At 71.9% G+C, this 113,374-nt stretch carries 101 protein-coding genes, 1 tRNA gene and 1 pseudogene (2 of these 103 cut by a window edge); 64 read left to right on the top strand and 39 right to left on the bottom strand.

Annotated features, from left to right (window positions below; translation table 11 throughout):
• From ABZ840_RS10990 to ABZ840_RS11000, 3 genes are all read left to right on the top strand, one after another.
• A protein-coding gene (locus ABZ840_RS10990; RefSeq protein WP_361556760.1) for an HNH endonuclease family protein crosses the window boundary here: on the top strand, positions 1-100 show its final stretch. It extends 545 nt beyond the left edge of the window; 100 of the gene's 645 nt are visible here — the last part of the coding sequence; the start codon falls outside the window, past its left edge; the stop codon is at positions 98-100.
• Positions 101-287: 187 nt separating this feature from the next.
• Positions 288-2,003 carry an alkaline phosphatase D family protein gene (locus tag ABZ840_RS10995; RefSeq protein ID WP_361556763.1) on the top strand — a complete coding sequence of 572 codons (1,716 nt, stop codon included), beginning with the start codon at positions 288-290 and terminating at the stop codon, positions 2,001-2,003.
• A gap of 201 nt (positions 2,004-2,204) precedes the next feature.
• Entirely contained in the window at positions 2,205-2,678 is a 474-nt protein-coding gene (locus ABZ840_RS11000) for a DoxX family protein (RefSeq protein WP_361556766.1), read from the top strand.
• A gap of 82 nt (positions 2,679-2,760) precedes the next feature.
• Here ABZ840_RS11000 and ABZ840_RS11005 read toward each other — a convergent pair whose 3' ends face one another.
• Positions 2,761-3,357, bottom strand: coding sequence for a superoxide dismutase family protein (locus ABZ840_RS11005; RefSeq protein WP_361556769.1), 597 nt, complete (start codon positions 3,355-3,357; stop codon positions 2,761-2,763).
• A 310-nt stretch (positions 3,358-3,667) separates the two neighbouring features.
• Between ABZ840_RS11005 and ABZ840_RS11010 the strand changes: the two genes are divergently transcribed.
• Positions 3,668-4,306, top strand: a complete 639-nt coding sequence (locus ABZ840_RS11010) for a VTT domain-containing protein (RefSeq protein WP_361556772.1) — start codon at positions 3,668-3,670, stop codon at positions 4,304-4,306.
• Positions 4,307-4,321: 15 nt separating this feature from the next.
• Here the strand turns inward: ABZ840_RS11010 and ABZ840_RS11015 are convergent, their stop codons facing one another.
• A complete protein-coding gene (locus tag ABZ840_RS11015) occupies positions 4,322-5,254 on the bottom strand; it encodes a universal stress protein (RefSeq protein ID WP_361556776.1) in 933 nt (310 codons plus the stop codon).
• 296 nt (positions 5,255-5,550) lie between these two features.
• Here ABZ840_RS11015 and ABZ840_RS11020 point away from each other — a divergent pair, with 296 nt between their 5' ends.
• Positions 5,551-6,777, top strand: coding sequence for a class I SAM-dependent methyltransferase (locus tag ABZ840_RS11020; RefSeq protein WP_361556779.1), 1,227 nt, complete (start codon positions 5,551-5,553; stop codon positions 6,775-6,777).
• Positions 6,778-6,841: 64 nt separating this feature from the next.
• Here ABZ840_RS11020 and ABZ840_RS11025 read toward each other — a convergent pair whose 3' ends face one another.
• On the bottom strand, positions 6,842-8,449 hold the full coding sequence (locus ABZ840_RS11025) for a glycosyltransferase family 39 protein (protein ID WP_361556782.1): 1,608 nt from the start codon (positions 8,447-8,449) through the stop codon (positions 6,842-6,844).
• Between the two features lie 87 nt (positions 8,450-8,536).
• On the opposite strand from ABZ840_RS11025, the gene ABZ840_RS11030 reads away from it, so the two are divergent.
• Together ABZ840_RS11030 and ABZ840_RS11035 are read left to right on the top strand one after the other, a co-directional pair.
• Positions 8,537-9,919 carry a glycosyltransferase family 87 protein gene (locus tag ABZ840_RS11030; protein WP_361556785.1) on the top strand — a complete coding sequence of 461 codons (1,383 nt, stop codon included), beginning with the start codon at positions 8,537-8,539 and terminating at the stop codon, positions 9,917-9,919.
• A gap of 10 nt (positions 9,920-9,929) precedes the next feature.
• Positions 9,930-10,817, top strand: a complete 888-nt coding sequence (locus tag ABZ840_RS11035; RefSeq protein ID WP_361556788.1) for an alpha/beta fold hydrolase — start codon at positions 9,930-9,932, stop codon at positions 10,815-10,817.
• Positions 10,818-10,921: 104 nt separating this feature from the next.
• Here ABZ840_RS11035 and ABZ840_RS11040 read toward each other — a convergent pair whose 3' ends face one another.
• The 7 genes from ABZ840_RS11040 to ABZ840_RS11070 form a co-directional block, all read right to left on the bottom strand.
• Entirely contained in the window at positions 10,922-11,578 is a 657-nt protein-coding gene (locus ABZ840_RS11040) for an STAS domain-containing protein (RefSeq protein ID WP_361556791.1), read from the bottom strand.
• Positions 11,579-11,900: 322 nt separating this feature from the next.
• Complete coding sequence (locus ABZ840_RS11045) at positions 11,901-12,503, bottom strand: hypothetical protein (RefSeq protein WP_361556794.1); 603 nt, start codon at positions 12,501-12,503, stop codon at positions 11,901-11,903.
• Between the two features lie 287 nt (positions 12,504-12,790).
• Entirely contained in the window at positions 12,791-14,185 is a 1,395-nt protein-coding gene (locus tag ABZ840_RS11050; RefSeq protein ID WP_361556797.1) for an FAD-binding oxidoreductase, read from the bottom strand.
• A gap of 118 nt (positions 14,186-14,303) precedes the next feature.
• Entirely contained in the window at positions 14,304-15,071 is a 768-nt protein-coding gene (locus ABZ840_RS11055) for a Crp/Fnr family transcriptional regulator (RefSeq protein WP_361556799.1), read from the bottom strand.
• A gap of 25 nt (positions 15,072-15,096) precedes the next feature.
• Complete coding sequence (locus ABZ840_RS11060; RefSeq protein ID WP_361556802.1) at positions 15,097-15,756, bottom strand: chemotaxis protein CheB; 660 nt, start codon at positions 15,754-15,756, stop codon at positions 15,097-15,099.
• Positions 15,757-16,090: 334 nt separating this feature from the next.
• On the bottom strand, positions 16,091-17,596 hold the full coding sequence (locus ABZ840_RS11065; RefSeq protein ID WP_361556805.1) for a hypothetical protein: 1,506 nt from the start codon (positions 17,594-17,596) through the stop codon (positions 16,091-16,093).
• A gap of 1,112 nt (positions 17,597-18,708) precedes the next feature.
• Positions 18,709-19,467 (bottom strand): GntR family transcriptional regulator, encoded by a 759-nt coding sequence (locus ABZ840_RS11070; RefSeq protein ID WP_361556808.1) that lies wholly within the window; start codon positions 19,465-19,467, stop codon positions 18,709-18,711.
• 196 nt (positions 19,468-19,663) lie between these two features.
• Between ABZ840_RS11070 and ABZ840_RS11075 the strand changes: the two genes are divergently transcribed.
• The 11 genes from ABZ840_RS11075 to ABZ840_RS11125 all read left to right on the top strand — a co-directional run bounded on the left by ABZ840_RS11075 (position 19,664) and on the right by ABZ840_RS11125 (position 26,700).
• On the top strand, positions 19,664-19,993 hold the full coding sequence (locus ABZ840_RS11075) for a hypothetical protein (protein ID WP_361556811.1): 330 nt from the start codon (positions 19,664-19,666) through the stop codon (positions 19,991-19,993).
• 2 nt (positions 19,994-19,995) lie between these two features.
• Entirely contained in the window at positions 19,996-21,342 is a 1,347-nt protein-coding gene (locus tag ABZ840_RS11080; protein WP_361556814.1) for an FtsK/SpoIIIE domain-containing protein, read from the top strand.
• Positions 21,343-21,428: 86 nt separating this feature from the next.
• Positions 21,429-21,614 carry a hypothetical protein gene (locus ABZ840_RS11085; RefSeq protein ID WP_361556817.1) on the top strand — a complete coding sequence of 62 codons (186 nt, stop codon included), beginning with the start codon at positions 21,429-21,431 and terminating at the stop codon, positions 21,612-21,614.
• A gap of 15 nt (positions 21,615-21,629) precedes the next feature.
• The gene (locus tag ABZ840_RS11090; protein ID WP_361556820.1) at positions 21,630-22,634 is read left to right on the top strand and encodes a hypothetical protein; all 1,005 of its coding nucleotides are present in this window, start codon (positions 21,630-21,632) and stop codon (positions 22,632-22,634) included.
• Positions 22,525-23,190 (top strand): DUF2637 domain-containing protein, encoded by a 666-nt coding sequence (locus ABZ840_RS11095; RefSeq protein WP_361557734.1) that lies wholly within the window; start codon positions 22,525-22,527, stop codon positions 23,188-23,190. The genes ABZ840_RS11090 and ABZ840_RS11095 overlap by 110 nt, the downstream gene beginning before the upstream one ends.
• A 13-nt stretch (positions 23,191-23,203) precedes the next feature.
• Positions 23,204-23,392, top strand: coding sequence for a mobile element transfer protein (locus ABZ840_RS11100; protein WP_356336992.1), 189 nt, complete (start codon positions 23,204-23,206; stop codon positions 23,390-23,392).
• 19 nt (positions 23,393-23,411) lie between these two features.
• Complete coding sequence (locus tag ABZ840_RS11105) at positions 23,412-23,681, top strand: hypothetical protein (protein WP_361556823.1); 270 nt, start codon at positions 23,412-23,414, stop codon at positions 23,679-23,681.
• 91 nt (positions 23,682-23,772) lie between these two features.
• Positions 23,773-23,958 (top strand): hypothetical protein, encoded by a 186-nt coding sequence (locus tag ABZ840_RS11110; RefSeq protein WP_361557737.1) that lies wholly within the window; start codon positions 23,773-23,775, stop codon positions 23,956-23,958.
• Entirely contained in the window at positions 23,955-25,358 is a 1,404-nt protein-coding gene (repSA, locus tag ABZ840_RS11115) for a replication initiator protein RepSA (RefSeq protein WP_361556826.1), read from the top strand. The genes ABZ840_RS11110 and repSA overlap by 4 nt, the downstream gene beginning before the upstream one ends.
• Positions 25,355-25,543 (top strand): helix-turn-helix domain-containing protein, encoded by a 189-nt coding sequence (locus ABZ840_RS11120; protein ID WP_103836371.1) that lies wholly within the window; start codon positions 25,355-25,357, stop codon positions 25,541-25,543. Before repSA ends, ABZ840_RS11120 begins: the two co-directional genes overlap by 4 nt.
• Complete coding sequence (locus ABZ840_RS11125; protein WP_361556830.1) at positions 25,543-26,700, top strand: site-specific integrase; 1,158 nt, start codon at positions 25,543-25,545, stop codon at positions 26,698-26,700. The genes ABZ840_RS11120 and ABZ840_RS11125 overlap by 1 nt, the downstream gene beginning before the upstream one ends.
• Before the next feature lie 71 nt (positions 26,701-26,771).
• Here the strand turns inward: ABZ840_RS11125 and ABZ840_RS11130 are convergent.
• A tRNA-Val gene (locus ABZ840_RS11130) sits at positions 26,772-26,843 on the bottom strand.
• A gap of 254 nt (positions 26,844-27,097) precedes the next feature.
• Between ABZ840_RS11130 and ABZ840_RS11135 the strand changes: the two genes are divergently transcribed.
• From ABZ840_RS11135 to ABZ840_RS11150, 4 genes are all read left to right on the top strand, one after another.
• Entirely contained in the window at positions 27,098-28,420 is a 1,323-nt protein-coding gene (locus ABZ840_RS11135; RefSeq protein ID WP_361556833.1) for a hypothetical protein, read from the top strand.
• 153 nt (positions 28,421-28,573) lie between these two features.
• Positions 28,574-29,371: a DUF4383 domain-containing protein gene (locus ABZ840_RS11140; protein ID WP_361556836.1), complete on the top strand. Its 798-nt coding sequence runs from the start codon at positions 28,574-28,576 to the stop codon at positions 29,369-29,371.
• Positions 29,284-29,922 carry a bifunctional 4-hydroxy-2-oxoglutarate aldolase/2-dehydro-3-deoxy-phosphogluconate aldolase gene (locus ABZ840_RS11145; RefSeq protein WP_361556839.1) on the top strand — a complete coding sequence of 213 codons (639 nt, stop codon included), beginning with the start codon at positions 29,284-29,286 and terminating at the stop codon, positions 29,920-29,922. Before ABZ840_RS11140 ends, ABZ840_RS11145 begins: the two co-directional genes overlap by 88 nt.
• A gap of 64 nt (positions 29,923-29,986) precedes the next feature.
• A complete protein-coding gene (locus ABZ840_RS11150) occupies positions 29,987-30,199 on the top strand; it encodes a zinc ribbon domain-containing protein (protein WP_361556842.1) in 213 nt (70 codons plus the stop codon).
• Between the two features lie 17 nt (positions 30,200-30,216).
• On the opposite strand, the gene ABZ840_RS11155 is transcribed toward ABZ840_RS11150, so the two are convergent.
• Genes ABZ840_RS11155 through ABZ840_RS11165 form a run of 3 tightly spaced genes read right to left on the bottom strand, consistent with a single transcriptional unit; the run spans position 30,217 to position 34,741 of the window.
• Positions 30,217-31,059, bottom strand: a complete 843-nt coding sequence (locus ABZ840_RS11155; protein ID WP_361556845.1) for an HAD family hydrolase — start codon at positions 31,057-31,059, stop codon at positions 30,217-30,219.
• On the bottom strand, positions 31,056-33,560 hold the full coding sequence (locus ABZ840_RS11160) for a phosphoribosyltransferase (protein WP_361556848.1): 2,505 nt from the start codon (positions 33,558-33,560) through the stop codon (positions 31,056-31,058). Before ABZ840_RS11160 ends, ABZ840_RS11155 begins: the two co-directional genes overlap by 4 nt.
• Positions 33,557-34,741 carry an HpcH/HpaI aldolase/citrate lyase family protein gene (locus ABZ840_RS11165; RefSeq protein WP_361556851.1) on the bottom strand — a complete coding sequence of 395 codons (1,185 nt, stop codon included), beginning with the start codon at positions 34,739-34,741 and terminating at the stop codon, positions 33,557-33,559. The genes ABZ840_RS11160 and ABZ840_RS11165 overlap by 4 nt, the downstream gene beginning before the upstream one ends.
• 227 nt (positions 34,742-34,968) lie before the next feature.
• On the opposite strand from ABZ840_RS11165, the gene ABZ840_RS11170 reads away from it, so the two are divergent.
• Positions 34,969-36,033 carry a TerD family protein gene (locus ABZ840_RS11170; RefSeq protein WP_361556854.1) on the top strand — a complete coding sequence of 355 codons (1,065 nt, stop codon included), beginning with the start codon at positions 34,969-34,971 and terminating at the stop codon, positions 36,031-36,033.
• A 57-nt stretch (positions 36,034-36,090) separates the two neighbouring features.
• Here ABZ840_RS11170 and ABZ840_RS11175 read toward each other — a convergent pair whose 3' ends face one another.
• From ABZ840_RS11175 to ABZ840_RS11200, 6 genes are all read right to left on the bottom strand, one after another.
• Positions 36,091-36,825 carry a Tellurium resistance gene (locus ABZ840_RS11175; protein ID WP_361556856.1) on the bottom strand — a complete coding sequence of 245 codons (735 nt, stop codon included), beginning with the start codon at positions 36,823-36,825 and terminating at the stop codon, positions 36,091-36,093.
• Positions 36,826-36,985: 160 nt separating this feature from the next.
• Positions 36,986-38,119 (bottom strand): DUF475 domain-containing protein, encoded by a 1,134-nt coding sequence (locus tag ABZ840_RS11180; protein ID WP_361556858.1) that lies wholly within the window; start codon positions 38,117-38,119, stop codon positions 36,986-36,988.
• Between the two features lie 54 nt (positions 38,120-38,173).
• Complete coding sequence (locus ABZ840_RS11185) at positions 38,174-38,749, bottom strand: TerD family protein (protein WP_361556860.1); 576 nt, start codon at positions 38,747-38,749, stop codon at positions 38,174-38,176.
• 101 nt (positions 38,750-38,850) lie between these two features.
• The gene (locus tag ABZ840_RS11190; RefSeq protein ID WP_361556862.1) at positions 38,851-39,426 is read right to left on the bottom strand and encodes a TerD family protein; all 576 of its coding nucleotides are present in this window, start codon (positions 39,424-39,426) and stop codon (positions 38,851-38,853) included.
• 128 nt (positions 39,427-39,554) lie between these two features.
• Complete coding sequence (locus ABZ840_RS11195) at positions 39,555-40,013, bottom strand: peroxiredoxin (protein ID WP_361556865.1); 459 nt, start codon at positions 40,011-40,013, stop codon at positions 39,555-39,557.
• 161 nt (positions 40,014-40,174) lie between these two features.
• On the bottom strand, positions 40,175-40,615 hold the full coding sequence (locus ABZ840_RS11200) for a DUF3052 domain-containing protein (protein ID WP_052865577.1): 441 nt from the start codon (positions 40,613-40,615) through the stop codon (positions 40,175-40,177).
• Between the two features lie 536 nt (positions 40,616-41,151).
• Between ABZ840_RS11200 and aceE the strand changes: the two genes are divergently transcribed.
• Positions 41,152-43,899, top strand: coding sequence for a pyruvate dehydrogenase (acetyl-transferring), homodimeric type (gene aceE, locus ABZ840_RS11205; protein WP_361556869.1), 2,748 nt, complete (start codon positions 41,152-41,154; stop codon positions 43,897-43,899).
• A gap of 90 nt (positions 43,900-43,989) precedes the next feature.
• Here the strand turns inward: aceE and ABZ840_RS11210 are convergent, their stop codons facing one another.
• Both ABZ840_RS11210 and ABZ840_RS11215 read right to left on the bottom strand, forming a co-directional pair.
• Positions 43,990-44,346 carry a peptidase inhibitor family I36 protein gene (locus ABZ840_RS11210; protein ID WP_361556872.1) on the bottom strand — a complete coding sequence of 119 codons (357 nt, stop codon included), beginning with the start codon at positions 44,344-44,346 and terminating at the stop codon, positions 43,990-43,992.
• 240 nt (positions 44,347-44,586) lie between these two features.
• Positions 44,587-46,185, bottom strand: a complete 1,599-nt coding sequence (locus tag ABZ840_RS11215) for an MFS transporter (RefSeq protein WP_361556875.1) — start codon at positions 46,183-46,185, stop codon at positions 44,587-44,589.
• Positions 46,186-46,299: 114 nt separating this feature from the next.
• Here ABZ840_RS11215 and ABZ840_RS11220 point away from each other — a divergent pair, with 114 nt between their 5' ends.
• The 8 genes from ABZ840_RS11220 to ABZ840_RS11255 all read left to right on the top strand — a co-directional run bounded on the left by ABZ840_RS11220 (position 46,300) and on the right by ABZ840_RS11255 (position 55,272).
• On the top strand, positions 46,300-46,965 hold the full coding sequence (locus ABZ840_RS11220) for a TetR family transcriptional regulator (protein WP_361556878.1): 666 nt from the start codon (positions 46,300-46,302) through the stop codon (positions 46,963-46,965).
• Between the two features lie 145 nt (positions 46,966-47,110).
• Positions 47,111-48,325, top strand: coding sequence for an alpha/beta hydrolase (locus ABZ840_RS11225; protein WP_361556881.1), 1,215 nt, complete (start codon positions 47,111-47,113; stop codon positions 48,323-48,325).
• Between the two features lie 133 nt (positions 48,326-48,458).
• On the top strand, positions 48,459-49,364 hold the full coding sequence (locus ABZ840_RS11230) for a DUF4429 domain-containing protein (protein ID WP_361556884.1): 906 nt from the start codon (positions 48,459-48,461) through the stop codon (positions 49,362-49,364).
• A 160-nt stretch (positions 49,365-49,524) separates the two neighbouring features.
• Positions 49,525-50,910: a sensor histidine kinase gene (locus ABZ840_RS11235; protein ID WP_361556887.1), complete on the top strand. Its 1,386-nt coding sequence runs from the start codon at positions 49,525-49,527 to the stop codon at positions 50,908-50,910.
• Complete coding sequence (locus ABZ840_RS11240; protein ID WP_361556890.1) at positions 50,907-51,587, top strand: response regulator transcription factor; 681 nt, start codon at positions 50,907-50,909, stop codon at positions 51,585-51,587. The genes ABZ840_RS11235 and ABZ840_RS11240 overlap by 4 nt, the downstream gene beginning before the upstream one ends.
• A 122-nt stretch (positions 51,588-51,709) precedes the next feature.
• Positions 51,710-52,366 (top strand): YceI family protein, encoded by a 657-nt coding sequence (locus ABZ840_RS11245; protein ID WP_361556893.1) that lies wholly within the window; start codon positions 51,710-51,712, stop codon positions 52,364-52,366.
• A 278-nt stretch (positions 52,367-52,644) separates the two neighbouring features.
• Positions 52,645-53,862: an alpha/beta hydrolase gene (locus ABZ840_RS11250; protein ID WP_361556896.1), complete on the top strand. Its 1,218-nt coding sequence runs from the start codon at positions 52,645-52,647 to the stop codon at positions 53,860-53,862.
• Between the two features lie 87 nt (positions 53,863-53,949).
• A complete protein-coding gene (locus ABZ840_RS11255; protein ID WP_361556899.1) occupies positions 53,950-55,272 on the top strand; it encodes an acyltransferase in 1,323 nt (440 codons plus the stop codon).
• Positions 55,273-55,770: 498 nt separating this feature from the next.
• On the opposite strand, the gene ABZ840_RS11260 is transcribed toward ABZ840_RS11255, so the two are convergent.
• Both ABZ840_RS11260 and ABZ840_RS11265 read right to left on the bottom strand, forming a co-directional pair.
• Positions 55,771-56,787, bottom strand: a complete 1,017-nt coding sequence (locus ABZ840_RS11260; protein WP_361556902.1) for an aldo/keto reductase — start codon at positions 56,785-56,787, stop codon at positions 55,771-55,773.
• 39 nt (positions 56,788-56,826) lie between these two features.
• A complete protein-coding gene (locus tag ABZ840_RS11265; RefSeq protein ID WP_361556905.1) occupies positions 56,827-57,306 on the bottom strand; it encodes a MerR family transcriptional regulator in 480 nt (159 codons plus the stop codon).
• A 167-nt stretch (positions 57,307-57,473) separates the two neighbouring features.
• Between ABZ840_RS11265 and ABZ840_RS11270 the strand changes: the two genes are divergently transcribed.
• Entirely contained in the window at positions 57,474-58,298 is an 825-nt protein-coding gene (locus ABZ840_RS11270; protein ID WP_361556908.1) for a serine hydrolase domain-containing protein, read from the top strand.
• Between the two features lie 24 nt (positions 58,299-58,322).
• Here the strand turns inward: ABZ840_RS11270 and ABZ840_RS11275 are convergent, their stop codons facing one another.
• Entirely contained in the window at positions 58,323-59,015 is a 693-nt protein-coding gene (locus ABZ840_RS11275) for a pirin family protein (RefSeq protein WP_361556911.1), read from the bottom strand.
• 58 nt (positions 59,016-59,073) lie between these two features.
• Between ABZ840_RS11275 and ABZ840_RS11280 the strand changes: the two genes are divergently transcribed.
• The 5 genes from ABZ840_RS11280 (at position 59,074) to ABZ840_RS11300 (ending at position 64,074) form a co-directional block, all read left to right on the top strand.
• Positions 59,074-60,258: a helix-turn-helix domain-containing protein gene (locus tag ABZ840_RS11280; RefSeq protein ID WP_030249149.1), complete on the top strand. Its 1,185-nt coding sequence runs from the start codon at positions 59,074-59,076 to the stop codon at positions 60,256-60,258.
• A gap of 89 nt (positions 60,259-60,347) precedes the next feature.
• Positions 60,348-61,304, top strand: a complete 957-nt coding sequence (locus ABZ840_RS11285; protein WP_361556913.1) for an ACP S-malonyltransferase — start codon at positions 60,348-60,350, stop codon at positions 61,302-61,304.
• A 13-nt stretch (positions 61,305-61,317) separates the two neighbouring features.
• Positions 61,318-62,364, top strand: a complete 1,047-nt coding sequence (locus ABZ840_RS11290; RefSeq protein WP_361556915.1) for a ketoacyl-ACP synthase III — start codon at positions 61,318-61,320, stop codon at positions 62,362-62,364.
• Positions 62,365-62,466: 102 nt separating this feature from the next.
• A complete protein-coding gene (locus ABZ840_RS11295) occupies positions 62,467-62,715 on the top strand; it encodes an acyl carrier protein (protein WP_016642582.1) in 249 nt (82 codons plus the stop codon).
• Between the two features lie 78 nt (positions 62,716-62,793).
• Complete coding sequence (locus tag ABZ840_RS11300) at positions 62,794-64,074, top strand: beta-ketoacyl-[acyl-carrier-protein] synthase family protein (protein ID WP_361556918.1); 1,281 nt, start codon at positions 62,794-62,796, stop codon at positions 64,072-64,074.
• Positions 64,075-64,208: 134 nt separating this feature from the next.
• Here ABZ840_RS11300 and ABZ840_RS11305 read toward each other — a convergent pair whose 3' ends face one another.
• Complete coding sequence (locus ABZ840_RS11305) at positions 64,209-65,162, bottom strand: NAD(P)-dependent oxidoreductase (RefSeq protein ID WP_361556920.1); 954 nt, start codon at positions 65,160-65,162, stop codon at positions 64,209-64,211.
• A gap of 18 nt (positions 65,163-65,180) precedes the next feature.
• Positions 65,181-65,675, bottom strand: coding sequence for a DUF3145 domain-containing protein (locus ABZ840_RS11310; RefSeq protein WP_030618245.1), 495 nt, complete (start codon positions 65,673-65,675; stop codon positions 65,181-65,183).
• Between the two features lie 325 nt (positions 65,676-66,000).
• On the opposite strand from ABZ840_RS11310, the gene ABZ840_RS11315 reads away from it, so the two are divergent.
• From ABZ840_RS11315 to ABZ840_RS11375, 13 genes are all read left to right on the top strand, one after another.
• Complete coding sequence (locus ABZ840_RS11315) at positions 66,001-66,924, top strand: SGNH/GDSL hydrolase family protein (protein ID WP_361556922.1); 924 nt, start codon at positions 66,001-66,003, stop codon at positions 66,922-66,924.
• Between the two features lie 41 nt (positions 66,925-66,965).
• Entirely contained in the window at positions 66,966-68,012 is a 1,047-nt protein-coding gene (locus tag ABZ840_RS11320) for an aldose epimerase family protein (protein ID WP_361556924.1), read from the top strand.
• A gap of 580 nt (positions 68,013-68,592) precedes the next feature.
• The gene (locus ABZ840_RS11325; protein WP_361556927.1) at positions 68,593-70,410 is read left to right on the top strand and encodes an amino acid adenylation domain-containing protein; all 1,818 of its coding nucleotides are present in this window, start codon (positions 68,593-68,595) and stop codon (positions 70,408-70,410) included.
• 119 nt (positions 70,411-70,529) lie between these two features.
• A complete protein-coding gene (locus ABZ840_RS11330; protein ID WP_361556930.1) occupies positions 70,530-76,694 on the top strand; it encodes an amino acid adenylation domain-containing protein in 6,165 nt (2,054 codons plus the stop codon).
• Between the two features lie 104 nt (positions 76,695-76,798).
• Positions 76,799-77,680, top strand: a complete 882-nt coding sequence (locus tag ABZ840_RS11335) for an alpha/beta fold hydrolase (protein WP_361556933.1) — start codon at positions 76,799-76,801, stop codon at positions 77,678-77,680.
• Positions 77,681-77,796: 116 nt separating this feature from the next.
• Positions 77,797-79,077: an MFS transporter gene (locus ABZ840_RS11340; protein ID WP_361556936.1), complete on the top strand. Its 1,281-nt coding sequence runs from the start codon at positions 77,797-77,799 to the stop codon at positions 79,075-79,077.
• Positions 79,078-79,081: 4 nt separating this feature from the next.
• Positions 79,082-79,870, top strand: coding sequence for a glutaminyl-peptide cyclotransferase (locus tag ABZ840_RS11345; RefSeq protein WP_361556939.1), 789 nt, complete (start codon positions 79,082-79,084; stop codon positions 79,868-79,870).
• A 12-nt stretch (positions 79,871-79,882) separates the two neighbouring features.
• On the top strand, positions 79,883-81,616 hold the full coding sequence (locus ABZ840_RS11350) for a GH3 auxin-responsive promoter family protein (RefSeq protein WP_361556942.1): 1,734 nt from the start codon (positions 79,883-79,885) through the stop codon (positions 81,614-81,616).
• 92 nt (positions 81,617-81,708) lie between these two features.
• Complete coding sequence (locus ABZ840_RS11355; protein ID WP_361556945.1) at positions 81,709-82,785, top strand: enolase C-terminal domain-like protein; 1,077 nt, start codon at positions 81,709-81,711, stop codon at positions 82,783-82,785.
• A gap of 48 nt (positions 82,786-82,833) precedes the next feature.
• Positions 82,834-83,709, top strand: coding sequence for a UbiA family prenyltransferase (locus tag ABZ840_RS11360; protein WP_361556948.1), 876 nt, complete (start codon positions 82,834-82,836; stop codon positions 83,707-83,709).
• A 71-nt stretch (positions 83,710-83,780) separates the two neighbouring features.
• Complete coding sequence (locus ABZ840_RS11365) at positions 83,781-84,593, top strand: alpha/beta fold hydrolase (RefSeq protein ID WP_361556951.1); 813 nt, start codon at positions 83,781-83,783, stop codon at positions 84,591-84,593.
• On the top strand, positions 84,590-85,513 hold the full coding sequence (locus ABZ840_RS11370) for an NAD(P)-dependent oxidoreductase (protein ID WP_361556954.1): 924 nt from the start codon (positions 84,590-84,592) through the stop codon (positions 85,511-85,513). Before ABZ840_RS11365 ends, ABZ840_RS11370 begins: the two co-directional genes overlap by 4 nt.
• Before the next feature lie 19 nt (positions 85,514-85,532).
• Positions 85,533-86,243, top strand: coding sequence for a GntR family transcriptional regulator (locus tag ABZ840_RS11375; protein WP_361556957.1), 711 nt, complete (start codon positions 85,533-85,535; stop codon positions 86,241-86,243).
• A 64-nt stretch (positions 86,244-86,307) separates the two neighbouring features.
• Here the strand turns inward: ABZ840_RS11375 and ABZ840_RS11380 are convergent, their stop codons facing one another.
• The 7 genes and pseudogenes from ABZ840_RS11380 to ABZ840_RS11410 all read right to left on the bottom strand — a co-directional run bounded on the left by ABZ840_RS11380 (position 86,308) and on the right by ABZ840_RS11410 (position 94,646).
• Complete coding sequence (locus ABZ840_RS11380; protein ID WP_361556960.1) at positions 86,308-86,703, bottom strand: RidA family protein; 396 nt, start codon at positions 86,701-86,703, stop codon at positions 86,308-86,310.
• Between the two features lie 61 nt (positions 86,704-86,764).
• Complete coding sequence (locus tag ABZ840_RS11385; protein ID WP_361556963.1) at positions 86,765-87,682, bottom strand: ribokinase; 918 nt, start codon at positions 87,680-87,682, stop codon at positions 86,765-86,767.
• A gap of 75 nt (positions 87,683-87,757) precedes the next feature.
• Positions 87,758-89,727 (bottom strand): annotated as a pseudogene (locus ABZ840_RS11390) (substrate-binding domain-containing protein).
• Positions 89,717-91,366, bottom strand: a complete 1,650-nt coding sequence (locus ABZ840_RS11395) for a sugar ABC transporter ATP-binding protein (RefSeq protein ID WP_361556966.1) — start codon at positions 91,364-91,366, stop codon at positions 89,717-89,719. The pseudogene ABZ840_RS11390 and the gene ABZ840_RS11395 overlap by 11 nt, the downstream one beginning before the upstream one ends.
• Positions 91,363-92,523, bottom strand: coding sequence for a LacI family DNA-binding transcriptional regulator (locus tag ABZ840_RS11400; RefSeq protein WP_361556969.1), 1,161 nt, complete (start codon positions 92,521-92,523; stop codon positions 91,363-91,365). The genes ABZ840_RS11395 and ABZ840_RS11400 overlap by 4 nt, the downstream gene beginning before the upstream one ends.
• Positions 92,524-93,051: 528 nt before the next feature.
• Positions 93,052-93,480, bottom strand: a complete 429-nt coding sequence (locus ABZ840_RS11405; RefSeq protein WP_361556972.1) for an organic hydroperoxide resistance protein — start codon at positions 93,478-93,480, stop codon at positions 93,052-93,054.
• 146 nt (positions 93,481-93,626) lie between these two features.
• Positions 93,627-94,646, bottom strand: coding sequence for an NADP-dependent oxidoreductase (locus ABZ840_RS11410; protein ID WP_361556974.1), 1,020 nt, complete (start codon positions 94,644-94,646; stop codon positions 93,627-93,629).
• A gap of 96 nt (positions 94,647-94,742) precedes the next feature.
• Here ABZ840_RS11410 and ABZ840_RS11415 point away from each other — a divergent pair, with 96 nt between their 5' ends.
• Both ABZ840_RS11415 and ABZ840_RS11420 read left to right on the top strand, forming a co-directional pair.
• The gene (locus ABZ840_RS11415; RefSeq protein ID WP_361556977.1) at positions 94,743-95,246 is read left to right on the top strand and encodes a MarR family transcriptional regulator; all 504 of its coding nucleotides are present in this window, start codon (positions 94,743-94,745) and stop codon (positions 95,244-95,246) included.
• A gap of 25 nt (positions 95,247-95,271) precedes the next feature.
• Positions 95,272-95,895, top strand: a complete 624-nt coding sequence (locus ABZ840_RS11420; RefSeq protein ID WP_361556980.1) for a disulfide bond formation protein DsbA — start codon at positions 95,272-95,274, stop codon at positions 95,893-95,895.
• Here the strand turns inward: ABZ840_RS11420 and ABZ840_RS11425 are convergent.
• The gene (locus ABZ840_RS11425; protein ID WP_361556983.1) at positions 95,888-97,126 is read right to left on the bottom strand and encodes a helix-turn-helix domain-containing protein; all 1,239 of its coding nucleotides are present in this window, start codon (positions 97,124-97,126) and stop codon (positions 95,888-95,890) included. The genes ABZ840_RS11420 and ABZ840_RS11425 overlap by 8 nt on opposite strands.
• Positions 97,119-97,265, bottom strand: coding sequence for a hypothetical protein (locus tag ABZ840_RS11430; RefSeq protein WP_361556986.1), 147 nt, complete (start codon positions 97,263-97,265; stop codon positions 97,119-97,121). The genes ABZ840_RS11425 and ABZ840_RS11430 overlap by 8 nt, the downstream gene beginning before the upstream one ends.
• Positions 97,266-97,622: 357 nt before the next feature.
• Here ABZ840_RS11430 and ABZ840_RS11435 point away from each other — a divergent pair, with 357 nt between their 5' ends.
• From ABZ840_RS11435 to ABZ840_RS11485, 11 genes are all read left to right on the top strand, one after another.
• Positions 97,623-98,657 carry a DUF3068 domain-containing protein gene (locus tag ABZ840_RS11435; protein WP_361556989.1) on the top strand — a complete coding sequence of 345 codons (1,035 nt, stop codon included), beginning with the start codon at positions 97,623-97,625 and terminating at the stop codon, positions 98,655-98,657.
• A gap of 107 nt (positions 98,658-98,764) precedes the next feature.
• Positions 98,765-99,949, top strand: a complete 1,185-nt coding sequence (locus ABZ840_RS11440; protein WP_361556992.1) for a glycosyltransferase family 4 protein — start codon at positions 98,765-98,767, stop codon at positions 99,947-99,949.
• Positions 99,950-99,957: 8 nt separating this feature from the next.
• The gene (locus ABZ840_RS11445) at positions 99,958-100,683 is read left to right on the top strand and encodes a class I SAM-dependent methyltransferase (protein WP_361556995.1); all 726 of its coding nucleotides are present in this window, start codon (positions 99,958-99,960) and stop codon (positions 100,681-100,683) included.
• Complete coding sequence (locus tag ABZ840_RS11450) at positions 100,680-105,320, top strand: alpha-(1->3)-arabinofuranosyltransferase family protein (RefSeq protein WP_361556998.1); 4,641 nt, start codon at positions 100,680-100,682, stop codon at positions 105,318-105,320. Before ABZ840_RS11445 ends, ABZ840_RS11450 begins: the two co-directional genes overlap by 4 nt.
• 53 nt (positions 105,321-105,373) lie before the next feature.
• A complete protein-coding gene (locus ABZ840_RS11455) occupies positions 105,374-106,726 on the top strand; it encodes a condensation protein (protein ID WP_361557001.1) in 1,353 nt (450 codons plus the stop codon).
• The gene (locus ABZ840_RS11460; RefSeq protein ID WP_361557004.1) at positions 106,723-107,475 is read left to right on the top strand and encodes a methyltransferase domain-containing protein; all 753 of its coding nucleotides are present in this window, start codon (positions 106,723-106,725) and stop codon (positions 107,473-107,475) included. Before ABZ840_RS11455 ends, ABZ840_RS11460 begins: the two co-directional genes overlap by 4 nt.
• 2 nt (positions 107,476-107,477) lie before the next feature.
• Entirely contained in the window at positions 107,478-108,515 is a 1,038-nt protein-coding gene (locus ABZ840_RS11465; RefSeq protein WP_361557740.1) for a DMT family transporter, read from the top strand.
• Between the two features lie 13 nt (positions 108,516-108,528).
• Positions 108,529-108,789 (top strand): Trm112 family protein, encoded by a 261-nt coding sequence (locus tag ABZ840_RS11470; RefSeq protein WP_361557007.1) that lies wholly within the window; start codon positions 108,529-108,531, stop codon positions 108,787-108,789.
• On the top strand, positions 108,786-109,619 hold the full coding sequence (locus ABZ840_RS11475) for an FkbM family methyltransferase (protein ID WP_361557010.1): 834 nt from the start codon (positions 108,786-108,788) through the stop codon (positions 109,617-109,619). The genes ABZ840_RS11470 and ABZ840_RS11475 overlap by 4 nt, the downstream gene beginning before the upstream one ends.
• Positions 109,603-110,304, top strand: a complete 702-nt coding sequence (locus ABZ840_RS11480) for a hypothetical protein (RefSeq protein ID WP_361557013.1) — start codon at positions 109,603-109,605, stop codon at positions 110,302-110,304. Before ABZ840_RS11475 ends, ABZ840_RS11480 begins: the two co-directional genes overlap by 17 nt.
• 132 nt (positions 110,305-110,436) lie before the next feature.
• The gene (locus ABZ840_RS11485) at positions 110,437-111,468 is read left to right on the top strand and encodes a rod shape-determining protein (protein ID WP_361557016.1); all 1,032 of its coding nucleotides are present in this window, start codon (positions 110,437-110,439) and stop codon (positions 111,466-111,468) included.
• 283 nt (positions 111,469-111,751) lie between these two features.
• Here ABZ840_RS11485 and ABZ840_RS11490 read toward each other — a convergent pair whose 3' ends face one another.
• The 3 genes from ABZ840_RS11490 to ABZ840_RS11500 all read right to left on the bottom strand — a co-directional run.
• Complete coding sequence (locus ABZ840_RS11490; protein WP_361557019.1) at positions 111,752-112,348, bottom strand: histidine phosphatase family protein; 597 nt, start codon at positions 112,346-112,348, stop codon at positions 111,752-111,754.
• Complete coding sequence (gene trxA / locus ABZ840_RS11495) at positions 112,341-112,892, bottom strand: thioredoxin (RefSeq protein WP_361557022.1); 552 nt, start codon at positions 112,890-112,892, stop codon at positions 112,341-112,343. Before trxA ends, ABZ840_RS11490 begins: the two co-directional genes overlap by 8 nt.
• Before the next feature lie 79 nt (positions 112,893-112,971).
• Positions 112,972-113,374, bottom strand: the 3' portion of a protein-coding gene (locus tag ABZ840_RS11500) for a TetR/AcrR family transcriptional regulator (protein WP_361557025.1). 215 nt of this gene lie beyond the right edge of the window; 403 of the gene's 618 nt are visible here — the last part of the coding sequence; its start codon lies beyond the right edge, outside the window — the gene reads right to left on this strand; its stop codon occupies positions 112,972-112,974.

Below are 113,374 nucleotides of genomic sequence, written 5' to 3' on the forward strand. Positions count from 1 at the left end.
CGAGTACGCGCGGATGTGGGTGTGGGTCAAGCACGAGTACGGCATGACCGCCGACTCCGCCGAGAAGGCCGCGCTGAAGAAGATCCTGGACGGCTGCTGACCCGGCGCCCCACCCGCCCGGGCGGTTCCGCTCTCCACCCCATGCCCGCGGAGCCGCCCGCCCCGCTTTCCCGCCGCGGCCCGGGTCCCGCCGGGAAGCCCGTGCGCTCCTCCTATCCTCGGACCCGAGGCGCGGGCGGCTGCCCGTACTGAGGTGCGGGCACCGGCCCGCGCGAGGGAGGACCGCGATGACCGGACTGCGGCTCGGACCGCTGCTGCGCTACGTGGACGAGGACAGCGCGACGGTGTGGATGGAGACCGAAGCGCCGTGCGAGGTGACCGTGGCCTGCGGCAGCGGCGCCACCGGCACCGACCGGACCTGGCAGGTCGCCGGGCACCACTACGCGCTGGTCCCCGTCGAGGGCCTGACGCCGGGCGACGAGACGCCCTACCGGGTGCTGCTGGACGGTGAGCAGGTCTGGCCGCTGCCGGACAGCCCGTACCCGCCGTCCGTCATCCGCACGCTGCCGCCCGAGGGGCGGGGCCCGCTCGCGGTGGCCTTCGGCTCCTGCCGCTGGGCGGCCCCGCCCTCCGGGAGCAGGAGCCACCTGGCGGCCGTGCCGGGCATTCCGGGCGACAGCCACGACCCGGTGGGGCCGGACGCGCTGGACACCCTCGCCGCCACGCTCGCCCGCGATCCGGACCGCCCCCGCCCCGACGTCCTGCTGCTGCTCGGCGACCAGGTGTACGCCGACCAGACCTCCGAGGCGACCGCCGCCCTGCTGGCCCGCCGCCGGGACACCTCGCAGCCGCCGTGGACGCAGGTCGCGGACTACGAGGAGTACACCCACCTCTACGACGAGTCCTGGCTGGACCCGGAGGTGCGCTGGCTGCTCTCCACGGTCCCCAGCTGCATGATCTTCGACGACCACGACGTGATCGACGACTGGAACACCTCGGCCGCCTGGCAGGCCCGGATGCGCGCGACCCCGTGGTGGCGCGACCGGATCCTCGGCGGCCTGATGTCGTACTGGGTCCACCAGCACCTCGGGAACCTCTCCCCCGCCGACCTGGCGCGCGACGAGCTGTACGCACGCGTGCGGACCGCGGCCGACGGCACCGAACCGGTACGCGCCTTCGCCGCCGCCGCGGACGCCGACCCCACCTGCGCGCGCTGGAGCTACCGGCGCGACTTCGGGCGGGTGCGCCTGGTCATGATCGACACCCGCGCCACCCGCGTCCTGGACGAGGGCCGCCGCGCGATGCTCGACGCGGCGGAGGCGAAGTGGGTGCGGCAGGAGGTGCTGGACGCGCCCGGCAGCTACGACCACCTGTTGATCGGCAGCTCACTGCCCTGGCTGCTGCCCCACCTGGTGCACGACGCGGAGGTGTGGAACGCGGCGCTGTGCCGCGGAGCCCGCGGCCCGCGCTGGGCGCGGCGCGGCGAGGCGCTGCGGCAGCGGGCCGACCTGGAGCACTGGGCCGCGTTCCCCGAGTCGTTCGCGGCGCTGGCCGAGCTGCTCTCGGAGGCGGCTTCCGGCCCGGAGGCGCCCGCGACGGTGTGTGTGCTGTCCGGGGACGTGCACCACGCGTACATCGCCGAGCCGCACTGGCCGGCGGGCGAGGAGCCGGCGGGCCGGGTCCTCCAGCTGACCTGCTCGCCGGTGCACAACAGCATTCCGGCGGCCATGCGGGTGGGCTTCCGGTTCGGCTGGAGCCGGGTGGGCCGGTGGCTGGGGCACGCGCTCGCCCGGCACGTGGCGGCCGGCCGGCCGCCGGTGTCCTGGCGGCGCACCGGCGGGCCGTGGTTCGGCAATCAGCTGATGACGCTGACCCTGCGGGGCCGGGACGCCCGGCTGAGCCTGGACCAGGCCCGCGCGGACGATCGGCGCGCCGGGCGGCGGCGGCCGGCACCGGGCCGGATGGCGCGTCTGGAGCGGGTGCTGGAGCGCTCGCTGACGTGATCCCCGGGGAAACCGGGAGCGGCACGCGGGAAAACCGGGGGCTGCGCACCCCCTTGACGACCGCATTGGTCTGGACCATGGTGACGGGCGCGTCATTGGTTCAGACCAAGCGGCCCGAAAACACTTGAACTTGCAAGCACGAATAAGGCACGCCTAACCTTCAGGCCTCTCGGTTCCGTCCCCGACCGCAGGAGTCTTGTCATGCCCGCTTCCCTCTCGGCGTTCACCGAACGCAGCCGACCGCACGCCACAGCACTCTTCCGCGTCGTCACCGGCCTCCTCTTCGCCTGCCACGGCGCCGCGTCGCTCTTCGGCGTGCTCGGCGGCGCGGCCGGCGGCGGCACCGTCCCCACCGGCGCCTGGCCCGGCTGGTACGCGGCCGTCATCCAGCTCGTCGGCGGCCTGCTGGTCCTGCTCGGCCTGGGCACCCGCACCGCCGCCCTGATCAGCTCCGGCTCCATGGCGTACGCGTACTTCTCCGTCCACCAGGGCGAGGCGCTGTGGCCGATCCAGAACGGCGGGGAGCCCTCCGCGATGTTCTCCTGGGCCTTCCTCCTGCTGGTCTTCACCGGCCCCGGCGCGTGGGCCCTGGACGGGGTCCTCTTCGGCTCCGGCGACCGCGGCGAGGACGCCGGCGCTCCGGCGGCACCCGCCCGGGAGCCCAGCGCGGCCTGACCCGCCGCGCGGACTCCACCCGCTCTCCGCTCAGCCCTGAGGGCCGCCCGTCCCGGCGGCCCTCAGGTCGTTCCCGGCCCCGCTACTTCGCCGCGTGCTCGAACGGCACCGTGAGGCAGCCCAGCCGGTCGCCCGCCATGCCCGCGTGGCCGTGCCCGGTGTGGGTCTTGTGGTCGTGGATCACCACGGACCGCGCCTCGCCCTGCCGGAACCACCACGAGTGCTTCGACGACACCGAGGCGTCGCCGTCGGAATCCGTGGTGAAGTCCAGCCAGACCTCGTTCTCCGGGTTGGCGTACTTCGGGTCGGTGGACGGCTGACGCGGGTCCTTCCGGTTCTGGTAGTGCGGCCCGGAGTCGTCCGGCTTCTGACCGCACGGCTTGGTGTGCACGTGCGAGCCGTAGGTGCGATGGGGCTGCAGCCCCTTCACCTTCAGCCGGATGGTCATCCCGTGATCGTTCTTCCACTGCGCGACCACGATCCGCGCCTTGGCCGGCACCTTCTTCGTGTCGTACGTGACCGCGTTCGACGGATCGAACTTCGACACCGGGGCGAACCGGCTCTCCTTCCCCACCACGAGGTCTCCGCCGCCGGGCGTGCCGCCGTACGCGGGCGCCGCCACGACGGGCACCGCCATGAGCAGCGCCGTCGCCGCTCCCGTCAGGATTCCTGCCGCCATACTCGTCTCCTCGTCACTCCCCGTAACCGAAGCGCGCGACGCGCGCCATGACCTCACCGTCTCCGCCGGCCGGCCGTCGCGCGAGCCGTGCCGACCGCCGGGCGGGCGCCGCACGCGGGCCCCCGGGCGGCCCACCGTGTAGCCCAGCAGGCGATCTGCCTGGCAGGAAACGCGTGATTCGGACAACACCTGAGGCTCTGCGGCCCGATCTCAGGACATGTCAGGCGTACGCTGTATGGCTGTACGAGCGACAAGCCGCCCCTGCCGCTGCCATGCGACGTCGCGGCCGGGGACGACTTGGAGTGACGAGGTGCTGGAAAGTCTGGGGGCGCTGGCGGACCCCCCGTGGATTCATCTGATCGTCGGGCTGTGTGTTCTCCTCGACGTCTTCGTGCCGTTCCTCCCCAGTGGCGTGCTGCTCATCGCCGCGGCGACCGCCGCCGGCACCCGCACCGCCACCGTCGGCGTCCCGTCGATGAGCGGGGGCTCGGCCGTGGCCGATCTGTTCGCGCTCGCGCTGTGCGCCGCGACCGCCTCCGTCCTCGGCGACCTGGCCGCGTACCGGCTGGCCTGGCGCGGCGGCGACCGCTTCGACCGCGCCATCGCCCGCTCCCGCCGCCTGGCCGCGGCGCAGGAACGTCTCGGCACCGCGCTCACGCGGGGCGGCGGGATCGTGGTCGTCCTCGCCCGGTTCGCACCCGCCGGGCGCTCCGTGGTCAGCCTCGGCGCCGGCGTCGCACACCGCACCGTCCGCGAGTTCCTGCCCTGGTCGATGCTGGCCGGCGTGGCCTGGGCCGCGTACAGCGTGACCCTGGGCTACTTCGGGGGCCATCTGCTCGGCGCGACCTGGTTCAGCACGGCCGTCTCGGTCTTCGCCCTCTTCGCCGCCGGCTCCGCCGCGCTGTACGTGATGCGCCGGCCGGAGCGCGGCGCGGCGCACTCCGGGTAACCACCCGAAGGGCCGTCACTCCGCCGCCGCCTCCGCCTCCTCGCGCGCCGCCTCCGGCACCACCGCGATGGGGCAGAGGGCGTGCAGCAGCACCGCGTGCGCCACCGAGCCCAGCCGGCGGCCGATCGGCAGCTTCCGGCGGTGCCGCCCGACCACCACCAGGTCGCTCCGCCCGGACTCCTCGACCAGCTGCCCCGCCGCGTCCGCGGGCCGCAGCTCGGCCTCCACCGCGACGTCCGGATACCGCTCCCGGTACCGCGCGAGCACCTGCGACACCTGCTTGACCAGCGCGCCCTCGTACTCCTGCTGGGTCGTGTCGTAGGCGACGATGTAGTCGAAGGCGACCGGTACGGCCATCGGCCACATGTACGCGGCGACCACCTGGAGGACGGCTCCGCGCCGGGCCGCCTCCTGGAAGGCGAAGTCGATCGCGCTGCTCTCCCCCACGTCCTCCGACGTCGGGTCGATCCCCAGGACCACGCGCCCGTGCGCCCCTCCGGGCCGCGCCTCGTCCGCCTCCTCCGGCCGCGCGCCGCTCCGGTCCGGGCGCGGGACGACCACCACGGGGGAAGTGGAGTGCGCGGCGCACGCCATGCTGTTGGAGCCGAGCAGCAGGCTCGCGAAGCCGCCCCGCCCGCGCGAGCCGAGCACCAGCAGCTCCGCCTGGTCGCCGAGCCCGGGCAGGATCACGTCGGTGAGCCCGCTGAGGCTGCGGAACTCGACCTCCGGCAGCTCGGGCCCCGCGGCCAGCTGCGCCCGCAGCTCCTCCAGCACGGGGTCGCCGGTGCCCGCTTCGGCGTCGGCGGCGCGCGCCGAGGTGACGTACGGCCACACGTGCACGACCTGGAGCGGCGCCGACCGGAGCCGGGCCGCCTCGGCCGCCCAGTGCAGCGCCCGCTCACTGTCCGGGGACCCGTCCACCCCGACGATGACCGGCATCCTGTCCATCTGTGCCTCCCTACGATCCGCCGACGGGCCGCACGGCTCCCGCGGTCCGCCGATTTCCGCGGCCGTCGCGGCCACTGCGATCGGTACCACTCGGGCGAGCGGTCCGGCCAGTACGCATTACAGGCGATTCGGGCGAGTATTCCGGGCAGGCGCCCGGAACGGCGACGGCATGATCAGCAACTGAGCGGGTGCCCCGAAGCCGGTAAAATCGAACTTCCCCGCACCGCCCGGCTCCTGGGCGATGCCCTCCTCCGGGACGCGCCCTCCGCCGGCCGTGCCGCCTGATCCAGGACGTCATGAACGCTCACCGGCCGCCCGCTCCAGGCATCACCACCGCCGCCACCGCCCTGCCGGACAGCCCTCCGGCCCCCGTCCTCACCTGGGGAGAGGCCGGGGAACCGCGCTCCGCCCAGTGGCGTTCGGAGAACGGCGCGCTGCCGCCGCGGCGCGTGACGATCGCCGACGACCGCATGAAGGCCGACGCCGCGTACAAGCTGGCCTGCGAGGGCACCGCGCTGCTGTGGCGCGGCGACTTCCACAACGCCCGGCAGCTGCTGACCGCGCTGGCCCGGCGGATCGACCGCCGCCCCCGCAGGCCCGCGCCGGCCGACGACCCGGCCCGCGCCTTCCACCTGCACCGCGCCGCGCAGAGCCAGCGCGCCCGCATCCTCGGCATGCTGCTGGTGCCCCTCGACGCCGAGTACGGCGTTCCGCTGCACCGCGCCCCCGACGTCCGCGCGGCCTGCGCCCAGGCGTACGGCCCCGCGCCCGCGGCGAGCGGCGCGGCGGGCGACACCCACTCGGTCGTCTCGCTGCGCGAGCTGCTCGGGCTCGTCGGCGCGTACGAATGGCACCGCAAGGGCGTCGAGATCCCGGCCCTCGGGGGCGACCGGATCCACCCCGACTACGGCGTCTTCTCGCCCCAGCGCGGCGAGTACGTCGACCTGGTGGCCCGGGCCCCGCTGCCCGCCGACCCGACCGAGCTGGCCTTCGACATCGGAACCGGCAGCGGCGTACTGGCCGCGGTGCTGGCCCGGCGCGGCGTACGGCGCGTCCTCGGCACCGACCAGGACCCGCGCGCGCTGGCCTGCGCGCGCCGGAACGCCGAGCGGCTGGGCGTCGCCGACCGGGTCGAGGCCGTCGCCGCCGACCTCTTCCCCGCCGGGCGCGCCCCGCTGGTGGTCTGCAACCCGCCGTGGCTGCCGGCCAAGCCCACCTCCTCGGTGGAGTACGCCGTCTACGACCCGAACAGCCGGATGCTGCGCGGCTTCCTCGCGGGCCTCACGGACCATCTGACGCCCGGCGGCGAGGGCTGGCTGATCCTGTCCGACCTCGCCGAGCGCCTCGGGCTGCGCACCCGTGCCGATCTCCTCGCCCTCTTCGAGGCGGCCGGCCTGACCGTGCGCGACCGGCTGGACATCGCCCCCCGGCACCCGAAGGCCCGCGACGCCACCGACCCGCTGCACGCCGCGCGCGCGGCGGAGGTGACGTCGCTGTGGCGCCTGGTGCCCGCCGGAAGCTGACGACGGCCCGGGGCCTCCCCGGGCCCTGTCCACGTCAGGTGCGTACGGCTCATTTCCGTACGCGTCAGGAGTCCTTGCGTACGTAGACGTCGACGCGGCGGCCGCGGATCTCGGTCGAGGTGACGCGTGCGAACTCCTCCGCCAGCACCCGCTTCTTCATGGCCTCGCGCGCCGGTACCGGCCGGGCGGCGGCCGGGGCCGCGTCCGTGACCAGCACGATCCGGCGGTGGGCGCGCATCCCGGCCCGGATCCGGGCGGGCGTGTGCTCGGTGCCCTTGAGCGTGCCGCCGGCCACCGGCCCCTCGCGCAGCGCGAGATCGTCGAGCCCCCGGAACGCGGCCGGGCTCACCAGCGCCGTGTCGCGCCGGGCCGCCGGCAGGAAGAGCACCCCGTCCCCGGCGCGCGCCTGCGCGGCCACCAGCTCGGCCGGCCGGAGCACGTCGTCCACCCGGCTCGCCGCCGTCCGCAGCCCCGTCTCCACGGGCAGCAGCGCCACGAACCCGACGGCGGTCACGCCGGCCAGCAGCACACCGGTACGGAGGCGGTGCCGGCGCGCGGCGACGGCCCGTACGGCCACCGCGAGGGCCAGGCCGGCCGGCAGCGCGAAGCCGATGTTGGTGAAGAGGACGTAGCGGTCGATGTACAGCGGCCGCACGAGGGAGGCGAGCAGCAGACCGGCCTGCGGGACGACGAGCAGCGGCAGCGCGACGGACCCCAGGGAGAGCGCGGGCGGCCGCTGCCCGGCCCCGGCGCGGTGGCCGCGTCCGTACGGCACCCGCGCGCAGCCGAAGCCGATCACGACCAGCGCCGCGATGCCGAGCAGCGTGGTCCAGGCGACCGGCTTGATCCATGACACCTGTTCGGCCTGCGCGCGGCTGGCGAGTACGAGCGGCAGCGCTCCGGCCACCGCGACCGCGGCGGAGACGAGCCAGGGTACGAGGACTCCGCGCCGTCCACGGCGGCGGGCCAGCAGCACCGTCACCGCGTGCGCGGGCAGCACCAGCAGCGAGAACCAGTTCAGCAGGGCGGCGCACAGCACGGCGGCGGCGTACCCCGCCCACCGGCCCAGGAGCCGGAGGCGCGCGCCCGGCTCCGGCCGCTCCCGGTGCGCGCCCGCGCCCCGGACCAGGAGCCAGGTGGCGACGGCGACCGACGCGGTCACCAGCGCATAGGCCCGGCCCTCCTGCGCGTAGTGCTGGATGTTGGGGATCAGCGCGAGGACGAGGCCGGCGGCCAGCCCGGTCCACGGGCCCGCCAGCCGCCGCCCGGTGGCCGCCGTCGCCGCAGCGGCCACCGCCATCGCCAGGACCGACGGCAGCCGCAGCGCCACCAGCCCCGGCCCGCCGAGCGCGAAGACGGCGTGCAGGCACAGGTAGTACAGGCCGTGCACGACGTCGACCTGCCCGAGCATCGCCCAGATCTCCGGCACCGAGCGCCGGGCCGCCTGCCAGGTCGCCGCCTCGTCCCGCCACAGGCTGTGCTGCCGGGTCAGGCCCCAGCAGCCGAGTGCCAGCGCGAGCAGCGCGGGGAGGACGGGGACCAGCGCGGAACGGAGTGCGGTCCGTTCGCCCGTGGGCGCCGTACGCCGAGGGGCGGGCCGGGCCGTCGTGCGGTACGCACGCGCAGGGGTACGGACCGCACGAGTCGGTATCGGGGCGAGATCTGCGGACATGGGCGGCACTCTACACTCCACGTATACACGTAGTTTATACGAGCCCACGGGCCCGTCGCTGCTCCGCCGAGGAAAGGACATCGCCCCGTGAGGAAAGGCCGGGCCCCGCTGGCCGCCGTGATCTGCGCCTGGGTGCTCACCCGCCTGTGGCTCGTGCCCGCCGCGCTGAAGCTCGGCCCTTTCCACGGCGACGGCGGCCTCGACCCGTCCGTGGACCGGGTCTACCGCTCCTGGTTCGCGGTCCTGTCCTCCGGCGCCTTCCCCGCGCACGACGTCAGCTGGCAGTACCCGCCCGGCGCGGCCCTCCCCCTGCTCTCACCCGCGCTCGCCCCGCGCCTCGACTACGGGCACGCCTTCATCATCGGCGCTGCACTGTGCGACGCGATCGTGTTCGCGCTGCTGCTGCGTACCGCCGTCCGCCGTGAGCGGGGCACCCCCGCGCTCACCGGCAGCCGCTGCCGGGCGTTCACCGGCCCCCTCGCCGGGCCCTGGATGTGGACCGCCGGCCTCGCGCTGCTCAGCACGGTCCCGTGGAACCGTTTCGACCTGCACGTCACCGCGGCCGCCATGGCCGCGCTCGCCGTGGCGGCCATGGCCTCCCGGCCGGCCGGGCGCGCCTGGGCGCACCGCGCGTTCGGCGCGCTGACCGCGCTCGCCGCACTGATCAAGGTGTGGCCGGTACTGCTGCTCCTCGGTACGGAGCGGGGGCGCCGTACGCGCGCCGGCTGGACCGCGGCGGCCGTCGGCGCGGCCGTGCTCACCGCCGCCTCCGCCCTCGCCATGCCGCACGCCTTCTCGTTCCTCACGGCGCAGAGCGCACGCGGCATCCAGATCGAGTCGGTCGGATCGCTGCCGTTCCACCTCGCCCGGCACTTCGGGTGGCACGGCACCTGGGCCGCCAAGGACGGCTCGCACGAGTTCGTCGGCCCGTACGTCCCGCAGGTCACCGTCGCGATGCAGGCACTGACCGTACTGAGCCTGGCGTGGCTGCTGTGGTGGCGGCACCGGCGGACAGTCGCCGACGCGCCCTGGGTGCTGCCGGACGCGGCGCTCACCGCGACGCTCCTCTTCGTGGTCACCAGCCGGGTGATCAGCCCGCAGTACCTGATCTGGCTGGTCGGTCTGGCGGCCGTCTGCCTGCTGCGCCCCGGCACCACCCAACGGCCCGTCGCCCGGCTGCTGCTGGCCGCCTGCCTGTGCACGACGCTGGACTTCCCGCTGCTCTACCGCGAACTGCGGGACGACGCAGGTTGGTTGGCCATCGCCAACCTCTCCGTCCGCAACCTGCTGCTGGTCGCGGCCGCCGGACTCTCCGCCGTACGGCTCTGGCGAGCCACCGCCGGAGACGGCCGCCGGAACGACGGCCCCCTTCAGGACGGGCGGGGCGGCGGCCCCCTTCAGGACGGACACCGAAGTGACCGACTCCGTCCGATCCACCCCACCCCTCCCCCTTCCGGGGCAAAAGTGTGATCATGGCACCATGAGCAGCGATATGAGGGTTCCCGTGGACGTCGGATCCGGTGCGCCGGACAGCGGGACGGGGCCGGCCGTCGAGACCGGCACCGCGCCCGTCGCGGGCGGCGAGCTGTACTACGAGGCGGCAGGCTCGGGCCCGGCGGTGGTGCTGCTGCACGAGGGCATGCTCGACCTGACCATGTGGGACGAGCAGTTCGAGTGGCTCGCGCGCGCCGGTCACCGGGTGATCCGGTACGACGCCCGGGGCCACGGCCGCTCCTCCCCGGTCGAGGGGGACTACGCCCACCACGAGGACCTCCGGGCGCTGCTCGCCCATCTCGGCGTCGGCCGCGCGACGTTGATCGGCCACTCGCACGGCGCGCGGGTCGCGCTGGACAGCGCGCTGGCCCACCCGGACACCGTGGCGGCCCTTGTCCTGGCCGCGCCCGGCATCAGCGGCCGGACGTTCACCGACCCGTTCCTGCTCCAGCACATCCGGGAGCAGGTGGCCGCGGTGAGCGCACCGGGCGGCGTGAAGCGCTTCATCGAGCACTTCCTGCGGATGTGGGTGGACGGGCCGCACCGCGAACCGGCCCAGGTCGACCCGGCCTTGCGGGAACGCGTCCGGGCGACGGCGAGGGCCACGGTGACCGCGCACGCCGACGGGATGGGTCGCGGCGCGGCGTTCGAGGTCGGCGCGGCGCACCGGCTGGCGGAGATCCGGGTACCGACCCTCGTCATGGACGGCGACCTCGACAGCACCGACATCTCGGCCAACGCGCACGCGGTGGCCCTCGCGGTGCCGGGCGCCCGGCGCGCCCGCATCCCCGCCGCCGGGCACATGGTGAACCTGGAGAACGCCGAGGAGTTCGACCGCGAACTGGCCGGATTCCTGCGGGGCGCCGCGTACTGACCACCGGCGCCCGCGCCCCCGCTCGGGCCGTGCCCCGCCGGACCCGGCGGGGCCTTCCACCTCCCCCGTCCCCCGTGGCCGCGCACGCGCCACGGGGGACCGCGTCAGACGCCGGGAGAGTCGCCGTCCACCTGGCCGTCCAGCTCGAACGGCTCGCGCAGCGCGGCCAGTTTGAGCAGCCGGATCACGATGGGCCGGAGATTCATGAGCACCAGCCGGCCGCCGCGCTCCGCCAGCTGGTCCCGTACCCGGCACAGCAGGTCGAGACCGCTGCAGTCCATGAACGTGACGTGCCGCAGGTCGATCATCATGGTCTTCTCTCGCCCCGCGCCGCCGCTTCCGGCGTCCGGGAACCCGTCGGGCAGCACCCCAGGCGACAGCGTCGGAAATCCGGAAAGCGTCACGGGAAAGACGTCCGGCAACGGGATCATGTCGGCCGGCGCCTCGGGCAGGACTTCGGGGCAGGCTTCGGTACGCACTTCGGGCAGCGCGTGCACCTTGGGAAGAAGTCTCGGCATGCCCTTCGGCTCGCTCGGTACCGTACGGGACCGGGGAGCGGGGAATATCACCGACCGGCGCAGCGCGAACAGTGCGTTGAGCGCCAGCAGGACGTCGGCTTCGATGCGTAGTGCCATGGCCAGGTCGAGTTCGCCGTGAAGTGCCAGGACCACCGTGTCGCCACCCTGGCGAACGGTTACCTGCACGTCGGCGTCGCTTCCCCCCACGTCACCCCCAGTTGTGCTTAAGGCCGTATCGAACACGGCGATGGGCCGATGCGCACCAGGGTCTGGGATGCACAGGCACCGTAACCGGGCTTTGTGACGCAGAATCGATCAGCCAGGACAGAACGCCTCTGTCGGGTGAATTTTCGCCACATTGCTTGACGGCAGGCCAAGTTCCCGCGGCGGCCGAATGACATCGGAAAAAGCCACGGGAAACACTGGAACTCTGCATTTATGCACGAAATCCCCGACGGGGAAAGCATAAGGGTCCACGACGGCCGGTCAACCCTTTCGAGGCCGCGGCCACCGTGTTTCACCCTGCGGGGGCCGCATTCACCGCGGCCCCCGGCGGGCGGGCGGCTCAGCCCTCCGCGACCAGGTCCGTCGCGACGGCCTCCGCCGCCAGGCCGCAGGCCACGACGGGCAGCGGGACGACGTCCGCGGCGCCCGTCCGCTCCCCGGCCGCCGCCAGCGCAGCGACCAGCGGGAACGGGCGGCGGAAGGACACCGCGAGGGTGCCGTCCGTACGGTGCTGCACCCGCAGCCGCCCGCCGTACAGGTCGGCGGCGACCTGCCCGGTGGCCCCGTCGGCCGACTCCCGCGCCGCCGGCCCGTCCGAGGCGGGCCCGTCCACGGCCCGGCACCCGTCCCCGCCGCCCTCGTCCCGGTCGTCCTCGTCCCGGTCGTCGATCCGTACCGCGCACTGCCCGCCGTCGACCTCGATCGTGAGGCGGTACGCGTCGGCGCTGCCGTGGGACATCACATAGGCCGTCGCCCTGGCGAGGTCCGAGGCCACGGACGCGGCCCCCTCCCCCACGACACCGAGCGCGTCCAGCACCGCACAGGCGAGGACGGTGGCCTCCTTGTCACCACCGGGGCGTCGTCGCGCGCTGAGTGCCCAGCGGAACGCGGGAACTCGGCCGGCGGCCGGGGACATACGGGAGACGGCCGTACTCTGCTCCATGGCCGGACCCTGCTCTCCTTCGGAAGCGGACTTCTCTGCGGGGCTGCTGTCCACGGTCAACGCGCTGAACAGCCCATGACCGGGGTCCGGGGCCACTTGGCCTCACCATAGAACTCACGATCGACGCGGAACCCGCCAATTCCGGCCACGTGCCCCCGTACCGACCTCATCCGCCCCCTGGGCCATCGGCACACCACACCCGTCCCTCCCCGCCCACGTCCGGCGCGGTAAGTCACCACGCCTGCATAACCGGCAGAAGGGACAGTCCGTACGGGACGGCGGTACGGCTACGCGGCGGCCGGCGCCGGAGCGATGTTGTGATTGAGCCGGAAGACGTTGTCCGGGTCGTATGCGGCCTTCACCGCGGCGAGCCGCCGGTGGTTGTCGGCGCCGACCCCGGCGACGACGCGTTCGCCGCCCTCGTCCCCGATGAAGTTCAGGTACACGGCCCCGCTCGACCAGGGCCGCACGGCGTCCCGCAGGCCGCGCGCCCAGCTCCGGGCCCGCTCGTCGTCGGCGGGGTCCTCCCACAGGCCCAGCGGGTGCACCGCCCACGGCGCGGTCCGCCACGGCACCGGGTGGTCCGCCGCGCCCCGCGCGACCGCGCCGCCCTGCGGCAGCAGCAGATGCTGGGACGGCGACGGCACGACCATGTCACCGGCGCGCGTGCAGAAGGTCTCGACGGCGGGGTCGGGCAGCTCGGCCAGGTACTCGGCCGACCAGTAGTTCCGGTAACCGGGCGGGTCGTCGAGCAGGCGCTGGAACTCCGCGTACGGCATGTCCGCGAGCAGCTCGCCCTCGTGCCCGAGGCGCAGCATCGGCGCGATCACCTCCCGCGCCGCCGCCAGCGGCCCCGCGTAGGTGACGAGGCAGGCGCAGGTCAGTCGTCCCACCAGGTGCGCGGGCACGAACTCCTCGGCGGGCCCGGTGAGATACAGCAGCCCGCCGCCGACCTCGTCGGGCGCCGCCGCCATGAAGTCGCGGTACGCGCGCATGACCTCGGGGCCGGCCTCCGGCCGCCACACGAGCAGCGCGAAGCTGAACTCCGGCAGCTCGTACAGCCGGAGCGTGAAGGAGGTCGCGACGCCGAAGTTGCCGCCGCCTCCGTGCAGCGCCCAGAACAGCTCGGGATGCTCCGTCGCGCTCGCCCGCACGGCCTCCCCGGCCGCCGTGACCAGCTCGACCTCCTCCAGGTTGTCGCAGGTCAGCCCGTACTTGCGCTCCAGCCAGCCGGAGCCGCCGCCCAGCGTGTAGCCGCCCACGCCCGTGGTCGAGACCCGCCCGCCGGTGGTCGCCAGGCCGTGCGCGCCGGCCGCCCGGTCGAGGTCCCCCATCGTCGCGCCGCCGCCGACGCGTACGGTGCGGCTCCCGGCGTCGACCGTCGCGGCGTTGATCCGCCGCAGGTCGACGACGAGCCCGCCGTCGTTCACCGCCCGGCCGGCCACGCCGTGCCCGCCGCCGCGCACCGCGATCTCCAGCCCGTGCTCCCGCGCGAACCGCACCGCCACGGCGACGTCCCCGGCGTTCGCGCACCCGGCGATGACCGCGGGACGGCGGTCGATCATCGCGTTGAACACACTGCGCTGCGCGTCGTACGCCGGATCCCCCGGCACGGTGACTTCCCCCGCGAACCCGGCCCGCAGACCCGTCACCGCCGCACCGCTCACCTCACGGGATGCCATCAGATACCCCCTGGTACCCAGCCGGTCGACTCCCCCGTGCCCGGAGCGTAGCGCCGCGCGCCACCCCCGCCAGCCCTCCCGCACAAGGGCGTACGGCGCCGGCGCGGCGGACCGCCGCTCAGCCCCCTCCCCAGAGCGCCCTGCGGTGCTCCGGCGGGGTCCCGGCAGGCGGGAACGCGGTGTCGATGACCTCACGGAGGGCCCGGTAGCAACCGCACGAACGGGCTTCCAGCCGCTCCCGGTCCAGCACGGTGATGGTGCCGCGGCGGTAGCTGATGCACCCCTCGTCGGCCAGTTCACCGGCGACCTCGCTCACCGAGGACCGGCGTACCGCGAGCATCTGCGCGAGGAACTTCTGCGTCAGCCCGAACCGGTCGCTGTGCATCCGGTCGGCCGTCATCAGCAGCCAGCGGGCGCACCGTGCGCGGGTGCGGTGGCTGCGGTTGCAGGCGGCGTTCCGCGCGAGCTGGGTGAACATCGTCTGGGTGTAGTGCTGCATGACCTGCTGGAGCGCGCCGTCCACCACGGCCAGTTCCTGCCGGAAGAGGTCCGCGTCCATCCGCAGCGCCCACCCGGAGACCTGGACGATCGCCCGCTCGGTCGGGATGCCGATGCCCAGGAAGACCGGGAGCCCGACCACGCCCTCGTCGCCGACGGTGGCGACCTCCACGTCCGGGCCCCCCTCCAGCTCGGCGATGATCGAGCAGACGCCGCGCGCGGGGAACCACAGGGCGTCGATCCGCTCGCCGGGCCGGTACAGCACGTCGGAGAGCGCCAGTTCGACCGGCTTGAGCTGGGGGAGCAGCCGCTCCTGCTCCGCCTCCGGCAGCGCGGCCAGGAGCCGGTTGGCCAGCAAGTCTCCGTAACCGGCTGCGCTGCCCGTCATGACCCGCTCGCCTCTTCCTCAGTGCTCAGCCGACGGCCGCCGGCGGAATGACCGTCGCCCACGGAGGCAACGACACCCGCATCAGGCCCGCCGCGCCCGGCACCATCACCAGGCTGACCAGCGCGTGCGCGAGTACCGGCAGGGGCAGTACGAAGTCTACGCAGCCGGTGGCGATCGCGGCGCGGGGCATGCCGAAGGCTTCCGAGGTGGTGATGTCCTGGGCCAGCACCCGTCCCCCGGCGCCCCGTATGTGCCGCACCCCGAGCGCCCCGTCGTCCATCCGGCCCGTCAGCACAGCAGCCAGCAGCCGGGGCCCGAACGCGGCGGCCGCCGACGCGAACACCAGGTCCGCCGCCTCATGACCGTCCACGAGGTTCAGCGACACCTTGCCCTCGGAGGTGAAGGAGGCCGCGTGACCCGCCGGCACGACATGGACGACGCCGGGCGTCAGCCGGTCCCCTTCATCCAGCATCCGCACCGGCAGCGCGGAGCGGTACGCCAGCACCTTCAGGAGCGCGTCGTACTCCCGCACGGGCCGGTGCTGCACCAGCACCACAGCCGCGGGGAACCCCTCGGGCAACGCCGCCAGAACTTGCCGGTAGGCGCTCACACCCCCCAGCGAAGCGGCCAGACACACCACGTCGAAGGCGACCCTGTCCCCCGTCCTCTGCCCGGTACCGAACACGCCCCCAGCCTAATGCCCGCCACCGAACACAGTCACTTCCCCCACCACACCCCGGCCACCCCGAAAACGCCGAAGGCCCCCCGTCGGATCGACGAGGGGCCTTCGCGCTGGTGGGCACAACAGGATTTGAACCTGTGACATCTGCTTTGTAAGTTCACCCGGCTGCCTGCCGGGGCCCGTGTGCCGTACGGCCCCGGGGCTGCAGTGAACCGCTCGGGTCTACCGTCGTCCGCCACTGTTGGTGTCAGCTGCGGATGTCAGTCTCGTGGCGCTCACTGTGGGCCTTCACACAGCGATGGTGTGCTTCCGTGCCCGGCTGCTGTGTCGCACAGTTTCAGGCGTCACTGGGCGAGGCGTCGGCATCGTCGCCAGTCGCAGCGTCACTCTGCCGCAGCTTGTCCGAGAGGCCAGGATTGTGGAGCTTTGATGCAGACTGCTTTTCGCGCGCATCGATTAGCACGCCCGTGATCTTCTTCCCGCTTGTTCTCGAAACGAGTTCAGCCGCTTTGCTGATCTTTTTCTTGATTTCTGGGTGACAGTGGGCGTCTGTGTAGCCGATTGCCACAAAGAACCCTCGACTAACTTCTTCAGAGACCTGGTACTGAGGCTGTTGAGCCAGCACACCATCCCAGAACTTACTGTTGCGGACGAGTTTTATCTCCACGAGAGCCCGCTTCGACCAACCTTGCGAGAACTTGAAGTCAACCGGGCCTCTGCCAGCATTCGACTCGCCTGTCAGGTCGATGTCGTTGGCGCGGCAATAGTGAATCACGCAACTACGGAAGAGGGCTTGCGCAACACGCTCTTCGCGCCCGTAGTTGCCGTTCCGAAGGATTTGCCATCCGTCCTGTTCCTCAATGCTGTGCCGGAAGTTGTCGATGACCACCTCGATGAATCTCTCGAATTCATCAGCGGCCTGCGGTATGAAGTTCAGCGGCACCCGTTCGCTGAGTTGCGAGCCGAGTTCGTACCACTTGACGACGAGGTTCGGGTCATCCGCAACCGAGTACGGCTCCTTCTCCTCTTCCTCGAGGTGCTTCAGGTAGAGGGCTACTACGTCCGGGTTCTGGCGGGCGAGCTTAGCCTTCGCCCGCCGGCCAACGTTGCGGGCGATATCGAAGGTGAGGTCCCCCCTCAACTCCTCGGAAGTCGTCGACCAGGCGTAACTCCAGAAGCCGTCAGGCGTGGCAACGGGGATCTGCCTCAGGAAGCGCTCCGGCGTCAGAATCACCGGCTTCCCGATGTATGGATTGATCGGCAGTTCGAACGTCCCCTCCTTCCAGCGACAGAATTGTCTGCTCCACGCTGCGTTAGCCACCGTGACCGACTGAATGGGTATTTCGTGCCGCCTCGCCACTTCCTGCGTGTACTTGATGAAGTAGCTCTTCAAGATGTTGCACGTCATGTCACTGAGACGATCGACTCCCATACCCCCTTGGAAGAGGGTGAGCATCTCCATATGGGCCACTCGACTCATGCCCAGCCCGGTAGCAACTTTCACGCCTTCGAGCATTTCCTGCTGAAGCCCGCGCCCGGAACCTGAACCATGAGGGCTCCCCTCTGCAACCCCCAAGCAGAATTCGTAAGGCTCCGGGAACAAGAGGAGTTTTTGCGCTTGCTTCCATGACACGGACTCCGCGTCGCCTTCCGACTCCTTGACTAGGTCGAAGACCATTTCAAAGAAGTCAATCAGGTGATCGTGCGCTCCAGCCCACTGCCCCGACGCTTCCTCCCAGATCAGGAAGGGATCAATGAAGAGTTTCGTGTCAGCGGGTAGAAACGTATCGAACCAGTCATCCGCAGCAGTGATGGAGACGTCGAAAACCTCGCTAAAGCGCATGGCCCCTCCCCGTCGTTTGGATAGATGAGTGTGCCACTGCATGTGCCAACTAGGTAGGGCGCAGTCAAATGCATTTGGAGCGCACCGGGGGGCTCTCGTCCACTGCACGAAAACGACAGGTGCGGCGCCCGCGGCGGGATAATGGCTCGGTCCGTAGGCGCGACACGCTCCTCAGCCCCAACGGCGCCGCGTCGAGTGGAACGCCTACGAACCTCGGCCACATGGCGGCAGCAGGTGCTCCCCCTCAACCATGCGCTTCGGGCCCGGTCCGCGCACGTTGGTGCATCCGTGACGGTGGCGGTACGGCGGCCTGCCCCATGCCGGCGTTCTCGTCCGGAGTGCTCGGCCGCGCCGACCCCACCCCTCCCGTAGCTGGCCTTCTTCAGGACTAGGACCTATGGGGCGGTCGGCAGTGCGCGCGCCACGTAAACCGCTCACCGCTTCCGCCCCACCTTCACCACTTCCCACCTGCACTCTTCTCGCCGCCCCCGGGCTCCCCGATGGACACGCCCTGAGCCACGGGCCGCGCTCTGGCTGCTGCCCCTGGACCTGGTGGTGGGTGTCCGTGATGACCCCGGGATCCGCCGGTGGAGGTGTTGGCTGGTGGGGATGACTGCTCGTTCCGGCGCTGCTTTGGGCGGGACAAAGCGTGAAGCGAATTACCCCGTGGCATCTTCGGTGGCGCGGGGCCGGGGCCGGGCGGAGCGGGCCGGAGGCAGGAGCGGCGCCCGAGTCCCCGTGCCCGCGCCGGCCCGTTGGACGGGCCGGTGGGGTGTGATTCGTAGCGGCGGCTGGACAAGCCGTTGGCCTGCGCGCCGGATGCCGAAGGCAAGAGCCCCCACAAGGCCACAAGCCGCAAGCCGGGCGGTTCCCGGAGGGCCCTTCGCGGAGCTCCCGACCTACAAGGCTCGTGGCGGATGCGGGCCTTGATCGACGCCCACGGGCTTCAACGGCGGATCCCAGTGATCGGCGCCAGGTAGGCCTGGCAGGGAACGGCACTCCTTAGCGAGGGCTCTGAGAGTGGCCCCCGCCCCTCCTCCCCGGCCGAAGGACGGGGAGCTTGATGAGGTAGAGAAACCTGTAACAGCTCCCCACCCCACCGTTGGGAGCTCCTACGCGTCGAAGTCGTACTCCAGCACGTAGGAAGCGGAGTCGAGAGTCATCTCGTTGACCTCAACAGGCCGGCCTCCGTCGGCAAAGGCGGTTCGGCAGATGAGCATCACTGGCGTGCCCATGGAGAGGTTGAGCCGCTTCGCTTCGTCCTGGGAGGGCATGCGGGACCGCACTTCTTCGCGGAAGTGGACCGGCTTGGCTCCGAGTTCCGCAAGGCGGGCGTAGGTACCGCCCGGCCCCGTGTCCTTCTGGGTGATCGCCGAGCCCGCGACGAGTTCCGCTGGCAGGTAGCTCGTGGCCAGCAGGACCGGCTTCCCGTCGAGGACGAATCGCCTGCTGCGGACGCAGACAGCCGACTCCGGGTCGACGTCCAGGACCCCCGCGATCCGCTCGGGGGTCGGCTCCTCAGTGACGGTGATTTGGTCCACCGTGAGCTGCCGGCCTTCGGTGTCGGCCGACCAGATCGAGCGGCCTGAGCCCCACTGCTCTTGGGAGAGGCGCTGGATGCCGCGCCGTCGCAGCGGTCGGAACGCCCGGACGAACACGCCGGCGCCCTTGCGTGACTCGGCGAGTCCCTCGGTCTGCAGGACTCCAAGAGCCTGCCGGGCCGTCATCCGGGCCACGTCGTACTTGGCCATGAGGTCGTTCTCACCCGGCAAGCGATCACCAGGGCCGTACTCACCTGCCGTGATTGCCTCCCGAAGCGCGTCAGCAATGCGCTGGTACTTCGGCTGTCGAGCGCCGTTATTCGCGGTCATTGCGTCTCCCTCCTTTCATCCTCTCTAGACAGCCTAGGACATGCCTACGTCGCTGCATCCGGGCCTGGTGCCCCTTCCCGCCACGAGTGAACATCTCTAGAGATCTCTATTGACGTCTCTAGAGATCTGCGCTTCACTCGTAGATGTCTAGAGAGGTCGCCGGAAGGGGTGGCCTCCCAGCAACAAGGGGTGCTCTATGCCTTCGTTCAAGATCGACACGTCGACCGCCGTGGTGTTCGTCGCGACCGCGCCGACCCCGAAGGTCGCCAACCGGAAGACGGGAGAGGTCGCCAAGGACCGCGAGACCGGCGCCGACCTGATGACGGTGGGCCTGCTGGTCTCGGATGAGGGGGAGGGCAACCTCTACCAGGTGTCCGTGCCGGAGACGGGCATCCCCGACGGCCTGACCCCGGGCATGCCGGTCTCGGTCGTGGGCCTGAAGGCGCGGGACTGGGAGAATGAGTTCAACGGCGAGAAGCGGCACGGCATCGCCTTTCGCGCGACGGCCCTCGCGGCGGGTGCCTGATCATGACGGACCTGACCACGGTGCTGGAGGCCACCGGTGCTCTCGCCGGTGCGGGTGGCCTCGGCTACGCCAAGGCCCACGCTCCGCGCGTGTACTGGTCGCTGGTGGGCCTGCCGGTCACGGTGGGTCGGTTCACCTTCAGCTACGGCACCACGATGGACGTGTGCGGGCTGACGGTGCAGCCGTCGAAGCTGCGGGCGTTCATGGTCCGCAACGTCACTCGCGGAGAGGTCCAGCCCGTTCCGCCCAAGGTCCGCCGGGTGCGGGGCACCTCCACCGGTCTGATCGCCACGCTGCGGCTGCCGGCCGGACTGGAGCCTTCGGATGTGGCGGCGGCCTCCAACCGGCTCCGGCACGCCTGGGGAGTTCACTCCGTGACCGTGGTGGAGACCAAGCCCGGCGTGGTGGAGCTGCGGATGACCGGCTACGACGTGCTGCGCCGAGTCAAGATGCCGCGTCGGCGCAAGACGGCCGGGCACATGGTGGTGCCGGTGGCTCTGCGGGAGGACGGCAGCACGTTCGTCCGGGACTACCGCAAGGTCCCCCACGCCCTGACCCTGGGTGCCAACCAGTCCGGCAAGTCCATGTATCAGCGGAACCTGATCACGGGTCTGGCGAAGCTGCCGGTGGGGCTGCTCGGTATCGACTGCAAGCGCGGGGTGGAACAGTCCGCCTACCTCCACCGGCTCTCCGCCCTGGCCACCACTCCGGAGGACGCTGACCGGCTGCTGGAGGTCCTGATCACGGAGATGGAAGAGCGCTTCGACGTGCTCAGTGCCCATCACGTCTCGGACCTGTGGGGCCTGCCGGAGGAGGTGCGGCCGGATCCGCTGGTGCTCCTTGTCGATGAGGTCGCCGAGCTGTTCCTGACCGCCGCGAAGAAGGATGAGGAACGCCGGGACCGTATGGTCATGCGGATGGTGCGGCTGGCTCAGATGGCCCGGGCGGTCGGCATCTACCTGGAGGTTTGCGGCCAGCGCTTCGGTTCCGAGCTGGGCAAGGGCGCCACTATGCTCCGTGCCCAGCTCACCGGCCGCGTCGTCCATCGCGTCAACGACAAGCAGACCGGCGAAATGGGCCTGGGAGATGTGTCTCCGGACGCGGTCATGGCCGCCACCGCCATCGCCGCTGACCGGCCCGGTGTCGCGGTGGCCGGGGACTCCTCCGGCGGCTGGTTCCGCATCCGCACCCCGGAGACCACCCCCGCCGTGGCAACGGCCGTCTGCCGCCAGTACGCCCACCTCGCCCCGCACCCGCCGTACCTGGCCCCGTTCCGCCCGGTGCTGCCGGCCGAAACCGCCGCCGATGACGCGCCCTCGCTGATCAAGCCGCAGCCCGTCACCGAGTAACACCCCCCGTCACCGGTTGGTGCGCCGTCTCGCGCCAGGTCCCTACCCCGCCCATGTCGGAAACCGGATCGAGAGGACTCCTGGTCATGGCCGCCTCCAAGCGCACGTCCCCCAGCAAGGCTCCGACGAACTGCCTCGACTGCAACGGCAAGGGCGAGACCAGCACTGCCGTCCGCGTCGGTCCCCGTGGCAAGAAGCTCACCGACCACCAGCAGGCCGCGCTGTGCACCACCTGCTGGGGCACCGGCGACATCACCCGCGCCGCGGGCTGAGGAGGGAGCTCCCGGGTGCGGTTCTACCTGACCACCCACAAGAAGCACTGGGTCAAGCTCACCGACAAACCGCTGTTTCTCAAGGCCGAGCACTTCGCCAACGCGCGCACCCTGCCGCAGGCGAAGGGCCCATACGCGGTGGACTCCGGTGGTTTCTCGGAACTTCAGCGACACGGGCGCTGGACGCGTACCCCGCGCCAGTACATCGGGGACCTGCGGCGTATCTGGGAGTGCGTGGGTCCGTTCGATTGGGCGGCGCCGCAGGACTGGATGTGCGAGCCGATCATGATCCAGGGCGGCACCGCCGGCGGCCAGCGCTTCGTCGGCACGCACCTGAGCATCACCGAGCACCAGCGCCGCACCGTGGCCAACTACCTGGAGCTGCGCTCCCTCGCTCCGGACCTGCCGATCGTGCCCGTGCTCCAGGGCTGGGAGCTCCCGGACTACAAGCGCTGCGTGACCCTGTACGAGCGGGCCGGGGTGGACCTGACCCGCGAGCCCACGGTGGGGCTGGGCTCGGTCTGCCGCCGGCAGGCCACCCGCGAAGCCTCCACCATCGTCACCACCCTCGCCGCCCACGGGATACGCCTGCACGGCTTCGGCTTCAAAACCCTGGGCCTAGAGAAGGTCGGCCACCTCATGGCCTCCGCCGACTCCGCCGCCTGGAGCTACCACGCCCGCAAACGGCCCCCCCATGCCCGGCCACCCGCACAAAAACTGCGCCAACTGCCTCGAATACGCCCTGGCCTGGCGAACCCGCGTCCTGAACGCCCTGCCCACGCCCCCACTGACCCAGCAGCTCTGCCTGTTCTGAAGAAAGGAGGACGCGATGACCAAGCCGCAGGCGGAACGCACCGCGATCCTCGTCGCCGGGAGCGTGATCATGCTTCTGACGATCGCCGCGTTCTGGCTGTCCTACGCCCATCTCGCCTCGGTCGCCGAGTCCCATGGCCTGGCCGCCTCTCCGGTACGCCGGTGGGCCTGGCCGGGCACGATCGACCTGTTCATCCTGGCCGGTGAGGTCCTGATGTTCCGCGCCGCGCTCCGGCACGTGACCGACTGGTGGGCCATCGGTCTCACGGTTGCCGGATCGCTTGGCAGCATCGGGCTCAACGTCGCCGGAGTCGGCACTGATGCCCCGCTCCTGGACTACGTGGTGGCCGCCGTGCCGCCGTCCGCCGCACTGCTGGCCTTCGGCGCCCTGATGCGGCAGGTCCACACCCTGGTCACCGACCCCGCCCCGGCGGCCGAGCCGATCCCAGAGCCAGTCACCGTCGAACGGGCCCCGGAACCCATGCCGGCCGAACTGGCCGCGCCCGAACCTGAGTCTGCCACCGAAGAGGTGCCCCAACCCGAGCCAGTGCCCGAACCGCTTCCCAAGCCCGCTCCGGTCGCGCCGTCGCCCCGGCCCGCCCCGTCGCCGCCCGCGGTTCCCCCGGCGCTGCTCGATCACGCCCGGAAGGTCGCCGACACCCACCAGGCCACCACCGGGGCCCCGATCGACTCCGACACCCTCCGCGCCCGGCTCGGTATCCCGCCGGTCGTCGCCGAGGCCATCTCCGCGCAACTCGCCTGAAAGGACGTCTGACATGCCCCGCCCGAACCGCTTCTACAACGTGCTCCGCTTAGGCCCGGTCAAGGTCGGCTCCCACTACGACGGCCGGGGACGGACCAAGCACACCGCCGCGTGCACCGTGCCCCGCTGCGGCTTCTCCGTCGATTACGACGACCGCGCCGCCGCCGAACTCGCCGCCCGCACCCACCGCTGCAACCCCTGACCGGAGGGAGGGAAGCGTCATGCGTCACCCGGACGCCCAGCTCCGCGCCAACCACCGCCCGGCCGATCTAATCCCGCCCGGCATCCACCCCGGTGACGTCGTCGTCATCCAGGCCCCGCCCCGCTCCTACGCCGGGCCGATCCTGCTGACCATCACGATCTCCCTCGGCGCGGCCTTCGTCATCGTCGTCCTGGCCGTCGCCTTCAAGGTCGCTGTCGCGGCCGCCGCTGCAGCCGTGCCCACCGTGGGTGGCGCCAGCGTCAGCCTCAAGCTCGCTCGCAAGCGCTAGCGGCCCCCGGGGCGGCCTCAACCGCCAAGTTTCCGCCGCCCCGGGCGCCTGACCCCTTCCAGATCCCCAGACCCGAAAGGGACTCCTCATGATGCCCGAGAACGCCCCTGCCCGCGTCCGGCTCTGCCCCGACTGCGACGGCTTCCCCACCGTCGCCATCACCACGGGCCAGACCAACTCCGACGGAACGCGTCAGACCCTCACCGTCGTCTGCCGCACCTGCGAGGGCACCGGCACCGTCACCCGCCGCGCTGCGGTCCGTGAGGTGTCCGCGTGAGTGACGCCGCCACCCTGGCGGGCCTGGACCCGACCACCCTGGGGGACCTCCTCCGGGTGGCCGGGTCCCCCGGCTTCGACCGCTGGGAAGACCAGATCCGCCGCACCGGCGGCTGCTCCGACCCCATCCACCTCACCGGCGCCACGAAGACGTTCGACCGCGCGACCGGCGCCGTCCTGCACGCCTACTCCACCGATGTCGAGCCCGGTGGGCGGCTCCGGGTGGCCTGCGGAAACCGCCGCGCATCCCGCTGCCCCTCCTGCGCCTGGACCTACGCCGGAGACACCTACCACCTCATCCGCGCCGGGCTCACTGGAGACGAAGCCAAGGGCACTCCGGAGACCGTCCGCGACCACCCGCGCGTCTTCGCCACCCTGACCGCCCCGTCCTTCGGTCCGGTGCACAATCGTCCCGACAAGGGCCGCCGTCCCTGCCGCTGCGGCGTTCACCACCAGGAGGACGCGCCCGAACTGGGGACCGCGCTGGATCCGGAGGCTTACGACTACGCGGGGGCGGTGCTGTGGAACAACCACGCCGGTCACCTGTGGCGGTACGTGACCATCTACCTGCCCCGGGAGCTGGCCAAGCGCGCCGGCATCACCCAGCGCGAGCTGAAGGAACGGCTCCGGGTGTCCTACGGCAAGGTCGCCGAGTACCAGAAGCGCGGCGCGATCCACTTCCACGCCGTCATCCGCTTCGACGGACCTGACGGCCCGGACACCGCGCCCCCGTCCTGGGCGACCCATGACCTACTCACTGATGCCCTGCGGGCTGCCGCTACCCGCGCTGAGATCGTTCTCGGTCCTGTCGGCGATCAGCCGGAACGGGTCCTGCGCTGGGGAAAGCAGCTCGATGTCCAGCGCATCGGGGCCTTCGGTGCGGGTGAGGATCTGACCGAACAGGCCGTGGCGTCCTACGTGGCGAAGTACGCCACCAAGGCCGCCGAGACCACAGGCACCGTGGACCGCCGCATCGGCGAAATGCACGAGCTGGACAAGCACCCCGACCTGCCCGACCACACCCGCCGCCTGATCCGCGCCTGCCGCGACCTGGACGAGCTGTACCCGGACCGGAAGCTGTGGCAGTGGGCTCACACGCTCGGCTTCCGCGGCCACTTCTCCACCAAATCCCGCCGCTACTCCACCACCCTCGGCGCCCTGCGCCAGGTCCGCGCCGACTACCGCGCCGCCCAACAGCGCGCCGCCCTCGGCCTCCCCGACCCCGACGACCACCCCGAGGCCACCACCCGCGTGATCGCCCACTGGGCCTACGCCGGCCACGGCCACACCCCCGGTGAGTCCTGGCTCGCCGCCAACATCGCCCGCGAGATCCAAGCCAACCGCGACCTCGCCAAGGAAGTACGCGCCGAACTCGACACCGAAGGAGACGACTGGTCATGACTGCCGCCACTGACGAACTGCTGACGGTGCCGGAGGTCATGACCCGGCTCAAGCTCGGCCGCTCCACCATCTACGACCTGATCCGCTCGCGGCGCCTGGTCTCCATCAAGGTCGGCCGCGCCCGCCGTATCCCCCTCTCCTCCCTCCGCGACTTCATCGCCGACCAGATCGCCGAGGCCGCCTGATGGCACAGCAGCGCAAGCGCAACCCCAACGGCGCCGGCACCATCACCAAGCGCAAGGACGGGCGCTACCAGGCTGCGGTGTACGTCCTGCAGCCCGACGGCACGCGCGCCCGGAAGTTCGCCTACGGCAAGACGTGGGCCGAGTGCGACACCAAGCGTCGTGACCTGCTGAACAAGGTCGACAACGGTGTGCCTGTGCCCACGCGGTCGGCCAAGCTCGCTGAGTGGCTGCCGTACTGGCTGGAGAACATCATCAAGCCGCGTCGGAAGCGCACGACGTACGCGAAGTACGAGGTACACGTGCGTCTCTACCTGGTGCCCATGCTCGGCACCAAGCGACTCGAATCGCTGAGTGTCGGGGACGTGCGGCGCTTCCTGGGCCAGGTCGAGCGCAAGAAGTCGGCGGCCACTGCCAAGGAGTCGCACCGGGTTCTGCGTACCGCGCTCATGGCGGCCTGTCGAGAGGAGCTGATCACGCGGAACGTCGCCACGCTCGTTGAGCCGCCGTCGCCGGAGTCTCGGGACCTCTCCCCCTGGTCGCTGGACGAGACCCTGGCGTTCCTGTCAGTGTCCCGGGGCGACTCGCTCTACGCGGCCTTCGTGCTGGCCATCGCGCTCGGCTTCCGGCGGGGTGAGATCGTCGGGCTTCGGTGGTCGGACGTCGACCTGGACAAGCGGGAGATCCGGGTTCGGAAGCAGCGGCAGCGGGTTCGTGGGGAGGCGTACGACGATGATCCGAAGGGGCGCCGTCGTCGGCAGACCTTGCCCCTGCCGGCCATGTGCCTCGCGCCTCTCCGGTGGCAGCGGTTGCGGCAGGCCGCCATGCGTGAGCGGGCTGGGAAGGACTGGGAGGAGACGGACTACATCTTCACGACTCGGACCGGGAAGCCGATCGAGCCCCGGAACCTGTACCGGTCGTTCACCCGGGTTGCGAAGAATGCAGACCTTCGAGTGATCCGGCTGCACGATGCCCGGCATGGGTGCGCGACCCTGTTGACCGCTGCTGGGGTGGCTCCCCGGGTCGTGATGGAGATCCTGGGGCACAGCCAGATCGCGATCACGATGAACACGTACACGCACGTGGTGCAGGACACGCAGCGTGAGGCCGTAAGCCACATGGATCGGCTGCTGCTCCGGAGGCGTCCCGAAAGTCGCTGATCAGCGGCGTTGATGTCGAATCTGGATGTCAAAGACCCCCAGCCTTGATCGGCTGGGGGTCTTCGCGCCGGTGGGCACAACAGGATTTGAACCTGTGACATCTGCTTTGTAAGAGCAGCGCTCTACCGCTGAGCTATGCGCCCGGATGAACCGACAGACTACCTTGCCCGCAGGGATGGTTCGCAAACCGGTGGGGGAAGCGTCCGGATGGTGAACCGACCGGCCGGTGTGTTCGTCCGTACAGGGTGGGAGAATGGCTTCGGGCCTGGGGCGACGCGATCGGGAGAAGGTTGTGACGGCGACATACACGCGGCCGTACGAGCAGCGAGCACGTCGTCAGGCCGGTGGGGGCTTCCGGGGCGGCCGGAGTGCCCGGGCAGCCGCGGCGGTGCGGGACATGGCGGCGCTGGTGCTGCTGCCGGTGCCGGTACTGGCCGCGGCGGTGGCCGGTGGGGGGATGATGGCGTTCGCCGGGGGCGGGACCCGACGCTGGTTCGGGCGCGGGGAGAGCCAGCGGGCCGAGGCGCAGGCGGCGAAGGACGCCGCGGCGGCCGCGTTCTACGAGCTGGACACCGCGCAGCGGGACCTGCGGATCTCGATCGAGACGATCACGGCGGTGGACGATTCCGCCGGGGCGCGGCGGGCCGCCGAGGGGTACGCGAGTCTGGGGCGGCGGATCGACGAGGTCAGCCGAACGTACATCGCGGCCGTGGACGCGCACGACCTGGATCGTGATGATCTGGACGGTGGCGCCGCCTCGCGGGCACGCGCCGATCTGACCCGGGCGAAGGACGAGCTGACGGCGGTCGGCAAGGAGCTGGAGCGGTTCGCCGAGGGGCTCGGGCCGCTGCTGCGGACGGCGGAGACGCAGCTCGCGCGGCTGGCGCCGGCGGTGGAGCGGGCGCGGCAGGCGCTGCTGGCCGCGACGCAGGCGCTGGACGCGGTCAGAGCGCGCGGGCTGAGAGCCGACGAGCTGGCGGCGCGGCTGGCGGCGCTGTCGCCGGAGCTGACGAAGCTGAACCAGGGCGCCGGGCAGCACGGCGTGCCGGAGACGATCCACCGGGCCGACGACGTGCTGCGCCGCGCCGAGGCGATCCGTACGGAGGCGGAGCGGCTCCCGGAGAAGGCCGCGGAGATCGACAAGCGGCTGGTGTCGCTGCGGACGCGGGCGCAGGCGATCACGACGCGGGCCGGCGGCGTGGAGCCGGTGCTGAGCGAGCTGCGCCGGCGGTACAGCGTGGCCTGCTGGCAGGACCTGCAGCAGGTGCCGGACCAGGCGACGGACGCGGTGCGGCAGGCGGAGGCCAAGCTGCGGGAGGCGCAGGGCGCGCGGGACGAGCAGCGGTGGGCGGACGCGACGAGCCTGCTGGCGACCGTGCGGGTCCTGCTGAATACGACCGACGAGGCGGTGACGGCCGCCGGGGACCGGCTGCGGCGGCTGGACGAGGTCTCCTTCGACCGGCGCAAGGAGGTCGAGCGGACGCGGTTCGCGATCCGGGACGCGCAGCGGCTGGCGATGGCGGGCCGCAGTACGCCGGATCCGCGGCACGCGCGGCCGCTGGACGAGGCGGTGGCGCGGCTGGAGCGGGCGGAGGCCGGACTGGAGGGCAGCCGGCACCCGGACTGGTGGCACTTCCTGACGGAGACGGACGCGGTACGGGAGACGGCCGCGGGCGTGGTCCGGGCGATCCGCGAGGAGCGGGGCGGCACGACCGGCTGATCCGGCGGCGCCGTGCGAGGACGGATGCGAGGCACGGCCCCGGCCACCGGCGGCGGTGCCTGCGATGGCGCCCGCGCGCGCCCTGGCGGAAGCTGGAGGACGTACGGCTTTCCGGCGGTCCTGCCGCGTACGTCTGTGCAAAGGAGGCCGGTCATGGCTGTCGGCCATGCCCTTCGCGGGCCTTTCCCGCGCCACCGGCGGCGCATCACGCTCGATGAGCATCTGCCCGTCGACCACCGGCTGAGCAGGTTCTACCGGTTCGGCGCCGGGCTGATGGGGCTGGTGCTCGTCGCCTTCGGCGTCCTCGGCCTGATCGACCGGATCGGGTTCTTCGACACCGGCGGCGACACGGTCGCGGGTCTGAACACCAACGGCGCGCTGAGCGTGCTGTCCGTCCTCATCGGCCTGCTGCTCTTCGTCGGGATGGTGATCGGCGGGAACTTCGCCTCCACCCTGAACGCCGTGCTCGGCGTCGCCTTCCTGCTGAGCGGCTTCATCAACCTGGCCATCCTGGAGACCGGCTTCAACTATCTCGCCTTCCGCCTCCAGAACGTCCTCTTCAGCTTCGCCGTCGGACTGCTGCTGCTGGTCTTCGGCATGTACGGCCGGGTCAGCGGCGGCCTGCCGCACAACAACCCGTACTGGCGCGCGCGGCACCCGGAGGCGGTTCCCCTCGCCGCTCGCCCGACGCCCCAGCAGGCCGCCCTGCTGCGCAAGGCCGAGCGGGAGGCGGCGCAGCGGGAGCTGCTGAACCGTGCGCACCGCGGCCGGACGGCCCGGCGGTACAGCCGCGAGGCGGGGCTCCGGCAGAAGCTGGGGCGCGCGCGCCGGGACGACACGCCGCCGCACGCACCGGGAGAATCATGGACTTCAGCACAGCGCTCCGGGCCGGGCGACTCGTCGCCATCATCCGCGGCGAGGACCCGGAGGCGTCCTTCCGTACGGTCATGACCCTGGCCGAGGAGGGGGTGCGGCTGGTGGAGGTCTCGCTCGGCGGCGCGGACGCGCTCGGCGTCATCCGGCGGGCGCGGCAGGAGCTGGGGCCGGACGCGTGGCTGGGCGCGGGCACCGTCACCACCGCCGAGGACGTCGTACGGGCCGCCGAGGCCGGCGCGAACCTGGCGGTCACGCCGGGGCTGGGCGCGGGCGTCGACGAGTGCGTACGCCGTGAGCTGCCGGTGGTGGCAGGGGTACTGACGCCGACCGAGGTGATCGCGGCGCAGGCCGCGGGCGCGACGGCCCTGAAGCTCTTCCCCGCCTCCCTCGGCGGGCCCGCGTACCTGAAGGCGCTGCGGGCGCCCTTCCCCGAGCTGCCGTTCGTCCCGGTGGGCGGGGTGGACGCGGCGGCGGCCCGCGCGTACCTGGCCGCGGGCGCGGTGGCGGTGGGCGTCGGCTCGCCGCTGATCGGGGACGCGGCGGACGGCGGCGACCTGGCCGGGCTGCGCCGGCGCGCCGCGGACTTCCTGACGGAGTGCGCGGAGGGCGCGGAGGGACTGGCGTGAGCGGTGCGGAGACCGCTCTCCCGGCGGGCACGCCCGGCGCGCCGGGCCACCGTATTCTTGGGCCATGCCCCGTTACGAGTACCGCTGCCGCTCCTGTGAGACGACCTTCGAGGTCAGCCGGCCGATGGCCGAGTCCGCCGCGCCCGCGCCCTGCCCCGACGGGCACGCGGACACAGTGAAGCTGCTGTCGGCCGTGGCGGTGGGCGGCACGGCCGCCGCGCCGGCCCCGAGCGGTGGCGGTGGCGGCGGCTGCTGCGGGGGCGGCTGCTGCGGCTGAGCCGCCACCCGCGGCCGCTAGCGGGCCCCGGCGGCGTCCGCCACCTCCCCCAGAAACGCCCGTACGATCTCCTCCCCCGCCGCCGCGCCGCGCTCCTCCAGCGCGGTGACGTGCGGCGCCGCCCAGCCCGCATCGGCCAGTTCGCCGTGGCCCGGGCGCCAGCCGCGGTCGGCCGCGAGCAGCAGGTCGGCGTCCAGGAGGGAGTCGCCGGCCGCGACGACACGGTCGGCGCCCGCGCGGCGGGCGGCCTCACGGACCGCCGCGCTCTTGGTGAGCGGCTTCGGCACGGCGTAGACCTTCCGGCCCTGGAGGGAGACGGTCCAGCCGCGCCCCTCGGCCCAGCCGACGAGGTCCTTCACCCAGGTCTCCGGCAGCCGCTCCCGGTCCACGACGAGGTACGCGAAGAGGTCCTCGGCGGTGCGCTCCTTCAGCAGCCAGGACGCGTCCGCCATGCGCAGGAGGTGTGCCCGGACCTCGTCCAGCGGGGCGCATTCGTCGGCCAGCCGGGCCGCGACCGTGCGCTGCCAGTCCGGGTCGGACTCGCCGTCGACCAGGAGATGGCCGCCGTTCGCGCACACCGCGAACCGGGGCGCGGGCCCCGGGAGATGGATGCGCCCGTACTGCTCGCGGGTGCGGGTGGTGGCCGGTACGAAACAGGCGCCGCGGGCGGCCGCCAGGGTGGCGAGCAGCGCGGCGGCGGTCTCGGTGAGGTACGACAGCGGCTTGTGGCCGTACACCTCGACGCAGAGCAGGCGGGGCGCCTGCGCGTCGGGTCCGGTCAGGCCGAGCGCGGCGGCCGAGTAGATGAGGGTGCGGTCGAGGTCGCTGGCGACCAGCACGGGCGTCGGTGAGCCGGTCACTTCGCCGCCACCGCCCGGCCGTCGGCGCCGGTCGCGCCGCGGGTGTAGCGCGGGTGGATCAGTCCGACGCAGCTGTACGGCAGGTCGTCGGTCTCCTCGACGGGCACGCCGCGCTGCGCGGCCAGCAGCCGGATGTGTTCCAGGTCCGCGCCCGCGCCCTTGCGCGCGAGGATCTTCCAGGGGACGCGGCGCAGCAGCACGCGGGTGGTCTCGCCGACGCCGGGCTTGACGAGGTTCACGTCGTGGATGCCGTACGTCTCGCTGATCCGTTCCACGGCGGCCCAGCCCGCCCAGGTGGGCGCGCGGTCGGCGGCGAGCAGCGCGGCTGCGTCGGCGCGGGCGTCGGCGGCGACCTCGTCGAAGCGGGCCGCGACGGTGTCGAGGAAGTGCTGGGAGACGTCCGTGTCCGCCAGCTCGCGGTAGAACTTCGCGCCGTGGAAGTCGTCCGGGCCCACCAGGTCGGCGCGGAGGACGGTACGGGAGACCAGGCCGGAGACGGTGGAGTTCAGGCAGGCGGACGGGATCAGGAAGTCGTCGCGGGTGCCGTAGGTGTCCACGCAGCCGCCGGGGTCGGCGAGGACCGCGATACGCGGGTCGAAGCCGGCGCCGGGGAAGCCGTCGAGCGCCTGGGCCAGTTCCCGGGTGATCGCGCCCTTGCCGGTCCAGCCGTCGACGAAGACCACGTCGGCCGGGTCGTGGTGGGCGGCGAGCCAGCGCAGCGCGGTGGTGTCGATGCCGCGGCCCCGCACGATCGATATGGCGTAGTGCGGCAGGTCCAGGCCGTGCGCGTGCCGGGCCCAGCGGCGCATCAGGACGCCGACGGGGGTGCCGGCGCGGGCGAGGGAGACCAGAACCGGGCGGGGAGACCGCTCGGCGAGGACCGTCTCGGTGACCGCGCCGACGGCGCGGGCGATGCGGGCCGCCGAGGTCTCCAGCGCCGCGTGGAAGAGGGCCTGGTACTCCTCGCTGGGCTGGTACTCCACGGGCAGCGACTCGGCGTAGTGCGCGCCACCGCGCTGGATGGCCTCCTCGCGCTCCTCGGTGGGGGCTTCGAGGGTGACGTCGGAGAAGTCCTGGAGCAGCCAGCCGACGTCGTCGGCGGCGTAGGAGGAGAAGGCGGGGCCGCGCAGGGGCGCCTGCATGTCGGTACGGACCTCCGTACGAGGACGGGGCACGTCCGGCGCCGCGGGCGACGGCGGTACGTACGAGGGGACGACGCCGAGCAGCACGCGGTCGGTGTGCGCGGCGAGGGCGGCCAACAGGCCGCCGGGGGCGTGGAGTTCGGGGGTGTCGCCGGCCGAGTCGACGAGGGCGACGACCGCGTCGAAGCGGCGGGCCGGGTCGGCGCCGGGCGCGACGTTGTAGGCGTAGCGCTCGCCGGGGCCGTCCACCGGGCGGTCGTGGGCCGGGAAGGCGAGCCGGGTGCGGATGGCGTAGCCGGGGTCGTCCACGGCGAGCACCGGGGAGCGGGTGGTGGTGGAGAAGCGGACCTCGGCGGGCAGGGCGTCGTCCAGCGCGCCGGCCAGCCGCAGGGGTGCGTACATCAGCTCCTCGTTGCCGAGGACGAGGACCCGGGCCCGCTCCGTGCGCCCGGTCTCCCCCAGCGCCGCGGCGATCCGGGCCGCCATGTCCGGCAGCGCGGCCTCCAGGCGGGCGCGGTGGGCGGGGGTGAAGCCGTGCCGTCCGCCGTCGGGGAGCCCTGCGGGCCAGGCCAGTTCGACGCGGGTGAGGCCGGCCGGTGCGGGGGCGGCCGGTTCGGGTGCGCCGGCCGGCTCGTAACGCGCCACCAGCTCCTGCCCGCGCTCCAGTACCCCGTCCGGCAGCGCCACCGTGCCCGCCGTAAGGGCGACGAGGTCGACCCGCGTCCCCAGGTCGGCGGCGAACTTCTCCAGACGGGCGCGGTCGGCCGCGGACCGCATGTCGGTCAGCGCGACGATCACGTACCGCGGGCGGGGGAAGCGGGCGTGCAGGGCCTCGATGGTGTTGAGGACCGTGCGTCCGGTGGAGAACTCGTCGTCGACCAGGATCAGCGGGCCGTCGCCGGTGAGCAGCCCGGTGTCCTCGGGCAGCAGGAGGTGCGAGGTGGCGTGGCTGTGCTCCTCCTCGAAGCCGCCGGCCTGCGCGACACCGGGCACGGGGCGGCGGGTGGAGTGCACGTACGGGGCGAGCGCCAGACCGTCGGCGACGCTGTGCCCGAGCCCGGTGGCGGTCTCGGCGTAACCCAGGACCACCGCGCGGGCCGCCGCCTCGTCACCGAGCAGGGCCCGTACCCGGCGGCCCAGGCCGTGCCCCGCGTCATGCACCACCGACGGGCGCTGCGGCACGTGCTTGCCGAGCACCTGCGACACCAGCAGGTGGGCCCGCTTGGGGTTGCGCCGCAGCGCGAGCCCCACCAGGCCGGGCAGCTCGGCCGCACCGTTCAGTTCGACCCCGAGCCGCTCCGCGACCCACTCGCCGGTCCACACCACCGTGTTGTTCTCCTTCGCCGTCTTCTCTGTCATGCGTCCGCCCCCGGCAGCCCCGCCGCCAGCAGTTCCACGAAGCTGACGCCCTCGCGCGCGACGCCGAAGACCTCGGCGCGCAGCAGCGTGCGCTCCGCCCAGGCGCGGTGCGGCTTCACCTCGTTCATCTTGTTCGTGTACGAGGAGCGCAGGACGCCGCCGCCGTCGCGCTCGGGGCGCAGGATGTCGGCCGCGTCGCTGAACTCCTCGTGGCTGACCACCGACAGCGCGTGCACCGGGGCGACGTGCGAGGGGTGGATGCAGGTCTTGCCCTGGAGGCCGTTGGCCCGGTCCAGCTCGATCTCTCGGAGCAGGCCGTCCATGGCGTGCTCGATGAGGGAGGTGCGCAGCTCCTCGGCGCGCCCGAGGAAGGGGCTCTGCCGCAGCTGGGGCTTGAACATCCGCTCGTGCAGCCGGAAGTACTCCCAGACCGGCCCGGTGACGGTGAAGCCGGTGCCGTCGGCGCGGCCGAGGACGTTGACGACGTCGGCGATGACGGAGGCGACGATCCGTACGTCGTACGCGGTCATGTCCGGCGCGCGGCGCAGGCCGTAGGCGGAGCAGAAGTCGGTGACGCCGAGCCGCAGTGCGAGGACGCGGTCCCGGTAGGCGTCCACGGTGCGGGCGATGCCCTGCAGGGTCTCCGTCCGGCTCTCCAGATGGAGCAGCTCGGGGGACTCCAGGACCGGCATCGCGAACAGCCGCCGTCCGCAGGACGCTTCGGCGGCGGTGAGGGCCTCCAGGAAGGGGACGCCGCGCAGTGCGGTGAACTTCGGCAGCACGAATCCGGTGAGCAGCCGGACGGCCGGGCCGAGCCGCCGCACCAGGTCGGGTATCTGGTCGGGGGTGCGGACGCGGATGAAGAGCAGGGGCAGCGGGGTGCCGGGGTGACAAGATCCGGTTTCGGCCAGCTCGGTGAACTGCCGTACGAGGTTGTCCTCGCCGGCCGCCACGTCGCCGTCGCCGATGGAGTCCTCCAGGCACAGCACCATCGACACCACGCCGCGCTTGGCCTGCTTGATCACGTCGGCGGCCAGCCGCTCCCTGGTCGCGGGCGAGTAGAGGGTGGCGCCGAGGGCGACGGCGAGCAGCCGCTGCGGGGAGTCCGCGGTGAACTCCGCCGGCTCCTGGTGGAACAGCGTGGCGCGTACGTCGGATGACAGGTGTCCGAAATGACGCATACAACTCCCCGGGTGCGGGCGGGATTCGGCCACCCCTGTGGTTCTTTCCTCGGTGTCCGGTGTCCGGATCCGGCCGGTAATCGTACGTGTGGGCCCCTGCGGAAAGTTCCCGCGCGGGTGAAAATCACGTGTCATGTGCCCGGCAAACGGGTGCGGGACGCCGCCGATCCCCGCGCCGGCGTGCCCCCGCGTTGTCCGTCACCCCGCTCAGCAGGCAGGATGACGCCATGACGCACGCCATGCAGAAGGGGTCGAACGTACCCCTCGACGCCACTGCCGTACGGGCCGTCCTCCGCTGGACACCGGGCACGGGAGTGCCCGATGTGGACGCCTCGGCGCTGTTGCTGGGCCCCGAGGGGCGCGTGCGCGCGGACGCGGACTTCGTGTTCTACAACCAGCCCCGGCACCCCAGCGGCCTGGTGCGTCATCTTCCCAAGAAGCAGCTGGCCGACGCGCTGACCGACACCATCGAGGCGGACCTCGCCGCGCTGGACCCGTCGGTGGACCGGGTGGTGCTGGCCGCTTCCTCGGACAGCGCCCCCTTCGGGCGGGTGACGGACCTGCGACTGGAGCTCTACGACGCGGCACGGGGAGACGGCGGGCCACTGGCGGTGTTCGAGGTGGAGCCGGAGACCGGCGAGGAGACCGCACTGATCTGCGGCGAGCTGTACCGGCGCGCGGACGCCTGGAAGTTCCGGGCGCTGGGCCAGGGCTACGACAGCGGACTGATCGGGCTGGCGACGGAGTTCGGCATCTCGGTGGACGAGGGCGAGGACGCCGGGGACGGGGCCGTACGGCCGCCCGAGGGGGCGACGGCAGCGCCGGGGTCGGAGGACGCGACCCGCGCGGTGCCCGGGCCGCCCTCCGCCGGTCCCGAGGACGTCACGCAGGCGGTGCCGGAGCCGGTGCCGTTCCCCGAACCGGCCGCCGGGACCGCCGGGCCCACCGGGGCCGCCGCGGCGGCCTTCGCGCCGCCGCCGCAGTCCACCGGCGCGCCGGCGGGCGGCTACGGCTATCCGGAGAACGTGCCCCCGCCGCCCCCGATGCCGCCCGGCCCGCCCGCGTACGGCTATCCGGGCCCGCCGCCCGAGGCGCCCCCGGGTCCCGCGTACGGCTACCCGGGCCCGGTGCAGGGCGGCGCCCGGCCCGCGTACGGCTATCCGCAGCCGCAGACCGCGGCCGACGGCTACGGCTACCCGCCGCCCGCGCCCGGCCCGCAGCCCACCGGCCCGGTGCCGGAGGCCGCGCCGCTGGTACTGCCGCCCCAGGGACCGCAGTTCCAGCGCCGCTGAGCGAGCGCCGCTGAACCGTTGCCGAGGGCGGGCGCGCGCACCGCGGGCGCCCGGCCCTCACACCTTGCTCTTGTACCCGCGGCCCCACTGCAGGCCCCAGCCGTACAGCCGGTCCAGCTCGGCCTGGAAGCCGTAGACGTACCGCACCTCGCGGCGCACGGTCAGCTCGCCCTTGACGTTCTCCAGCATGAAGACCGCACAGGAGCGGGCCTGTGGCGCCCGCTCGTCCAGGCCGATCTCCACGCGCGGCCCGCTGCTCGGATAGAGCGTGAGGATGGCGTGGGTGCGGTCGAACGCGGGGGTGCCGTCGTAGATGTAGACGAAGATCAGCAGGCGCTTGAACTCGTCCTGGTGGTCGAGGTTGATGTAGAGCGTCTCGCCGGACCCCGAGCCGAACCGGTCGTCGCCGCTGAGCTGGATGTACGGCGGGCTGTTGAGGTCGCCGAGGAAGTTCCCCAGCGGCTGCACGACGCCCTTGGTGCCGTCCTTGAGCTCGTACATGCACGCCAGGTCGAGGTCGATCTTGACGACCGCGGGGCCCTGTGCCTGCACCACCTCGGGCTTGAAGATCTGGCCCGGGTGCCGCCAGAGGCTCTTCTTGCGGCCGCCGAACTCCGCGAAGTCGGTGGTGCGCATCTGCCAGGAGAGGTTGACCCGGAGGTTGCCGCTGGCCGCGCCCTGTTTGGTCAGCGAGACCACCGGGTCGCGTTTGGTCAGTTTGACGACGTACGACGCTCCGCCGTTGTCGAACTGCGGCGTACCGCCGCGTCGCCAGTTCCCCAAGAACGACACTTCTGCCCCACCCCTCGCTTACGGGTCCCTCGCCGCCAACTGCCGCGGGGCGGCCCCGAGGAGCCGGTGGGGCCGGAGGCGATGCCCCCGGTCCCGGCTCTCGTGGCCGCCCCGCAGAGAAGCGTTCCTCATTCGGACGCCGGTCACACGCGGTCGCGTGTCACACTCCCGAGCTGACCTCGGATTTTGACGCCGATCCCGCGCCCGGCTTGCCCTCTTGACGATTCTTGCGCACCGAGGACCAGAAGGACAGCGCGATCAGGGCGACGCCGATCCCGCCCGTGATGACCTCGTTGATCTCGAACTTGATGGTCGCGAGCAGGATCACGGCCAGGGCGCCGATCGCGTAGTGCGCGCCGTGCTCCAGGTACACGTAGTCGTCCAGGGTGCCCCGGCGGACGAGGAAGACGGTCAGCGACCGGATGTACATGGCGCCGATGCCCAGACCCAGCGCCATCTCGAAGATGTCGTTGGTGATGGCGAACGCACCGATGACGCCGTCGAAGGAGAAGGACGCGTCGATGACCTCCAGGTAGAGGAACATGAAGAACGCGGCCTTGCCCGCCAGGCCGACGGCCGAGCCGTTGCCGTTCTTCTTTGCCGGGGCGCGCTCCTCCTCGGCGTCCGCGTCGTCGTCGGCCTCCTCCAGCTTGTCCTCGAAGTAGCCGGAGATGCCGCCGACGAGGAGGTACGTGAGCAGACCCGCGACACCGGAGAGCAGGACGGTGGCGCTCTTGTCACCGCCGCCGTGTGCCACGTCGGTGGCCACGGTCATGGCCGACACGAGCAGGACGACCAGCGCGATGATGATCGAGAGCGTGTCGAGCTTGCCCAGCTTGGCCAGCGGCTTCTCCAGCCAGGCCAGCCACTTGTACTCGCGCTCCTCGAAGATGAAGTCGAGGAAGATCATGAGCAGGAACATGCCGCCGAAGGCCGCGATCGCCGGATGGGCGGCGGTGACGAGGTGTTCGTACTCGGCCTTGTTGTTGATCGCCAGGTCGACGGCCTCGATGGGACCGAGCTTGGCCGTGATGGCCACGATGACGACCGGGAAGACGAGGCGCATGCCGAAGACGGCGATCAGGATGCCGATGGTCAGGAAGATCTTCTGCCAGAAGGCATTCATCTTCCGCAGGATGCCGGCGTTGATCACCGCGTTGTCGAACGAGAGCGAGATCTCCAGGATCGAGAGGATCCCGACGACCGCGAGCCCCTGCCACCCCCAGAGGACACCGGCCAACGCCAGGCCCGCCGCCGTTACGGCGAATGACCAGCCAAAGGTTTTCAGGAGCACTTCCTACCCATTCCCTCGTTGTGTGGGGTCCCCCGCGCACGGGTGGACGGCGCTTTACGAAACGTTGACCCCGAAGTCTAGAGCGATGCCCCGCAAGCCCGACGCGTACCCCTGTCCGACGGCCCTGAACTTCCACTCACCGCCGTACCGGTAAACCTCGCCGAAGATCATCGCGGTCTCCGTCGAGGCGTCCTCGCTGAGGTCGTAGCGGGCCAGTTCGCTGCCGTCGGCCTGGTTCACCACACGGATGAAAGCGTTGCTGACCTGCCCGAAGCTCTGGCTGCGCGCATCGGCGTCATGGATCGAGACCGGGAAGACGATCTTGTCGACCTGGGCCGGGACCGTACTGAGATCCACCAGAATCGATTCGTCGTCGCCGTCGCCCTCACCGGTGAGGTTGTCGCCCGTGTGCTCGACGGAACCCTCCGGGCTCTTGAGGTTGTTGTAGAAGACGAAGTACTCGTCCCCGAGCACCCGGCCGCTGCTGCACAGCAGGGCGCTGGCATCCAGGTCGAACGGCGCGCCCGTAGTGGAGCGCGCGTCCCAGCCGAGGCCGACCATGACCTGCGTGAGATTGGGTGCGGCCTTCGAGAGGGAGACGTTGCCCCCCTTGGCGAGTGTGACGCCCATGTTCTTCGCTTCCTCCCCGGTGTCGGTTCAGTGGTCCCAAGCGCGCCCGGCGCCGCACTCCCCTGGGGGGCGTACGGCGCCGGGCGGAGGTACGTCCTCGGTCAGACGTTCACGCCGAAGTCCTGCGCGATGCCGCGCAGGCCCGAGGCGTAGCCCTGGCCGATGGCGCGGAACTTCCACTCCGCGCCGTTGCGGTACAGCTCGCCGAAGACCATGGCGGTCTCCGTCGAGGCGTCCTCGCTGAGGTCGTAGCGCGCCAGCTCGTTGCCATCGGCCTGGTTCACCACGCGGATGAAGGCGTTGCGGACCTGGCCGAAGCTCTGCTGGCGGGTCTCGGCGTCGTAGATCGACACCGGGAACACGATCTTGGCGACGTCGGCCGGCACGGCGGCCAGATTCACCTTGATCTGCTCGTCGTCGCCTTCGCCCTCACCGGTGATGTTGTCGCCGGTGTGCTCGACCGACCCCTCCGGGCTCTTCAGGTTGTTGAAGAACACGAAGTTCTGGTCGTTGCCGACCTTGCCCTGGTCATTGGTCAGCAGGGCGCTGGCGTCCAGGTCGAAGTCGGTACCGGTGGTGGTACGCGCGTCCCAGCCCAGACCGACGATCACCGCGGTCAGATTGGGGGCTTCCTTCGTCAGCGAGACGTTGCCGCCCTTGCTGAGGCTGACTCCCACGAGTCCTCCCATAGATTCGAGGGGTACACAATCGCCCCCGTCGTGCATGGCATCAGAACAACGATTTGATCCTAGTGACCGGTTCCCACCGATTACCCGATGTTGCGGCGGCGGGCTCCGGGTGTTGCTCAGAGGGCCTTGAGCGCCTTGACGTACTCCTCCAGGTCACGGGCGTCGGGCAGGCCGTTGACGACCGTCCAGCGGACGACGCCCTCCTTGTCGATGATGAAGGTGCCGCGCACCGCGCAGCCCTTCTCCTCGTCGAAGACGCCGTAGGCGCGGGAGGCCTCGCCGTGCGGCCAGAAGTCCGAGAGCAGCGGGTACTCAAGGCCCTCCTGCTCGGCGAAGACGCGCAGCGAGAACGGCGAGTCATTCGAAACGGCGAGCAGCTGCACGTCGTCGTTGACGAACTGGGGCAGCTCGTCGCGCAGGGCGCACAGCTCGCCGGTGCACACGCCGGTGAAAGCGAAGGGGTAGAAGAGCAGCACGACGTTCTTCTCGCCGCGGAAGTCGGAGAGCTTGACGGTCTCCCCGTGCTGGTTCTTCAGCTCGATCTCCGGGGCCTTCGCGCCGACCTCGATCGCCATGGGTTCTGTTTCCCTTCGCAGATGCTGAACAGATACCCGCCAACCCTACGTCGCGACCCTCGGGCCGCTACGGGTCGAGCCCCCTCCCGGCGGCCCTTCCCCGGGCACAAGAGGCGGGGGAAGGGGTCGGAAGGGGGCTCGGGATGTGCCGGCGTGACGGCTCAGCGCTTGCCGGACTTGGCGGCCTTCGGCGTCACCAGCCGGCTGCCGCTCCAGTCCTTGCCCGCGTTGATGCTCTTCGTCTGGGACAGACCCGCAGTCTGCGCGGCCTCATTGATGTCGCTCGGCTCGACGTAGCCGTCGCGCCCGGTCTTCGGCGTCAGCAGCCATACGGCGCCGCCGTCCTCGATCAGACCAATGGCATCGACCAGCGCGTCCGTGAGGTCGCCGTCGTCTTCCCGGAACCACAGGACGACGGCATCGGCCACATCGTCATAGTCCTCGTCGACGAGCTCCTGGCCGATCACGGCCTCGATGCCTTCACGGAGCTCCTGCTCGACGTCATCGTCGTAGCCGATCTCCTGGACCACCTGTCCGGGCTCGAACCCCAGCTTGATGGCCGGGTTGGTCCGCTCCTCCGCGTGGTCCGCGGTCGCGCTCACGGATTGCCTCCTGTCATGTCTTGTGGATATGCCTTACACCTCGCGCGTGCGCGGGGCATTGGGCGTAGTCCACACGGGCGGGGCGAATCGCGCAAGTACCCAGCCGTCCAGACCGCCAAAACGGTGACGGATACGGCCGTCTCGCCGCAACTGCGACCCCTTCTACCCCGTACTGCGGTGATTCACGCCACAGCGTCGCACCGGCTCCGTGGGGTACACGCGCGCGACCGGCCCGGACGGCGGGACCGGGGCGACGACGGGCCAATGTTCGATATCCGTACGGCCGCCCGCCGCAGGTGCGTGACATGGGCGTATGGTTGCGATTTGGTCTCCCCGGAGCGCACCCGCCGGCCGCGTCTCCAAGGGGGCGGTTACCAGCAGGTAGAGATGACGTATCCGCGTGCCTCGGTACACGATGGAAGACGGCGCGACACCAGCAGAGACAGAAATCTGACCTCGGGCTCGACATCCGTGTGCCTCATGTACGCATCACGAATGGTCAGAGCCCGACACGACCAGAACAGCGAAGGAACAGCGTGGCTTCCGGATCCGATCGCAACCCGATCATCATTGGCGGCCTTCCCAGCCAGGTCCCGGACTTCGATCCTGAAGAGACCCAGGAATGGCTCGACTCGCTCGACGCAGCCGTCGATGAGCGAGGCCGGGAACGTGCCCGCTACCTCATGCTCCGCCTCATCGAGCGGGCCCGCGAGAAGCGCGTGGCCGTGCCCGAGATGCGCAGCACGGACTACGTCAACACCATCGCCACCAAGGACGAGCCGTTCTTCCCCGGCAACGAGGAGATCGAGCGCAAGGTCCTGAACGCGACCCGGTGGAACGCGGCCGTCATGGTCTCGCGCGCCCAGCGCCCCGGTATCGGCGTCGGCGGCCACATCGCCACCTTCGCCTCCTCGGCCTCCCTGTACGACGTGGGCTTCAACCACTTCTTCCGGGGCAAGGACGACGGCCGCGGCGGCGACCAGATCTTCTTCCAGGGCCACGCCTCCCCCGGCGTCTATGCCCGCGCCTACCTCCTGGACCGGCTCTCCTCGGACCAGCTGGACGCCTTCCGCCAGGAGAAGTCCAAGGCCCCGAACGGCCTGTCCAGCTACCCGCACCCGCGGCTGATGCCGGACTTCTGGGAGTTCCCGACCGTCTCGATGGGCCTCGGCCCGCTCGGCGCGATCTACCAGGCCCGGATGAACCGCTACATGGAGGCGCGCGGCATCGCCGACACCTCCGACAGCCACGTGTGGGCGTTCCTCGGCGACGGCGAGATGGACGAGCCGGAGTCGCTCGGCCAGCTGTCCATCGCCGCGCGCGAGGGCCTGGACAACCTCACCTTCGTCGTCAACTGCAACCTGCAGCGCCTGGACGGCCCGGTCCGCGGCAACGGCAAGATCATGCAGGAGCTGGAGTCGCAGTTCCGCGGCGCCGGCTGGAACGTGATCAAGCTGGTCTGGGACCGCTCCTGGGACCCGCTGCTGGCCCAGGACCGCGACGGCGTGCTGGTCAACAAGCTGAACACGACGCCGGACGGTCAGTTCCAGACGTACGCCACGGAGACCGGCGCGTACATCCGCGAGCACTTCTTCGGCAGCGACCACCGGCTGCGCGCCATGGTCGAGAACATGACCGACGACCAGGTCCTGCACCTGGGCCGCGGCGGTCACGACCACAAGAAGATCTACGCGGCGTACGCGGCGGCCAAGGCCCACAAGGGCCAGCCGACCGTGATCCTCGCGCAGACCGTCAAGGGCTGGACGCTCGGCCCGAACTTCGAGGGCCGCAACGCGACCCACCAGATGAAGAAGCTGACGGTCGACGACCTGAAGATGTTCCGCGACCGGCTGCGCCTGCCGATCCCGGACAAGGACCTGGAGAACGGCAACCCGCCGTACTACCACCCGGGCCGGGACTCCGAAGAGATCCAGTACATGCACGACCGCCGCAAGGAGTGCGGCGGCTATGTGCCCACCCGTGTCGTGCGCGCCAAGCCGCTGGAGCTGCCGGGCGACAAGGCCTACGCGACCGCCAAGAAGGGGTCCGGCCAGCAGAAGATCGCCACGACCATGGCGTTCGTCCGCGTCCTGAAGGACCTGATGCGGGACAAGGAGATCGGCAAGCGCTTCGTGCCGATCGCCCCGGACGAGTACCGCACCTTCGGCATGGACGCGTTCTTCCCTACCTCGAAGATCTACAACCCGCTGGGCCAGATCTACGAGTCGGTCGACCGCGAGCTGCTGCTGGCGTACAAGGAGTCGCCGACCGGCCAGATGCTGCACGACGGCATCACCGAGGCGGGCTGCACCGCCTCGCTGATCGCGGCGGGCTCGGCCTACGCCACGCACGGCGAGCCGCTGATCCCGGTCTACGTCTTCTACTCGATGTTCGGTTTCCAGCGGACCGGCGACCAGTTCTGGCAGATGGCCGACCAGCTGGCGCGCGGTTTCGTCCTGGGTGCGACCGCGGGCCGTACGACGCTGACCGGTGAGGGTCTGCAGCACGCCGACGGCCACTCCCAGCTGCTGGCCTCGACCAACCCGGCGTGCGTCGCGTACGACCCGGCGTTCGGCTTCGAGATCGCGCACATCGTGCGGGACGGCCTGCGCCGCATGTACGGCGAGACCGCCGACGGGCAGCCGGGCGAGGACGTCTTCTACTACCTCACCGTCTACAACGAGCCGATCCAGCACCCGGCCGAGCCGGAGGACGTGGACGTCGAGGGCATCCTCAAGGGCATCCACAAGGTCCAGCCGGCCACGGCGGGCTCCATCCCGGCGCAGATCATGGCGTCCGGCGTGGCCGTGCCGTGGGCGATCGAGGCGCAGAAGATCCTCGCCGAGGAGTGGAACGTCAAGGCGGACGTCTGGTCGGCGACCTCCTGGAACGAGCTGCGCCGCGAGGCCGTGGACGTGGAGGAGCACAACCTCCTGCACCCGGAGGAGGAGCAGCGCGTTCCGTACGTGACGCAGAAGCTCTCCGGCTCCGAGGGTCCGTTCGTGGCCGTCTCCGACTGGATGCGTTCGGTTCCGGACCAGATCGCGCGCTGGGTGCCGGGCACGTACCAGTCGCTGGGTGCGGACGGCTTCGGCTTCGCCGACACCCGTGGCGCGGCGCGCCGCTTCTTCCACATCGACGCGCAGTCGATCGTCCTCGGCGTGCTCACCGAGCTCGCCAAGGAGGGGAAGGTCGACCGCTCGGCGCTGAAGCAGGCCATCGACCGGTACCAGCTGCTGGACGTCACGGCGGCGGAGGCCGGCGAGGCGGGCGGCGACGCGTAACCGCTCCACGGTGGTTCTTCCGGCGAGGGCCCGGGCAGCAGCACGCTGCCCGGGCCCTCGCCCGTTTTTGCGCCCGGTCCCGCGCTCGGCTCAGCGCTCCCAGATCTTGATCGCCCGCACCTCGTACGGCGAGTCCGGCACATAGGTGCCGCCACCGGGATACGTGTCGTACTCGCCGGTCTCGGCGCACTCGGCGCTCTGGTACGTGGTGACGGGCCGCCCGGTGCGGTTCACGAAGGAGTGCGCGGCGCGGCCCGCGGGCAGCGGCACACAGCTCTCGATGTCGGTGCCGGCGAGCTCATGGGTCGTGCGCGGGCCGCCGTATCCGGCCTTCGGCCAGAGACAGAGCTGCCCGGCGGCGCAGGCGGCAGGCGCCGGGTGCGCCGCTGCCGCCGAGGCCAGAAGCACGGCCGCGCCTGCGGTGGCCGCGAGAAGTGTCGTACGCATGGGTCCCCCCGGGTGGTGATCGTGTGACGATCGGTTCGGACACACGCTGGCGGCCCCACCGGTACGTGGAAAACACAACCGGGCCCCGCCCACCCTGATAGGGGAAAACGGAGCCCGGAGGTTGCCGCGCCCCGTAGGGGCGCGGGGCATGTCGATATGCGGCTCCGCCGCGTGGGCGCGCCCAGCCACAACGGCGCCGCACGCAGGGCACCACACAAAGCCCCCGCGGCGCACCGCAGGTCAGATGTGGCCGACCCCGCCCTCGACCTCGTTCTCGCCGCGCTTCGTCGCGAACGCGACCACCGCCGCGACAACAGCGACGCCGCAGGCGACCGTGAAGGCCAGGCCCATGCCGGAGATGAACGTGTCGTGGGCGACCGCGGTGATCTTCTCGACGAAGGGGGCCGGGGTGCCCTTGGGCACCGGCGCCATGCCGACGGCGACCGCGTCGGCGGCCTTGTCCAGCTGGGCGGCCGGGATGGGCGGCAGGTGCGCCGCGTTCCAGTTGTCCGGCAGCTCGCTGTTGACCCGGGAGGCCATGACGGCGCCCAGGACTGCCGTGCCGAGGCTGCCGCCGACCTGCATCGCGGCCTGCTGGAGACCGCCGGCGACGCCGGAGAGCTCCATCGGCGCGTTGCCGACGATGACCTCGGTGGCGCCGACCATGACGGGCGCGAGGCCCAGGCCGAGGAGGGCGAACCAGAGGGACATCGCGCCGGTACCGGTGTCGGTGTCGAGGGTCGCCATGCCGAACATCGCGACGGCGGTGAAGACCATGCCACCGACCAGCGGGACGCGCGGGCCGAACTTGGTGATCATGGCGCCCGCCACCGGCGAGGCGACGATCATCATGCCGGTGAGCGGCAGGAGGTGCAGGCCGCTGTCGACGGGGCTCATGCCGTGCACGTTCTGCAGGTAGAAGGTGACGAAGAACAGCCCGCCCATGAAGGCGAACGCCATCAGCACCATCAGGACGGTGCCGGCGGTGAGCGGCAGGGAGCGGAACATGCGCAGCGGGATCAGCGGCTCTCGGACCTTGGTCTCCAGTACGCCGAAGGCCGCGAACAGCACGATCGAGCCGATCAGGAAGGCCCAGGTCTTGCCGTCGCCCCAGCCCCACTCGCCGGCCTTGATCAGCGCCCAGATGAGGCAGAACATCGCGCCGGACAGCAGCACGATGCCCGGGACGTCGAAGGAGCGCGGGGCGTTCTTCGCGCGGTGGTCCTTCAGGATCACCAGTCCCAGGACGAGGGCGAGGATGCCGACGGGGACGTTGATGAAGAAGACGGACTGCCAGTTGACGTGCTCGACGAGCAGGCCGCCGACGATCGGGCCGCCGGCGGTGGAGGCGCCGATGACCATGCCCCAGATGCCGATGGCCATGTTGAGCTTCTCGGCCGGGAAGGTGGCGCGCAGCAGGCCGAGCGCCGCCGGCATCAGCAGGGCGCCGAAGAGGCCCTGGAGCACGCGGAAGACGATGACCAGCGAGACCTCGCTGGACAGGCCGATGGCGCCGGAGGCGAGGGCGAAGCCGACCACGCCGATGAGGAACGTCTGCCGGTGGCCGAAGCGGTCACCGAGCTTGCCGGCCGTGATCAGCGCGACGGCCAGCGCGAGGAGGTACCCGTTGGTGATCCATTGGACGTCGGCGAGCGAGGCGCCGAGGTCCTTCTGGATGGCCGGGTTGGCGATGGCGACGATGGTGCCGTCGAGCGCCACCATCATCACGCCGATCGCCACGGAGAAGAGGGTCAGCCAGGGATGGCCACGCAGTCCCCTGCGCGGCTCCGGCTCGGTGATGTCCGGTATCGGGTCGGCGACCGGGGTCTGTGAGCTCATGCTCCGACAATAATGTCAGCGACTGACAGTTGACAAAGCGTTTCATGAGTCGGTAACTGTCAGTTAACTCACAGGTATCGTGAGCAGCACTGATACGACGAGGGAGGGCGGCGCATGGCGGCCGAGGTGACGCCGCGTGGCGGTGTGCGGTGCGGACTGCGCGAGCGGAAGAAGCGGCGTACGCACGACGCCCTGATCCGCGCGGCGCTGGAGCTCTGCACCGAGCAGGGGTACGACCGCACCACGATCGACGAGATCGCCGAGGCCGTCGACGTCTCCCAGCGGACCTTCTTCCGGTACTTCACCACCAAGGAGGACGTGGTCTTCGCCGTCCAGGAGATCGTCGAGGCGCGCTTCGTGGAGGCGCTGCAGGCCCGCCCGGCCGCCGAGACCCCGCTGGAGGCGCTGCGCAACGCCGTCCTGCTCGCCTGGGACGATCTCGGCCGGATGATCGAGTCGATCATCCCGGTCGAGCTGCACATGCGGACGTACCAGATGATCGAGTCGACCCCCGGCCTGCTCGCCGCGCACCTGCGGCGCAGCTCCGAGCTGGAGGAGCTGATCGCGGGCGTGATCGCCCGGCGCGAGGGCCTGGACCTGAACACGGACCCGCGGCCGCGGATCGTGGTCGCGGCCTTCAGTGGCGTGATGCGGCTGGCCGGGCGGCTGTGGGGCGAGGCCGGCGAGTGCAGTGTGGAGTCCATCCGCGCCATCACGGAGAATCATCTGGACGGCATCGTTCCGGCGGTCGCGGGCGAGTGGCGCAAAAAGACCCCCTAATCCGACCGTATGAGCGTTTCACTGCACGTCAGAGCGGGACAAATGGGTGCGAAGTGTCCGTTGTGACCCTAATGACCCACAGTGAAACGTGAGTTGCCTCACCCAATCCACGAGCGCCGCGCGCCGTCTCCTAGGCTGGCCCGCGGTGACTTCTTTCTCCGAGCTCGGCGCTCCTCCCGGTTTTCTGCAGTCCTCCGCCTGGCGCATGGCACTCGCCCTGGTGGTGGTGTTCGTGATGCTTGCGGTGACCGGCTGGACGGGGATCAGAGGCACCAAGGGCGACACCGATCCGCTGGGCACCTCCCGCGCCGCCTGGGCGGGCGGCACCTTCCACGGCCACCGGCTGCCGTCCCCGGACGCCGGCGCGCACCGCATAGCGGCATTCTTCGCCAAGCTCCGCCACGCCGACCGGCTGCGGCTCGCCGACCGCTACCCGCTCGCCGTCGGCAACATGGCGGGTGCCCCCGCCACGCTGCGTTACCACGCCAATCACCGCGCGCTGGACCGCGCCAGGGCGGTGGCCGAGCGCCGCTCGCACGACGGCCGGCTCACCCCGGAGGGCCGCCAGGACGCCGGCCGGCTGATGCACCGGCTGGAGTCCCTGATGCGGCCCGGGCGCCAGATCCTCTCCTTCGATCCGGCCGCCGGCGGCCGCGCCGCCGAGGTCTTCGGCGACCTGACGCACGCCCGCCGCGTCTCGGTGGTGGTGCCCGGCGTCGACACCAACCTGGTGAATTTCGAGCGCACCAAGCGGGCCGACAGCGCCCCGGTGGGCATGGCCTCCGCGCTGTACGACGCGGAGCGCGCGGTGCGCCCCGACGCCCGTACGGCCGTGATCGCCTGGGCCGACTACACCGCGCCCGCCGGCATCGGCGTGGACGCGGCCGCCGGCCAGCTGGCGCAGGCGGGCGCCCAGCGCCTCACCTCGATGGTCGGCGCGCTGCCGGCCGCCGCCGACGTCTCGCTGTTCTGCCACAGCTACGGCTCCGTGGTGTGCGGCGTCGCCGCCCGCGAGCTGCCCTCCCGGGTCGGCGACATCGTGGTGGCCGGCAGCCCCGGCATGCGCGCCCGGGACGCCGCGGCGCTGCACACCGACGCGCGGGTCTGGGCGATGCGCGACGCCGACGACTGGATTCAGGACGTGCCGTACCTGGAGCTGGGCGGGCTGGGGCACGGCGCCGACCCGGTGGACCCGGCGTTCGGCTCCCGGGTGCTCTCCGCCGCGGGTGCCGACGGACACGCGGGGTACTTCGCCCGCGGAACGCAGAGTCTGGCCAATTTCGCCCTCGTCGGCGTCGGCGCCGTGGCGGGCGTGAGCTGCGCCTCCGACGACGGCGACTGCTCGGCCGATCTGGCGTGAGGGCCGGGCCGGACGCCCCGCGCGGCGGCCGGCCGGAGTGCGGGCGCCCGTGGGCGGGTAAGGGATTGACGCGCGTAGCGCGTGCTGCACGGAAGGGGGACGGGCGGGCCGCCCGCCGCTTACGATGAACCGCATGGGTGATGTGCTGGCCGGTTTTCATGCCGTCTGGGAGTTCGACACGGACTCCGTACTCATCCGCTTCGAACGGGGGATCCGCAAGCCCAAGCTGTTCCAGGCGCTCGGCGAGCGCCGCATCCCCTACGAAGCGCTGAGGTCGGTGGAGGTCTCGCGGGGCAGGCGCGGGACGGTGGTGCTGCACGCCCGGCCGCGGCCGGGCGCCGATCCGCTGATGGACGCCGCCGACGGGCAGCTCAAGGACGACGCCGATCCCTACCGCCTGGTGCTCCCGGCCGACCGCGCCGACCGGGCCGGGTACTACCGCGACCGGCTCGACGGCCTGCTCGGCCGGGACGCGGACGGCCCCGCCGACCGGTATCTCGTCGCGGCCCCCGAGGCGCCGCTGACCTTCAAGGCGTACGACGGCAAGGCGACCTTCGACGGCAGTTCGGTGGCGTTCCGCTGGTTCTGGACCGGCGCCTCGACCGCGAAGTGGAAGTCCGGCGACCAGAGCTTCGCCGTCGACGGGCTGGCCGGCGTGGTGTGGCGCTCCCCGGAGAACGGCTCCTCGGCGCCCACGGCGCCCGGCGCCTGGCACAGCGGCTATCTGCGGCTGCTGGCGCACGGCGACGAGGAGGAGGACGGGCGCGGCGCCGACCAGGACCCCGCCTCGGTGATCTTCGGGCTCGGCTACGGCCCGGTCCACGAGTCGCTGCCGTTCGCCGCGGCCGTCCTGCAGGCCGTACGCAGCACGGGCCCGGCCCCCGCGCCGGCGGCCCCCGCGCGCCGCCCGCTGGAGCCGCACCGCGGCCCCGCCGACATCGCCGACCGGATACGGCAGCTGGGCGAGCTGCACGACGCGGGGCTGCTGACGGACGACGAGTTCAGCACGAAGAAGGCAGAACTGCTGGCGGAGCTGTAGGCGGAGCCCCGGGCAGCGGCGACTGCGGGCACGGAAGTCGCCGCGGGCAGCCGCGGGCGCAGCGCCCGGCCCGCCCGAGCCTGATACCGGGGTATGACCCGCGACCGGCGACTCCGGTATGACGCCTCGCCGGGCCCCCGCCACCTACGCTGAACGGGCGATGTCCACGTCACCCCCTTCCCCCTCCCCCGACGCGCCCGGGCCCGCGCCCGCCGGCCCCCGCGCCGCGCGTGCGGACCGGCGCGCCCGTGCGGAGCACGCCGCCCGGCAGGCGCTGCGCACCCTAGCCGTCGCTCTCGGCACTCCGACCCGGCCCGGCGACCCCCTCCTCGGCACCGCGGCGCGCCCGTGGGTGCGCCGGCTGCCGTACGTCGTCGCCTGCGTGTTCACCGCCGCGCTGCTGCCCGTCACCGTCGTCGTCCTGAGCAACAACTACGGCGTGAACGGAGGGCTCTCCGGTGCGCTCGGCGTGGCCCAGACCGTGCCGCTGCTGCTCGCCGTCACCCGCCCGTTGCAGGCCTGGTGGGTGATCTTCGCGGCCGATGTGGCCGGCGCGCTGGTGCTGTCCGTGGCGTCGACGCTGCCCGGCCCGCCGTACCCCTGGCCGCCGCAGACGATCATCGGCTACCTCCTCCTGATGGCCGCGCTCGGACTCCGTGAACGGCGTCGCACACTCGTCGCCGTCTGGCTGGCGACCGGCGCCGCGTGCCTCCTCTTCACGGCCCTGCGGCCGGCCCGCAGCGACGGCACCTGGCTGCTGATGTTCGTCCTGTCCGGCGCGGTGCTGCTGGTCGCCGGCGCACTGCGGGAACGCGGCGAAGCGCGCCGGGAGCTGGCGGCCCAGGCGACCATCAGCGAGGCGGAGCGGGCCCGGCGCACGCTGCTGGAGGAGCGCACTCGCATCGCCCGTGAACTGCACGACGTCGTCGCGCACCACATGTCGGTGATCACGGTGCAGGCGGACAGCGCGCCGTACCGCCTCCAGGGTCTCCCCGCCGAGGCCGCCGAGGAGTTCGGGACGATCGCCGCGACCGCGCGCGAGTCGCTGGCCGAGATGCGCCGGCTGCTGGGCGTGTTGCGCAGCGAGGAGAGCGAACGGCAGGGCGGCCCCGAGAAGGCGCCGCAGCCGGGCCTGGATCGGCTGACGCGGCTGGTGGAGGGGACCGTACGGGCCGGTGTGCCGGTGGAGCTGACGCTGTCGCGGGCGCTCGGCGAACTCCCGCCCGCCGTCGGCCTGTCGGCGTACCGGATCGTGCAGGAGGCGCTGGCCAACGTCGTACGGCACGCGCCCGGCGCGCCCACCCGGGTCTCGGTCACGCCGGACCGCACCGGCCTGACCGTACTGGTCGTCAACGGCCCGCCGCCGCGCCCCGCCGCGCCGTTGGAGACCACCGGGACCGGCCATGGCCTGGTCGGCATGCGCGAGCGCGTACGGCTGCTGGGCGGGACCCTCGACACCGGCCCGCTGGCGGACGGGGGTTACCGTGTCGCCGCGCGGCTCCCGCTCACGGAGCCCCTGACGGAAAAGGACCCCACGCCCGCATGACCACTCGCGTGATCATCGTCGACGACCAGGCCATGGTGCGGGCGGGCTTCGCCGCGCTGCTCGCCGCGCAGAGCGACATCGACGTCGTCGGCGACGCGGAGGACGGCCTGCGCGGCGTCGAGTTGAGCCGCCGCACCCACCCCGACGTGGTGCTGATGGACGTCCGGATGCCGGAGATGGACGGCCTGGAGGCGGCCCGGCAGCTGCTGTCCCCGCCCCCGGGCGTGGTGCACCGCCCGAAGGTGCTGATGCTCACCACCTTCGACGTCGACGACTACGTGTACGAAGCGCTGCGCGCCGGCGCGTCCGGCTTCCTGCTGAAGGACGCACCGCCGGCCGACCTGATCTCCGCGGTGCGGGTCGTGGCGGCGGGTGAGGCGCTGCTCGCCCCGTCGGTCACCCGCCGGCTGATCGCCGACTTCGCGCGGCAGCGGCCCGCGCCCCGCAAGGACCGCACGGCGCTGCGCCTGAACGGGCTCACGCCGCGCGAGACCGAGGTGCTGGAGCTGATCGCGCGCGGCCTGTCCAACCAGGAGATCGCGGCAGATCTGGTGCTGGCCGAGCAGACGGTGAAGACGCACATCGGGCGGGTGCTGGCCAAGCTGGACCTGCGCGACCGCGCACAGGCAGTGATCTTCGCGTACGAGTCCGGGCTGGTCACTCCCGGTGACCGCTGACGGACCGAAAGACAGTCTCGCGAGGGACCGGTGAAGCACCTGCGTAGCCCTTGAGCAGGGGTTGTTCCGTCCTCTGAGCAGTACTTGCGGCATCGCGCGCGTTCTTAGTAACAACGTTTCTCATGAAATTGTTCAGCCGCAGCTCCTCCCCCCGGCACCCGGAGACATACTCTCCGGAGTCGCCCGCCGCTCCGGCAGCGCACGCGCCCGACGGCCAGCTGGACCCCGCCCTCGCCCACCTCACCGGCGAGTGGATGATCGACCCCGCACACAGCAGGATCGGCTTCTCCGTACGGCACGCCATGGTGACCACGGTGCGCGGCGCCTTCACGGAGTTCGAGAGCCGGCTGTACTTCGACGGCACGGACCCCGCCCGCTCCAAGGCCCAGATCGCGCTGGCCACCGCCAGCGTCGACACCGGCGTGGAGCAGCGCGACGACCACCTGATGGGCCGCGACTTCCTCGACGCCGCGAACTTCCCGCGCATGACCTTCAAGAGCACCGCCGTGCGGATCGTGGGCAAGGACGTCTACCGGATGGACGGTGACCTCACCATCCGGGACGTGACCCGCCCGGTCGTGCTGGAGCTGACCTACATCGGGCAGGTCACCGACCCGTTCGGCTACCAGCGGGCCGGCTTCGACGGCACCACGACCATCAACCGTTCCGACTGGGGCCTGACGTACAGCGCCAAGCTGGCCGAGGGCGGCGCCATGGTGAGCGAGAAGGTCCGCCTCCAGTTCGACATCGCGGCCATCCGGACCGTGCCCACCGGCTGAAGAACCGTTTCATCGATGGCCCGGTGACCGGACCGGGCCCAGGTGCCGCGCCGATCAGAGGTGGCTGACCACCATGGGGAGCTGCGAGGCGCGGCACCGCCCTTTCTCCTCCGTACGGATCTCCTCCACATGGATCTCCTCCACATGGATCTCCTCCGTGCGGACGAGGGCCCAATACCCCGGTATCACACTCCACTTGGCCCCGCGGTGTGACGCCGCGCCCGGCACCCCCTTCCTACGTTTCCCTCCGCCACGCCACTGGAAGAGGGAGACCGACGATGCCGCTGCGCACCCCGCCGCGTACCGCCGACACCACCGCCACGCCGCGCAGCAGCACACCGCGCACCGGCGTACGTCGGCGGCGCCGGGGGTGGGCAGCGCTCGCCGTGGCCGCCACGCTCGTCGCCGGTACCGGGGGCTGGGCGGCCGGCTCGGAGCAGACCGCCGTCACCGGGCCCGCGCCGGGCGCCGCCGCCTGGCGCGCCGACCACACGCTGGGCCGGCCGCTGCCCGACCCGGCGACCGCCTCGCCCGCCGCCGTGGCCCGCTTCTTCGCGGGGCTGACCGGCGCGGAGCGGAACCGGCTCGCCGACCGGCACCCGATGACCGTGGGCACCCTGGACGGCGCGCCCGTTGAACTGCGCTACCGCGCGAACGCCCGCGCCCTGCGCGCCGAACGCACCCGCCAGCACGCCCGCGCCCACGACCCGGCACGCACCGCCGAGGACCGCGCGCAGGCCCGCGCCCTGGCCGACCGCTACACCGAACTCCTCGCCCCCGGGCGGCAGATCCTCTTCTTCGACCCGCGGGGCCGGGGGCAGGTCGCCGAGGTGTACGGGGACCTCGGCGCGGCCCGGCGCACGGCGGTGGTGGTGCCCGGCTCGGACATCGACATCGGCACCTTCGACCGCGAGCGGGACCGGTACGGCACGCCGACCGGCATGGCCGCCTCGCTGCGCGCCCGGCTGACCGCCGAGGCGCCGGCCGTGCCCACCGCGGTGATCGCCTGGGCCGGTTACACCACCCCGGTCGGCCTCGGTCCGGACGCGGCGACCGGGCGGCTCGCCGAGGCCGGCGCCGGCCGGCTGGCCCGGCTGCTGGCGGGGCTGGCCGCGACCGGCGCCCCCGCGCCCGCGCTGCTCTGCCACAGCTACGGCTCGGTCGTCTGCGGGCTGGCCGCGCCCCGGGCCGGGCGGGCCGCGGTCGGTGACGTGATCCTCTTCGGCTCGCCCGGCGCCCGTACGGAACGCGCCGCCGACCTGCACGCCGGCGGCCGGGTATGGGCCGCCCGGGACGCCTCGGACTGGATCGGGCGCATCCCCCACGTCGAGGTGCTGGGCCTCGGGCACGGCACCGACCCCACCGATCCCGCGTTCGGCGCGCGCCGCGTCGCCGCGGACCGCGCCGAGGGCCACACCGGCTATCTCGTCCCCGGCACCGACTCCCTGGCCGGCTTCGCCGACATCGTGCTCGGCCGCTACGCCGCCGTGCGCTGAGCGCCCGCCGGGCCGTCACCACGGGCGTGCGCCGAGTACGCCGAAGCATCGCGCGCGGGGCGCGCGCCTCTCCTCCAAGGACCCGACATGACCCTCGCGTTCCTGCACCCCGGCGGCGCCGGCGGTGCCGACCGTCCCGCACCTCCGCGCGGCGCACCGGACCTCACGCCGCCGTCCCCTCGCGGTACGCCACGCACGCTCCTCCGCAGGGCGGGCCGCGCGGTCCGCGCCGTCGACGACCGCACCCCGGCCCATCGCGACCGCGCGATCGACGGCCTGCGCGCACTCGCCCTGCTCGCCGTGCCCACCGGCCACTGGCTGGTGGGCGGCTTCACCCTGGACGCCGACGGCGCACTCCACAACGCCAGCCCACTCTCCACACTCGGCTTCTTCGCGCCGGCCAGCTGGGTGCTCCAACTGCTGGGCATCTTCTTCCTGGTGGGCGGCTACTCCGCCGTCCTCTCCCACCGGCGCGCGACCGAGCGCGGCGACTCCACCGCACGCTGGCTGAGCGCCAGGCTGGCCCGCCTGGGCCGCCCGGTACTCGCCGTGACGGCCGTCTGGGCGCTTCTCATCGCGGTGCTGACCGCGGCGGGCGTACCCGAGGCGACACTGCGCACGGGCGCGACACTGGTCGTACAGCCGCTGTGGTTCGTCGGCGTCTACGCGGGAGTCACCGCCCTCACCCCATACTGCGTACGCGCCGCGCGCCGCCTCGGACCATGGGCGGCAGCACCGCTCTTCGCGTCCGTAGCGGTGGTCGACTTCCTCCGCTACGGCCCGTACGCGGCGGCCGTACCGTCCTGGCTCGCGCTCCTCAACCTGCTCCCCGGCTGGCTCTTCGCGTACCAGCTCGGCGTGTGCTGGGGCGAACGCCGGCTCGGGCGGCGCGCCGCATGGGCCCTACTGACCGGCGGCACCGCCCTGTTCGCGGTCCTCCTGCTGGTCTTCCACTACCCCGCCAGCATGGTCGGCGTCCCCGGCGCGGAGCGGACCAACTCGCACCCGCCGTCGCTGCTGGTCCTGGCGCTGGCGGCGGCCCAGTGCGGCGCCGCGGTCCTGCTCCGGGACCGGATCGCCGCCCTGCTGCGCCGCCCGGCCCTCTGGGCTCCGGTGGTAGTGATCAACCTCTGCGCAATGACAATCTTCTGCTGGCATCAAACAGCGATGCTGGCCACGGCCGTCCCGTCCACGTACGCCGGCCCGCTCCCCGGCCTGACCACGCCACCCGACTCCCTGGCCTGGCTCTTGACCCGCCTCGCCTGGCTCCCCCTCTTCGCCCTGACGCTGGTGGCACTCGGCGCCCTCACCCGCCGCTTCGAGGCCCCTTGGGGCGCGGGCCGCGCCCTCCGCGCCGCCGCCGCGACACTCGCCGCCGGCTTCGCCCTCTTCGCCCTGGGTAGGGGCTGAGTGGGGCCCTCCCCCTCAGCACCGTAGGCCCCCACCCCGACACTCAAACCTCGTCCCCGCCCCGTGTTTTTCCACCCCCCACCGGCGGGAGGGGGCGGGCCGCAGCGGCAGGGGTCCGGAGGTAAAGCGAAGCAGTCCGGACCCCTGCCGCGGAGGCCCGACCCCGTAGCGTCAAGCCCCGCGCAGCGGAACCGCCCGCCGCAGGCGAAACGACGCCGCACCCGGCAACGAACGTGCGCTGCCGCGGTATCGCCCGCCGCAGGCGGTTCGCTGCCGCGCGGGGTGCCCGAACGTTGCCGGGTGTCCCGCCGTACGGCGAGGTCCGCTGCGCGGGGCTTGGCGTCACGGTGCCGGACCTCCGCGGGTGGGGTACCGGACTGCTGCGCTTTACGTCCGGTACCCCACCCGCTCCGGCCCGTCCCCTCCCGTCGGTGGTGGGTGAAAAGACAGGTGGGTGGGGGTTGAGCTCGCTGCTCGAGTGGCTGGTCCGTCGGGGGGCTACTCCCGGCCCGCCGACGTGAACGCCATGTCGGCGTACCGGTCGCCGGCCACCCGGCCCGCAATCGGCTCCAGCCGCGACAGTTCGTCGGAAGAAAGCCGGAGGCCAACGGCCGACGCGTTCTCCGTGACGCGTTCCGCGCGACGCGTGCCGGGGATGGGGACGACGGCCAGCCCGTGGACCTCGGCCTGTTGCTGCACCCACGCCAGCGCCACCTGCCCCGGCGTCGCGCCGCGCGCCTCCGCGATCTCGCGTACGGGGGCGAGCAGGCCCGCGTTGGCGGTGGCGTTCTCGCCGGTGAAGCGGGGCTGCGTACGGCGGAAGTCGTCCTCGGTCAGCTCCTTGTCGGCGCTGACGAACGAGCCGGTCAGGAAGCCGCGGCCGAGCGGCGAGTACGGCACGAAGCCGACGCCCAGCTCCGCCGCCGCCGGTACCACGCCGCGCTCCACGTCGCGGCTGAACAGCGACCACTCCGACTGGACGGCGGCGATCGGGTGCACGCCGTGCGCGGCCCGGAGTTCCTCGCCCGTGACCTCGCTCAGGCCGAGGTGCTTGACCTTGCCCTCGGCGACCAGTTCGGCCATCGCGCCGACCGTCTCCTCGATGGGGACGTGCACGTCGCGGCGGTGCATGTAGTACAGGTCGATGGTGTCGACGCCGAGCCGCGTGAGGCTGCCCTCGATCGACTGACGGATGTACGCCCGGTCGTTGCGCACGCCGCGGCTGTAGGGATCGGACGGGTCCCTGACGATCGCGAACTTGGTGGCCAGGACGACCTCGTCGCGGTGCGCCCGGATGAACGGCGCGATGAGCTTCTCGTTCTCGCCGCTGCCGTAGACATCGGCGGTGTCGTACAGCGTGACGCCCAGGCCGAGCGCGTGCTCCAGCGTCGCGCGGGCCTGCCCGGCGTCGGCGCCGGGGCCGTACGCCCAGCTCATGCCCATGCAGCCGAGGCCCTGGACGCCGACGCGCGGTCCGCCCGCGCCCAGCTCGACGGATGCGATCTTCTCTGTCATTGTTCCCGCTCCCTCGTCGCCGGGCTCGTGCACAGGCGGTCAGCCACGTTCGTGCTCCCGTTCCGCCGCCCGGCGTGCGTCGGCGTACAGGTCGATCTTGTAGTCGAGTACTTCCAGCGTGCTGCGCAGTTCGTCGATCCGGTGCCGGACGTCCTCGCGGTGTGCCGTCAGCAGTTCCTCCCGCTCGGGGAAGGTCTGCGGCCCCTCGCGGACCAGTTCGGCGTACCGGACCATGTCGGCGACCGGCATCCCGGTCAGCCGCAGCTTGCCGACCAGGTCCAGCCAGTCCAGGTCGCGGTTGGTGAAGCGGCGCTGGCCGGTGTGCGTCCGGTCGACGTGCGGCATCAGCCCGATGCGTTCGTACCAGCGCAGCGTGTGGGCGCTGAGGCCGGTGAAGTCGACGACCTCACTGATCGTGTACCGGTCCTGGCCGTCCGGCCGTCGCGGGCCCACCCGCACGCCGGCGCAGTTGCGCGGCCTCGCCCGGGACGTGACCGGAGCGCTCTCCATCACCGACATGCCGTTTCTCCCGTTCGCCGTTTCCCTCACGACGTCTTCAACGCTAGAGAGCTGGAGTGCACTCCAAGCAAGCCCGGACTTGGCGCAATCTTTGGCCGGGCGTGACCGGCCGGCGGCGCCGGGGGCACGCGGCGGGGGCCCGCGGGGCGTCCCTTAGGCTCGGGGCCATGGAGAGCCTGCGGATGATCGAGAACTGGCCGGTGCCCACTGCCGCGGCGGCCGTCGTACGAGCCGACGGCACGGTGGCCGGCACGCACGGGCCGCAGGAGCACCGTTTCGCGCTGGCCTCCGTGACCAAGCCGCTGGCCGCGTACGCCGTGCTGCTCGCGGTGGAGGAAGGCGCGGTCGAGCTGGACGAGCCGGCCGGTCCGGAGGGGGCGACGGTCCGGCACCTGCTGGCGCACACGTCGGGCCTGGCGTTCGACGAGGATCGGATCATGGCGCAGCCGGGGGCCCGGCGGATCTACTCCAACGCCGGTTTCGAGGCGCTCGGCGAGCACCTGGCGAAGGTCACCGACATCCCCTTCCCGCAGTACCTGAAGGAGGCCGTGCTCGATCCGCTGGGCATGGCGGCGACCGAGCTGCCCGCGGGTGGATCGCCGGCCAAGGACGGCGTGTCGACCGCCGCCGACCTGGCCCGGTTCGGGGCCGAGCTGCTGGCGCCGCGGCTGGTCGCGCCCGAGACGCTGGCGGAGGCGACGTCGGTGGTCTTCCCGGGCCTGTCGGGCGTGCTGCCGGGGTACGGCAACCAGAAGCCGAACGACTGGGGGCTGGGCTTCGAGATCCGGGACGGCAAGACGCCGCACTGGACGGGTGCGGGGTCCTCGCCGCGTACGTTCGGGCACTTCGGGCAGGCCGGCACGTTCCTGTGGGTCGACCCGGACGCGGGCGCCGCCTGCGCCGCGCTCGCGGACCGGGCGTTCGGTCCCTGGGCCATCGAGGCGTGGCCGCCCTTCACGGACGCGGTGCTCGCGGACCTGCGCGCCGCCTGAGCACGCAGGTCACGGCCCCGCGCGTCAGCCGAACCTCGGTTCCTCGCGCATCTCCCACATCAGGACCTCCGCCGCCGATTCGGCGGTCAGCTCCAGTTCCCTGGCGTCGGTGACGCGTGCCGCGTCGCCCGCCTCCAGCAGCTTCTGGCCGCCGTCGGTGAGCGCGTCGCCGAGACGTACGGCACCCCGTACGACGTGCAGGTATACCCGGGCGCCGTCCGGTACGGCCGTGCGGTCGCCCGCCGCGAGCCGGCGTACGTGCAGCATCGAGTCGGCGCGCGGCACGGCGTACGGGGTGCCGTCGGCGATGCCGCGCACCACGTCGTAGTCCGGTTCGCCGCCGGGCTCCGTGGGCGCCAGCCACATCTGGACAAAGCGCAGCGGTTCGGGGCCGTCGTTGCGCTCCACGTGGCGTACGCCGCGGGCCGAGCTGAGGCGCTGGACGTCGCCGGGCCGTACGAGGGTTTCGTGTCCTGTGCTGTCGCGGTGGGTGAGTTCGCCCTCGACGACCCAGGTGACGATCTCGGTGTGGCTGTGCGGGTGTTCGTCGAAACCGGCGCCGGGCGCCAGCCGCTCCTCGTTGCACGCGATCAGCGCGCCGAACCTGATGTTGTCCGGGTCGTAGTGGTGGCCGAAGGAGAAGGCGTGGCGGGTCTCGATGCCGGCCTGCGGGTCCCCGCCGGGGTAGCGCTCCTGGGCTCTGCGCACCTGAATCATTCGGCCACCGTAGCCCCACCGCGCCATCACCCCGCCCCGATAAGGCAGGCTTGTGCCCGTGTCTGAACCCGCATCGCACGACGCCCACCCGCACTCCGCGACCCTCCGCCGGCTGGAGAAGTCCTCCGGCAAGCTCGCGGCCCATGCCATCGCCCGGATGGACGAGACACTGCCGTGGTACCGGGCGATGCCTCCGGAGAACCGGTCCTGGATCGGTCTGGTGGCCCAGGCGGGCATCGCCGCCTTCACGGAGTGGTTCCGGCATCCGGAGACTCCGCAGGCGATCTCCACGGACGTCTTCGGTACCGCGCCGCGCGAGCTGACCCGGGCGATCACGCTGCGGCAGACCGTGGAGATGGTGCGCACCACGATCGAGGTCATGGAGACGGCGATCGACGACGTCGCCGCTCCGGGTGATGAATCGGTGCTCCGTGAGGCGCTGCTGGTGTACGCGCGGGAGATCGCCTTCGCGACGGCGCAGGTCTACGCGCAGGCCGCGGAGGCGCGCGGCGCGTGGGACGCGCGGCTGGAGTCGCTGGTGGTCAACGCCGTGCTGTCCGGTGAGGCGGACGAGGGCGCGGTGTCCCGGGCCGCGGCGCTGGGCTGGAACTCCCCCGAGCATGTGGCGGTGGTCCTCGGTACGGCCCCGGACGGGGACAGCGAGCTGACGGTGGAGGCGATCCGGCGGGCGGCGCGGCACGCGAAGCTCCAGGTGCTGACGGGGGTGCTCGGGACGCGCCTGGTGGTGATCGCGGGCGGTTCGGACGAGCCGCTGAAGGCGGCGAAGGCGCTGATCGGGCCGTTCGCCGCGGGTCCGGTGGTGGCGGGTCCGGTGGTCTCGGACCTGCTGGCGGCGACGCGGTCGGCGCAGGCCGCCGCGGCGGGCCTGAAGGCGTGTGCGGCGTGGCCGGACGCGCCGCGTCCGGTGCTGGCCGACGACCTGCTGCCGGAGCGCGCGATGGCCGGTGACCCGGCCGCCCGTGACCAGCTGGTGGAGGAGATCTACAGACCACTGGAGGAGGCGGGCAGCGCCCTCCTGGAGACGCTGAGCGTCTACCTGGAGCAGGCGAGCAGCCTGGAGGGGGCGGCGCGGATGCTCTTCGTGCACCCCAACACCGTGCGCTACCGGCTGCGACGTGTGACCGACGTCACCGGATGGTCGCCGTCCGACGTCCGCTCGGCATTCACCTTGCGTATCGCCCTCATCCTGGGGCGCCTGGCAGACGGTGAGGCGCAGCCCTAAGCTTTTGTCGGACACCAACAATTACCCAGATGGTTCTTCGTCCCTGTCCCCACGGGCGGGCGGGACCTCCCACAAGAGAGAGTGTGAGGGTGCTCGTACTCGTCGCTCCCGGCCAAGGCGCTCAGACGCCCGGCTTCCTGACTCCCTGGCTCGACCTTCCCGGTGTCGAGGACCGGCTTCGTGCCTGGTCCGACGCCATCGGCCTGGACCTGGTCCACTACGGCACGAAGGCGGACGCGGAAGAGATCCGCGACACCGCCGTCGCCCAGCCGCTGCTGGTCGCGTCCGCGCTGATCTCCTCGCGGCAGCTCTTCGCGACGCCGGAGGACTTCGCGGCCCGCGTCGGCGCCGCCGCCGGCCACAGCGTCGGTGAGCTGGCCGCCGCCGCGCTGACCGGCGTGCTGCCGGACGAGGCCGCGATGGCTCTCGTGCGCAAGCGCGGCCTGGCCATGGCCGAGGCCGCCGCCGTCACCGAGACCGGCATGTCCGCCCTGCTGGGCGGCGAGCCGGACGTCGTGCTGCCGCACTTGGAGAAGCTGGGCCTGACCCCCGCGAACGTGAACGGCGCGGGCCAGATCGTGGCCGCCGGCACCGCCGCGCAGCTGGCCGCGCTGGCCGAGGACAAGCCGGAGGGCACCCGGCGGGTCGTCCCGCTGAAGGTGGCCGGCGCGTTCCACACGGTCCACATGGCCCCGGCCGTCTCGGTGCTGGAGACCGCGGTGGCGGAGCTGTCCGCCGCCGCCCCGCACACCCGGTACGTCTCGAACAAGGACGGCGCGGCCGTCGCCTCCGGCCAGGAGGTCGTGGACCGCCTGGTGGGCCAGGTGGCCAACCCGGTGCGCTGGGACCTGTGCATGGAGACCTTCAAGGAGCTGGGCGTCACCGCGATGATCGAGGCGGCCCCCGGCGGGACCCTCGTCGGCCTGGCCAAGCGCGCGCTGCCGGGCGTGAAGACCCTCGCGCTGAAGACGCCGGAGGACCTCGACGCGGCCCGCGAGCTGATCGCCGAGCACGCTTCTCCCGCTGCCGAGAACTCGGCCGGATAAGGAGACCAAAAGCATGACCTCGAAGATCAAGCCCTCGCAGGGCGCCCCGTACGCGCGCATCATGGGCGTGGGCGGCTACCGCCCCGTCAATGTCGTGCCGAACGAGGAGATCCTCAAGTACATCGACTCCTCCGACGAATGGATCCGGTCGCGCTCGGGCATCTCCACGCGGCACTGGGCGGGCCCGGAGGAGACCGTCGCGGCGATGTCGGTGGAGGCCGCCGGCAAGGCGATCGCCGACGCGGGCATCACCCCGGAGCAGGTCGGCGGCGTGATCGTCTCGACGGTCTCGCACTTCAAGCAGACCCCGGCGGTGGCCACGGAGATCGCGCACCGCATCGGTGCCGGCAAGCCGGCCGCGTTCGACATCTCCGCCGGCTGCGCGGGCTTCGGATACGGCCTGACCCTGGCCAAGGGCATGGTCACCGAGGGTTCGGCCGAATACGTGCTGGTCATCGGCGTGGAGCGGCTGTCGGACCTGACCGATCTGGAGGACCGCGCGACGGCCTTCCTCTTCGGCGACGGTGCCGGTGCCGTGGTGGTCGGCCCCTCGCAGGAGCCGGCCATCGGCCCGACGGTCTGGGGCTCGGAGGGCGACAAGTCCGAGACCATCAAGCAGACCCTCGGCTGGGACGTCTACCGCCGCACCCCGGTGCCCGGCGGCGACGGCCCCGGCGACCAGCTGGCCCTGGACGAGATCCGCTACCCGGCGATCACCCAGGAGGGCCAGGCGGTCTTCCGCTGGGCGGTCTTCGAGATGGCCAAGGTCGCCCAGGAGGCGCTGGACGTGGCCGGCGTCAGCCCGGCGGATCTGGACGTCTTCATCCCGCATCAGGCCAACATGCGGATCATCGACTCGATGGTGAAGACGCTCAAACTGCCCGAGTCGGTCACGGTCGCCCGTGACGTGGAGACCACCGGAAACACCTCGGCCGCCTCGATTCCGCTCGCGATGGAGCGGCTGCTGGCGACCGGTCAGGCCAAGAGCGGCGACACCGCACTCGTCATCGGGTTCGGGGCGGGTCTCGTGTACGCCGCCACGGTCGTTACTCTCCCCTAGGCAAGATCTACACAGCACCGGCGTCCCAGGACGTTCCGGCGGCTGTACGGAACTTCACCGCATAGCACAGTTTCACTCGAAAAACACCGAAGGAGCGCCATCATGGCCGCCACTCAGGAAGAGATCGTCGCCGGTCTCGCCGAGATCGTGAACGAGATCGCCGGGATCCCCGTTGAGGACGTCCAGCTGGACAAGTCCTTCACCGATGACCTGGACGTCGACTCGCTGTCCATGGTCGAGGTCGTCGTCGCCGCCGAGGAGCGCTTCGACGTCAAGATCCCCGACGACGACGTCAAGAACCTCAAGACGGTCGGCGACGCCACCAAGTACATCCTCGAGCACCAGGGCTGATCCAGGCCCCCGCATGTCGCCACCCCGCGGTGGCGCCGTCGATTCTCGACCCCTCTACCTGTGGAGACAAGAATTCCCGTGAACGCGACCAATCGCACCGTGGTCGTCACCGGTATCGGCGCAACCACACCGCTGGGTGGCGACACCGCTTCGACCTGGGAAGGTCTGCTGGCGGGCCGCTCCGGCGTGCGGCCCCTGGAAGACGAACGCTTCGCCGACCTCCCCGTCCGGATGGCCGCCACCGCGGCCGTCGACCCGGGCGAGGTCCTGCCCCGTCCCGTCTCCCGCAAGCTGGACCGTTCGGCGCAGTTCGCGCTGATCGCCGCGCGTGAGGCGTGGGCCGACGCCGGCTTCACCGGCCCGGCCGGCGAGGACACCACCGAGGACGGCTCGGCCGTCGTCACCCCCGAGCGCCTGGGCACCGTGATCGCCTCCGGCATCGGCGGCGTGACCACCCTGCTCGACCAGTACGACGTGCTGAAGGACAAGGGCGTACGCCGTGTCTCCCCGCACACCGTGCCCATGCTCATGCCCAACAGCCCGTCCGCCAACGTCGGCCTGGAGGTCGGCGCGCAGGCGGGCGTGCACACCCCGGTGAGCGCCTGCGCCTCGGGCGCCGAGGCCATCGGGTACGCCATCGAGATGATCCGCACCGGCCGTGCCGACGTGGTCGTCGCGGGCGGCACGGAGGCGGCGATCCACCCGCTGCCCCTCGTCGCCTTCGCCAACATGATGGCGATGTCGAAGAACAACGACGAACCCGAGAAGGCGTCGCGCCCGTACGACACCGCCCGGGACGGCTTCGTCCTCGGTGAGGGTGCCGGCGTGGTGATCCTGGAGTCGGCCGAGCACGCCGCCAAGCGTGGCGCCCGCGTGTACTGCGAGGCGCTGGGCCAGGGCCTGTCCGCCGACAGCCACCACATCGCGCAGCCCGAGCCGACCGGCCGCGGCATCGCGGCGGCCGTCCAGAACCTGCTGGACGACACCGACCTCAAGCCGGCCGAGCTGGTGCACCTCAACGCGCACGCCACGTCCACGCCGCTGGGCGACATCGCCGAGATCAAGGCGCTGCGCCGGGTGCTGGGCGACGAGGTCGACCACATCGCGATCTCCGCGACGAAGTCGATGACCGGCCACCTGCTGGGCGGCGCGGGCGGCATCGAGACCGTCGCGACGGTCCTGTCGCTGTACCACCGTCAGGCCCCGCCGACCATCAACGTCGACAACCTCGACGAGGAGATCGACGCGGACATCGTGCGCGACGAGCCCCGGCAGCTGCCGGAGGGCACCATCGCGGCGATCAACAACTCGTTCGGCTTCGGCGGCCACAACGTGGTCCTCGCCTTCCGTACTGTTTAGTGCGCCTAAACCGGCGCCGCTCTCGCGGATCCCGTGCTCGCCGCCTGGGTTCCTCAATTGATGGTTGCGGTGTTCGCCGGTGAAAGGGCCCGCCCGGTCAGTGACCGGGCGGGCCCTTTCGTGTACGCCGCGCCTCAGTCGTCGAAGCTCGCGAAGTACGACGCGGCCATGTCCTCGTCCCCATGGCCCTGTTCCGTGGCGCGGCGGAAGCGTTCCGCGCCCGCGGCCTGGACGTCCAGCCGGACGCCGGCCGCTTTGCCGGCCTCGACGATGAGCCGGGCGTCCTTCTCGGCGGTGCGGGTGGCGAAGCTGGGGTCGAGGTCGCCCTCCAGCAGGGCGCCGGTCTTGGCGCGCAGGTAGCCCATGTCGAGGGGCCCACCCGCGACGGCGTCCAGGAACTCCTGCGGCGCGACGCCGAGCCCCTTGGCGAGGGCCATCGCCTCCGCCGCGCCGTGGGTGACGGTCAGCACCCAGCTGTTGATGACGAGCTTGAGGCGGGTGGCAGCGCCCTCGTCGCCGTTCTCGCCGATCCAGTTCGTACGGCTGCCGATCGCTTCGAAGACGGGCGCGAGCAACTCCCGTGCGGCGCCCGGCCCGGCAGCGAGCACGACGAGCTGCCCCGCCTCGGCGGGTGCCTTGGTACCCAGGACGGGCGCGTCGACGAAGACCAGGCCGTGTTCCTGGGCGAAGCGCGCGAGCTCGCCGAGGGATTCGATGCCGGCGGTGGTGCACTGGGCCCAGACGGTGCCGGGGCTGAGCGCCGTACCGGCGGCCCGCAGGGTCTCCAGCGCTGCCGGGCCGTCGTGCAGCATCGTCAGGACGACGTCGGCGCCGTCCACGGCCTCGGCGGGGGTGTCGGTGACGCGTGCGCCGTCCTCGGCCAGAGGTTCGGCCTTGGCGCGGGTGCGGTTCCACACCCGGACGTCCAGGCCCGCCCTGGCGAGGTTGCGGGCCATCGCCGCGCCCATGATCCCGGTGCCCAGCACTGCTGTCTTTGCGCCTGAACCGGCGCCGCTCTCGCGGACCCCACCCTCGCCGTGGGGGTTGCTCAATTGATGGTTGCGGTACTCGTCGCTCATGGCGCGCACCCTACGTGTCGGGGGGGGTCAGACGACCTGATGCAGCCAGCGGACGGGGGCTCCCTCGCCGGCGTACCGGAAGGGCTCCAACTCGTCGTCCCAGGGCTTGCCGAGGAGCTTGGCGACCTCGGCCTCCAGGTCGGTCTCGCCGCGCGCCGAGCGGGCCAGCGCGGCCCGCAGCCGGTCCTCGGGGATCAGGATGTCGCCGTGGATTCCCGTGACGGCATGGAAGATGCCCAGGTCGGGGGTGGAGCTGTAGCGCTCACCCTCGGCGGCGGCGCACGGCTCGGCGGTCACCTCGAAGCGCAGGAGGTGCCAGCCGCGCAGCGCGGAGGCCAGTTTGGAGGCCGTGCCGGACTCGCCCTGCCAGGAGAACTCCGCGCGCCAGGTGCCGGGCGAGGCGGGCTGGCGGATCCAGTCGAGATTGACGCGCACGCCGAGGACGCCCGCGACGGCCCATTCGACGTGCGGGCACAGCGCGCGCGGAGCGGAGTGGACGTACAGAACTCCACGTGTCGTCACCGGGACCTCCAGTACGGTTCGAGGTTCGCCTTCCCCAGCGGCCTCGTGCCCGTTCCGGTCGCGGCCGGGACAGCTGCTGACATTCTGCCCCAATGATCACTTCGGCACCAGCACGCAAGGTTACCTACAGTAAACACCATGGGGCTCAATTCGCCACAAAAGGGACAGGAAATGACGTGTTGTAATTTGTTCGTACGGAGTGCGCTACTCCTTCGTGTCGCCGCCCGACGGCCACGGGGCAAAGCTACCGCGCTGTGACCGCCGAGGAGTGACGTACCGTCGCTCACGGAAGAGATATCACTCGCACGTCGGAGGGGGACAGGGGATGGCAAAGATCGAACGGGCCGCCGCGCGCCCCCGCCGGCGGCCGGTAACGCTGCCGGCGGCGCTCGTGACAGCACTGCTCCTCACCGTCCCGGCCTGCGGTTCCGGGGCCGGCGACGACAACTCCCCGGGCGCGCACGGGCGCACGGAACCGGCCCGTCCGCACCCGTCCCCCACACCGGTTTGGGACACCCGTCCGGACTCGGTGGCCGCGCTCGGTGACTCGATAACGGCAGGCTTCGACGCCTGCGGGCTGCTCGCCGACTGCTCGGCCGCCTCATGGGCCACGGGCACCGACCCCGCGGTCCGCAGCCTGGCGAGCCGCCTGGTCGCGAAACAGTCCGGGCACGCCTGGAACTTCGCGCGCACCGGTGCGCTCATGGACGATCTGCCGCGCCAGATCGACCGCGCGATTCCGCACAAACCCGAACTTGTCACGATCCTGGTCGGGGCCAACGACGCCTGCCGCAACAACGCCTCCGCCATGACGCCGACGGCCGATTTCCGCGCCGGTTTCCGGACGTCCCTCCAGAAGCTGCGCAAGGCGCTGCCCAAGACGCAGGTCTACGTCGCCGCGGTGCCCGATCTGCTGCGCCTGTGGTCGCAGGGCAGGCAGAACCCGGTGGGCAAGCAGGTGTGGAAGCTCGGGATCTGCCAGTCGATGCTGCGCGACGCCGACGACGTCTCGTCCGCGGCGAACACCCGCAGAGCCGAGGTGCGGGACCAGGTGGTGGCGTACAACAAGGCGCTGCGCGAGGTGTGCGGGACCGACCGCCGCTGCCGGTTCGACCAGGCGGTTTTCGACTACCGCTTCACCGGCCGGGAGTTGAGCGAGTGGGACTGGTTCCACCCCAGCAAGCGGGGCCAGCGGAAACTGGCCGAGATGGCCTACCGCACCGTCACCCGCCCCGAGGGCCGGGGCTGACCCGGCGCACCGGCGGGCGCGCGCGGGCATAAGGTCACCGCATGAGCGCGACGCACGCCGCCGAAGAGCCCTTCGGCACCCTGGAAAACGGCAGTATCGTCCACCGCTGGACACTCGAAGCAGGCGCAGTCCGGGTACGGATCCTGACGTACGGCGGGATCGTGCAGAGCATCGAGACACCGGACCGGCACGGCGAGCGGGGCGAGATCGCCCTCGGCTTCCCGGCCGCCGCCGGGTACGAGGTGCACGGCGAGTCGTACTTCGGGGCGCTGGTGGGGCGGTACGCGGGCCGTATCGGAGGCGCCGCCTTCCCCCTCGGCGGGAAGCGGTACGCCCTCCCCGCCAACGACGGCCCGAACTGCCTGCACGGCGGGGTCGCGAACTTCTCCACGGCCGTCTGGGACGCCGTGCCGTGCCCGGACGGGGTGGAACTGCGGCGGACCAGTCCGGACGGCGAGGAGGGCTTCCCGGGGGCGCTGGACGTCCGCGTCCGGTACACCCTCTCCGCGGCCGGCGAGCTGACCTGCGCCTACCGCGCCACGACGGACGCGCCGACCGTCCTCAACCTCACCAACCACACGTACTTCAACCTCAGCGGGGACGGCAGCGGCGGCGCGGAGACCCACCGCCTCCGGATGGCCGCCGATCACTACCTCCCCGTGGACCCGACGGGCATCCCCGCCGGGCCGCCGGCCCCGGTGGCGGGCACCCGCTTCGACTTCCGGGCCCGCCGTACCGTCGGCCGCGGTTACGACCACACGTTCGTGGTCGGCGACGGCTCCGGGACGATCGGCACGCCCTCCGAGGAGGCGCCGGCGCCGCGCCCGGTGGCCGAGCTGAGCGACCCCTCCTCGGGGCGCGTCGTACGGCTGGCCACGACGGAGCCGGGCGTACAGCTCTACACCGCCGAGCATCTGGACGGTACGTACACGGGCACCACCGGCCGCCCCTATGAGGCGGGCGCCGGCCTCGCCCTGGAGACGCAGCACTTCCCCGACTCGCCCAACCGCCCGGACTTCCCGGGCACGGTGCTGCATCCGGGACAGGTGTTCCGGTCACGGACGGTGTGGGCGTTCGCGGCGGAGTAGCGCAGCGGCTATGGGGGCGGCCGGCTGCACAGAACCCGGACAGGGATCACGGCCGGGTTAAATGCCGGAGAAAACCAGGCGTCTGCACAACAACCCAACTCATCCCTTCCGCGACGGCCGCGCCTGAATATCTCCCGGCAAACCCCGAGGGAGAGTCGCGTTCTTGCACTCCTGGTCATGAGGCTTCGGCGGGTGCCGATGGGCATTCCGGCCCGCGTTGGCCGGAAACCAAGGTGTGACGCACCGTTGGCCGGATAGTCGTGGAGCACTCGCGAACGCGCGCACGCCGGAGCGGGCGGCTTCCCCGCACGACAGCCGGGACATCGCGGATGGCGAATTTGCGCGTCGCGTCGCGCGACTGGTGAGCCACTCCTGCGGCCGCAAGACGATATTCAGCCTCCACCGCTAGCCAGCAAATCGTACATATGACTATTTTGCGCAAGATCACTTCTGTAAGTGAACCGTTGACCTCCGCCTGATCGATCATGTTAGATTCACGCTACAAAGAATCGATCGGCTCGCCCATCCTCGTTATTCCTTCATGGAGTAAGTAGACCAGCGAGCCGCATTGGAGGGGGAGATGGGGGAGTTATCGCGTGCCGCGAACGCGGCACGCTCATCCACGTCGCACGACTGCGTACACAGACTTTTCGTCACGCAAGCCGAACGCACTCCCGATGCGATTGCGGTGCGCTTACGCTCCGATCGCCTGACCTATCGGGAGCTTGACCGGCAGAGCAACCGAATCGCCAATTCTCTGATTGCACGGGGAATTAACCGTGGCGCTCTGGTTGCGGTCCAGCTGGACCGTTCCATCGAATTGGTCGCTGCCCTTCTGGGAATCCTCAAGGCCGGCGCCGCTTACGTGCCGATCGATGTCCATACGCCGACCGCCCGTCGGGAATCGATCCTGCGGCAGACCCGGGCCGGTGTCCTCATCACGCACTCCGGGACGGACACGACGGCGTGCCCGGAAAGCTGCCACCCGCTGTTCCTCGACGACCTGGGCACCTGGCGGGACCACGCCGACTCTCCGCCCTCGGTCCGGACGGACCCCGCGGACGTCGTGTACGTGCTGTTCACCTCGGGCACGACCGGTGCCCCCAAGGGCGTGGTCGTCGAGCATGCCGGGGTCGTCAACATCCTTTCCTGGATGATCCGCGAGTACGGCTTCACCCCCGGCGACCGCGTGCTGCAGAAGACCCCCTACACGTTCGACGCCTCGGTCTGGGAGTTCTTCGTTCCGCTGTTGAGCGGCGGGACGGTCGTCCTGGCCGAGCCGGACGGGCACCGGGACCCCGGTTACCTGGCCCGCGCCGTGCGGGAGTACGGCGTCACCACCCTTCAGCTGGTGCCGTCGATGCTCCGGCACGTCCTGGCGGAGCCTGTCTTCACGCGGTGTTCTTCACTGCGCCAGGTGTTCTGCGGCGGGGAAGCCCTGCCCCTCGACCTGCAGAACCGCTTCTTCGAGCGCATGCCGGTCCCGCTGCACAACCTCTACGGCCCCACGGAGACCTCGGTCCAGGTGATGACCTGGACCTGCCGGCCGGACGACGCACGGCCGTACGTACCCATCGGACGGCCCGTGGACAACATCCTGACGCGGGTGCTGGACCCGTCCGGCCGCCATGTCGCCGCGGGAGAGGCCGGAGAGCTGTACATCGGCGGTATCGCCGTCGCCCGGGAATACCTGGGCGACCGCGACCGGACGGCGCGGCACTTCGTGACCGACCCCGGATCCATGACCCCGGAACTGCCCACCAGGTTCTACCGGACAGGCGACCTGGTGCGCGAGCACGAGGACGGCACCTTCGAATTCCTGGGCCGTCTGGACGAACAGATCAAGGTCCAGGGGTTCCGCGTGGAACCCGGCGAGATCGAGACGCGGCTCCGGCAATTTCCAGCGGTACGAAACGCCGCCGTACTCGCCGAGGAGAACATCGTCGTCGGCAGCACCCGATTGGTCGCCTACCTGGAAACCGAAGCGGCCGCGATAGACCTTCGCCGGCTGCGTGACCATCTCGCCGAACACCTTCCCGCATACATGGTGCCCACTCTTTTCCGGGCGGTGGACGCACTTCCGCTGTCCCGCCACGGAAAGCTGGACCGGGCACTGCTGAGCCGGCTCCCGCATACGGTGATAGCCGGTCCTTCCGAAGCGGAAGAAAGCGCGGATGGGGTGGAAAACACACTCATCCGAATCTGGCGGGAAATTCTGGACGTCCCCTCAGTAGGCGTGCGGGACGACTTCTTCGAGCTCGGCGGGGACTCCATGGCGGGGCTCATGTTGATCGCCGAAGCCAAGAGTGAGGGCCTTTCCATCACTCCGCACGACCTTTTCACCCTGCGTCGTCTCGACGCCCTCGCGGCGCACTGTCGGAACCTCATCTCCGGCTGACGCCCGACGACTGCACGAAGCACACCGCACGACAAACCTCGACCAATTCTCCTCGACCGTGCGCGGCACTTTCCGTCGCGAGCCGTCGAAGCATTTGCCATGCCCTGGGGAGGCACGCCGTGAACGATGCAAGTGAGCCGCTGTCGTATACGCAGGAAAGCCTGTGGCTGATCGAAAACATGTCCCGGCAGGACGAGCCGGTATACAACGAACCGCTGGCTTTCCGGATCGCGGGACAGCTGGATGTGGGCGCACTCGACCGGGCCCTGGCGCAGACCGTCGCGCGCCACGAGGCGCTGCGTACCTCGTTCGTGGGCACGGCCGACGGAATCCGCGCCGTGGTGAAGGACGAGGTACCCGACTTCGTCGAAACGGTCGACCTGCGGCAGCTGCCGGACAAGGAGCAGGCACGGCTGCAGGCCCAGCAATTGCTGGACGGTGCCTACGCCCGCCCGTTCGACCTGGCCGAAGGCCGGCTGATCCGCGCACTGATCGTGCTGGTCGATGACGCCGAGACCCTGCTGGGGCTGACGGTTCATCACATCGCGGCCGATGGCTGGGGGCTCGGGCTCGTCCTGGACGACGTCCGCAAGCGGTACATCGCCCTGACTCAGGACCGCGAGCCCGGCACCCTCACGGTCGCGCCGGCACCCCGGTTCTCCGACTACGTGCACCGGCTCCGCGACCGGTACGAGCAGGGCGACTTCGACGCGGACATCGCGTACTGGAACGGTCTCCTGCAGAACGGACCGGAGCTGCTGAAGCTCCCCACCGACCGGCCGCGCCCGCCGATGCAGACCTTCACCGGCGCGACGCGTACCGTCACAGCCGACCGCGAGAAGATCAAGCAACTCATCGACCGCTGCCACCGAGCCTGCGGGAGCACTGAATTCGGCGTGCTGCTCGCGTCCTGGGCCCTCCTGCTGCACCGGTACTCGGGGCAGGACCAGGTCACGGTCGGCACCACCGTCCTCAATCGCAGCACCGTGGAAGAACTGAGCACCGTTGGCTGCTTCGTCAACACAGCGCCTCTCCCCTTTTCCTTCGGCGAGGGCAGCATGACTTACCGGCAGCTGCTGGCCGACACCACGGGTTCCCTGGTCCAGATGCTGCAGCACCAGGAGGCTCCCTACCCGAAGGTCGTGGAGAGCCTCTCCGTCGACCGGGACCCGAGCCACCACCCGGTCTTCCAGACGATGATGACGCTGCTCGGCAAGCGCAAGGTGCTGCGGCTCGGCGACGGGCTGGAGGTACGGGCTCATCCGGTCAACCGGGCAGCCAGCAAGTTCGACCTTCTCCTCTACGTGACCGAGGACGGCGACGCGGTCGAGTTCGAGGCCGAGTTCAACACGGACCTGTTCGACCCGGAGACGGTCGAGCGGATGCTGAACCAGTACGTGCATCTCCTGCACCAGCTGGCGGACGACATCGACGTCGAGGTGGACCGCGTCCCGATCCTGCCGCCGGACGAGAAGGCCCTGATCCTCGACCGGTGGAACAACACCGCAGCGGAGTACCCGGACTCGACGGTGGTGGACACCATCGAGGCACAGGCCGCACGGACTCCCGATGCCATCGCCGTGGAGTTCCGGGGCCGCACGCTGACGTACGAGGAGCTGGACCGCCTCGGCAACAGGGTGGCCCATGCGCTGCTGGCCGAGCAGGCGGACGACACGTCGGGGTTCGTCGGGGTGTACATGGAACGCTCCGTCGACATGGTGGTGGCGCTCCTGGCCGTCATGAAGGCGGGGCTCGCCTACGTACCGATCGATCCTGAATATCCGTTGGAGCGTATTCAGTACATGATCGAGGATTCGGCGGTGCCGCTGATCCTCACCCAGGACAGGTTCCTGGCCGACCTGGCACCCGTGCCGGCCCTGGCGCGCACGGTGTCCGAGCTGACGGCACACACCGCTGACGAGCAGCCCGTGCCCCGGAGCCTCGGGCCGGACTCGCGGGCGTACATGATCTACACCTCCGGTTCCACCGGACGCCCCAAGGGTGTGGTCAACCGGCACGCGGCGCTGTTCAACCGGCTCACCTGGATGCAGTCGGAGTATCAGCTGACCGCGGAGGACCGGGTCCTCCAGAAGACTCCCTTCAGCTTCGACGTATCCGTCTGGGAGTTCTTCTGGCCGCTGATGTTCGGTGCCCGCATCGTGGTGGCCGAACCGGGCGGGCACCGCGATCCCGACTACCTGAAGTCGGTGATCAGCGCATCGAAGGTGACCACCTGCCACTTCGTGCCCTCGATGCTGAACGTGTTCCTCGAAGAGGAGGAACTCGGTACGTACTGCGCTTCATTGCGCCAGGTCTTCTGCAGCGGGGAGGCTCTTCCCTACCACACGGTCGAGAAGTTCTACCGGTCTCTTCCGTCCGCGCTGCACAACCTCTACGGGCCCACCGAAGCGGCGATCGACGTCTCGTACTGGCCGTGCACCCTGGACTACCCGGGCAACGTCGTCCCCATCGGGCGGCCGATCGCCAATATCAGGCTGCTGGTGGTCGACCGGAACAGGCGGCTCCAGCCCATCGGCGTCCCCGGTGAGCTGTGCATCGCCGGTGTCGGGCTGGCCGAGGGCTACCACAACCGGCCGGACCTCACGGAGAAGGCCTTCGTGGCCGGTCCCTTCGAGGATTTCGCCGAGTCGCGGCTGTACCGGACCGGGGACTTGGCGCGGTACCTCCCGGACGGACAGATCGAATACCTCGGGCGCATCGACAACCAGGTGAAGCTGCGCGGTTTCCGCATCGAGCTGGGTGAGATCGAAGCCGCGGTACAGGCGCTTCCGTCCGTGCGCGAAGGTGCGGTGATCGTGCACGAGCACATGGGCAACCGCATGCTGGTGGCGTATGTGGCGGCCGATGAGCGGTTCAGCACCGCGGCGGCCAAGGAGGCGCTCAAGCGACAGCTCCCGGAGTTCATGGTCCCGCAGCTCTTCGTGGCGCTGCCGGCCGTGCCGACCACGGTCAACGGCAAGCTGGACCGCAAGGCGCTCCCCGATCCGATGGCGCAGCCGGCCGGGCAGGGCACCGACGACGCCGGGAGCGCCCCGGCGGCGACGGAGGAGGAGCGTGCGCTCGCGGCTGCTTGGGGAGAGGTCCTTGGCCTCGCAACTGTGGGGATCGACCACAACTTCTTCGAGCTCGGCGGCGACTCCATCACCAGCATCAAGATCGCCGTGCGGATGCGCGACCACGGGTACCACTTGGAGGTGAAGGACATCTTCGCGGCACCGACCATCCGGGAGCTCGCCCGCGGCCTACGGGCGGTGGGCGACGGCGCGGGGGCGCCGGCCGTCGGAGGAACGGAGCCCTTCGCGACCGTACCCGCCGAGGACCGGGCGGACCTGCCGGCCTCCGTGGTGGATGCGTGGCCGCTGACCACCCTGCAATCCGGCATGATCTACCACTCGATGCTGCATGAGGAGTCGCCCGTCTACCACGACATCTTCTCGTACGACATCGATGGCCCCTTGCACCGCGAGCACCTGGTGACCGCCGTGCGTGCCGTGGTGCGCCGGCATGCACAGCTCCGGTCGAGCTTCGACCTCAGCAGTTTCGGTGAACCGTTGCAGCTGGTCCATGCGCAGGCCGAGCCGCCGGTGGACTTCGCCGATCTCACGCAGCTGGATCAGGAAGCCCAGGACGCAGCAGTCCTCCGCTGGACGGACGAGGAGAAGACCCGGGGATTCGCCCTGGAGCAGGCTCCTCTTGTGCGCTTCAGGGTCCACGTCCGTGCGCAGCACCGCTTCACGCTGTCGCTCTCCTTCCACCACGCCATCCTCGACGGCTGGAGCGTCGCACTGGTGATCGAGGACATCCGCAAGACCTATGCGGGGCTGCTCACCGGGGCTCGCCCCGAGCCGGATCAGGGGGCGGAGGAGCTGTCCTACGGGACGTATGTGGCCCTGGAGCAGGCTGCCCTGGACGATCCGGCAGCCGCTGCCTTCTGGGCCGGCCGGCTCTCCGGCTTCCCCGCTTCCCTGCTGTCGGAGGGGCCCGCGGCGGGTGGTGGCGTGCCCGGCCGACAGGAGTCGAGCTCCCGGACGCTGCCGGAACCGGTGGTGACAAGGATTCGGGAACTGGCCGCCGCATCGGGTGTACCGGTGAAGAGCGCACTGCTCGCGCTGCACGTGCGCGTACTGGCACAGCTGCTGGGCAGCTCCGATGTGGTCTCGGGTCTGGTGAGCAATGGCCGCCCCGAGGTCGCCGGTGGCGAGAAGGCCGCCGGGCTGTTCCTCAACACACTGCCGTTCCCCGTGTCGGGCGCCGACGACGACCCCGGCGACGTCGCCCGGCGCGTCTTCGCCCTGGAACAGGAGGCCGTGGCGTACCGCAGGCTCCCGCTGGCCCACATCCTCAAGCAGGACGGCCGGGGTGAGCTCTTCGACTGCGTCTTCAACTACACCGACTTCCACGTCTACCGCTCGGCGGACGACGGGGTGGCCATCACCGGTGCCCGCTACTTCGAGCAGACCAACTTCGGCGCCGTCGTCCATGCGCACCGCGACAACTTCTCCGGCGAGCTGGGCCTCACGGTCAATTACGACCCGGGGCGGATCGACCACGCCACGGTGGCTCGCTACCTCGACGGATTCCTGGCAGCAGCCGCAGGGCAGGGCTCCGCGAGTGCCCGCGGGGCCGTCGACCCCGCGGTCGTTGCCCAGGTCGCGGAGGTCGTGGCCAAGGTGCTCCGGCTGCCAGGGATCGAGCCGCACGACAACTACCTCGAACTGGGGGTGGACTCGATCTCCAGTATCCGTATCGTCGCGCGGCTCAAGCGCCAGGGCATCAAGATCACCGTCCAGGACGTCTTCGAACACCCCACGGCGGCAGCGCTCGCCGCGCACCTCACCTCTGGTGCGGTGCCTCAAGCCGAAGTCGAGCGGGTCCGCCCCTTCGAACTGGCCGGCGCGCCCCGGGAGGAGTTCCCGGCCCATGTGTCGGACGCGTACCCCGCAACCTCACTGCAGCTGGAGATGATCCGGCATCACGAGGCCGACGTGGCACAAGCGGTGTACCACGACGTCTTCGCGTACCAACTCGGTCTACCGCTCGACGAAGCGCTGCTGCGGAGCGCCTTGCAGCGCATGGTCGACACGCACGACACGCTGCGTACCGCATTCGATCTGGCGGCACTGCCGGAACCGCTGCAGCTGGTGCACGACACGGTCACTCCCTCGCTCGACGTATTCGATCTTCGTCAGCTGCCGGGCGAGGAGCAGGCGGCGGCCTTCGACCACTGGTTCGAGGGCGAGAAGGCCACCGGCTTCTCCTGGGACCGTCCGCCTCTCATGCGCTTCTTCGCGCACCGCACGGACGCCTCGTCCTTCACCCTTACCCTGAGCTTTCACCACTCGGTGATCGACGGCTGGAGCCTGTCGCTGTTCGTCCGCGACCTCGTAGGGCTCTATGCCGCGGCACTGGAGACCGGCCGGGTAGGTGATCCGCACAAGCCCTCGGCCGCCTACCGCGACTATGTCGCGGCCGAACGCGAGAGCCGCCGGTCATCGCAGCAGCGGGACTTCTGGCGGAAGGAACTGGAGGGCGTGGAGCTCGCTCCGCTCCCCCGACCGGTGCGTGGCGCCGGTGGCACCCGCTGGAGCGAGACCAAACTGGTGGTGGAGCCGGCGAAGCAGGACGCCCTGCACGACCTTTCCCGTCGCACAGGTGTACCGCTGAAGCACCTTATGCTCTCCGTCCATCTGGTGGTCCTGAGCCGGCTGCAGCGGCGGACCGATGTGGTCACGGGTGTCTTCACCGGCGGCCGGCTGGAGGAAGAAGGCGCCGAGGAAGTACTGGGCCTGTTCCTGAACTTCGTGCCGTTCCGGCACGACCTCACGGGGGCGACGTGGCGCTCCCTCATCGAGCGCACCTTCGCGCAGGACCGCCGCATCCTTCCGTACCGGCGCTACCCGCTGCGCAGCATCGAGAACGACCTGGGCGTGGCTGCCGGCGTGGCGGCCACCTTCAACTACACGCAGTTCGCGTCGTACGGCGACGTGGCGCGGGAGCAGGCGCTCCAGCACATCCAGTGGTTCGAGCACACGCACTTCCCGCTGCTGGCCAACGTCGGCCATGACCTGCACCAGCAGAACATCGTGATCACGCTCAACGCGGACGGCCGTCTCCTGCCCCAGCCCTGGGTGGAAACGCTCGGCGAGCTCTACGACGCGGTCATCGACCGCATGGTCGAGGCCCCCGACGCACCGGTCGACGCCGCGTCCGAAGCCATGACGAAGATCACCGACCTGCTGTTCGACGACGAAACGCAGCGGTAGTCGCGAACGCGTCCCGTCCTGCCGGGCGCTTCCGGCCGTACGGCCCGGCCGGACCCGGCCGTACGGCCGTCCCACCTCACCGTCCCACCTACCTTGGAGTCCGAGTGACCGACACCTTCATCCGGAACGCGGGCGAGATCGCCACGCACCAGCAGTCCGACGGCTACCTCTCGCACTACCGCCGTTGGGGCCGTGCGGAGGGCGGGGACGTCGTCGTGATCCTGCACGGCGGCATCAGCCACGCCGCCTGGCAGGCCCCCCTCGCCGAGGCGGTGCTGGCCGCATCCGACTGCTCCTTCATCGCACTGGACCGGCGCGGGTCCGGCCTCAACCAGGAGAGCCGCGGCCACCTCCCATCGGAGACGCGGGAGGTCGAGGACGTGGTGTCCTTCCTGCGCTCTCTCGCCGGCTCCTACCGACGGGTCCATCTGGCCGGCTGGTGCTTCGGCGGTCAGATCGCCGCCATCATCGCCGGGGAGCTGGCCGGGCAGAACGTCATCAGCAGCCTGAGCATGATCGCTCCGGGGTTCGTGTTCAACGAGCGCTACGGTGACGTGCTCCGGCTGAGCATGCAGGCGGTGGCGGAGGTCGTCGAGGCGCTGGGCGTACGGCCCGAGCCGGAGCACGCCTTCATTCCGGTTCCGCTCCAGCCGAGCGACTTCACACCGGACACCGCATGGCAGAAGTTCGCCATGGAGGACGAGCTCAAGCTGCGCAAGGTCACCCAGAGCACGGTGGACGTGTGGAACCAGCTGGCCGACCGGTCGCGTGCGGTGCTCTCCGAACTCGGCGACGTGCCCGTGCTGGCCGTCTTCGGTGAGACCGACCGACTCGTCGACAACGACGGTGTCGAGAGGATGCTGCGGGAGAAGGTCACCGGCGTTCCCCCCGTCGTCCACCGCCTCGACGCTCCGCACGCCATCCAGTTCGAGTCCTCCGACATGCTCGCGAAACTGCTGGTCGAGTTTCTGAACAACGTCCGATGACCGGTTAGTCCCCGGCCCCGGGCCCCAGCCGCGTACCGCGTGGCGCGCTGCGGCCCGGGCGCCGCCGGCGGCGGAACAAGCCCGCCGCCTGATGGGAACAGAACGAGGAGTACGACATGGCCACACGACCACGCGCTGCCGCGCTGCCGACCGGGGCAGCGCGGAAACCGGTGCTCCTGCTCGCCCTGGGCAGTTTCGCCCTGGGGACCGACGCCTTCGTCATCGGTGGGGTACTGCCCGAGGTGGGTGCCAGCCTCCGGGTCGGCCTCGGCCTGGCCGGCCTGCTGATCACGGTGTTCTCCGCGGTCTATGCGGTAGGGGCGCCCGTGCTGACCGTGCTGACCGGCAATTTCGAACGCCGCAAGGTGCTGCTGACGGCCCTCGCGGTCTTCACGGCGGGCAACGTCCTGGCAGCCCTCGCGGACAGCTACGGCGTCATGGTCGTCGCGCGGGTACTGTCCGCTCTCGGCGCTGCGCTCTACACCCCTGCCGCGACCGCGACCGCCGCATCCCTCGCCGCTCCGGAGGAGCGTGGGCGCGCCCTGGCAACGGTCCTGGGCGGCCTGACGCTGGCGACCGCGCTCGGGGTTCCGCTCGGCACACTGATCGCCAACATCTCACAGTGGCGAATGACGTTCGTGCTTGTCGCGCTCCTGGGGGCGGCCGCCCTCATCGGCCTGGGCACGTCGCTCACGGCGACCCCGCCGTCCGCCGTCGCTTCCCTCAGAGAGCGGCTTGCCACGGCCACGGTCCGTACGGTGCCCAGCACCTTGGTGACCACCGCTCTGACAATCTGCGGGGTCTTCACACTCCTCACGTACCTCACCTGGTTCGTGGACCGGTCCAGTGGAATCACGGGCGCCATGGTGACCGTCGTGTACCTGGTGTACGGCCTGGGCGCCCTCATTTCCAACACCACCGCCGGCATGCTGATCGACCACGTGTCCCCGCGGAAAGTCGCCGCCGTCTCGGCGATCGGACTGGCCGCGGTCTTTGGTGCGCTCGCGGTGTTCGCGCACGCGGGGGACGAAGGCAGCCACACCGGCTCCCGGACGGTTCTCCTCTTCGTCCTGATCGCTGCCTGGGCGCTGGTCGGGTGGATGTTCATTCCCGCGCAGCAGCAGCGGTTGCTGCACTCGACGGGGCCGCAGGCATCCGTGGCGCTGTCACTCAACGCATCGGCGATCTACGTCGGCCAGGCGCTGGGCGGTGCTCTCGGTGGGGCACTGCTGGGGCAGGGGACGACAGCACTCCCCTTGGCCGCGGCCGCGTGTGTGCTGATCAGTTCCGCGGTCCTGCTGGCGACCCGTGCCCGGCGGGGCGGAGCCGCGGCTGCGGCCGACGGACCGTCCCCGGTCCCCGCGGCCGGAAGCGTAGCCGAACAAGGGAGGTCATGAGGAAATGAACCATGGGAGCAAGGGCTCCGGCGACCGTTCGCACCCCCGCGAGGTGAGCTCGACGTCGGCGGACCTTTTGAGGCGGGCCGGCGAACGCATTCCCTTTCGTGTCGTGCACACGCATCCGCATGATCAACGCGCTTTCACACAAGGGATCGTGACGGAATCCGGCGTCCTCTACGAGAGCACCGGAGGCTGGGGGTCGTCCGAGCTGCGCAAGGTGGATATCGAGTCGGGGAACGTCCTGAAGAGGGTGCCACTGGGCGAGGACTACTTCGGAGAAGGCATCGCCAGTGCGGGCGGCCTGCTCTACCAGGTGACCTTCCGTGAGAAGACGGGTTTCGTCTATACCGCCCAGGACCTGGAGAGGGTCGGGGAATTCAGCTACCGGACCGAAGCCTGGGGCCTGACGAACCACAGCGGTCGGCTCATCATGAGCAACGGCACGTCGATGCTGTACGTCGTCGACCCCGACAGCGGACGTCAGGAGGAATTCGTCCAGGTCACCGCCCGCGGCGAACCAGTGGACGGAATCAATGACATTGAAGTCATCGACGGCTGCTTCTACGCGAACGTCTACACCACGGACTGTCTCATCCGCATCGATCCGGCCGACGGGCGCGTGACCGGCGCCGTCGACCTGACGGGGATCAACACCGATCCGACGCTGGCATCGCGCAGCGTGGCCCCTTATCTGGCCGTCCTCAACGGAATCGCCCATGATGCCCGGCGGCGTCGGACTTACGTCACCGGGAAGCTCTGGGACTCGGTGTACGAGATCGACATGCAATGAGGGGGAAACGGGATGACCACAAAAAGACCTGATACGGCCGCGCCGGATCCTTTCGTACGGCGAACGTTACGCGCTTTGGAGAGACGCCGGGGGGACTGCGCGGCGCCGACGGACGCCATCAACCGCACTTTTCAGGACATCGTGCACCAGGCCACCGGAACGCAATTCGCGAAGGATCACGGTCTCTCTCCCCGTGTCCGGAGCCTCGGTGAATGGAAAAGGACCGTTCCCATCCGGGACTACCGCGGTTTCGAGGGTTACCTGGAACAGCTCGTGTCCGGCCGGCAAGGTGTTCTGACCAAGGGCCGGCCATATGCACTGCTGCGGACCTCGGGTACGTCAGGCCGGCCGAAGACCGTGCCGACGACCCGTCACTGGAGGTCGAAATACCGAGGCGCCGCGCTCTATTCCCAATGGGGGCTCTACTTCGAGCGGATCGGGTTGCGAGAAATCACCCGTGACTGCGTCCTGGACCTTTCCTGGACACCCACGGTACCCACGGTCCACCGGGGCGCGCTTCCTCTTTACAACATCACTCAGCGGCCTGTCCCGAGCGGCTTCGAAGACTGGTCGCCACCGTGGCAGGACGCGTCCTGGTTCAGCGGCCCCGAGAACCCGGAAACCGCCGGCGACGGCTCCTACGGCCTGCTGCGACGGTTGGCCGGACGCGGCGTACGCATGATCGTCTCGGTGAATCCCTCCAAAATGACCTCGCTGGCGGACTGCCTGAACACACGGGCCGATCTTCTGGTGCGCGATATTCACGACGGCACGGTCCACGGGAGCAGCGCGGCCGACGCGCCGGCCGACCGCGGCTTGGCCCGCAGGCTCGATGCCGCGCGCAGGAAACGGGGCAGTCTGCTGCTCACCGACCTCTGGCCGCGGCTGTCGCTCCGCGTCTGCTGGAATTCGGGGTCCGCGGCGCTGTACCAGCCCTGGCTGGACCGTATAGCTCCGGGAACCGCGCAACTCCCCTTCAGCTGCACCGGCACCGAAGGCATCGTCACCATTCCGGTGGACGGACATGCCTCAGCGGGCCCGCTCGCGGTTGACCAGGGGATATTCGAGTTCGCCAGTTGGGACGACCTGGACGACGGGGCGCCGCTCGCGGCGGACGCTCCCACGCTGGAGGCCCACGAGCTCGAGACCGGGGGTCGGTACCGTCTCGTGATGAGTCAGGCCAACGGCCTGTACCGCTATGACGTGGGCGACGTCTACGAAGTGGCGGGGTGGTACGGCCGGACACCGCGGCTGGAGTTCCTGGGGCGGGCCGGCTTTCAGAGTTCCTTCACCGGCGAGAAGCTCACCGACTCGGACATCCATGCTGCGGTCTGCCGGGCGCTGCGGGTGGAGCCGTCGGACTGCCCCCTGTTCACCTGCGTACCCGTATGGGGCGAGCCCCCGCGCTACCAGATCGTCGTGGAGCTGCCCACGCGGACCGGGCACGCGGGGGCAACGCACCTGGCGGCGCGGCTGGATCACGCGCTGCGGCAGGTGAACATCGAGTACGCCGAGAAGCGCCGGTCAGGCCGCATCGCGCGGACCGAGGTCACGGTCCTCGGCGCCGGTGCGTTCACGACGCTGGCGAACCGCCGGGTGGCGAGCGGCGCCTCACCGGCCCAGCTGAAACACCAGTGGCTGCAGAAGGACTCCTCGCTGCTCTCCGAGATACGGAGTCTCTTCCCGCACGCCGCCTCCACCACCGTCCGTGACGACTCGGCACCGTACCGCGAGCAGGCATCGTGATCACTTCCGTTGCCGCCGGTGCGGTACGCGTTCCCATGCACCGTCCCTTCGTCCACGCCAAAGCACGCCGCAGCACATCCGATGCCGTACTGATGCGGCTGGCGACCGGCTCGGCGATCGGCTGGGGAGAAGCCGCCCCGCGCTCATATGTCACCGGCGAGACGGCCCGGCACGTGCTCAGGGACCTCACCGCCGTCGACTATCGACGGCTCTCCGCGGCCATCGACTGGGCCGGTTTCGACGCGGCGGTCCACTCTCTGGCGGCACGGCCCCTGACGGACATGACAGGGTGCCGGCAGTTGGGGCCGGCAGCGTCCGCGGCGTTGGAGGGTGCGCTCCTGGACGTCATCTGCCGCCGCTGGCAACGCACGTTCGGGGAGGCGTTCGAGCAGGCGGGGCTACGCTTCCGACCACGGGAGCCCACAGCCGCGCTCCACTTCTCCACGGTCCTCGACCTCTCCCGCGACCCACTGCGATTCGTCGGGGCCATGGATGCGCAGCAGCGGGCGGCGCTCCGTTTCGTCAAGGTCAAAGCGTCCCGGGATCCTCGAGCGACGCTGGCCACCGTGCGGGAGCTCACGCAGCTGCTGCCCGTACGGACAGGACTCGCGGTGGACGTCAACGGCATGTGGACCGCTGACGTGGTTCTCGACACGGCACCGTCGCTCGCGGACGCAGGCGTTTCCTGGCTCGAGGAACCGACCGGTCCGCGGCAGTGGGACGTGTTGCGGGAAGTCCGGCAGCGCGCGGATATCGGCATCATGCTCGACGAGTCCTTCAGCGGCGCCGACGACATCCACCGGGCGAGCCGCGAAGAGGCCGCCACCCACGTCAACCTGCGGGTGTCCAAGTGCGGTGGACCACTGGGAGCGTTGCGCATGGCCGCGCTCGCCCGCGCACACGGCCTGCAGTATCAGGTCGGCGTGCACGTCGGCGAGGTGGGACCGCTGTGGGCGTGCGGACGGCATGTCGCCGGTGCTCTCGGCGACGCGGTGGCCGTGGAGGCCGGCCGGCAGGACGAGTGGTTCCCCGCTCCGCTGACGGAACCGGCATACACCGTCGACCGGCAGCGGCACCGCGTCCACCAATTGCCCGGCCCCGGCTGCGGGGTCGTTCCCTCGGCCAAGTTGTTGTCGTATTTCAGGCCGGAATTCGTTCTCGAATCATAGGAATGATGCATGAGTACTCTGCAAGAGAGTCGGCCAGCCGCTCCGAAAATGCTCAGCGTGCTGGGCATGTGCGTGCTCGAAAGCCGTCCCGGTGTCCAGACGCTGTACGTGGTCCGCTTCCTGACAGCGGCCGTACTGGGCGTAGCGACCGCTGACGGGTCCTTCGGCTTGCCGCTGGTGGTGGCCCTGGCGTCATGGATATGCGGCAACATGTTCGTATACCTGCTGAATGGCCTCATGGACGTGACCGAGGACCGTATCAACGGCTCGCGGCGTCCGATCGCCACCGGTCGACTGCCGGTCCCCCAGGCGACCAGGGTGGCCGTCGCGCTGGCGGTACTCAGCGTCTGTCTCACCCTGCTGACGCCCCTGGCCTCGGGCCTCATTCTCATTTCCCACCTGCTGCTGGGGTGGCTGTACTCCGCACCGCCTTGGTACGCGAAGCGCAATCCGCTGGCCGCCTCCTGCATTCTCGTGCTGGCCGGCATCTGCTGCTACGCGGCAGGTTACTGGGCCACGGGCGCCGGAGCGCCGAACGCCGACATCATCGTCTTCGTGCTGGCCATGTCGTTCGCCATGGGGATCGTGGGTGTTCCGGTCAAGGACCTCTCGGACATCGAAGGCGACCGTGCGGCGGGACGTCGTTCGTGGCCTGTGCTTTGGGGTGAGGAAAGGGCCCGTGCGGCCATTCTCTGTGTCGCTCTCCTCACGGGCGCGGCGTTCTTCTGCGCGACGCTTTTCGCCGCTCCCCGGATCATCGGCGGTTCGGTGGTGACGCTGATCGGGTTCGGCATCATCGGCGCTACCGTCATGAGCCGTTTCGGCAAGGGATCGCGGAGTAACCGGCGACGCGCATTCCGTGTGTTCATCATCAGCGCCTACGGTGCTCATGTCGCGGGCCTGTGCACCGTTCTCCTCTCATGAACACCCGTCACGCAGACTCGCCACCACGACGTACCGGTATCTCACCGGCCTCCTGTTCACAGAGGCACGACATGCTCATCGAAATGACTGCAGCGGACGGCACTCCGCTGGTCATGCGCCGCTGGCTCGCGACCGAAGCCCGGGCGGCGCTGTTCTACCTCCATGGGATCCAGAGCCACTCCGGCTGGCTGTGGGAGACCGGGCCCTTCCTGGCGGAGCGCGGAATCGAGGTCTACGCACTGGACCGCCGCGGTTCCGGAGCCAGTGGCGGACCGCGAGGCCATCTCCCCTCGGCCGGTACCGTGCTGGACGATTACGCCGCCGCGCTCGACCTGGTGCACGAGCTGACCGACGGAATGCCGGTAACGGCCGTCGGGCAGAGCCTGGGCGGCAGCGTCCTCGCCGCCCTGTGCGCGACCCGGGAGACCGGTCTGTCGGGAGCGATATTCTGCGCCCCCGCACTCGGACAACAGCGACACCGGCACGGACCGGCCGGACTCGCTCGGATGCGCCTTCTCTCCGGTACGGAAACGACGCCGGTAAATCTCAAGGACGAGCAGTACACGGAACTGCCGCGCTATTTGTCCTTCATGGCACATGACCCCCTGATGCTCCGTGCGGTGACGCACCAGTCGCGTGCCACTTTCGTGGCACTGGAGGACAGTTATCGGTCGGCCGTGCTGTCGCTGCCGGCGGCGCTGTTGCTGCCGTCCGAGGACAGCATCATCCACATCGGCCGGACGTGCGAAGTGATGCGGGGTCTCGCCCCCCACGCGGCGGTGCGTACCTTCGCCGCGAACAGCCACTACGTGGAATTCAGCGAAGTCCGCACGGAATATTGGCATTGCGTGCAGGAAATGGCTATTCGGGGGATCGAACCGTGATCGTCGTACCGGACTGTCTGGGGCGGCCCGAGATCGCGCGGGCGTTCTCGCGGTCGTTGTCCGATGCGGGGCCGGTCCGCATCCATGAAGCTCCCGCCGCCGACACAGCCGAGCTGATCCACCGCCTGCGCGGAGCGAGCGTGGTCGTCCCCTTCTTCGCGGGCGCTCCGCTCACCGGTGAAGTACTGGAATCCGTGCGGCCGCCCCTCGTCGTCGTTGCCGGCCCCGCGAGCTCCTGTGTCGACGAGCGTGCCGCCCGGGAGACGGGAACCCGGGTGCACGGCACTCCGGGCCTGGCCGCACCGGCCGTGGCGCACTACACGCTGGCTCTGATGCTGTCCCTCCTCCACCGCATTCCGCACGGCGCGCAATCGGTGCGCGACGGCGGCTGGGAGACGTTCCCCGGCCGGGAGGCTGCGGGGCTCACTCTGGGCGTCGTCGGCCTCGGGCGGATCGGAACCCGCCTCGCCGAACTGGCCTCGGCGATCGGCATGGACGTCGTCGGATGGTCACCTCGCCTCGATCGTGGTGACTCCGTCCCCGAGGGCATACAGGCCGTGCCGCTCGCCGAATTGCTGACCCGCAGCGACGTGGTGAGCCTTCACCTCCGGCTCGGTCGGCGGACCAGAGGATTGATCGGTTCCTCGGAGCTCGCCCTGCTGAGGGAGGACAGCGTGCTGGTGAACACCGCACGAGCCGGTCTGGTCGACATGGCCGCACTGCGTGCCGTCGTCGCGGCAGGAAAGGTGGCGGGGGTCGCCCTGGATGTGCACGACGTCGAGCCGCTGCCCGACGACGACATCCTGAGATCCCACCCCGCTGTGCTCGCCACCCCGCACATGGCGTGGATGACGAGCCGGACGATCGATCGGATCGTCGGCGCGGCAGCCGCTGTCGTGCGGCAAGAGTCGGGGCGATGAGAGGAATGGGGAAGACACCATGCCCGTCAGGGGACAGCAGGGGACGACACCGCATGCCGGACTTGCCGCGGACCGCGTCCTCATCACTCGGGCTGCCGCCACCGACCAGGTGGCGGATGTACTGCGCGCCCGCATCGTGCAGGGATATTTCCCTCCCGGTACCCGCCTGCCGGAGGAGGTGATCCGACAGGCTCTGGGCGTGTCGCGAGGCACCCTCAGGGAGTCGTTCCGGCTGCTCGCCCAAGAACGGCTTCTGGTGCACGAGCTCAACAGGGGGGTTTTCGTGAGCACCCTGACCGTCGCCGACCTGCTCGACATATTCCGGGTGCGCCGCATCGTCGAAGACGCCGCCCTGTCGCGGCTCTCCGCGCATTCCGGCCTCGAGGCCGCGAAGACCGCTCTGGAGCGGTGCGAGCGGCATGCCGCCGGTGGCGCCTGGCGAGCGTATGCCGATGCCGACGCCGATTTCCATCTGGCGTTGGTATCGGCGGCGGGCAGCTCGCGGCTCAATGGCCTCGTGCGGGGCGTGCTGGGCGAGTTACAGCTCGCGTTTCCCGCTTCCGGCGACCTCGTGTGCCTGCGGCAACGGCAGCTCGGGCAGAACAGGGAGATGTGGAGACACCTGGCCGCCGGGGACACCGGTGCGGGGCGGAAGGTACTGGCCCTCTCCCTCGATGAGTACGAGCGGGCCCTCATCGACGGCTGCCCTGCGGCGGGCGGCACAAGCTGACCGAAGGATGCGTCGTCCCCTGTTCCCGGCTCAGGGCCGTGCGGAACACGGGACGACGCGTCAGTCACCGCGGTTCCGGCACCTCGGCAAACGCCTCGATCTCCACCCGGAAGTCCGGCTGGACCAGGCCGGCGACCTGCACCAGCGAGCAGGCCGGCGGGCGCTCGGCGTCCTGGTGCTCGTCGCGTACGCGGCGGAACGCCGCCAGGTCCCCCAGGTCGGTCAGGTAGACCGTCAGTTTGACCACGTGCGCGAGATCGGTGCCCGCTGCCCTCAAGGCGGTGGACAGGTTCGCGTAGACCTGCCGCACCTGTGCCTCGGCGTCGTTCTTGCCCACCAGGTTGCCGTCGCCGTCCACCGGTACCTGGCCCGAAACGGCGACCATGGGTCCGTTGAACGTCACCGCGTGGCTGTAACCGTTGACCGGCGGCGCTCCGGCGGAGCGGGTGAAGTGCTGCATAACAACTCCCTTTCCTCGCAGGAGATCATGCCAGCAGTACGACACGGCAGAGCCACCCCGGTCACCCCGCCGGGAGTTCGTCCGGCGTCGGGTAGGAGGGCTGCGCACCGGGCTTGGTGACGGCGGCGGCGCCGACGCGTACGGCGTAGCGCGCGGCCGTCGCCAGGGACTCGCCGCGGGCGAGCCGGGTGGCGAGGGCGCCGGTGAAGGCGTCGCCGGCGCCCGTCGTGTCGACGGCCGTCACCCGCACGCCCGGTACGGTCGCCGCCCCGTCCGCGTCCAGGACGTACGCGCCGTCGCCGCCGAGGGTGACGACGACCGAGCGGGCGCCGAGCGCACGCAGCGCGCGGGCCCATTCGGCCGGGCCGCCGTCCGCCGCGCCGGAGATCCGGCGTGCCTCGTGCTCGTTGACCACCAGCGGGTCGGCGGCGGCGAGCAACTGCGGGGCCAGGCTCTCGGGCGCCGGGGAGGGGTTGAGCACGACGCGGGTGCCGGCCTCGCGGGCCGCGGTGGCGGTGGCCTCCACGGTCTCCATCGGGATCTCCAGCTGGAGGGAGACCACGGCGGCGGCCGCGATGACGTCGTGGGCCGCGGCGACGTCCTTCGGGGTGAGCGCCGCGTTGGCGCCGGGCGAGACGACGATGCTGTTGTCGCCGTCCGCGCCGACGATGATCATCGCCGTGCCGGTGCGGGCCTCCGGGTCGGCGATGACGTGCGTGACGTCCGTGCCGGCCGCGCGCTGCGCGTTCAGCAGCAGCTCGCCGTAGGCGTCCCCGCCGACCCGCGCCAGCAGAGCGGTCCGGCCGCCGAGCCGGGCAGCGGCGGCGGCCTGGTTGGCGCCCTTGCCGCCCGCCGACTCGACCAGGTCGGTACCGAGCACGGTCTCGCCCGCGTCCGGCCGCCGGTCCACCCGGACCGTCAGGTCGGCGTTGGCCGAGCCCACCACCAGCACGTCGTAGTCGTAGTTGTGTGCGTCCACGTCCGCCGTTTCCATTCTTCGTTCACTGCCGGGCGGCGGTGTGCCGCCGCCCGGTGTCCTGCTGCCGCGCCGCGGTCATCCGTCGAACCGCGCCGCGTTCTTCTCCGTCACCAGCACCACCGGCACCTTGACCGCCTTGGGCAGCGGCTGGTGCCGGGCGGCCTTGAGCGCCCAGTCCACGGCCTGCTTGCCGAGCAGCTCGGGCTGTTGCGCGACAACCGCCGTCAGGGTCCCATTCCGTACCGCTTCGATGCCTTCCGGCGTGCCGTCGAAGCCCACGACCCGTACGGCCTTGCCGGACTTCGCACCGAGCGCCTTCGAAGCGCCGAGCGCCATCTCGTCGTTGGCGGCGAAGATCCCGCCGAGGTCGCGGTGGGCCTGGAGCATGTTGGTCGTCACGTCCATCGCCTTGGCGCGGTCGAAGTCGGCGGGCTGCCGGGCGACGACCTCGATGCCGGGGTACTTCTTGATGCCCTCCTCGAAGCCCTGGCCGCGTTCGCGCGCCGCCGAGGTGCCCGCCTGGCCTTCGAGGAACGCCACCTTGCCCTTGCCGCCGAGCGATTCGGCGAGGGTCTTCGCGGCGAGCCGGCCGCCCGCGACGTTGTCGGAGGCGATGGTCGAGCCGACCTTGCCGCCGTTGACGCCGCGGTCGAAGGCGATCACGGGGACGTTGGCGCGGTTGGCGACGCCGACGGCCGGTACGGCGGCGTCGGAGTCGACCGGGTTGATGATCGCGGCCTTGACGTCCTGGCTGGTGAAGGTCTCCATCTGATTGATCTGCTGGGTGGGGTCGTTCTGCGCGTCGGTGATGTTGATCTTCAACCCGCGCCGGTCGGCCTCGGCCTGCGCACCCGCCTTGATGCCCACGAAGAACGGGTTGTTCATGGTGGACAGGGCGAGGCCCAGGTCCGTGTCCCCGCCCCGGTCGCAGCCACTGAGGGCGACGGCGGCCAGTACGGCGCCCACCACCCCGAGCGCTCCCGTGCGCCTGCGCGTCGTAAGCCCGCGTGTCGTACGCCCCTTCATCGCGTACCCCCTCACCGCGCGCTCCGCCGCCGCAGCGTGTCCAGCAGCACCGCGAGGGCGATGACCAGGCCGGTCGCGACCTGCTGCCAGAACGCCGAGACGCTCAGCAGGTTCAGGCCGTTGCGCAGCACCGCGAGGATCAGCGCGCCGATGAGCGTGCCGGACGCCTTGCCGGAGCCGCCGGAGAGGCTGGCGCCGCCGATCACGACGGCCGCGATGGCGTCCAGTTCGTAACCGGTGGCGGCCTGCGGCTGGGCGGAGGTCAGCCGGGCGGCCAGCACGATGCCGGCGACCGCGGCGAACAGCCCGGACATCGCGTAGATGACCAGCTTGCGGCGCTTGACGTGGATCCCGGAGAGCCGGGCCGCCTCCTCGTTGCCGCCGATGGCGAACATCGCGCGCCCGGTGTACGTACGGGCCAGCACCAGCGCCGCGATCAGCCCCATCACGATCATGACGAGGACGGGTACGGGCAGCCAGCCGCCGAGGGTGTCGCCGAGCTTGCTGACCGAGGCGGGGAACGCGATCGGCGAACCGCCGGATATCACCAGCGCGAGGCCGCGGCCCACGGAGAGCATCGCGAGCGTGGCGATGAAGGCGGGCAGCTTGCCGTACGCCACGAGCGCGCCGGAGAGCAGGCCTGCCGCCGCCCCGACCAGCAGCCCGAGGAGCACGGCCACGACGACCGGCAGGCCCTCGGTGGTGGCCGCCCAGGCGACGACCGTCGCGGAGAGCGCGGCGACCGAGCCGACGGACAGGTCGATGCCGGCCGAGACGATCACGAAGGTGACGCCGAACGCCAGGATCGCGGTGACGGAGGCCTGTACGCCGACGTTGAGGAGGTTCTGCCCGTTCAGGAAGTCCCCGGACAGCACCGCCATCACCACGACCAGCGCGATCAGGCCGCCCAGCGGCCCGTTCCGCAGCACCGCGCGGGAGAACCACGGTCCGAAGCCGTCCCGGGCCGGCGCCTCCCCCACCGCCTCCGCGGCGGCTCCCGTCTTCACCTCAGTGGACATCGGAGCCCTCCATCGCGCTCTCGTCGTTGTTCGTGGTCCCGGGCGCGGCCTGGAGCGCCAGCTCCATCACCGCGTCCTGGGTCGCCTCGGCGGCCGCCAGCTCCCCGGCCAGCCGGCCCTGGGACATCACCAGCACCCGGTCGCTCATCCCGAGCACCTCCGGCAGATCGCTGGAGATCATCAGCACGGCCCGGCCGGACGCCGTCAGTTCGTTGATGAGCCGGTAGATCTCGACCTTCGCGCCGACGTCGATGCCGCGCGTCGGTTCGTCGAGGATCAGCAGCCGGGTGTCGGTCAGCAGCCACTTGCCGATGACGATCTTCTGCTGATTGCCGCCGGAGAGCGTGCGGACGCTCTGGCCGAGCCCGCTCATCCGTACCTTCAACCGGCCCGCCACCCGAGCGGCTTCGCGCCGCTGCGCACCCCGGTCCACCAGGCCGCCGCGGGTGTCGCGGTGCAGCCGGGCGAGGGTGAGGTTGTCCTGGAGCGACGCGTCCAGGAGCAGGCCCTGGCCCTTGCGGTCCTCCGGCACCAGGCCCAGCCCGGCGCGCATCGCCGCGCGCACGTCGCCGCGGGCCAGCTCCTTGCCGTCGATCTCGACCGTGCCGGCGTCGTACGCGTCCACCCCGAAGATCGCCCGCGCGACCTCGGTACGGCCCGCGCCCACCAGCCCGGCGACGCCGACGACCTCCCCGGCCCGCACCTCGAAGCCGATGTCCTGGAACACCGGCCCGCCCTTGGGCCCGTTACGGCTCAGCCCGCGCACCCGCAGCAGCGGCGCGCCCGGCTCCTCGGGGCGCTCGCGCGGGTACTGTTCGGCGATGTCCCGGCCCACCATGAGGCGGATCAGCTCGTCCTCGTCGGTGGCGGCGGGCACCTCGGCCACCGAGCGGCCGTCGCGCAGCACGGTGACCCGGTCGCCGAGCGCGCCGATCTCCTCCAGGTGGTGGGTGATGAAGATGATGCCGACGTCGGCCTCGCGCAGCTCGCGGACGAGCCCGAAGAGCGTCTCCACCTCCTCGGAGGTGAGCACGGCGGTCGGCTCGTCCATGATCAGTATTCGCGCATTCAGGCTCAGCGCCTTGGCGATCTCGACCATCTGGAGCCGGGCGATGCCCAGTTCGGCGACGGGTGTGTTCGGGGAGACGTCCAGCCGTACGCGTGCCAGCAGCTCGGCGGCGCGGGCCCGCATGGTCTTCCTGTCGACCAGGCCGAGCGCGGTGCGCGGCTGCCGGCCGAGGAAGATGTTCTCGGCGACGGTCAGGCCGGGGACGAGGTTGAACTCCTGGTGGATGGTGGCGATGCCGAGCCGTTCGGCGTCCTGCGCGGAGCGGATGTGCACCTCGCGCAGGTCCGCGCCGCCGTCCGCGGCGTGACCACCGTCGGCGGCGTGACCGTCATCTGCGGCGTGACCGTCATCGGCCAGGATGCGGCCGCCGTCGGGCCGGTGGGCGCCGGAGAGCATCTTGATCAGGGTGCTCTTGCCCGCGCCGTTCTCACCGAGCAGTACGTGCACCTCGCCGGCGCGCAGACTCATGTCCACGCCGTCCAGCGCCCGCACTCCGGGGAACGACTTCGTCACCCCCTCCACGCGCAGCAGTTCGCGGCCGCCCGGTACGTCATCGTTGACGCCGGTCATGCGCTGCCCCTCTCGTTGTGGCTGTCGTCCGAGGTCTCGCGACTGGGGGAGGACGGGTCGACGTCCTCGGGGGATGTGGTGTTGGGGGTGGCACCGTTGGTGGAGGTGGGGCCGCCTTCGGCGCCGGGGGCGGGGGGCTCCGTGGCTCGGGGGCGGAGTGTCTCGTCCGGTTCCCCGCAGGAGCGGCGCGGGACGAGGCGGGCGGGCAGCAGGACGGATTCGGCGGGCCTGCCCTCGATGCGGGCCAGCAGGGTGTGGACGGCCGCCCGGCCCAGCTCGCGGGTGGGCTGCGCGATGGCGGTCAGCGGCGGATCGGTGTGCGCGAACCACGGCACGTCGTCGTACACCACCAGCGCCACGTCGTCCGGCACCCGCAGCCCCCGCGCCCGGAGCTCGTCCATCGCGCCGAGCGCCATCAGGTTGTCGGTGGCCAGCACCGCGTCCGGCGGCTCCGGCAGGTCCAGGAAGCCGCGCATGACCCGGCGGCCCCCGGTGTGCTGGAGGTCGGGGGTCGAGCCGACCCGCTCGTCGGGCAGTTCGATGCCGTACGGCCGCAGCGCCTCCCGGAAGGAACGCAGCCGGTCGGCACCGGTGCGGGTACCGGCCGGCGCGACGATGATCGCGGGGCGGCGGCGGCCGAGCGCGGCGAGGTGGGCGGCGAGGTCGACGAGCGCGTCCCGGCCGTCGGCCCGTACGCAGGGCACGTCGAGCCCGTCCACGGCACGGTCCAGCAGCACCAGCGGCGTGCCGGCCGCGGCGACCTCGCGCAGCACGGGCGAGCCGGTGCCGGCCGAGGAGACCAGCAGGCCGTCGATCCGCCGGTCGACGAGCGTACGGATGTGATCGTCCTGCTGCTGCGGGCTCTCGCCGGCGTTGCCGATCACCAGGCTGTAGCCGAGGCTGCGGGCCTCGTCCTCCACCGCGTCGGCCAGCTCGGTGAAGAACGGGTTGGTGAGGTCGCTGATGATCAGGCCGAGCGCGCCGGTACGGGCGGTGCGCAGGGCGCGGGCGACGTTGTTGGGCCGGTAGCCGAGCTCGGCGACGGCGGCGAGCACGCGGTCCCGGGTGGCCGCGACCGGCGAGTTGCCGTTGAGGACGCGCGAGACGGTGGCGACGGACACGCCGGCCCGTTCGGCCACGTCCTTGATGTTCGCCATGGCGCCGTTGCCATCCCGTTCTGCCGTGGGGCGCGGACGCCGGGACTCGGTCCGGCCGCCGCGATGAAATCGATTACGTGCGTGACTGCGGCGCCTACGTAATCGATTTCACGACCCTCTCGTCAAGACATCGCACGAGTAGCCTGCGTCACACCGGACACATGGTGCCCGCCTCTGTGCACAACGGGAAGAGCGCCTGGCCGTTGCGGCGACAGGCCTGACACCCCGAATCGGGGCGGACGAGCACGCGGGACATGGGCGCACGGGGTACGGGCTCGCGGGCACCCTGGATCGGCGAGGGCCGCGGGCCCCGGCGCGGGGCGGCCCGGGGGCCGGTCGGCCCGAGGCTGCCCGGGGCCCGGGCGCCCCGACCGGCCCGGGGCGGCGGCACTTCGTGCACGTACGCCGAAGGGCCGCACCCCTGTGCGGGATGCGACCCTTCGCAGGATGCGGCCCCTCAGGGCCGAGCTCCTGGGCGGAGGCGCCGCACACCTCTCGGCGTGCGGCGGCTCCGGGAGACGCGCGGCGTCAGGCGACGGTCAGGGTGACCTCGATGTTGCCGCGGGTGGCGCTGGAGTACGGGCAGACCTGGTGCGCCTTCTCCACCAGCGCCTTCGCGGTGTCCGCGTCGACGTTCGGGATCGAGGCCGAGATCTCGACCTTGAGGCCGAAGCCGCCGGCCGGGGTCTTGCCGATGCCGACCTTGGCGGTCACCGTCGAGCCGGACACGTCCGCGCTCTCCTGGCGCGCCACCACGCTGAGCGCGCCCTGGAAGCAGGCGCTGTACCCGGCGGCGAAGAGCTGCTCGGGGTTGGTGCCGGCGCCGCTGCCGCCCTGCTCCTTGGGCGGGTTGACGACGACGTCGAGCTTGCCGTCGTCGGAGGCGACACGGCCGTCACGGCCGTTCTCCGCCGTGGCGACAGCGGTGTAAACGACGTCGACGGGCTGGATGGACATACGGATTCCTCTCGTACGTACGCCGCGACTCGCGCCCACGATCGCGACGGCTTACCCCGAGCCTAGCGGTCCCCCGCAAGAGTCCCGTTGGCCAGGGGGCTCGACCGGCGCCCCGGCCCCCGCCGGGGCGCGTCCCGCCGTCCCGGTCAGGCGGGCAGGCTGACGACCATCTTGCCGGTGTTCTCGCCGCGGAGCAGGCCGAGGAACGCCTCGACGCCGTTCTCCACGCCCTCCACGAACGTCTCGCGGTACTTCAGCTCACCGGACCGCACCCACGCCGAGACCTCCTCGACGAACTGCGGCTGGAGGTCGTAGTGGTCACCGACGAGCAGGCCCTCCATGCGGAAGCGCTTGGCGATGATCTGGGCGAGGTTGCGCGGGGCCGGGGTCGGCTCGGTCGCGTTGTACTGCGAGATCATGCCGCAGACGGCGATCCGGCCGTGCAGATTCAGCCGCCCGATGGCCGCCTCCAGGTGGTCCCCGCCGACGTTGTCGAAGTAGACGTCGATGCCGTCGGGCGCGGCCTCCTTGAGCTGGTCCTTCACCGGGCCGTTCTTGTAGTTGAACGCCGCGTCGAAGCCGTACTCCTCCAGCAGGACCTTGACCTTCTCGTCCGAGCCGGCCGAGCCGATCACCCGGGAGGCGCCCTTGAGCTTGGCGATCTGGCCGACCTGGCCGCCGACCGCGCCCGCGGCACCGGAGACGAAGACCGCGTCGCCCTCCTTGAAGTCCGCGACGCGCAGCAGACCGGCGTAGGCGGTCAGGCCCGGCATGCCCAGCACGCCGAGGTAGGTGCTCAGGGGCGCCGCGTCGGGGTCGACCTTCACCGCGGACTTCGCGTTGACCGTGGCGTACTCGCGCCAGCCGGCGAAGTGCAGCACCTGGTCGCCGACGGCGAAGCCTTCGGCGTTGGAGGCGATGACCTCGCCGACCGCCCCGCCCTGCATCGGCTTGTCCAGCTCGAACGGCTCGACGTAGGACTTCGCGGTGCTCATCCGGCCGCGCATGTACGGGTCGACGGAGAAGTAGCGGTTGCGGACCAGGATCTGGCCCTCGCCGGGCTCACGGACCTGCGCCTCGCGCAGGGCGAAGTCGGCCGGGGTCGGCCAGCCCTGCGGGCGGGCGACGAGGTGCCATTCACGGCCGGTCGTGGGGAGTGCGGACATGCCCGGAGCCTCCAGATACGGAAGATGTTTCAGGTACTGAAACAACCATGCTCCTGAATATTTCAGGTTGTCAAGCAACGCGCTATCCTCGTGTGTATGACGCCTCGCACCGACCCGTTGACCCTTGAGGTCGTGGAACTGATCGGCACCGTCGTCGCCCGCTACCACGAGGAGTACGAGCACGCGGCCGCCGAGTACGCGCTGACCGGCGCCCAGGCCCGCGTCCTGGGCCTGCTCGCGCGCGAGCCGCTGCCCATGCGCCGCATCGCGCAGCGCCTGAAGTGCGAGCCGTCGAACATCACCGGGATCGTGGACCGCCTGGAGTCCCGCGGCCTGGTCGAGCGCCGCCCCGACCCGGCCGACCGCCGCGTCAAGCTCGCGGCGCCGACCGAGGAGGGCCGGGCCACCGCGCAGGAGCTGCGGGCCGCGCTCGGCTTCGCCCGCGAGCCCCTGGGCGGCCTGACGGTCACCGAGCGCACGGTGCTCAAGGAGCTGCTGCGCCGGATGCTGGGCCTGGACGAGGCCGACGCCGCGGTCGGCACACCGGACGCGGACGGCGCGCGGGACACGGGAGACGGCGCCCGTACCGACGCGGGATGAGCCCCCGCGCCTCTAATCTGAGGCCATGACCACCGAGAACAGCCGGCCTGCCGTCGACTTCTACTTCGATCCGCTCTGCCCCTTCGCCTGGATCTCCTCCCGCTGGATCCTGGAGGTGGAGCGCCACCGGGACCTCGACCTGCGCTTCCGGGTCATGAGCCTCTCCGTCCTCAACGAAGGCCGCGAGGACCTCCCGGACCAGTACAAGGAGCTGCTGGAGCGGGGCTGGGGCCCGGTCCGCGTCTGCATCGCCGCCGCCCAGCAGCGCGGCGAGGAGGTGCTGCGCGACCTGTACACCGCGCTCGGCACCCGTATCCACAACGAGGGCCGCGGCGAGGAGATGGACGCGGTGATCGCGGAGGCGCTGGCCGAGACCGGCCTCCCGGCCGAACTGGCCGAGGCGGCGCACAGCACCGCCTACGACAAGGCGCTGCGCAAGAGCCACCACGAGGGGATGGATCCGGTCGGCTCCGAGGTCGGCACGCCCACGATCCACATCGACGGGGTGGCCTTCTTCGGGCCCGTGCTGTCCGCGATCCCGCGCGGCGAGGAGGCGGTACGCGTCTTCGAGGGCGCCCGGCTGCTCGCCGGCTACGACAAGTTCTTCGAACTCAAGCGGACCCGCACCGGCGACCTCGACTTCAGCTGACCCGGCGCCCCTCGGTGGCCGTCCCGCCCGCCGCCGCGCCCTCCCGTAAGCGCTGCGCGCGCAGCACCAGTTCCAGCGCGAAGCGGCGGTCCGGGTCGTCCAGGTCCGCGCCCCACAGGTCGCGGAGCTGGCGCAGCCGGTAGCGGACGGTCTGCGGGTGCACACCGAGCCGGGCGGCCACCTCGGGGGCGCCGCCGCGCGTCTCCAGCCAGGCGAGCAGGGTGTCGGCGAGCCGCCGGGCGTGGCCGGCGCCGCAGCTCTCCAGAGGCGCGAGGCTGCGCCGGGTGAGGTCGGCGATCAGCTCTTCGGGGGGCAGCAGGACGAGCGCTTCGGTGTGCTCGGTGCAGCGCAGCAGCTCCCCCGGGGGCAGCAGACCGCGCTCCACGAGGGCGAGCGCGGCCTCCGCCCAGCGCAGTGAAGCGGCGGCAGCGGCCAGCGGTACGGGCGGCCCGACCGCGCCCGTCCAGCCGTACGTGGCCCGCGCCAGCAGTTCGTGGCGGCCCGCCGCGTCCGGTTCGGGCAGGATCACGCACGGCCGCTCCCGCTCCATGTCCAGCAGGACGCCGGGCCCGACGGCCGGCGCCACGGCCTCCCGGGCGGGCCGGGTGAGCACGGCGACCGCGACGCGTTCGGGCAGCGGCCAGCCGATCCGGGCGGCGCGCTCCGCGACGGCCGGGCCGCCGTCCAGGATCTCCGCCATCAGCTGCCGCTGCAGCCGGAGCCGCTCGCCGGCCTGCCGCGCGGCGGCCTCGGCGTGGCCGCGTACGGACTGGGCGACCAGCCCGTCCAGGTACGCGAAGCCGGATTCGGCCAGTTCGTACATCGCGGGGGCCGGGATCTCCGCCTGCTGGCCGATCTCCGCGAGCCGCCGCCAGGCCAGCCGCACGCCGAGCCGGTAGATGGCCTGCAGAGCGTCCAGGCTGCGGCCGTGCAGCCCCTCGCCCCGGCCGAAGTCCTGGAAGTCCTGCGGGGGCACCTGGGGCCGCTCACCGCCCGTGGTGACGTGCGTGACGAAGTGCTCCAGCGCCCGGCGGATGCCGACCAGCGCCTTCGGCTCGCCCAGCTCGTCCAGAACGACCGGCAGTTGCGGGAACTCCCGCCGGATCTCGCGCAGGATCTCCTCGGCGAGGGCGGGGACCCGGCCCATGGCCAGGGTGGCGAAGCGGTGCACCTGGAGGCGCGGCACGTCCCGCCAGGCCGGGCCCACGGCGGTCGCCGCCCGCTTACTCACCGGTCCGGTCGAAGGTGACCAGCGGGACGTTCGGCTGCTCCGGGGTGGCGTTCAGCGCGGCGACGGCGCCAAGGCCCGCGCCGACGGCGAGCGCGGCGGCGGCGATACAGGTCAGGGTGGCGGCGAGCAGTCTCGGCATGGCGCGGCGGACCCTTCGTCGTGGCGGCGGGCGCGGCGCCCGGCACGGACTGGCGGCTGGCGCGATGTGCCGAGTGTGAAAGGGAGTTGACGGGCTGTCAAGTACTCCCCTACGGTTCCCGGGCCGATGGCCGGGAACCGCCCCCGGGGCGCTTTCGGCCCGCTTCCGGCTTCCCTTCGGCCCGCCTCCGTACACCGCCACACGCCCCCGCGGGACCGCCGCTACCGTGTCCCGCCCGGGCCCGTGCGCCCGTCCTCGTACAGCGCCGCAGCCCGGCCGGCCCGCCCGGGTCCCGGGCCACCGAAGTCGTTCCCCGTGCACTGCCCCCCGCCCCTGCCTCACCACAGGAGTGCCCGTATGCGGAAGACTGCCTCACCCCTGTCCCTGGCCCTGCTGGGCAGCGGCGTGTTCCTGCTGGTACTGGCGGCGATGCTCGCCTGGTACGTGGCACCGCGCGCCGCACGCACCCCCGTGGACGTCGACGTCACCACGGTCTTCACCGGCCCCGGGCGCTACTTCGAGACGGCGGACCTGGAGACCAGAAAGGGCCGGATCACCGTCACCCGTCACGTGCTCGGCGACGTGGCGGCCAGTGAGCGCAGCGGCCGGGCCGTCTGGGACGTGTCCACCACCGTCGACACCCCTCGGACGCTGCGGCTGAAGGACCCTCGTAAGGCGCTGCTGTGGACCACGGCGCGCTGGGTCTCCGACCGGCGGACGAACGAGCCGGTGCACTGCTGTGGCGAGTCCCCCGCGCACTACGAGGGCGAGGCGTACCTGAAGTTCCCCTTCGATGTGCAGCGGCGGACCTACCGCTGGTGGGACGACACGCTGCAGGCGGCGGTCCCGCTGGAGTACGCCGGGAAGCGGCGCGTCGCGGGCTACGAGGGCTATGTGTTCACCGGGTCCGTGCCGCCGGCCAGGACCGGCAGCAGGCAGGTGCCGGGCAAGCTCGTGGGCCGGCCGAAGCAGCCGCAGATCCAGGCCGAGGAGTGGTACGCCAACGCCGGGATCGAGCTGGTCGTGGACCGGCGCACCGGCCGGATCATCGACGCGGTGATCTCGCCGCGCAGGACGCTGCGGGTGCCCGGCGGGCAGCGGGACGTGGTCACCCTGCTGGACGGCCGCCGGCTGCGCTTCACGCCCGCCACCCGCCGCGCCCAGGTGGCGCTGGCGGACGCGGACGCCACGAAGCTGCGGCTGGCCGGTGAGACGGTCCCGCCTTGGACGGCCGGGGCGGGCGGCGTACTGGCCCTGGCGGGCGCCGTCCTGGTGGCGATCGGGCGGCGGCCGCGCCCCGATGCTGCGCGCGGTGACGAACAACCGGACGCAGCGGGGCCGGAATTTGTCACTCCGGTGAGTGGCCAGGGCGGGGCGCACGGCGAACACTGACGACCCCACGGGCCACCGGCGCTTTCCGGTCGGCTCGTTCCGCACGGCTCAGTACGCAGTACGTCCCCCACCCTAGGTACCGCACCCTGAGACGAGTTGGAGCGCAGATGCCCCAGCACGTGCCACCCCTGCCGCACGCCCCTGCCCTGGAGCCCGTACGCCCCTGGCGCGAGCCGGTGCGTCCGCACGCCCGCAGACCGTCCCGTACCGCCACGGCGCCCGTTCCGCGGCGCATCGTGTTCCTCGCCCGCCGCGACCTCGGGAACCCCGCGGCGGGCGGTTCCGAACTGCTCGTCGACCGGCTCGCCGAAGGGCTCACCGCCCTGGACCACCAGGTCACGCTGTTGTGCGGCGGGCCCGCCGCCCACCGCGACTACCGGGTGGTCTCCGCGGGCGGCGACGCCGGTCACTTCCTGCGCGTCCGCAGGCAGTTCGCCCGCCAGGTCGGCGACTGCGACCTGCTGGTGGAGGTGTGCAACGGCATGCCCTACCTGGCGCCCCTCTGGCACAGCGGGCCGACGCTCTGTCTCGTCAACCACGTCCACACCGACCTGTGGGGGCTGCGCTATCCGGCCCCCGCCGCGCGCCTGGGCCGCAGCCTGGAGCGCTGGGCGCTGGCCGGCACCCACCGCGGCAACCTGATGGTCGCGGTCTCCGACTCCACCGCGCAGGCGCTGCGGGACCTCGGCGTACCGGGGGACCGCATCCGGCTGGTCCACAACGGCGTCGAGGAGCCGGGTCCGCTGCTCCCGAAGTCTCCCGAACCGCTGTTCCTGGCCATGGGCAGACTCGTCGAGTACAAGCGGATCGGCCTGCTCCTGCGCCTGTGGGAGCGCGTACGGCCGGTCACCGGCGGCCGCCTGGTCATCGTCGGGGACGGGCCGGAGCGCCGTCGCCTGGAGGACCTGGCGGGCCCCGGCGTCCGCTTCACGGGCCATGTGAGCGAGCGCGAGAAGCACGAACTGCTGTGCCGCTCCTGGCTGCTGCTGCATCCCTCCCTGATCGAGGGCTGGGGCCTGGTGGTCATGGAGGCCGCCGCCCGGCGCACCCCGGCCGTCGGCTTCGACATACCGGGCCTGCGGGACTCGGTGCACGACGGGGTGACGGGCCTGCTCGCACGAGGGGAGAGCGCCTTCGCCGCCCACTGGTGCGCGCTCGCTCTCAGTGGGCAGCGGCGCCACGCGATGGGCCGCGCGGCCGAGCTGCGCGCCGCCCGCTTCCGCTGGAGCGCCACGGTCCGCAGCTTCCGCGCGGTGGCCGCCGAGGCCGCCCGCACGGCGCCGGGGAGGTGACGCACGCGGTGCGTGATCCCTCGCTGCGCAGGTCCGTCGCGCTCTTCCGCGCGTTCCTGCGCGAGCAGACCGACCCCGAAGGCTGTTACGGGCTGCTCGCCCGGGACGCCGCCGACCAACTGGAGCGCTACGGTCCGCTGTCCGGGGCCGTGGTGGCCGATGTGGGCGGCGGGGCCGGGCACTTCACGGCGGAGTTCCGCCGCCGCGGCGCGCTCGCGGTGCTCCTCGAACCCGACCCGGCCGAGCTGTACGCGCGCGGCGCTCCCCCCGAGGGCGCGGTGCTCGCCGACGGTTACCTGCTGCCGCTCGCGGACGGCGCCGCCGACGTCTGCTTCTCCTCCAACGTCCTGGAACACGTCGCCGACCCGCACACTTTCCTCAGCGAGATGGTGCGCGTCACCCGCCCCGGGGGCCTGATCTACGTCGCCTTCACCAACTGGCTGTCCCCCTGGGGCGGCCACGAGACGGCGCCCTGGCACTACCTGGGGGCGCGCCGGGCCCGCGACCGCTACCGGCGGCGCACCGGACGCAGCCCCAAGCACACCCTCGGCGAGAACCTCTTCGCGCTCCACGTCGGGCCCACGCTGCGCCAGGTACGCGCCCGCGGGGACGTCGAGGTGCTCGCCGCCCGGTCCCGCTACGCGCCGTTCCTGGCCGGCGCCGTCGCCCGCCTGCCCGGCGTGCGCGAGGTCGCCACCTGGAACCTCCTTCTCATACTCCGGCGGTTGCCATGACCCAGACGCTCGCCACCTCGCGCTCTCCGGGCTCGCCCGTCCCCGGGAGCACTCCGCTGTCCGCACCCGGGGGGCCACCACCGGAGCGGCCACGGAGGCGGAGCTGGCTGCTCGCCTTCTGGGCGGTGTCCTTCGTCGCCTTCCTGGCGCCGTCCCCGGGCAGGATGACGTTCGAGACCAAGCTGGGCGTGGCGCTGGCCCCGTGGAAGTTCCTCGGCGACCTCGGGTCCCTCTGGCACGACCGGGCCGGCTTCGGGGGCCTCGCCGACCAGTACATCGGCTACGCGTTCCCGATGCTCCCGTACTACGCGCTGGCCGACCTGGCGCAGCTGCCGGTCTGGATCGCCGAACGCCTCTGGCTGTCCCTCGTGGTGACCGCCGCCTTCTGGGGTGCGCTGCGGCTGGCCGAGCGCCTGCAGATGGGCAGCCCCGCCGCCCGGCTGCTGGGGGCCGCCACGTATGCGCTGTGGCCCGCCTTCACCATCGTCATCGGCTCCACCTCGGCCGCCGCGCTGCCCGGCGCCGTCCTGCCCTGGGTGCTGCTGCCGCTGGCCGACCCGCGGCGCACCGCGCGGCTGGCGGCGTGCCGTTCGGCGGTGCTGATCCCTTTCATGGGCGGCGTCAACGCGGCCTGCACGATTGCGGCGCTGCTGCCCGCCCTGCTGTACGTGCTCACCCGTACCGGCTCGCGGCGGTGGAGGTTACTGGGCTGGTGGCTGCCGGGCGTCCTGTTGGTCACCGCATGGTGGTCGCTCCCGCTGCTCCTCCTGGGCGTGCACGGCGAGAACTTCATGCCGTACGTGGAGCAGGCCGACGCCACCACGAGCACCATGTCGGCCACCGAACTGCTGCGGGGCGCCGGCAACTGGGTCGCGTACCTGAACTTCGGGGAGCCCTGGCTGCCGGCCGGGTGGACGCTGGTGGCGGGCGTCTTCACCGTGATCGGCACCGCGCTCACCGCCGCGCTGGGCCTGGCCGGGCTGGCCCGCCGGGACCTGCCCGAGCGGCGCTGGCTGCTGCTGACCGTGCTGATCGTCACCGCGGTCGCGCTGGCCGGGTACGGGGGCGTCCTCGGCGGCCCGCTGCACGAGATCGTGCGGGAGTGGCTGGACGGCCCGCTGCAGCCGTTCCGCAACATCTACAAGTTCGCGCCCGGCCTCGCCCTCGCACTGGCCTTCGGGCTGGCGCACCTCACGGGCCTGGCCTCCCGGCCGCGCGCCGGCCGCCCGGTGCCCGGCGGCCGGTACATCCCCCTGGTGGTCGCGCTCCTCCTGCTGCCGGCCCTCGCCCTGCCGTACTTCAACGGCACTGTCCTGCAGCCCGGCGCCTTCAAGAAGCTGCCCGCGCACTGGCAGCAGACCGCCGACTGGCTCTCGGACCGCAGCCCCGACGACCGCGCACTGGTCGTCCCGGCCACCGCGCACGGCCTGTACACCTGGGGCTCCCCCATCGACCAGCCGCTCGACGTGCTCGCCGAGTCCCCGTGGGCGCAGCGCGACTTCGTCCCCTTCGGGACGAAGGGCTCGCGGCGCACGATGGACGCCGTGGAGCAGGCCCTGATGACCGGCTCCGAAGTGCCGGGGCTGCGCGGCTTCCTGAGCCGGGCCGGGCTCTACAACGTGGTGGTACGCAACGACCTGGACCCCGATCAGATCGGCTACGTTCCCCCGCAGACCGTGCGGCGCACCCTCGTGGCGTCCGGCTACCGCAAGGTGGCGTCCTTCGGGCCGCTGACCACCGCAGGCCGGATCGCCGCCGACACCCCGGTACAGGTGCAGGGGCTGTACCCGAGGCAGCGCGCGGTGGAGATCTACGAACCGGTGGACACGCCGCGCCCCGGCAGGGTCACCGCCCGGGCCGCCGCCGATACGGCGCGGCTCAGCGGCGGCCCCGAGGCACTGCTGCAGTTCGCCGCCGACCCCGCGCTGCGCGACCGGCCCACGGTGCTCACCGGCGACGCGCTCCCGGGTGTCCAGGCCCCGGCCCTCCAGCTCACCGGTGACGGCCTGCGCCGCACCGACACCCGCTTCGGGCTGGTCAACACCAACACCTCGTACACGTACACCGCGGACGAGCGGAACGGCCCGGACAGCGTGCAGGACCCCGGCCGTCCGCCGCGCCAGATCCTGCCCGTCCGCGGCATCGAGCACCAGACGACCGCCGTGCTGCGCGGCGCCCGTTCCGTCACCGCGTCCTCCAGCGGCAGCTGGCTCTTCCACCTGCCTCAGTACGACCCGGTGCACGCCTTCGACGGCGACCCGGACACCGCCTGGGCGGAAGGCAGCGCGGGCAACCCGGTCGGCCAGTGGCTGAAGGTGGCCTTCGACCGGCCCGTGGACGTCCCCGCGACGCTCGCGCTGACCCCGCTGCCCGGCGACGGGCTGCGCGCCGCTCCGACGGCCGTCCGCGTCTCCACCGACCGCGGCAGCGCGGTCAGCCAGCTGCGCACCGACGGCAGGCGCCAGCCGGTCAAGGCACCGCCGGGCAGGGCGAAGTGGCTGAAGGTCACCGTCCTCGGCTCCCAACTGCCGCGCGCCGGCGTCTCCGGGGCCGGCATCTCGGAGATCACCATCCCCGGCGTACGGGTCACCCGGCTCCTCCAGGTGCCCGAGGACTCCGAGTACACGGAGGCGCCCGCCACGACGTACGCGCTGCACCGCGGCAGCGACCCCGGCGGCCTCTCCCCGGTGTCCGCGGAGACCGGCCTGCACCGCCAGTTCCTCACGGGCGCCGACGCGGTGTACCGGGTCTCCGCCGAGGCGCTGGCCGTGCCGGGGCGCGCCCTGGACGCGCTGCTCACGAAGGCGGCGCCCGACCAGCGTGACCGGATCACCGCCACCGCCGACTCCACCAGCCGTACCGGGCAGTCCCTCAGCCCGCGCAACCTCGTGGACGGCGATCTGACCACCGCGTGGGTCGCCGGGGACAAGCCCACGGTGCATCTGCGCTGGCCGGGCAAGAAGAAGATCGACACGATCGTGCTGCCCGCCGCGGGCGGCATCTCCACGCGTCCCGAACAGATCCTGATCAACTCGCCCTACGGGGCGGCGACCGCCGGCGTCGACGAGAACGGCATGGCCCGCTTCGACCCGATCACCACCGACCGCCTCGACATCACCGTCTCCCGGGTCAAGCCGCTGACCATCCACAACCCCGTGGCGGGGCAGCCGCTCCAGCTCCCGGTCGGCCTCAGCGAGGTCTACATCCCGGCGCTCAAGAAGTACCGCACTCCGCCGCCCAAGAAGAGCGCGCGCTTCTCGCTGCCCTGCGGCAAGGGACCCGAACTCACCGTGGACGGCGTCCAGTACGCCACGAAGGCGGCGGGACCGGTTCGTGATCTGGTGCAGCGCCGCCCCCTCAAGGTCGAGCTGTGCCGCGCGCAGGGCGGCCGGATCGCCCTGCCCGCCGGGCGCCACCGCGTGGAGGCGGGCGACCGCGGGCCCCTCGCGCTGACCGACGTCACCCTCCGCCGCGGCACGGCGGAACCGACGGCCGTCGCGCCGCGCCGGGTCATCGCCGGGGCCGGCTGGTCGGGCGACAGCCGCGACGCGTACATCGGCCCGGGGCGCGCGGTGTACCTCCAGACGTACGAGAACGCCAACGCCGGCTGGCACGCGACCCTGAACGGCCGTGAGCTCACCCCGGTACGGGTGGACGGCTGGCAGCAGGCATTCCTGGTCCCGGCCGGCGGGGGCGGAACGGTGCATCTGTACTACGCGCCGGCCGCGCAGTACCGGCTGGCGCTGATCACCGGGGTCGTCGGCATCCTGCTGGTGGCGGCGTGCGCCCTGGTAGGGCGGCGCCGGTCGGCGGGCGAAGCGCCCGTACCGGTGGCGCCGCCCGCGCCCTCCTGGGTGCTCGGCACGATCGTGCTCGCCGCCGTACTGGGGCTCGTCGCCGGGCCGTTCGCGGTGGCCGTACCGGTGCTCGCCCTGCTCGCCCGGGCCCGCCCGGTACTGCTCGCGCCGCTGGCCTTCCTCGCGATGGCGGCGGCCGGCGTCGCCGCGTCCTTCGGCGCCGGCCTCCCGGCCTCGCTCGGCCGCGGCCCGTTCAGCGCCCCGGCCCAGGGCCTCGCACTGCTCGCGCTGACCGCGGCGGTGGTCACGGTGCCACCGGGCCGCCTGTGGCCCGCGTCGCTCCGCCCCCACCGTCGCAAGCCCCAGCCGCCCGAGGAGGGCGCGGCCGAGGGAGGCACGGTCGAGGAAGGCACCACGAAGCCGCTCCCGGCCCCGGAGGGGGACGAGAAACCGACACCGTCCAGCACGACGGCTCCGCCCGGCTCCGAGGACGACACGGCCGTCCTGCCGCCCGTGACACCCGGGGAGCCCACCACCGGAAAGCCCGTGCCCGGGGAGCCCACGACCGGTGAAGCCGCCCGGGAACCCACCACCGAGCAGCCGCCCGCCGCCGGAGAGCCCGAAGCCGAGCAGCCGCCCACCACCGGGGCCCGCCGCCGGCCCCCGCTCCCCCGCCGGAGGAAGCGCGCCGGCACACCACCCGAGGGAGCCGACGCACCGCCCGAGGGGGCCGCCGCACCGCCCGAAGGGGAGGAATCCACCGGAGGAAAGGAACCCACCGGAGGAGAGGGGCCCGCCGAGGGCGAAGGCCGCGCCGACGGAAAGGGGCCGACCGCATGACCGCCCTCCATCCGGTTCGCGCGCCGGGGCCCGTCCCACGCGCTCTCCGGCCGGTGCCCTTCCCCCTCGTGGACGAGATCGCCCGGCACTGCGCACAGGAGGCGGAGCCGGAGACCGTGCACGTGGAGGCGCACCTGCCGGGGCACGTGGACGGCGCCCGCCTTCGGGACGCGTTCGGCCGGGCGCTGGCGCGGCACCCGAAGGCGCTGCTGCGACAGGCCCCCGTGCGCTGGTGGCACCGGCGGTACACGTGGCAGCCGGCCGGCGCACCCGACAGGGAGGCAGTCGCCTTCCCCGAGCCGGGTCCCGAAGCGCTGCGCCGTGCCCGGGAGCGGGCGCTCGCCGAGTGCCCCTCCCTGGACGCCGCCCCGCCCGTACGGCTGGAGGTGATCGCCCAGGGGACGACCGGGCCGGGCACCTTCCCGGGCACCGCCCCCGGCACCACAGCGGGCACCGTGCTGCTCCTCACCGCCCACCACACCGCGCTGGACGCCCCGTCCTGCCTGCGCCTGCTGGCTACCACGGCGGAGCTGTACGGCGACGCGGACAACTCCCCCGCGCCACCGCCCGTACGCGGCCCTCAGAGCCCTTCACGGCGCTCCCGGGCCGACGCCGCAGCGGTGCGTCTCGGCCCGCGCCGCCCGGCCCGCGTGGCCGCCGACCACGGCCGTGCGGCCCACGGGAACGGCCTGCTCCTCACCGAGCTGCCCGTACCGGACCGCCCGCCCCTCGCCCCCGGAGCGAACGCCCCGTACACCGTCAACGACCAGCTCCTCGTGGCCGCTTGCCTGTCGGTGACGCGCTGGAACCAGCTGCACGGTGCCCGCCCCGCACCCGTGGTCCTCACGGTGCCCGTCGACGACCGGCCCCGCGGTACGGAGATGCCGCTCGGCAACGGGACACGGCTGGTCTCCGTGGGCTTCGGGGCGGCCCCGCGGGGCGCGCCGCCGTCCGCCGGCTCCTGGCCACCGGAACCGGCCACGGTGGCACGGCTGCTGGGCGGCACCGCGGCCCGCACCCGCGCCCTGAAGGCCTCCCGCGGCCCACAACTGGGCCTGTCCGGCGCCCTCCTGACCGCACCCGTGCTGCCGGTCGGTGTGCGGGCCGCAGTGACCCGTGGGGCGCGTGCCGCCGCCGCGCCCTGGACGTCCACCGCCCTGCTGTCCAACATCGGCCGGCTGCCCTACCCCCTGGACTTCGGCGCCGCGGGCGGCCGGGCCACCGGAGTGTGGTTCTCCGCGCCGGCCCGTATGCCGCGCGGGCTGTCCTTCGGGGTACTCGCCACCGGCGGCCGGATCCAGCTGACGCTGCGCTGGTCCCGGGCGCTGCTGGACGACACTGCGGCGGCGGCGCTGTGCGCCCTGTTCGAAGAAGCTCTCGCGGCGACCTCCTGGAGCGGCACATGACCACGACCGGCGCGCGGCACGGCCCCGGGGGCCTGCGCGACTTCTACGAGAACCCGTTGGTGCCCGTCTCCTCCGGAGCCGAACGGGGGCGGCGGCAGGCGCTGATGCTGGCGCGTGCGCTCGGCCCGGCCGGCGGCGGACGGGCCCCGGCCACCGTCCTCGACGTCGGCTGCGGGGACGGCACCGCGGCGGCCACGGCACTGCCGCACCTCTCCGGCCACCGCCTCGTCGGCGTCGACTGGTCCCAGGACGCGCTGCGCCGCGCGACGGGCCGGATACCGCTCGTGGTGCGCGGCGAACTGTCCGGTGCCGGGCTGCCGTTCGCGGACGGGGCGGCCGACGCGGTGCTCTTCAGTGAGGTCGTCGAGCACCTGGTGGACCCCGACGCGGCCCTGGACGAGCTGCGGCGCGTCCTGCGCCCCGGCGGCCACCTGCTGCTCTCCACGCCCAACCTCGCCGCCTGGTACAACCGCGGTCTGCTGCTGGCGGGCGTGCAGCCGGTGTTCTCGGAGGTGAGCCTGCGCGGCATACACGGCCGCCCCGGCAGCCAGGTCGTCGGCCACCTCCGGCTCTACACCGCCCGTGCGCTGCGCGGCTTCCTGACGGCTGCGGGGTTCGAGGTCGTACGGATGGCGGGCGCGCCGTACCACGATGTGCCGCGCCCGCTGCGCCCTCTGGACCGGCTGGCCTGCCGTGTCCCGTCGCTGGCGTCGATCCTCCTGGTGCACGCCCGCCGGGCGGCGCGGTGACCGTGCCGGGGTGGGGCGTCGCGGCGGCGCTGCTGGCCAACGTCCTGTACAGCTGCGGCTTCGTGCTGGAGAAGCGGGCGCTGGGCCGGCTGCCCCCGTTGAGCGTCCGGCGGCCGTTCCGCGTCGTGCGGCGGCTGCTGGGCAGCCCGCTGTGGCTGACCGGCTCGCTGGCGCTGGCGGCCGGCTTCGCGGCGCAGCTGGTGGTCTACCGCACGCTGCCCGTGGCGGCCGCCCAGGGCCTGTTCGCGGCCGGTCTGGTGCTGGTCCTGCTGCTGGCCTCGGTGGTGCTCGGGGAGCGGACGACCGGCCGCGAGCGGCTGGCGACGGTGGCGGTGGTGGCCGCGCTGGTGATGGTGGCCGGTTCGCTGCACGGCGCGGACGCGGCGGAGGTGAGCCGTACGGCGCCGGCCGGCACGCTGCTGTGGTGCGCGCTGCCCGCGCTCGCCGCCGGACTGTGGCTGTACTGGGCTGCCGGGCGACGGGCCCGGCGGCGCCACCGGGCTGCGGGTGCGGGCGTGCCCTACGGGGTGGCCATCGGGCTGCTGTACGGGGTGAGTTCGCTGGCCATCAAGGGACTGGCGGGGCTACCGGAGGCCGCGCACGGGGGCGGGCCCAAGGTGGCCTGGCCGCCGGACGTCCGTACGGCGCTCTCCTCCCTCGCCGCCCTGGGGGCCACGCCGTACCCGTACCTGCTGGTGTGCACGGGAACGGCCGGGCTGGTGCTGTCGCAGGCGGCGCTGCAGCGCTGTCGGGCGTCGCTGCTGGTCCCCGTGTGCTCGGCCGTGAGCGGTGTCGTCGCCGTCGTCTGCGGCACGGTCGCCTTCGGGGAGCCGCTGCCCGGCGATCCGGTACGGCTGGCCCTGCGGCTGGGCGGTACGGCCCTGGCGCTGGCCGCGCTGCTCGCCATGGACCGGCGCCCGCCACCGGCCGCGCCCGCGCCCGAACCGTCCGCACGGGCGCCGGTCGTGGTGTCCGGGCGTACCGTCTCCGTCACCCGCCGGCGCACGACGGCCGACACCTTCCCGCCACCGGACGCGTAACAGGAGCTGACACATGAAGCCGGACGACCCGCTGCTGCGGATCCTCGCCTGCCCGCTCGACAAGGGGCCACTGGTCCTCATCGCCGCGGACGACGCGCTCTACAACCCCCGGCTGCGCCGCCGCTATCCCATCGTGGACGGCGTCCCGCAGTTACTCCCCTCTTCGGGGGAGCAGGTCTCCGCCGAAGAGCACGAGCGGCTGCTGGCCCGTATGGAGACGGCCGGCGGCGTGCCCGGTGCGGCGGGCCTTCCCGAGGGCGAGGGCCGGCCGTGACACTTGCCGCCCGGTTCGCCCCGCACCTGCCGCCGCGGCTGCTCTCCGCCGCCACGACGCTGCTCTACCCGCGCTTCGAGCCCGAGTTGCGCCGGCTCGGCGACTTCTGCCGGCCCGGCGGCACGGCGGTGGACGTGGGCGGCTGGTACGGGCCCTGGGCGCGGCACCTGGCGCGCCGCGCGGACCGGGTCGTCACCCTGGAGCCGGTGCCGCACCTGGCGCGGCTGCTGAGGGCCGTGACGCCCGACAACGTCGAGGTGGTGGCGGCCGCGGCCGGTGACCGCTCGGGGACCGCGACGCTGTGGCTGCCCCCTGGGGGCCGCGGGGACCGCGGCGTGGCCTCCCTCGTCCGCCGCCGGCTGCACCGCGGCCATCTGGAGGTCCGCTGCCTGACCCTGGACGAGCTGGAGCTGTCCGACGTCACGCTCATCAAGATCGATGTGGACGGTGGCGAACCGGCCGTGCTGCGCGGCGCCGAGCGCACCGTCGAACGCGAGAAGCCGGCGCTCTTCGTGGAGCTGGAGACGCGCATCCAGCCGCTCGGGCCGGTCCTGGAGTGGTTCGCGGCGCGCGACTACCGGGGCTGGGTGCTGCCCGGTGACCGCTGGCTTCCGCTGGCCGCCTTCGACCTCCCGGGACATCAGGCCCGCACGTCCTACGTGGCGGAGCACGGGCTGGTGCGCCGCACGCTCGTGCCGCACCGCCGCTACGTCAACTCCGTGCTCTTCCTGCCGCGCGGCCACGGCCCCGGAGACCCGGCGTACCGCACGAACCCGGCCGCGACCCGCCCCGTACTGCGCGACGATGTGCGCCATGAGCCCTACCCATGAGCCCGGCCCCGGAGAACGCGCCGACGGGCCCGGCACGGACGTTCCCGGGCCCGGCGGGCGCGGGAGGTCACGCACCCCGCGGAGCCGGCTGCACGAGCCCGAGGGAGGCGCTCAGGGGCCGCTCGGGGTGCCGGGCCGGCTCGGCTTCCAGCTCGTCCTGCTGCGCCGGATGGCCGACCACCAGCCGGGACTGGTGGAGGACGCGCTGCACACCCTGGGCACGACCCGCCCGGAGATGCGCGAGGCCAACCGCCGCTGGCAGGCGATGAGCCACTCCTCCCGGTCCCGCGGCGCGCTCCAGCGGTACCGCTCGGTCCTCGGGCCCCCGGAGACCGACACCGCCCGCCGGATCGGCGACCTGACCTGCCGGGCGCTGACCTGGCCGGTGCCGCTCTGGCCCGATCTGCGCTTCGAGGTGCTGGCCGCGCCCGGGGGTGCCGTGTGGAACGAGTGGCTGGTGCGCGCCCCGGGTGCGCCGGGCCCCGTACTCCGAACGGCCGAGGACCTGGAACCGTGGTGCTGCACCGTCGATGAGGTCGCACGCGCGTTCCCACCGGCCCGCCCGATGGAGGGTTCGGCGCCCACCCGCTGGCGGCTCGGATTCGCAGCTCCGGGGCCTGCCGGGCGCCCGGAGCGGCGGATCGCGGAGTTCACCTGGGGCCTGCTGCAACGCCTCGTCGAGTAGGCGGGCGGGACGGCGCCGGGGTCCCTCGCACGGCCCCGTTCAGCGGGCAGCCGGGCGCGTACGGCAGAAGGATGACGGTCGAGAGGTGTGCTGCCGCTCCTGCCCCAACCGGCCCACCCGCGGAGGAACCCCATGACCACCAGCGTTGCGCAGCTGCGTCGTTGCTCGGTCGCCGTCGACCTCGGCGCGGCGCGCACCCGGGTGTACGTGAAGAACCACGGCCTGATCGTCGACGAACCGACCGTCACAGCCGTCAACATCCGTACCGGCGCGCTCATAGCCGTCGGCGCCCGCGCCGAGTACATGGCAGGCCGCACCCCGGACCACATCCGGGTGGTCCGGCCGGTCTCGCACGGCACGATCGTGGACATCGAGATGGCCCAACGGCTGCTGCGGCAGCTCGTGGGCGACAAACTGCGCCGCGCGTGGCGGCGCAAACCCACCATGCGGGCAGCGGTCTGCCTGCCCTCCGGGAGCGAGCCGCTGACCCAGCGGGCCGCCGTGGAGACGCTCACCGGGCTCGGCGCCCGGCGGGTCGAACTGGTCGACACGATGGTGGCGGCGGCCGTGGGCTGCGGCCTGCCGGTCGAGCAGCCCGAAGCCACGATGATCGTGGTCTGCGGGGCCGGGACGACCCAGGTCGCGGTCCTGTCCCTGGGCTCCATCGTGGCCGCCGAGACGGTTCCGGTCGGCGGCGACGCCATCGACCACGCCGTCGTCCAGCATCTGCGCCTGCATCACGAGCTGATGGTGGCCAGCCAGAACGTCCGGCCGCTGCATCTGATGCTGGCCCGTGACGGCATCCCCGAACCGGGCTCCACCGAGGTGCACGGCCGGGACGTGGTCAGCGGTGAGGCCCGCCGCGTCGAGGTGGAGCCCGACCGCGTGCGCCGCGCCATCTCCGCCCGGCTCACGGGCATCCTCGACGCCATCAGTGACGTACTGCGCCGCTGCCCGCCCGACCTGGTCGCCGACCTCGCCGAGCGCGGCATCATGCTGGCCGGCGGCAGCGCCCTGGTCCCGGGCCTGGAACCGATGATCCGGCAGGGCACGCTGATGCCCGTACAGGTCGCCGAACGCCCGGACACCTGCGCCGTACAGGGACTGGCCGCGATGATCGAGGGCCAGGTCTCTCCCCTGGAGCTGGCCCCACTGGCCCCCTGAAACGCCGTCCTCGTGGACGCGGCGGAGCCCGCGAGCCGACCTGGCTCGCGGGCTCCGTACGTCTGAGAGGGCCGCGCCCCGTAGAGCCGGACCACGCCCCTTGAAGGGCCGCGTCGGCTGAAGGGCCGCGTCGGCATTCATGTGCCGCGCTTCGGCCGCCACGTGTACGGCGTGCCGCCCCGTACGTGTCGGGGGCACGCCGCGCTGCCGCTACGTGCCACGCGTACGTACACGCACGAAGACGCCGCACGCACTCGTACGTGCGGCGGGCGCCCGGCCGCGCCTAGGGCGTCCGGGTGTTCCAGGCCACCACCGCCGGGCGGTCGTGTTCCGTGCCGAGCACGCCGACCGCGCCGGTCTCGAAGGTGAACAGCGCGCCGGCGGACGCGGGCAGTCCCAGCCGCCGGGCCGTGAGCACCCGCAGGAAATGCGCGTGCCCGACCAGGGCCACATCACCGTCGTCCGCCTGCAGCCGGGGCGCCAGCCGGTCCAGTACCCGGTCGGCACGCGCCCCCACCTCCTCGGGCGACTCCCCCGGGTGCCCTTCGGGGCCCGGCGGAACGCCGTCGGTGAAGAGGAACCACTCGGGGCGGGTGCGGTGGATGTCCGCCGTGCGCACGCCTTCGTAGCCGCCGTAGTCCCACTCGCCCAGGTCGGGCTCGACCTCGGTACGGGTGAGACCGGCCAGCTCGGCGGTCCTGCGGGCCCGCCCCATGGGGCTGACCAGCGTCAGCGCCACTGTCCGGCCGGCGAGCAGCGGGCCCAGTTCCCGGGCCTGCTCCTCACCGCGAGCGGTGAGGGGGAGGTCGGTCCAGCTGGTGTGCTGTCCCGAACGGCTCCACTCCGTCTCGCCGTGCCGGATCAGCAGCAGCTCACTCACCGCCGGCCTGCTGCTCCTTCTGAGCCTCCTCGACGGAGGCACGGACCTCGTCCATGTTCAGGTTGCGGGCCTGGCCGATGACGTCCTCCAGGGCCTCCTCGGGCAGCGCGCCGGGCTGCGAGAAGACCGCGATGTTCTCCCGGACGATCATCACCGTGGGGATCGACTGGATCTGGAAGGCCGCGGCCAGCTCGGGCTGCGCCTCGGTGTCGACCTTGGCGAAGACGAGGTCCTCGTGCTTCTCGGAGGACTTCTGGAAGACCGGCGAGAACTGCTTGCACGGACCGCACCACTCGGCCCAGAAGTCGATGAGGACGAAGTCGTTCCCGGAGACGATCTCGTCGAAGTTGTCCTTGGTGAGCTCTACCGTGCTCATGTACTTTCCCTGCTTCCGGTCCGGTCGTCGGTATTCAGCCGCGTCAACGGGAGACGCGGAGCGGTGTATTCCTCCAGGGTGTCCCAGATGCCCCGCTCCGCGGCCCGCGCCACGCGGCCGCCCGGCTCCCCTGCCCACGTTGCGCCGTCCTAGACATCCGCAATCCACCGAATCCTGACGCGGTCGGCGCCCGGGCGTGTCGCGGGCCCGGGACCGGCCTTTCCGGCCCGCCGCCCGGGCCCGCCGGCTAGGGGCGATGCACCCGCAGTCCGTCGAAGACCATGCTGGTCAGCGCGTCGGCGAGCACCGCGACGGACAGCCCGCCGTCCGGGCGGTACCACTCGATCAAGGAGTTCACCGTGCCGAAGATCAGCCGGCTGGTCAGCCCCGGCTCGATGTCGTCGCGCACCCCGCCCTCGGCCGCCGCCTGCCGCACCAGCTCCGCGACCCGGTGATCGAACTCACGCCGCCGCTCCAGGGCCCGCTGCTCGGCCTCGCTGTTCCCGTGCACGCGCAGCAGCAGCGTCACGTAGGGCAGCTCGGCGGCCAGGGTCTCGACGCTGCGCCGTACGGTGTGCTCCAGCCGGGCCGTGGCGTCCGCGTGCGCGCCGCAGGGCTCGTCGAGCACGGCGAAGAGCGCGTCCAGCGCC

This window comes from Streptomyces sp. NPDC047117 (assembly GCF_040643545.1).
Classification (GTDB): domain Bacteria; phylum Actinomycetota; class Actinomycetes; order Streptomycetales; family Streptomycetaceae; genus Streptomyces.

What these genes read in the sequence shown, in the direction of transcription:
- ABZ840_RS11430 (WP_361556986.1), bottom strand. Translation starts at nt 97,265, where the DNA reads ATGCCGAGACTGCTCGCCGCCACCCTGACCTGTATCGCCGCCGCCGCG.
- ABZ840_RS11185 (WP_361556860.1), bottom strand. Translation starts at nt 38,749, where the DNA reads ATGGGCGTCACACTCGCCAAGGGGGGCAACGTCTCCCTCTCGAAGGCC.
- ABZ840_RS11110 (WP_361557737.1), top strand. Translation starts at nt 23,773, where the DNA reads ATGCCCGAGAACGCCCCTGCCCGCGTCCGGCTCTGCCCCGACTGCGAC.
- ABZ840_RS11375 (WP_361556957.1), top strand. Translation starts at nt 85,533, where the DNA reads ATGCCCGTCAGGGGACAGCAGGGGACGACACCGCATGCCGGACTTGCC.
- ABZ840_RS11290 (WP_361556915.1), top strand. Translation starts at nt 61,318, where the DNA reads ATGACCTCGAAGATCAAGCCCTCGCAGGGCGCCCCGTACGCGCGCATC.
- ABZ840_RS11480 (WP_361557013.1), top strand. Translation starts at nt 109,603, where the DNA reads ATGAGCCCTACCCATGAGCCCGGCCCCGGAGAACGCGCCGACGGGCCC.
- ABZ840_RS11165 (WP_361556851.1), bottom strand. Translation starts at nt 34,741, where the DNA reads ATGCGTCATTTCGGACACCTGTCATCCGACGTACGCGCCACGCTGTTC.
- ABZ840_RS11340 (WP_361556936.1), top strand. Translation starts at nt 77,797, where the DNA reads ATGGCCACACGACCACGCGCTGCCGCGCTGCCGACCGGGGCAGCGCGG.
- ABZ840_RS10995 (WP_361556763.1), top strand. Translation starts at nt 288, where the DNA reads ATGACCGGACTGCGGCTCGGACCGCTGCTGCGCTACGTGGACGAGGAC.
- ABZ840_RS11020 (WP_361556779.1), top strand. Translation starts at nt 5,551, where the DNA reads ATGAACGCTCACCGGCCGCCCGCTCCAGGCATCACCACCGCCGCCACC.
- ABZ840_RS11005 (WP_361556769.1), bottom strand. Translation starts at nt 3,357, where the DNA reads ATGGCGGCAGGAATCCTGACGGGAGCGGCGACGGCGCTGCTCATGGCG.
- ABZ840_RS11410 (WP_361556974.1), bottom strand. Translation starts at nt 94,646, where the DNA reads ATGTCCGCACTCCCCACGACCGGCCGTGAATGGCACCTCGTCGCCCGC.
- ABZ840_RS11485 (WP_361557016.1), top strand. Translation starts at nt 110,437, where the DNA reads ATGACCACCAGCGTTGCGCAGCTGCGTCGTTGCTCGGTCGCCGTCGAC.
- ABZ840_RS11395 (WP_361556966.1), bottom strand. Translation starts at nt 91,366, where the DNA reads ATGACCGGCGTCAACGATGACGTACCGGGCGGCCGCGAACTGCTGCGC.
- ABZ840_RS11275 (WP_361556911.1), bottom strand. Translation starts at nt 59,015, where the DNA reads ATGATTCAGGTGCGCAGAGCCCAGGAGCGCTACCCCGGCGGGGACCCG.
- ABZ840_RS11405 (WP_361556972.1), bottom strand. Translation starts at nt 93,480, where the DNA reads ATGTCCATCCAGCCCGTCGACGTCGTTTACACCGCTGTCGCCACGGCG.
- ABZ840_RS11265 (WP_361556905.1), bottom strand. Translation starts at nt 57,306, where the DNA reads ATGTCGGTGATGGAGAGCGCTCCGGTCACGTCCCGGGCGAGGCCGCGC.
- ABZ840_RS11345 (WP_361556939.1), top strand. Translation starts at nt 79,082, where the DNA reads ATGAACCATGGGAGCAAGGGCTCCGGCGACCGTTCGCACCCCCGCGAG.
- ABZ840_RS11055 (WP_361556799.1), bottom strand. Translation starts at nt 15,071, where the DNA reads ATGACGGGCAGCGCAGCCGGTTACGGAGACTTGCTGGCCAACCGGCTC.
- ABZ840_RS11075 (WP_361556811.1), top strand. Translation starts at nt 19,664, where the DNA reads ATGCCTTCGTTCAAGATCGACACGTCGACCGCCGTGGTGTTCGTCGCG.
- ABZ840_RS11255 (WP_361556899.1), top strand. Translation starts at nt 53,950, where the DNA reads ATGACCCTCGCGTTCCTGCACCCCGGCGGCGCCGGCGGTGCCGACCGT.
- ABZ840_RS11210 (WP_361556872.1), bottom strand. Translation starts at nt 44,346, where the DNA reads ATGCGTACGACACTTCTCGCGGCCACCGCAGGCGCGGCCGTGCTTCTG.
- ABZ840_RS11400 (WP_361556969.1), bottom strand. Translation starts at nt 92,523, where the DNA reads ATGGCGAACATCAAGGACGTGGCCGAACGGGCCGGCGTGTCCGTCGCC.
- ABZ840_RS11160 (WP_361556848.1), bottom strand. Translation starts at nt 33,560, where the DNA reads ATGACAGAGAAGACGGCGAAGGAGAACAACACGGTGGTGTGGACCGGC.
- ABZ840_RS11220 (WP_361556878.1), top strand. Translation starts at nt 46,300, where the DNA reads ATGGCGGCCGAGGTGACGCCGCGTGGCGGTGTGCGGTGCGGACTGCGC.
- ABZ840_RS11325 (WP_361556927.1), top strand. Translation starts at nt 68,593, where the DNA reads ATGGGGGAGTTATCGCGTGCCGCGAACGCGGCACGCTCATCCACGTCG.
- ABZ840_RS11140 (WP_361556836.1), top strand. Translation starts at nt 28,574, where the DNA reads ATGGCTGTCGGCCATGCCCTTCGCGGGCCTTTCCCGCGCCACCGGCGG.
- ABZ840_RS11080 (WP_361556814.1), top strand. Translation starts at nt 19,996, where the DNA reads ATGACGGACCTGACCACGGTGCTGGAGGCCACCGGTGCTCTCGCCGGT.
- ABZ840_RS11245 (WP_361556893.1), top strand. Translation starts at nt 51,710, where the DNA reads ATGAAATTGTTCAGCCGCAGCTCCTCCCCCCGGCACCCGGAGACATAC.
- ABZ840_RS11065 (WP_361556805.1), bottom strand. Translation starts at nt 17,596, where the DNA reads ATGCGCTTTAGCGAGGTTTTCGACGTCTCCATCACTGCTGCGGATGAC.
- ABZ840_RS11350 (WP_361556942.1), top strand. Translation starts at nt 79,883, where the DNA reads ATGACCACAAAAAGACCTGATACGGCCGCGCCGGATCCTTTCGTACGG.
- ABZ840_RS11365 (WP_361556951.1), top strand. Translation starts at nt 83,781, where the DNA reads ATGCTCATCGAAATGACTGCAGCGGACGGCACTCCGCTGGTCATGCGC.
- ABZ840_RS11235 (WP_361556887.1), top strand. Translation starts at nt 49,525, where the DNA reads ATGTCCACGTCACCCCCTTCCCCCTCCCCCGACGCGCCCGGGCCCGCG.
- ABZ840_RS11450 (WP_361556998.1), top strand. Translation starts at nt 100,680, where the DNA reads ATGACCCAGACGCTCGCCACCTCGCGCTCTCCGGGCTCGCCCGTCCCC.
- ABZ840_RS11215 (WP_361556875.1), bottom strand. Translation starts at nt 46,185, where the DNA reads ATGAGCTCACAGACCCCGGTCGCCGACCCGATACCGGACATCACCGAG.
- ABZ840_RS11045 (WP_361556794.1), bottom strand. Translation starts at nt 12,503, where the DNA reads ATGGAGCAGAGTACGGCCGTCTCCCGTATGTCCCCGGCCGCCGGCCGA.
- ABZ840_RS11440 (WP_361556992.1), top strand. Translation starts at nt 98,765, where the DNA reads ATGCCCCAGCACGTGCCACCCCTGCCGCACGCCCCTGCCCTGGAGCCC.
- ABZ840_RS11000 (WP_361556766.1), top strand. Translation starts at nt 2,205, where the DNA reads ATGCCCGCTTCCCTCTCGGCGTTCACCGAACGCAGCCGACCGCACGCC.
- ABZ840_RS11380 (WP_361556960.1), bottom strand. Translation starts at nt 86,703, where the DNA reads ATGCAGCACTTCACCCGCTCCGCCGGAGCGCCGCCGGTCAACGGTTAC.
- ABZ840_RS11125 (WP_361556830.1), top strand. Translation starts at nt 25,543, where the DNA reads ATGGCACAGCAGCGCAAGCGCAACCCCAACGGCGCCGGCACCATCACC.
- ABZ840_RS11050 (WP_361556797.1), bottom strand. Translation starts at nt 14,185, where the DNA reads ATGGCATCCCGTGAGGTGAGCGGTGCGGCGGTGACGGGTCTGCGGGCC.
- ABZ840_RS11250 (WP_361556896.1), top strand. Translation starts at nt 52,645, where the DNA reads ATGCCGCTGCGCACCCCGCCGCGTACCGCCGACACCACCGCCACGCCG.
- ABZ840_RS11420 (WP_361556980.1), top strand. Translation starts at nt 95,272, where the DNA reads ATGACCACCGAGAACAGCCGGCCTGCCGTCGACTTCTACTTCGATCCG.
- ABZ840_RS11470 (WP_361557007.1), top strand. Translation starts at nt 108,529, where the DNA reads ATGAAGCCGGACGACCCGCTGCTGCGGATCCTCGCCTGCCCGCTCGAC.
- ABZ840_RS11170 (WP_361556854.1), top strand. Translation starts at nt 34,969, where the DNA reads ATGACGCACGCCATGCAGAAGGGGTCGAACGTACCCCTCGACGCCACT.
- ABZ840_RS11085 (WP_361556817.1), top strand. Translation starts at nt 21,429, where the DNA reads ATGGCCGCCTCCAAGCGCACGTCCCCCAGCAAGGCTCCGACGAACTGC.
- ABZ840_RS11015 (WP_361556776.1), bottom strand. Translation starts at nt 5,254, where the DNA reads ATGGACAGGATGCCGGTCATCGTCGGGGTGGACGGGTCCCCGGACAGT.
- ABZ840_RS11105 (WP_361556823.1), top strand. Translation starts at nt 23,412, where the DNA reads ATGCGTCACCCGGACGCCCAGCTCCGCGCCAACCACCGCCCGGCCGAT.
- ABZ840_RS11315 (WP_361556922.1), top strand. Translation starts at nt 66,001, where the DNA reads ATGGCAAAGATCGAACGGGCCGCCGCGCGCCCCCGCCGGCGGCCGGTA.
- ABZ840_RS11240 (WP_361556890.1), top strand. Translation starts at nt 50,907, where the DNA reads ATGACCACTCGCGTGATCATCGTCGACGACCAGGCCATGGTGCGGGCG.
- ABZ840_RS11230 (WP_361556884.1), top strand. Translation starts at nt 48,459, where the DNA reads ATGGGTGATGTGCTGGCCGGTTTTCATGCCGTCTGGGAGTTCGACACG.
- ABZ840_RS11355 (WP_361556945.1), top strand. Translation starts at nt 81,709, where the DNA reads ATGCGGCTGGCGACCGGCTCGGCGATCGGCTGGGGAGAAGCCGCCCCG.
- ABZ840_RS11195 (WP_361556865.1), bottom strand. Translation starts at nt 40,013, where the DNA reads ATGGCGATCGAGGTCGGCGCGAAGGCCCCGGAGATCGAGCTGAAGAAC.
- ABZ840_RS11435 (WP_361556989.1), top strand. Translation starts at nt 97,623, where the DNA reads ATGCGGAAGACTGCCTCACCCCTGTCCCTGGCCCTGCTGGGCAGCGGC.
- ABZ840_RS11120 (WP_103836371.1), top strand. Translation starts at nt 25,355, where the DNA reads ATGACTGCCGCCACTGACGAACTGCTGACGGTGCCGGAGGTCATGACC.
- ABZ840_RS11070 (WP_361556808.1), bottom strand. Translation starts at nt 19,467, where the DNA reads ATGACCGCGAATAACGGCGCTCGACAGCCGAAGTACCAGCGCATTGCT.
- ABZ840_RS11415 (WP_361556977.1), top strand. Translation starts at nt 94,743, where the DNA reads ATGACGCCTCGCACCGACCCGTTGACCCTTGAGGTCGTGGAACTGATC.
- ABZ840_RS11150 (WP_361556842.1), top strand. Translation starts at nt 29,987, where the DNA reads ATGCCCCGTTACGAGTACCGCTGCCGCTCCTGTGAGACGACCTTCGAG.
- ABZ840_RS11295 (WP_016642582.1), top strand. Translation starts at nt 62,467, where the DNA reads ATGGCCGCCACTCAGGAAGAGATCGTCGCCGGTCTCGCCGAGATCGTG.
- ABZ840_RS11270 (WP_361556908.1), top strand. Translation starts at nt 57,474, where the DNA reads ATGGAGAGCCTGCGGATGATCGAGAACTGGCCGGTGCCCACTGCCGCG.
- ABZ840_RS11135 (WP_361556833.1), top strand. Translation starts at nt 27,098, where the DNA reads ATGGCGGCGCTGGTGCTGCTGCCGGTGCCGGTACTGGCCGCGGCGGTG.
- ABZ840_RS11035 (WP_361556788.1), top strand. Translation starts at nt 9,930, where the DNA reads ATGAGCAGCGATATGAGGGTTCCCGTGGACGTCGGATCCGGTGCGCCG.
- ABZ840_RS11260 (WP_361556902.1), bottom strand. Translation starts at nt 56,787, where the DNA reads ATGACAGAGAAGATCGCATCCGTCGAGCTGGGCGCGGGCGGACCGCGC.
- ABZ840_RS11460 (WP_361557004.1), top strand. Translation starts at nt 106,723, where the DNA reads ATGACCACGACCGGCGCGCGGCACGGCCCCGGGGGCCTGCGCGACTTC.
- ABZ840_RS11360 (WP_361556948.1), top strand. Translation starts at nt 82,834, where the DNA reads ATGCTCAGCGTGCTGGGCATGTGCGTGCTCGAAAGCCGTCCCGGTGTC.
- ABZ840_RS11025 (WP_361556782.1), bottom strand. Translation starts at nt 8,449, where the DNA reads ATGTCCGCAGATCTCGCCCCGATACCGACTCGTGCGGTCCGTACCCCT.
- ABZ840_RS11145 (WP_361556839.1), top strand. Translation starts at nt 29,284, where the DNA reads ATGGACTTCAGCACAGCGCTCCGGGCCGGGCGACTCGTCGCCATCATC.
- ABZ840_RS11320 (WP_361556924.1), top strand. Translation starts at nt 66,966, where the DNA reads ATGAGCGCGACGCACGCCGCCGAAGAGCCCTTCGGCACCCTGGAAAAC.
- ABZ840_RS11100 (WP_356336992.1), top strand. Translation starts at nt 23,204, where the DNA reads ATGCCCCGCCCGAACCGCTTCTACAACGTGCTCCGCTTAGGCCCGGTC.